We start from the raw sequence: 115,061 nt of genomic DNA, 5'->3' as shown, positions 1-115,061 counted from the left end.
TGGTTGCGCTTCCGGCGGGTCGTGCTGCCGGCGCTAATGCCGAACGCCCTGCCCGGCATGGCCAATTTGTGGATGTCGGTGACCAAAGACAGCGCGCTGATTGCCGTCGTCGGCTACCAGGAACTGGCCTTGGCGACGCGGCTCGCCGCCGGTAACACCAAGCATTACTTCCTGTTCTTCTTGGCCGCCGCCGTCCTCTACCTGGCGATCACGCTCGTCTCCAATGTCGTCTTCGGAGGCCTTGAGACTCATTTCCGGCGTGGTCAGCCGAAATCAGCCTGAGGGGGATAGGCAGTGAATTTCTCATGGGTTTCCAACTATTGGCCGCTTCTCGCCGCAGGCGCGACGCAGACCGTAATGCTGCTTGTCATCTCGGTCGCTCTCGGCTTCGTCCTGGCGATTGGTCTTGCGCTCGCGCAGATCGGCGGACCCCACTGGCTGCGATGGTGCGCCAAGAGTTACTGCACCTGCTTGCGCGGCACACCTTTGCTCATCCAATTGTGGTTGCTCTACTACGGTGTCGGATCCTTGCTGCCCATGATCCCGGGTCTGCGCTCAAGTTTCGTTTGGCCGATCGTGCGTGAGGGCTTCTTCTTCGCGGCGGTTAGCTTCACGCTCAACTACGCGGCCTACGAGGCCGAGGTATTGCGCGGTGCGCTACTTGCCGTGCCGAAGGGCGAACTGGAAGCCGGTCGCGCCTTCGGCATGACCCACTGGACGCTTCTGCGACGCATATGGTTGCCGCGGGCGATCCGCATCGCCCTGCCGACGATCGCCGGCGAAGTGGTGCTGCAACTGAAGGCAACGCCGCTCGCCTTTACCGTCACAGTGATGGATCTCTATGCCGTCGCCTACAAGATCAGGCAGGATACGCTGCTCGTCTACGAGCCTCTGATCGTCGTCACCATCTTCTATGTCTGCCTCACCATCGTCATCACCCGCGCCTTTCGCATTGTCGAAAGGCAGGTGCCGGCGAGGCGCTGACGCTCTTTTGCAATTATCGGAGAATGCAATGTTCAAAGGATCGATCACGGCGCTCGTCACGCCCTTTCTCGACGGCAAGGTTGACGAGGAGGCCTACACTTCGCTGGTGGAGTGGCAGATCGCGGAGGGCAGCCATGGCGTTGTTCCCTGCGGGACGACCGGCGAGAGCCAAACCCTCTCGCATGCCGAGCACAAGCGGCTGGTCGAACGAACTGTAGAAGTGGCGAGGGGGCGAGTTCCCGTGATCGCTGGCGCTGGTTCGAACAGCACCGACGAGGCGATTGATTTTTCCCGGCATGCGCAGGCGGCGGGTGCCGATGCGCTGCTCATCGTCGCGCCCTACTACAACAAACCGACCCAGGAAGGCCTCTACCAGCATTTCCGAGCCATCGACGCAGAAGTCTCCCTACCGATCATTGTCTACAATATTCCTCCACGCAGCGTCATCGACATCTCCGTGGATACCCTTGCTCGGCTCAGGCGGGATTGCCGTAACGTGGTCGGCGTGAAGGACGCCACCGCAAATCTGCTGCGTCCGTCTCTGGAACGCATGGCGTGCGGCCGCGATTTCAACCTGTTGTCCGGGGAGGACGGCACAGCACTTGGCTACATGGCGCATGGCGGCCACGGCTGCATTTCAGTGACCGCCAATGTTGCGCCCCGGCTTTGCGCTCAATTCCAGACGGCATGCCTTTCGGGTGATTTCCGCCGTGCACTGGAGCTTCAGGATCGGTTGATGCCGCTCCATCGCGCGCTTTTCCTGGAGACCAATCCGGCAGGGCCGAAATATGCGCTCTGGCGCCTGGGCCGGATGCGACGCGATATGCGCCTGCCGTTGGTCACCGTCTCGCTCGGGGTGGAGGCCGAAATCGATCTGGCCATGCGCCATGCCGGCCTTCTGACTGATTAGCTCCATTGCCGCGCAGACAACTCCTCCGCACGCCTCAAGCGGCTAGCGAGATTACACGGCTGAAAACGACGCCACCTCCCTCAATTCAAGGGAACGAAATTGCAGGAGAATGCGATGACCGCAACAAGACTCTCAGATCTGCCCGCGCGCGGCATCGACCAGCACAAGGTGGTGCCTGCCGCAAACGCTGGGCAACCTAGTCGAGAAACCCTGGCGCTGAACGGCGGGCTCGTCATCGACCCGGCGACGAAGGCGATCGCCCCGAACATTTCGATGTCCGTCAACAATGTGTTGACATCTGGCGACGGCCCATTTTCCGCCGATGGCGTCGACGACCTGACGGCGCTGCCCTTTCTCTATGCGCGCTGGACCAACCCGACCGTGCGCCAACTGGAACAGCGCCTCGCCGCGCTCGAAGGGGCCGACGACGCGGTGGCCACAGCGACGGGCCTCGCCGCGATCGGAGCCACCTTCTTCACCTTCCTCAAGAAGGGCGACCATCTGATCCTAAGCGATATTTGCTACGCCGGCGCCAACGAGCTCGCCCGGCGGATATTGCCGGACTACGGCATTGAGGTTACGCCGGTCAACATGTCCCGCCCCGAAGATGTGGCGGCCGCCTTCCGGCCCAACACGCGGCTCGTCCATTGCGAAAGTCCGTGCAATCCGATCCTGCGCCTGACCGATCTTGCGGCCATTGCCGAGCTTGCGCGAAAACACGGGGCTTTGATGTCGGTCGATTCGACGCTTGCCACCCCGGTGGCCACGCAGCCGCTCTTGCTTGGCGTGGATCTCGTCATCCATTCGCTGACGAAGTTCATCAACGGCCATGGCGACGCATTGGGCGGGGTTGTCTGCGGACGGAAGGAATTGGTGGAGAAAATCCGCTCGCGCGCCGGCGTCTATCTCGGTGCGGCGATGCCGGCCATGAACGCCTGGCTGATCATGCGTGGCATCGATACGCTGTTTCCCCGAATCCGCACGATCTCGGAGTCGGCCGCGAAAATCGCGGCCTTCCTTCAGGGCCATTCCGCTGTGGAGGCGGTGACCTATCCCGGACTTGCCTCCCATCCCCAGCATGATCTGGCGAAGCGCCAGATGGGCATGTTCGGGGGCATCTTGACCTTCCAGGTGAGGGATCCCGGCCAGATGGCGCAACAACTCGCTGAGCGCCTCAAGGTTGTCCATTATGCGTTTTCGCTCGGTCATCAGCGCTCGATTGTCGTGTTGCTCGACACGCAAGAGATCATGAAATCCACTTACCAGCTTACCGGCGAGCAGCTTGAGGATTATCGCCGTTTTGCGGGCCACGGCGTGTTCCGCCTGTCGGTTGGGCTGGAAGCGACGGACGATCTGATCGTGGATCTCGACCAGGCTATTTCCGTCTGAGCGAGAAAGGAGAAGGGGCCATGGCGATAACGCGCATCGAGACAGATCTCTTGGGTAGCCGGGAATTGCCGGCCGATGCTCTGATCGGTATTCATACACTTAGGGCTGTCGACAACTTTGATATTTCCGGCATTAAACTCCAGAATTTTCCGGAGTTCCTCCAATCTTTCGCAATGATCAAGAAAGCTGCCACCGCAGCCAATCTGGAGCTAGGGTTGCTCGATCCCGTAATCGCGAGGGCGATCGATCGAGCCTGCGACAGGCTGATCGCCGGTGAAATCCTGGCGCCGCATTTTCCGATCGATATGATGCAAGGCGGGGCCGGGACCTCGACCAACATGAACGTCAACGAGGTCATCGCCAATCTGGCCCTTCAGGGCATTGGCCGGTCGGCTGGCAGCTACGACACCGTCAACCCGAACGATCACGTAAACCTTTGCCAGTCAACCAACGACGTCTATCCGACTGCGATCCGGCTGACGATATTGCGGGAAAGCGAGACACTCTGCTCGGCGCTATCTGCTCTGGTCGCCGCCTTCCGGCGCAAAGGGGAAGCCTTCGCCGATATTGTGAAGGTCGGAAGAACGCAGCTTCAGGACGCTGTACCAATGTTCCTTGGTCAGGAGTTCGAAGCCTTCGCCGAAACGCTGGAAGAGGACATCGAGCAATTTCTCAGCGCGGCTGAGTTGATGCGCGAGGTCAATCTGGGCGGAACGGCGATCGGCACCGGCGTAAACGCACCGGTGGGCTTCTCGGCTGTGGTCTGTGCGCACCTATCCACGATCTCCGGCATTGCCGTTCGTCCGGCGCGAAATCTCGTCGAGGCTACTTCCGATACTGGCGCTTTTGTTTCGGTATCGGGCATGCTCAAACGTATGTCGGTGAAGCTCTCCAAGATCTGTAACGACCTTCGCCTCCTGTCGAGTGGTCCGCGGGCCGGCTTTGGCGAGATCCGTCTTCCGGTTATGCAAGCGGGCTCTTCAATCATGCCGGGCAAGGTCAACCCGGTGATCCCTGAATTGCTGAACCAGATCAGCTTCCAGGTAATTGGCAACGACCTGACGGTCACACTCGCCGCCAGCGCGGGGCAACTGCAGCTGAACGCCATGGAACCGGTCATCGTGCTCAACATTCTGCAATCCATGCGGCTATTGGCGAGAGGAATGGATACACTTCGCACTCGCTGCATCGACGGAATCGAGGCGGATCCGCAGCGATGCCGGGCGCTTCACGACGGTGCTCTCATTCTTGCCGCAGCACTCAATCCCTTCGTTGGATACGCCCGGGCAGCCGCGCTTGCCCGAACCGCGCTGGCGGAAGGAATTCCGCTGCGAGAGGCGGTCGAGCGCGACAGCGGTTTGCCTACGGCTCAGATCGAGATGATCTTCGGCATGAAAACCATCGAAACTAACGAGTCGGCGCGGCATTGAAGGGAAGGGAAATGGCTGTTTTCACGGATCTGTCGGAGGCGGACTGTGGCCGGATCGCGACAGCCTATCGCCTAGGAAGCCTTACATCGGTAATCGGCATTGCCGATGGCGACGCCGAAACCACCTACCTTTTCCGCTCCGGGCGCGGCGAGTTCATCGTCACCCTGTTCGAAAGCGGTGCCGAACCATTTGACGTCGAACGCGCCTTCCAGACTATGGAAACGCTCTCCGGCGCCGGCATTCCTTGTCCGGCAACCTTGCGCACTGATGTCGGTGCGGCCACGATCACCGTGGCGGGCAAGCTTGTCGCGGTTGTCGGTTTTGTGCCAGGTTCTCGACTAAGCGAAGCCACTCCCGGCAAATGCCATGCCCTTGGCACCTGTGTCGCGCGGATCCATCAGACGCTGGGGCGCTCAAGGAATAGAGTGCCGCTCGGCCTGCCGACGGGCCCCGTGCACGGTGCGCTTAATCGCGATAACGTCTTCTTCGTCGACGAGATGGTGAGCGGTGTCATCAATTTCCGCTTTCGCCATAATGATGTTCTGATCGCCGAACTCGCTGAGGTCATTTTGCATTGGGCTGTGACAGCAGACGGCACTCTCGAAAGGACGCTGGTCCGCGCATTGCTCGCTGGGTACGAAGACATCAGGTCCCTCAACGAAGCGGAGTGGCGGGCCGTGTCGGCTTTCGTCATGGCAGCGGCCGCCACCGTATTTGCGCGGGATGGCAGGCTAACCGATCTCGAAGCCGCCACACAGCGGGTCTTTCTCTCCGCCAAGAATTGCATTGAGGAAATCCGGCCATGAAGCGAACCCTCGACCGATCCGACGAGCGCATCCTCACCGAGCTAACCCGCAATGGGCGGATTCCCCACGCGGAACTGGCCGAAAAAGTCCACCTGTCGCGCAACGCCGTTCGCCAACGCATCGAGCGATTGGAACGCGACGGGCTGATTCAGGGCTATACGATTGTCGTGGGCGAGGGAAAACCGCGGGCCGCAGCCATCACAGCGATGATCTTCGTGTATCGCCACGACCGCATGCGCGGCGGCGACGTCATTCAGACGCTCAAAGGGATACCGGAGGTCATCTCCTGCGACATTATGAGCGGTGAATTCGACCTGGTAGTGCGGGTTGAAGCAAGCGCGGCAGACCGCATCCGCGAAATCTGGCAAGAGGTTTCGGCGCTACAAGGCGTGCGCGACACGCTGACGGCATTTGCCCTGTCTTCGATGATCAAGCGTTGAGCGAAGTGGGCGGCAGGTCAATGGCATAACCAATACACGGCACGCTTGCGATTTGACGGCATCGGGATTCTGTCATTGAACGGATGTAGTTACATTTTTTCGGCCACTACAGCGCCGAGTTCGTCCTCGCAAAAGCGCCAGCCGCGATGCCGCGAGCATCGGGCTGGCGCAATTCTGGTGTCAAATCACCGGGTCTTGCAAATTTTAGGCGGAATGGATGGATTTACCTCTTCATACGCAAGATGATCGGCCGGCGACCCTTGGGAAGATCAGTGGACGGATGACTTGAGACGCTGAATCTCGTCCTTGATGCGCAGCTTGCGGCGCTTGCATTCGGCAATTTCCGTATCGGAGATAGAGGGAGCTGTTCTGAGCGCGTGCAGCTCCTCTTCGAGAGCAACATGCTTTTTCTGGAGTGATTCAAGATGAGCTTGAACTGTCATTTGACCCTTCCTTCCTCTTACCCTCCCCGGCCATCATCGTCGGGGATCAAGGTGTCAACGCGCCGGACTGTGACATATTTTTGAAGGCTTGTCGAAGGCGAAAAGATGAAGATGAGATGGCAAATTCATGATCAAGACTAACTAGCCGTTACCCGTATTTGGTGATAGGAGCTTGCGGAAATCATCGGCAGATCGGACAACATCCGAAGACGACAACGGGGAATGCATATGGCCGATCAGGAACAGGCGGAAATCAGGCTCATCGTGGCGCGTCTGCGTCAGGAGCACGAGGATTTCGACGCCGCGATCAACGCCATGATCGAGACCGGATGCGACGCTCTGCGAATCCAGCGCATGAAAAAGAAGAAGCTCGTTATCAAGGACAAGCTCTCCAAGCTGGAAGATCAGATCGTCCCTGATATCATCGCCTGATCGCATCGCCCGATCGCATCGCTTGGAGGAATAGCGGCAACGATGACAGACAGACCACCCGTCGCCATTATCATGGGCAGCCAATCCGATTGGGAAACCATGAAGAACGCGGCCGACACTCTGGAAGCCCTGGAAATCCCTTATGATGCGCGCATCATCTCGGCGCACCGCACGCCCGACCGCATGGCGAATTTCGCCAAGGGCGCACGCGCCGAGGGCTTCAAGGTCATCATCGCCGGTGCCGGCGGTGCCGCCCATCTGCCGGGCATGACCGCATCGATGACGCCCCTGCCGGTCTTCGGCGTCCCGGTCCAATCGAAAACCATGTCCGGCCAGGACAGTCTGCTGTCCATCGTACAGATGCCGGCCGGCATTCCTGTGGGAACGCTCGCCATCGGCAAGGCGGGCGCCGTCAACGCCGCCCTTCTCGCCGCCGCCGTACTTGCCCTTTCCGACGAAGAAATCGCCGAGCGGCTCGACGAATGGCGCGAACGTCAGAGTGCCAGCATCGCCGAATACCCGATGGACGACCAATGACTGTAAGAACGATCGGCATTGTCGGCGGCGGCCAGCTCGGCCGCATGCTGGCGATCGCCGCCGCCAGACTGAATTTCCGCACGGTCATTCTCGAGCCGCAGGCGGACTGCCCGGCCGCTCAGCTCGCCAACCGGCAGATCACCGCCGCCTATGATGATCCGGCGGCGCTGGCCGAACTTGCCGCCGCCTGCGATGTCGTCACCTACGAATTCGAGAATGTGCCCGTCGCGGCCGCAGAAACGCTTTCGGCAAGCATTCCCGTCTATCCGCCGCCGAAGGCGCTGGAAGCCGCTCAGGACCGCCTGGTCGAAAAGCGCTTCCTCAACGATTGCGGCATCACCACCGCCGGCTTTCACGCGATCGACAGCCAGGCCGATCTCGAGGCGGCACTGAAGGATTTCGGCGGTCAGGGCGTATTGAAGACCCGCCGGCTCGGTTATGACGGCAAGGGACAGAAGGTTTTCCGTTCAGTGGCCGACAGCCCTGATGGCGCCTATGCCGCGCTCGGCGGCGTGCCGCTGATCCTCGAAAGCTTCGTCGCCTTCGAACGCGAGGTCTCGATCATCGCCGCGCGCACCGCGGAGGGGACGGTCGTCTGCTTCGATCCCGCCGAGAATATACACCGCAACGGCATCCTCCATACCTCGACGGTTCCCGCCGCGATCTCCACAACGACGGGCGAAGCCGCACGTCGTTCGGCCGAAAAAATCCTCGCGGCATTGAACTATGTCGGCGTCATCGGCATCGAATTCTTCGTGCTTGCCGACGGCGGCCTGATCGCCAACGAGATGGCACCGCGCGTCCACAATTCCGGACATTGGACCGAGGCGGCCTGCGCCGTCAGCCAGTTCGAGCAGCATATCCGCGCCGTCGCCGGCCTGCCGCTCGGCGATGGCGCCCGCCATTCCGACTGCGTCATGCAAAACCTGATCGGCGACGATATCCTTGCCGTTCCCGACTGGCTGCGACGCCCCGATACGCTGGTCCATCTCTACGGCAAGACGGAGTGGCGCCCCGGCCGCAAGATGGGCCATGTCACCACATTGGCGCCGAAATTGCCGCTTTGACGGTGACAAAACGGTCTTGCAGCTTGGGAAAAACACCGCCACGTGGTTGACACGGAAAAGGTGACGGGGTATCTGCACCCCCACCTAAAGAGCGCGCCCCGACGGCGCGCTTTTGATTGTTAAAGTTACGGGCGAATGTGAATTCCCCCATAGAGATCGCGGATCAGAAAAATGAAGATCAAGAATTCGCTCAAGTCGCTCAAGGCTCGTCACCGTGACAACCGTCTGGTTCGTCGCAAGGGCCGCATCTACATCATCAACAAGCTGAACCCGCGCTACAAGGCTCGTCAGGGCTGATTGCGCGCATCCGGATCGCCGCGCCGCGCAGATTGCGCCGTCCGACATCCGGTAGGTCGCTGCGGTGATCACGTCAAATTTGTTTGATCTTCGGCGTTGGCGGGCTAATATGTCCGCCATGCGCTTTTTTGCTTTGATGCCGGCGGCATTGCCGCTCTTCCTCGTCCTCTCCACCTCTCCGCTTCCTGCCATCGCGGCGGAAAAGGATGTCATCGTCGAGCAGAGGAACACCGACAATTGGCCGAAGCAGCGCCTCGACCAGCTCTTCAGCCAGCTGAAGCGCGAGCGCGATCCCGACAAGGCCAGCAGCATCGCCAACGAAATTCGCCTGGAATGGAATGATTCCGGCAGCGCGACCGTCAATTTGCTGATGCAGTGGGCCGACAAGGCGATTGAGGAAAAGCGCAATCCAGCCGCTCTCGATTTTCTCGACGAGGCAATAGCGCTGAAGCCCGATTACGCCGAAAGCTGGAATCGGCGCGCCACACTGAATTTCGTCATGGGCAATTACCGCAAGTCGATGTCCGACATCGAACACGTGCTGGATCTTGAGCCGCGCCATTTCGGCGCGCTCTCCGGCATGGCCGCGATCCTCAGCAATGCGGGGAACGATCAACTGACGTTGAAAGCCTGGGAGCGGTTCCTCGACATCTATCCCGCCGAGCGCACCGCGCAGGAGCAGGTTAATACGCTGTCAGAAAAACTTGCCGGCAACCGCACTTGATGTCGACCGCACAAGTTTAGAATCCTCGAGGGGCCACGCGGCGCTTCGCCCACCCCTCTCGAGAACCGCCGCGACCATCGCCCGTAAAGATCATGCTTGCAGAAGTTTCCGCTCTTCTCGCTCCCCTTGCCGCCGCCATCGGCTACTCCTCCTACAAGGCGCGGCGGCTCGAACAGACCTATCCCAATATCGGTGAACTGACGGATGTCGGCGGCTACCGCATGAATGCCGTCCATATCAAGCGTCCGCAACATGCGGATCTGCCCCCTCTCGTCTTCATTCACGGCGCCAGCGGCAATCTGCTCGACCAGGTCGTCGCGTTCCGCACCGCACTCGAGGGCCGGGCCGAAATGCTGTTCGTCGATCGTCCCGGTCACGGCTATTCCGAACGTGGCGGCCCTGAAAACGCGGTCCCTTCCGGCCAGGCGGATGCGATCGCCCGGCTGATGGAGGCACGCGGCATCGAGAGGGCGATCATCGTCGGTCATTCTTTCGGCGGCGCGGTCACTGCAACCTTCGGCCTGCGCCATCCCGAAAAGATATCCGGCCTGCTCTTTCTGGCACCCGCCACCCATCCCTGGCCGGGCGGTATCGACTGGTATTATCATGTCGCGACGGCGCCGGTCGTCGGCTGGCTGTTCAACCACGCCATCGTCGTGCCGCTGGGACTCAGCAGGCTGGAACGCGGCACGCTGAATGTCTTCCGTCCCAATGCGCGCCCGCTCGATTACATCGAAAGGACCGGCCCATCGCTGGTGCTGCGGCCCCGCACCTTCCGCAACAACGCCGCCGATTTCAAAAGGCTGCTTGCCTATCTTAAGGAGCAATCGCCGCTCTATTCGCAGATCACCGCGCCGACCGTGATCATAACCGGCGACAGCGACGAGATCGTCTGGGAACACCTTCATTCACGCGGCCTTGCCCGCGATATAGCAGGCTCCGAACTCATCACCGTGCGCGGCGTCGGCCACAAGCCGGATTATCTTGCGACCGATGTCGCCATCGCCGCCATGGAAAAGATCGCCGGCAAGCCGCGCGACCTGCAGGCAATCGCCCGCCGGGCCGAGCAGCGGCTCGCCGCGGCGTCACCCGATCGGACATCGCTGCCATCACTGGAGCCAGGCGCCCCGCCCAGGCATGACCCTTCAGCCGGAAACTCGATCGAACGCCTCGCATAAAGCCGATCGCTGCATTGCCTCGCGCCGGCGCAGCCCCATATGTTTTTCCGTTGTTGTCCATAGGAGGGGAAATCATGGGCCGCCTGCATATCGGGACGATCTCGGTCATATCGGCATTGTCGCTCTGCCTGACCTCGGCTTTCGCGGCCTCGCCCGCACCTGTTGAAGCCGAACACGGCATGGTCGTCACCGCCCAGCATCTGGCCACCGATGTCGGCGTCGAGGTGCTGAAGAGCGGCGGCAACGCCGTCGATGCGGCCGTCGCTGTCGGTTACGCGCTGGCGGTCGTCTATCCCTCGGCCGGCAATCTCGGCGGCGGCGGCTTCATGACCATCCGCCTGAAAGACGGCACCAAGACCTTCCTCGATTTCCGCGAACGCGCGCCGCTCGCCGCAACGAAGACCATGTATCTCGATGCCAAAGGCGAGATCGTGCCGCGCGCCAGCCTCGACGGTTATCTCGCCGTCGGCGTTCCAGGCTCGGTCATGGGTTTTGAAACGGCGCGCGAGAAATACGGCACCCGCTCACGCCAGGATCTGATCGCGCCGGCGCTCCGCTTCGCCAAGGAGGGCTTCACCCTGGAACAAGGCGATGCGGCCATCCTCGCCGGCAGCGCCAAACGCCTCGCCAAGGATGAGACGGCGGCGAAAATCTTTCTGAAGCCGGATGGCCAGCCCTATGCATCGGGCGAAAAACTGCAGCAACCGGATCTCGCCGCGGTCCTGGCCGCCATCTCCGAAAAGGGCCCCGACGCCTTCTACAAGTCCGCTCCCGCCGAGGCGATCGTCACGGCGAGCCAGTCCAAGGGCGGCATTCTCGCCAAGCAGGATTTCGAGCAATATGCCGTGCGCGAACTGAAGCCGATCGAGTGCAATTACCGCGGCTACGACATCATCTCCTCGCCGCCGCCCTCCTCCGGCGGTATCATCATCTGCGAAATCCTCAACGTCCTCGAAGGTTATCCGCTCTCCTACCTCGGCTATGCCTCGGCCGAAACGGTGCACGTGATGGTCGAGGCGATGCGCTACGCCTATGTTGACCGCAATGCGGCGCTCGGCGATCCCGATTTCGTCGAGAATCCGGTCGGAAAACTGCTCGACAAGAACTACGCCAAGGAGATCGCGGCAAAGATCGACCCTTACAAGGCCGGCACATCGGCGGATTTAAAGCCGCTCGGCGGCAAGGAAAGTAACGAGACGACGCATTATTCGATCATCGACGACGAGGGCAATGCGGTTGCTGTCACCTACACGCTGAACGGCTCCTTCGGCGCTGCCGTCGTAGCACCCGGCACCGGCGTCCTGCTCAACAACGAGATGGACGATTTCACCTCCAAGCCGGGCGTGCCGAACCTCTACGGTCTGGTGCAGGGCGAGGCGAACGCCATCGCCCCGAAAAAGACGCCGCTCTCCTCGATGAGTCCGACAATTATTACCCGCGACGGCAAGCCCTTCATGGTGATTGGCAGCCCCGGCGGCTCGCGCATCATCACCATCACGCTGGAGGCGTTCCTCAATGTCGTCGATTTCGGCATGGACATCAGCCAGGCCGTCAACGCCCCGCGTTTCCATCACCAATGGCAGCCTGACAAGATCTTCCTCGAGCCCTATGCGCTTTCGCCGGATACGGAGAAGGCCCTCGCTGCCATGGGTTACAGTTTCGACGGCGGCAATGATGCGCCGCTCTGGGGCCAGGCTGCCGGCATCCTGGTCGGCGGCAAAAGCCTCGCCGCCATCGCAAAGGGCGGCGGCGCCCGCTATAACGGCGCCATGGACGCCCGGGCGGCGGAAGGGTCGGCCGGCGGCTATTGATGGCGCCAAAAAGGTTCAGGCGGCGGATCTCCATTCATGTCACGGTGACAAAGTCGACGTTCACAAACGGCGTGCCGCATCCTATGCATGTGCGAACTCTCCAAGCAGGACGATTCCCGAATGGCAAGCATTGAAATGATTGTCGCCGCCCGCGCTCGTCTGCGCGGCCATATCAGGCGCACGCCGCTTCTCTCCTCCCCCTTCCTCAACGACATCGCCGGCCGGCGCCTGTTCGTGAAGGCGGAATGTCTGCAGCATTCCGGCTCCTTCAAATTTCGCGGCGGCTGGTCTGCCGTCTCCGGCCTCGATCCGGCCGTGCGCGCCCGCGGCGTCATCGCCTTTTCCTCCGGCAACCATGCCCAGGGTGTGGCGCTGGCTGCCAAGCTGCACGGCGTGCCCGCCGTCATCATCATGCCGAGCGATGCGCCGAAGCTGAAGATCGCCAACACCCGCGCCTTCGGCGCCGAAGTCGTGCTCTACGACCGCGCCAACGAGGATCGCGACGAGATCGGCGCCCGGCTCTCGGCCGAGCGCGGCCTGACGCTGATCAAACCCTTCGACGAACCGCTGGTCATCGCCGGCCAGGGCACGACCGGCCTCGAGATTTCCGAACAGGCCGAAGAAGAGGGCGTGACATCAGCCGACGTTCTCGTGCCCTGCGGCGGCGGCGGATTGACCTCCGGCATCGCCCTTGCCCTCGAAGCCAGTGCCCCCGGCCTTCGCGTCCGGCCCTGCGAGCCCAGGGATTTCGACGACACGACCCGCTCGCTCGCCTCCGGCAGGATCGAGCGCAACGCGTCGATATCAGGCTCGATCTGCGATGCGATCCTGACGCCCCAGCCGGGCAACATCACCTTCCCGATCCTCAAGCGCCTTGCCGGCGCCGGTATCGTCGTCACCGACGACGAGGCGCTGCGCGCCATGGCGCTCGCTTTCGTCAGGCTGAAGATCGTCGTCGAGCCCGGAGGCGCCGTGGCGCTCGCCGCCGCGCTCTTCCATGGCGAGGCGCTGGAAAGCGACGCGGTCATCGCCGTCACTTCCGGCGGCAATGTCGATGCCGATATCTTCGCTATGGCTCTCGAACGTTTCGGCTGAATATCATGCGAATGAACGCCGTTCGCCATCCGCGCAACAGCCGCGGATGGCCTTTGCCCATGGCAATCAGGCAATGTTGTAGCGCTTCGCCGGCGCGGCGCGCGACAGATTCGGCATCAGTGCCTGGCGCGCCTGCTCGTAGGCGGCAAGCAGACCGGCATCCTCAAGCGACGGGATCGTCGCGAATTCGCCCTGCTCCAGGCCGGCGAGCGACGCATCGACCATGTCTTCCGCCGACATTACGATCTCGTTGGGCAGATGCTCGACCGGCGTGCCGGCGATGCCCCAGAATTCCGTTGCCGTGGCGCCGGGCAGTACGGCCTGGATGCGGATGTTCTTCTCCGCCAGCTCATGCTTCAGCGACTGGCTGAATGCGTGCACGAAGGCTTTCGTACCGCCGTAGACGCCGTTCAGAAGCTCCGGCGCGATCGCGACGATGGAGGCGATGTTGATGATCGTGCCGCCGCCGCGTGCGACGAAGCCGGGAACCGCGGCATAGGTCAGCCGCGTCAGTGCCGTGACGTTGAGCTCGATCATCTCCTGCATCTTGTCGACATCGGCGGAAAGCAGCGGCGCCGTTCCGCCGAAGCCGGCATTGTTGACGAGAAGCGTGATGCTCCGGTCTTGCCTAAGCACGCCTTCGACGCGGGCAAGGTCTGCCCTGTTGCCGAGATCGGCGGTGACGGTCTCGACGGTCCGGCCGGTTTCATCGGTCAGCCGGCTTGCCAGCGCCTTCAGCCGCTCGCCGTTGCGGGCGACGATGATCAGGTCGTAACCCTGCTTCGCCAGCCTATGGGCATAGATTGCTCCAATGCCCGAAGATGCGCCGGTTATCAGCGCCGTGCCCCTATGCTCCGGTATATTGCGTTCCTGCGTCATGGCCCGTCTCCTTCAATTGCGCCGGCCCGATGCCTTGCGCTTGAGGAGAGTCTTACGCCCGATTGTGAATGACCTGAATGTCATATATACCACCTTTCAGGACATCCTCTTTTCAGGACTCGATGACCATGCAGCGAATCGGCTTTCTGCTCTATCCCGGCTTCCAGATCATGAGCCTGGCGGCGATCTCAGCCTTCGAGTTCGCCAATCTCGAACTCGAGGAAAAGGTCTACGAGATCCGCTACCTCTCCGAAAATGGCGGGCCGATTGCAAACTCGCTTGGTATGGTGATGGAGACGGAGGCCTTCGGCGAGCCGAACTTCGATACGCTGATCGTGGCCGGAGCACCGGGTATCAGGCTTCCGAATGCTGCGGAAGCCGATTTCATCCGCGCCGCCCTGCCCGCCACACGTCGTCTGGCCTCGATCTGCACCGGCGCCTTCTTCCTTGCCGAAGCCGGTATCCTCGACGGCCGCCGCGCGACCACGCACTGGTATGTCTCCCGCGAACTGCAAAGCCGTTATCCCAAAATAAGGATGGAAGAAGACCGGATCTTCATCGTCGACGGATCGGTCTGGACTTCGGCCGGCATGACGGCCGGTCTCGATCTGGCTTTGGCGATGGTCGAGAAGGACCATGGTTTCGAGGTAGCGCGCGCCGTTGCCCGCACGCTCGTCGTCTATCACAGGCGCGCCGGCGGTCAGTCGCAATTTTCAGCCCTGCTGGAACTGGAGCCCAAATCCGACCGCATCCAGAAGGCGCTCGCCCACGCCCGCGGCAATCTGAAATCGACGCTTTCCGTCGAAGAATTGGCGGAAGCGGCCCATCTCAGCCCTCGCCAGTTCAGCCGCGCCTTCCGCGCCGAAACCGGACAATCACCGGCCAAGGCCGTCGAGAACCTGCGGCTTGAAGCAGCCCGCCTGATGATGGAGCAGGGCCGGCACCCGATCGACGTCGTTGCCCGCGAAACCGGTTTCGCCGACCGCGAGCGCATGCGCCGCGCCTTCCTGCGCGCTTTCGGCCAGCCGCCGCAGGCGATCCGCCGCAGCGCCCAGCAGCAACATCAGGCTTGAGGCATCCGGCCCTTTCAAGCCGGATGCCACGATCAACCGTCAGCAGGAAGGGTCAATGTGCAGAGACCAACGCCTCATGCACGGATTGCATCACCAGTTCGCCAAGCCGCGCCGCCGCCGGTTGCAGTTCGGCTTCGGCCCGATGCAGGACCAGACCAAGCTTCGGCAGGTCGGGCAGGCCGAGCGTCGCGGGCGTCAGCGGCCGGAGCTTCGCCGGCAGGCCGATTGGCGTGCGGATGGTGAGACCGAGGCCGGCTGCCGTCGCCGCCCAGAGGCCGCCGAGACTTGCACTGACGAAGGCGAGCCGCCAGGAAATGCCGGCCGCATCAAGCGCCTTTGTCGCCGCGGTGCGCAACAGGCACGGCGCCTCCAGCGAAGCGAGCGGCATCGGTTCGCCGCTGGCCGCATGCCAGCCGAGCGGCCCCTCGACAGGCCCGATCCAGCACATCGGCACTTCGCCGATTCGCTCGCAATGTGCCGTCATCGCGCCGTCGCTCCAGGCAAGCGCCAGATCGAGCTTGCCTGATGTGACGCGCTCGAGCAGTTCGGTATTGCGTGCCACCCGCGCCTCGATGCGGACCTTCGGATGGGCGCGGGCGAAACGGCCGAGCACCTCGGGCAACAAGGTCTCTCCGAAATCCTCCTGCAGCCCAAGCCGCACCCAGCCCTCCAGCTCGATGCTGTGCACGGCGGCGGCCGCCTCGTCGTTGAGTTCCAACAGCCGCCTGGCATAGCCGAGCATCGTCTCACCGGCATCGGTCAGCGCCAGCCCGCGCCCCGCCTTGCGGAAGATCGGCGTGCCCGCCTGTTCCTCCAGCTTCTTCAGCTGCGCGCTGACCGCCGAGGTCGAACGCCCGAGCCTTTCGGCCGCCTTGGCAAAATTGCCGAGCTCCATGCCGGTCGAAAAGGTTCGAAGCACGTCAAGATCGAAGATGGTCCGCCGCATCACACAGTCCAGATTTTCGGGATTATTTATCCAAAATATTCTGATTTTCAGCATCATCGTGCCGTGCGATGGTGCTGTTGTCAAGGCCGCCGGACGGCCCCAACAATGGAGATCCCGATGCCCTTTGTTCGCATTTCCCTTCGCAAAGGCAAGTCGCCGGACTATCTCGCGGCACTCGCCGACGCCATCCAGCGCGCCCTGGTCAAGACCTTCGACGTGCCTGAGGACGATCGCTTCCAGGCCATCCACCAGCATGATGAGAACGAGCTGATCTTCGACAGCAGCTATCTCGCCGGCCCGCGCTCCGGCGATTTCGTCTATATCTCGATCACCATCGGCCGACCCCGAACGGCCGAGATGAAGGCGGCGCTCTATCGCCGGCTTGTCGATCTCCTGGCGCAATCGCCGGGTCTTCAGCCGGAAGACGTGATGATCGTCATCAGCACCAGCGCCCCGGAAGACTGGTCCTTCGGCAACGGTATCGCGCAGATGACGGATCCCGACTGGCGGCTGCGGGCAGCAGGGGAACGCTCATGATTGCCATGCAATACAGCTTCACCCTGCCCGCCGATTACGACATGTCGATCGTCGACCGACGCATCCGCGACAAGGGGCCGCTGCTAGACGGTTTTCCCAATCTCGGCTTCAAAGCCTATCTCGGCGCCCGCCGAGGCGAATGCGCCAGCCGCGACAATCTCTATGCGCCCTTCTATCTCTGGCAGAAACCGGAAGGGGCAAGCGACTTTCTCTGCGGCGCGGGATTCGAAGCCCTGACCGGCGCCTTCGGCTGGCCTACGGTCAGAACCTGGATTGTCTGGCAGGCCGAGCTTTCGGCTGAGATCGCTGCTGCAAGATTCGCGACCCGCGATATCCTGTTGACTGAGCCTTACGCGCCCCTCGCTGATATCCGGCGGGCCGAAAGCGCGCAGGCTGAAGCCGAGGTTGCGGCAGGCGGCGCGCTCGCCTCCGTCTCCGGCTTCGAACCGACGACATGGACGCGAGTGCGCTTCAGGCTATGGCGAGAGATTCCAGAGATCGGCGCGCAGACGCAGGCCTATCGCGTCGGTCACCTGTCCCTTCCCTGACGCTGACGTCAAACGGTCGCTCGGCGATAGAAGGCAAGCGAGCCCGCAAGCGCCAGGAGCGCGCCGCCGCAGGCCCGCTCCAGCCAAAGGGTGCCTGAGCTCTTCAGGAAACGCACCGCCTGCGAACCGAAGAACGCGTAGCCGAACATGATGACGAAATCGAGCGCGGCAAAGACCAGCGCCAGCAGCGCATATTGCCCTGCCTGCGGCTGGGTAGGATCGATAAACTGCGGCAGGAAAGCCGAGAAGAACAGATAGCCCTTCGGATTGGTCGCCGCGACCATGAAACTCTTCAGGCCGATCGAGAAAGTCGACGCCGCGCCGGCCGGCGCACCTGCTTGCAACGCCGCATCGATCCCGCCTCTCGAGCGCAGCAGCATGATGCCGAGAAAGGCAAGGTAAGCAGCACCCGCCCATTTCAGCATCGAGAACCAGAATTCGGATGCCGCCAGCAGCGCGCCGAGCCCGACCGCCACGGCGCCGATCAGCACGAAATCGGAAAGCACCGCGCCGATCATTCCGGCAATTGCCCGGCGCAGACCATGCCGCGAACCGTTGGTCAGGGCCAGCAGCACTGTTGGCCCCGGCGTCGCAATACCGACAAAGGAAACGGCTGCAAAGGCGGCAAGCGTGACGATATCCATGACGATCCCTCCCAATCCACCGGTCGAAACTTGCACGCCCAGGAGCTCTTGGCAATGATACCCTATCAACGAAAAAGCCCGCCGCCTCCTCGAGGCAGCGGGCTTTCGAACGGACGCGATCGGATCAGATGCCGCTCTGGCCGTCGGAACCGATATAGGCAATGCGGATCATGTTGGTGGCGCCGGGCGTGCCGAGCGGCACGCCGGCCGAGATGATGATGCGGTCGCCCGGCTTGCCGAAGCCTTCGTCCGCAACGATGCGGCAGGCGCGGTTGACCATGTCGTCGAGATCGGTGGCGTCATGGGTGACGACGCAATGCAGGCCCCAGACGATGGCAAGCCGGCGCGCCGTCTTGATGATCGGCGACAGCGCCAGGATCGGCACCTGCGGACGCTCGCGCGAGGCGCGAAGGCCTGTCGTGCCCGACGAGGTATAACAGACGATCGCCGACAGCTTCAGCGTTTCGGCGATCTGGCGGGCCGCAAGCGAGATCGCATCGGCGCCGGTCGCTTCCGGCTGGGCGCGCTGGGCATAGATGATGCCGGGATAATGCGGCTCGCGCTCGATGGCCGTGGCAATCGACGCCATGGTCGAGACGGCTTCGATCGGATAATCGCCCGAAGCCGATTCGGCCGAGAGCATGACGGCATCGGCACCTTCGAAGACGGCGGTCGCAACGTCCGACACTTCGGCGCGCGTCGGCACCGGCGCCGAGATCATCGATTCCAGCATCTGCGTGGCGACGACGACCGGCTTGCCCGAACGGCGGCAGGCGCGGATCAGCTGCTTCTGGATGCCGGGAACCGATTCGAGCGGCATTTCGACACCGAGATCGCCGCGGGCGACCATCAAGGCGTCGGAAAGCTCGATGATTTCCTCGATGCGCTCGAGGGCCTGCGGCTTTTCGATCTTCGACATCAGGCCGACACGGCCACGGGCGATCTTGCGCACTTCGGCAAGGTCGTCGGGACGCTGGACGAAGGACAGCGCCACCCAGTCGACATCGTCCGTGGCAAGCACGGCGTCGAGGTCGGCGCGGTCCTTGTCCGTCAGTGAGCCGACGCCGAGCAGCGTGTCGGGAAGGCTGACACCCTTGCGGTCGGAAATGCGGGTACCGGATATAACCGTCGTGACGATGCTCTTGCCGTCGCATTTTTCGGCGCGGAGCGCGAGCTTGCCGTCGTCGATCAGCAGGCGATGGCCGGGCTGCACCGATTCCAGGATTTCCGGGTGCGGCAGATAGACACGGGTCTGGTCGCCGAGCGCTTCGTTGTTGTCGAGCGTGAAAGTCTGGCCGGGCTTCAGATCGACCTTGCTGTCGACGAACTTGCCGACGCGCAGTTTCGGCCCCTGCAGGTCGGCCAGAATGCCGATCGGCCGGCCGGAGCGGGCCTCGACCGAGCGGATACGCTGGATGAGCGTACGCATCAGGTCGTGGCTCGCATGGCTCATATTGATGCGGAAGACATCGGCACCGGCCTGGTGCAGCTTCTCGATCATCGATTCCTCGGAGGAGGCGGGCCCGAGGGTGGCGAGGATTTTAATTTTGCGATTACGCTTCATCAATTCTGGCTTTCTTGCGTCCCTGGGGTGTCGGAGAGTTGGACCATCCAGCTGCCCTGACGGCCGGTGTCGTATTCCTTGAATCCCATCTTCTGGTAACCGCGGGCATAACAATCCTGCACACCCGAGATCTTGAACTCATTTTCCGCCACGCACATCTGGACATCCCCCGTCCATCGTCCTCCCCGGGCGGCGTCCTCTGCGTAGAGGTAATAATAACGCGACTGCAGTTCTCCCTCGATCAGCGTGGCGCAGGTCGTTGCCGGCACTTGCCACCAGCCTTCCGTGACCCAGCCATCCTTGGCCCTGTATCCGATCGCAACGCCGACGAGATTCTGTGTTCCGTTGCAGACGCGAAAATCGGCGCGTGCGGCATCTGCGATGAAGAACGGCATAAAAGCTGCAAGAGCGAACAGAGCGAGTCGGACCAGCGGTCCGGACCGCGTGCGGAAACTTGGCGCGGCTTGAATCAACACGGCTCCCAAATAGCTCCACGGTTATTCGTATCCGTGTCTTCTTGCGCCGCCGTCATGCGAAAGTCAACGCGATGCTAATCGATTATATTTCCTTTCATAAACTGCGCGTCAAGGGTCGTCTCCGTTCTCGCCGCTTGTCGCGCTTGAACCGGCGGCAGCCCCATGCGATCAGTGAGGCCGACTGCGCAATGACGAATGGCAAATCCTTCATGGACGACTTCCAATCCTTCGAAATCCTACCCGGCAAACATGACAAAGGCATGGTGATCCTCGCCGATCACGCGATGAACCGCCTCCCCGCGCGATATGGCCGGCTCGGCCTGCCCGATGCGGCCTTTGCCCGCCACATCGCCTATGACATCGGGATCGAGGGCCTGACGCGGCAGCTCTCGGCGAGACTCGGCGTGCCCGCGGTGCTTGGCGGCTTCTCGCGCCTGCTGATCGACCCGAACCGCGGCGAGGATGATCCGACGCTGATCATGAGGATTTCCGACGGGGCCGTCATCTCGGGCAATCATCCGATCGGGCGGCAGGAGTGGGAGTATCGTATCGAGACTTTCCATCGCCCCTATCACAATGCCGTGGCGGCAACGATCGATAAGGTGGCGAATGCCGCCGGCCGGGCGCCGCTGGTGCTGTCGCTGCATTCCTTCACGCCGGCATGGAAAGGGATCCCCCGTCCCTGGCATGCCGCAGTCCTCTGGGACAGCGACCGACGCGCCGTCGGCCCGCTGCTCGACATGCTGCGCGCCGATCCGGACCTCTTCGTCGGCGACAACGAGCCCTATGACGGCGCCCTGAAGGGCGATACCATGTACCGGCACTGCATGATAACCGGCATCCCGCATGCGCTGCTCGAAGTGCGCCAGGATCTGATCGCAGACGAGACCGGGATTGCTGCATGGGCCGAACGCCTTGCGCCGATCTTTGCGGCGATGAACGCCGATCCTGCCCTGCACGAATACGACGTCCATCCGTCGCGCACCGGCCCCTATTGAATGAAGGAAAGCGAGATGACCGCGCTCAGCAAAGAACAGCAGACCGAATTCGAAGCCGCCGCCTTCCGCCGCCTCGTCGCGCATCTTCGTGAGCGCAGCGACGTGCAGAACATCGACTTGATGAACCTGGCCGGCTTCTGCCGCAACTGCCTGTCGAACTGGTATCGCGAAGCGGCCGAGGCCGAGGGTGTGGCAGTGACGAAGGACGAATCGCGCGAAATGGTCTACGGCATGACTTACGAGGACTGGAAAAATCTCCACCAAAACGAGGCCTCGCCTGTGCAAAAGGCCGCTTTTGAACTGAACAACCCGCACAAATAGCCCATCACGCGGCGAATAGGCTTGACCCTCGCGCCGCTTCGCGGCAGTCACGGGCATCCAAAATGATCATCCCAATCAGGAGAACACGATGTCTGATGCTCATGGCGTCGCCCGCGACCAGCTTCGCGCTTTCATCGAGCGCATTGAACGGCTGGAAGAAGAAAAAAAGACAATCGCCGACGACATCAAGGACGTCTACGGCGAAGCCAAGGGAATGGGCTTCGACACCAAGATCCTGAAGAAGGTCGTGGCGTTGCGCAAAAAGGACGAGCAGGAGCGCATGGAAGAGGAAGCGATCCTCGACACCTACCTGCACGCGCTCGGCATGATCGAGTCCCCGCCGGAAGGCTGATCCGACTGGTATCGCTGATATGTCGACAAGCCGCTGGAGCAATCCGGCGGCTTTTCTTTTGCGGAAAACGCGCCGGGCCGAACATCGACAGAGTCCGATCGAACCAACCAAAAGAAAAACCGCCGGATTGCTCCAGCGGTTTTTCGATATTCCGATGATCGGCACGCTCAGTTCGTGTTGAACTTGCGCACTTCCATGAAGTTGACGGCCGTGCCACTAAAGCGAGCCGGATCGACCGAAGCGGTCTTGACGTTGAAGCCTTCGGCATAGACGGCGGTCGGCTGGGCGCGCATCGTCTGGCTGACGAAGCGCGGCGCCTTGACCTGCTTGGAGGCCATTTCGAGACGGGCATTGGTCAGCGCCCACTGCGAAATCATCTTCTGCGTCAGCTTCGGCTCGGTACGCACCGTCGCGCGGCTGGCGTCTGCTGCGGCGGCCTGCTTCTGCGTCGGGCGGCCACCCTTGGTGGGAAGAGCCGGCACCACGGCGTTTTCGGCGGCCGGTTCGTCGAAGGCGTCGCCGAAGCTTGCCGACTTTGTTGCTGGCGCCAGGGCTGCGAGTTGAAGCGACGGTTTCTGGGCAGGCGTCTGTTGCGGCATCGCCGCGTTGATCGCCTGCTCCACCGTCATCTCGGGCGCATGCGCGGCGACCTGGTTTTCGTCACCCTTGTTCTGCTGGTCGAGCGCATCGGCAAGGGCAGGAGACAGTCCGCCGTCCTGATCGGCCTCGTCGGCCTCTGCTTCCGGATCGGCATTGGCCGCAGCGAGAAGCTTCTCGGCAAGGGCAGGACGTTCGACCGGCGTCGGAACCGGCATGCCGTTCGACATGGCGGGATCGGTCGACGCGACTTCGGCATCGCCGGGCGCGCGGCGCTGACCAAGAAGCGAGGGAACCGGGATGCTGTAGGCGCTGAGATCGGCGAATTGCTGCGGCTGGGCCTGATCGGCCGGGAGCGCGGCGGCTAGAGCCTGCTGCGCGGCATTACCCGAAGACGGCGCGACCAGCGCGTTTGCCACTTCGCTGCCGGCCGGCTGGTTGCTGAATGCCGGACGAACCTGCGGCACCGGCGCGTTCACATCGGCGACCTCGGTCTGCTGCGGCTCGGCAGGGGCAGGCTCGGCCTTCGGCGGCGTTGCCTTGGCGACGGCGACCGGGGCCGAATCGTCGGAATCGTCTTCCTGCTCGTCGGCTCCGCCACCGAAAAGCGCCTCAAACAGCGTCTTGTGCTTCGGTGCCGATTCGGAAGCGCTGGCGATCTCGATCTGCGTGCCGCTGGCGCGGCGCTTGTAGTCGGCCATTGCCTGCTGATAGCCCGGCAGCGGCTTGCCGTCGGCCGGAATATGGATGGTATTGCCGTTCGGGAAAAGCCGGACAAGCTCGTCGCGGCTCATGCGCGGCCAGGCGCGAACACCGCCGACGTCCATGTGCACGAAGGGCGAACCGGACTTCGGATAGAAGCCGACACCGCCGACCTGCATCTTCATGCCGATGGCGCGAAGCGTCGCCAGCTTGACGTCGGGAATGAAGAAGTCCATCGCCTTGCCGAGCATGTGCTGGCTCTTTTCGGCAACGCCGGATTTGCGTGAGCGGCCGCGCAGCATTTCATTGGTCGCCGGCGAGCGGAAACCGCAGACGACGTTGATGTAGTCCCGTGAACCGCTCTGGCGATAGACTTCCCAGATCAGGTCGAACAGGCGTGGATCCATCTTCGTCGGCTGGTTCTTGCGCCAGTCGCGCAGAAAGCGGTTCAGCTGCTCCAGACCCTTGGGGTCGAACTTGCCGTTGCGCTTGTAGGTGATGACGGCTTTTTCGCCGGTATGGATGAAATAGAGCTTGAGGCTGCGGGTGTCGCCCGCTGCCTGAGACGGCGTACTGACGAATACCGGCGAGGAAACCGCAAGCGCAAGAAGGGCGGCCGCCGCCGTCCTCACTGCCTTTCCGCAGATGTCGGCGCACAAAGAACGCCAGCTCAAGCGCGAAGGCTTGGAATTCCCATTCAGATTCGGCAACTCGATCCCCGTCAGACAGACAATGTCCCGTACTGTCTCAGATGACTGTCAAATGCGGTCACACGATGGCAAAAATGCCACACATGATCAACCTTTTCTTTACATAGTGAACGAGCCACTAACAAGTGGTTTATGATCAGTAACAAATCGTGGTTGCCTGAGTCTTAATAAATAGGGCTTAAGCCGCATCTTTCTGGGGATTATCGGGGTCGATGCCGTAATCTTTGAGTTTGCGATAAAGTGTGGATCGTCCGATGCCAAGCTTGCGCGCCACTTGACTCATCTGTCCGCGATAGAATTTGAGTGCGAATCGGATGAGCTCCTCCTCGACATCGGCAAGCTTGCGCACGTCGCCTGAGGGGTTGACGCTGGCGATTGCATTTTCGGGGGTCTCGGACAGGCGGTGGTGGTGAACCTCCCCCTGCATCGGCGCCCGGTATTCTTCGCTATAGGCTTCGTCCGGGTCGAGGCCGGTATTGTCGGCGACGAGCGCCAGGTGATCCACCACTTCATATTCCGGAAGCTGGGCGGCGATCTGCGGGAAGTCCGCCTCGGTCAGCTCCGGCCCCTCGGCGAGAACGACCGCGCGGAAGATCGCGTTTTCGAGCTGGCGGATATTGCCCGGCCAGTCATAGGCGGTCAGCAGCGCCAGCGCGCCTGAGTTCACCGTCATGCGGCGGCCGTTCTTCTGCTCGCTGGAGAAGCGGTCGGCAAAGACGCGCACCAGGTGCGGAATGTCTTCCTTGCGCTTGCGCAGCGCCGGGATGGTGATCGGGAAGACATTGAGGCGATAGTAGAGATCCTCGCGGAAGTGGCCATTCTTGACCTCTTCGATCAGATCCTTGTTGGTCGCCGAGATCAGCCGGACATTGACCTTGTGGGCAGTGCGCGCACCGACGGTCTCGATCTCGCCCTGCTGCACCGCGCGCAGCAGCTTCACCTGTACTTCGAGGGGCAGGTCGCCGATCTCGTCGAGGAAGATGGTGCCGCCGTCGGCCTCCATGAACTTGCCGATGTGACGTTCGGTCGCGCCGGTGAAGGCGCCCTTCTCGTGGCCGAAGAGAATGCTTTCGACGAGGTTGTGCGGGATCGCCCCGCAATTGACGGTGACGAACGGCTTGTTCGAGCGTTCGCCGCCGGACTGGATGGCGCGTGCCACCAGCTCCTTGCCGACGCCGGATTCACCTTCGAGCACGACGGGAATGTTGGATTGAGCCGCCCGCTGAGCGAGATCGATGACGCGGATCATCGCCGGGCTTGCCGAGACGATGTCGTCGAAACCTACCGCGCCCGAGCGCGACCGGCGTCCAGCCCGTGCCTTGACCTCGCGCTGGTCGAGCTTCATTGCATTGGAGATCGACGTGGCGATGCGTTCGGGAGAGACCGGCTTGACGACGAAATCGAAGGCGCCGGCGCGCATCGCCTGTACCACGGTTTCGATGCCGCCTTGGCCCGTCTGCACGATGACCGGGATCTGCGTGCCGAATTCGTGAAGCGCGTCGAGGAATTCAAGGCCGGTCATCTCCGGCATCATCAGATCGAGCACGATGACGTTGAAAAGGCCGCTGTCGCGCTTGACCATTTCCAGGCCGATCCGGCCGTTCTCCGCCTGGTGCACGACATGGCCGTGACGCTCGATTGCGTTTTTGAGCAGGCGGCGCTGCACCGGGTCGTCTTCGACCACGAGTATTTGCCCTGCTCCCTTGAGCTCATTGTAACCGGTCATTGTCGCTCCACTTCATGCGAAACCTTGGAGGGCACTCTGGCAGAAAGGCTTGAACATCCAGTTTTGAGAAATAATTGCATTTTAACGATTGCGACGGCCGTTTTTCGTGCCGAAGCGGGGCCTTCGATGGGCCGAAAGGCCCTTGATGCGGCGCCTTCTCACGCTTATTCAAACAGACCTGTAATAAAGTGGAGAGGAATTGCGTTCATGAAAATCAAGCTCCAGCACGCCAGCCTTCGTTTGTCGCCTGCAGCCCCAGCCGGGCCCGCCGATCCGGCGCTCGGCGATCTGCCGGTCTGGAAGCTGCAGGACCTTTACCCCTCCGCCACGTCAACCGCCTTCGTCGCCGACATGGAAAAGGCGGGCAAGGCCGCAATCACCTTCGAGGAAAGGTGGAAGGGCAAACTTGCCGAGGCCGCGACGAAAACCGGCACCGAGGGCATCGGCGCGGCGCTGAAAGAATATGAAGCGCTTGATGACATTATGGGCCGGCTCGGCTCCTTTGCCGGCCTAACCTATTTCTCCGACACCACAAACCCGACCAACGGCAAGCTCTACGGCGACGTGCAGGCCAAGCTCACCGAATTCTCGGGCCATCTCCTGTTCTTCGCGTTGGAGCTGAACCGCATCGACGACGCGGTCATCGACGCCTGCATCGCCAGCGACCCCGATGCCGGCCATTATCGTCCCTGGCTCATCGATCTCAGGAAAGACAAACCGTATCAACTCGACGACAGGCTGGAGCAGCTCTTCCTCGAGAAGTCGATGACTTCGGCCGCCGCCTTCAATCGCCTGTTCGACGAAACCATGGCGGAACTCCGCTACGAGATCGATGGCGAGAAAGTGCCGCTCGAGGTCGCCTTGAACATGTTGCAGGAGAAGGATCCGGAAGTGCGCCGCAAGGCCGCCATGGCGCTCGCCGAAACATTCAAGGCCAATATCCGCATCTTCACGCTGATCACCAACACGCTTGCCAAGGACAAGGATATTTCCGACCGCTGGCGCGGCTTCGAGGACATTGCCGACTCCAGGCACCTCGCAAACCGGGTCGAACGCGAGGTCGTCGACGCGCTCGCCGCCGCCGTTCGCGAAGCCTATCCCCGCCTTTCGCACCGCTATTATAAGATGAAGGCTAAATGGCTCGGCATGGAGCAGATGAACTTCTGGGACCGCAACGCGCCGCTTCCGGAAACCTCCAGCGCCGTCATCTCCTGGTCCGACGCGAAGGACACGGTGCTGTCGGCCTACGGCAATTTCGCTCCTGAGATGGCTGATATCGCCAGGCGCTTCTTCGACGAACAATGGATCGACGCCCCGGTCCGCCCCGGCAAGGCGCCCGGCGCCTTCGCCCATCCGACGGTTCCCTCGGCCCATCCCTATGTGCTCGTCAATTACTTGGGCAAGCCGCGCGACGTGATGACGCTTGCCCATGAACTCGGCCACGGCGTGCACCAGGTTCTGGCCGGCGCGCAGGGAGCGCTGATGTGCCAGACGCCGCTGACGCTTGCCGAAACCGCCTCCGTCTTCGGCGAGATGCTGACCTTCCGCGCGCTCCTCGAAAAGACCACCGACAAGCGTGAGCGCAAGGCGATGCTCGCCCAGAAGGTCGAGGACATGATCAACACGGTCGTGCGCCAGATCGCCTTCTACGAATTCGAGCGTAAGCTGCACACTGCCCGCAAATCAGGTGAACTCACCGCCGACGACATCGGCGAACTCTGGCTCTCCGTCCAGTCCGAAAGCCTCGGGCCGGCGATCAGCATCTCCGAGGGCTACGAGACCTATTGGGCCTATATCCCCCATTTCATCCACTCGCCCTTCTATGTCTACGCCTATGCCTTCGGCGATTGCCTGGTGAATTCGCTCTATGCCGTCTACCAGAAGGCCGAGACGGGTTTCCAGGAGAAGTATTTCGAACTGCTGAAGGCCGGCGGCACCAAGCATCATTCGGAACTTTTGAAGCCTTTCGGCCTCGACGCCACCGATCCGTCGTTCTGGAGCCACGGCCTGTCGATGATTGAAGGGCTGATCGACGAACTGGAAGCTTTGGATAAGGCTTAAGAGAGCGAGTCCCTTCTCCCCTCGGGGAGAAGGTGCCGGCAGGCGGATGAGGGGGCTGCACGGCAGCCGCTCTCCTTCGCATATGCTCAGGACGTCGCTTCGCTCCACCCCTCATCTGCCCTTCGGGCATCTTCTCCCCGAGGGGAGAAGAGAGAAAATGTCTGACGCTCCCGATCGCATCCGAGCCATGGGGAGCAGAACAACTGAAAGCGTTGCGTGTCCGATCAACCCTATATTCTCTTCCGCGACGACACGACCGGCCAGGTGATGCTTTTCGCTAAGCCGTCGGAACTCATCGTCGCCAGGACGAGCACCGAATTCTTTGCCGGCCTCGCCCGCATGGAAGAAGCAAAGGCCGCAGGCAAATGGCTCGCCGGTTACATGGCCTACGAGGCCGGATACCTTTTCGAGGACAAACTCGCCTCCTTCGCCGACGAAATCCGCGAAACACCGCTTCTCCTTTTCGGCGTCTTCGAAGCCCCGCAAGCGGACACACACCCGCTTGCCCAGCCGAAACAGCGTCTGGAAAACGAGGAATTCCTCACGGCCCCGAAAGCCGCTTGGGATTTCCCTATATATAAAGAGCGTTTCGACCGTCTTCACGAGCATCTCAGGCTCGGCGACGCCTACCAGGCGAACCTCACCATGCCAGTCGAGACCCGCTGGAATGGCGATCCGCATGCCGCCTTCTGGTCGCTGATCGAACGCCAACCGGTCAAATATGGTGCGCTGGTCGATCTCGGCGGCCCCGTCATCCTGTCGCGCTCGCCCGAACTGTTCTTCCGCACCGATGAGCAAGGCTGGATCGAGACCCATCCGATGAAAGGCACGGCCAAACGCGGCGCCACCGCCGCCGAGGATGCCGAAATCATCGAAGCCATGCGCAATGATATCAAGACGCAGGCCGAAAACCGCATGATCGTCGATCTGCTGCGCAACGATATCTCACGCATCACCGAGGTCGGCACGCTCGATGTCCCGAAGCTCTTCGATGTCGAGACATATCCGACCGTCCACCAGATGGTCAGCCATGTGCAGGCAAGGCTCATCCCCGGCCTTTCGATCCGCGACATCTTCTCCGCCCTCTTTCCCTGCGGTTCGATCACCGGCGCACCGAAGATGCGGGCGATGGAAATCCTCCACGCGCTGGAGGATGCTCCCCGCGACGCCTATTGTGGCGCGATCGGCATGATCTCGCCGAGCGGCGCCATGCGTTTTTCCGTCGCGATCCGCACCATCACGCTTTTTGACGGCGGCAGGGCTGTCTTTAATGTCGGCGGCGGCATCGTCTTCGATTCGACCGCCGAGGCCGAATATGAGGAATGCCTGCTCAAGGCCCGCTTCGCCGTCGGCGACCAATGGATCGCGCGATGACGGATTTTTCGTTGATCGAGACGCTGCGCTGGCAGCCTGGCGACGGCTTCATCCGCCTGCGGCTGCATTTCGCCCGGCTTTCCCGCTCCGCCCGTCGCCTTGGCTTCCCGCAGCCGGTCGATGCCGCCGCCAAGCTCGAGGACGCCGTTGCGGGCGCCGCCGGTCCGCTGCGCATCCGCCTGACCTTCGACGCGCAGGGTCGCATCGAGGTAACGAGCGCGGCTTTCGTGCCGCTGGCGCCGGAGACGGTCTGGACGGTGCGCATCGCCGAGACCCGTCTTGATTCCACCGACAGGCTGCTACGCCACAAGACCACCCGCCGCGCCGTCTACGAGGTGGCGCGAGCCGAATATGCGCCGGATGAGGCCGACGAAGTCATCCTGCTGAACGAGCGCGGCGAGGTTTGCGAGGGCACCATCACCTCCGTCTTCCTGGATGACGGAACCGGCACGCTGCGCACTCCGCCGATCTCCTGCGGCCTGCTTGCGGGCGTGCTGCGCACCGAACTCATTTGCACGCGCAAGGCGCGTGTCGGCCGCCTCACACTGGCCGAACTCGATGCCGGCACGCTTTATATCGGCAACTCGCTGCGCGGCCTGATCCGCGCCAAACTTGTCAGGAACTGAAAATGTTCATTCTCTCCCTCACCTATCGTAAGTCCAACGAGGAAGCCGACAGGCACATGGAGCCGCACATGGCCTGGGTGAAGGAGGGTTATGCCAAGGGCTGGTTTCTCGCCTCCGGCCGCAAGGTGCCGCGCACCGGCGGCGCTATCCTCGCAATCGGCGAGCGCGCCGCAATCGAGGCTTATGTGGCAGCGGACCCCTTCACCATCCACAACGTCGCTGAATACGAGATTACCGAGCTTGCCATGACGACGACCGCCGAAGGGCTTGAAATTCTGAAACGTTGATTTTCGGTTAGATGATCTCGTCCCGATATTCGACCTTTCCCGGTCAACACTCTTTATTGTGACGCCGTTTTGTGGTTAGAGCCGGTCACCTCGCATTTCTGCGGCAATTTCAAAAAAGAATTCTTCAGGCTGAACGCCTTCGTCCCCTTCCACAGGAGAAAAGAATGACGGACAAGAACCACCCGGTATATGCCGAAATTACCGGTCCGATCGTGATGATCGGCTTTGGCTCCATTGGCCGCGGCACCCTGCCGCTGATCGAGCGCCACTTCAAATTCGACAAAAGCCGGATGGTCGTCATCGACCCACGTGAAGAACCCTCCGACATGGAAATTCTGAAGAAGCACGGCGTCCGCCACATCAAGGAATATGTCACCAAGGACAATTACAAGGAGCTGCTGAAGCCGCTCCTGACGGAAGGCGAAGGCCAGGGTTTCTGCGTCAACCTCTCGGTCGACACTTCCTCGCTCGACATTATCAAGCTCTGCCGCAAGCTCGACGTCCTCTACATCGACACGGTCGTCGAGCCCTGGCTCGGCTTCTATTTCGACAAGGGCATGAGCAACGCCGACCGCACCAACTATGCGCTGCGCGAAACCGTGCGCAAGGAAAAGGCCAAGAACCCGGGCGGCGCCACCGCTGTCTCGACCTGCGGCGCCAACCCGGGCATGGTTTCCTGGTTCGTCAAGCAGGCGCTCGTCAACCTCGCCAATGACATCGGCCTGAAGTTCGAGGAACCGGACCAGCACGATCGCGAAGGCTGGGCGAAGCTGATGAAGAAGCTCGGCGTCAAGGGCATCCACATTGCCGAGCGCGACACCCAGCGCACCAAGCATCCGAAGCCGCTCAACGTCTTCTGGAACACCTGGTCCGTCGAAGGCTTCATCTCCGAAGGCATGCAGCCGGCCGAACTCGGCTGGGGCACCCATGAAGAATGGATGCCGAAGAACGCCAAGCAGCACAAGAAGGGCAACAAGGCGGCGATCTACCTGGAGCAGCCGGGCGCCAACACCCGCGTGCGCACCTGGTGCCCGACGCCGGGCCCGCAGTACGGCTTCCTCGTCACCCATAACGAGTCGATCTCGATCGCCGATTATTTCACGGTCCGCGACAAGGACGGCGAAGTGACCTTCCGCCCGACCTGCCACTACGCCTACCATCCGGCCAATGACGCCGTGCTCTCCCTGCACGAGATGTTCGGCAATGGTGGCACGCCGCAGCCGGTCCATCACGTTCTCGATGAGGACGAACTGGAGGACGGCATCGACGAACTCGGCGTTCTGCTCTACGGCCATGAGAAGAACGCTTATTGGTATGGCTCGCGACTATCGCTCGAGGAAACCCGCCGCATCGCGCCCTATCAGAACGCCACCGGCCTGCAGGTCACATCAGCTGTTCTCGCCGGCATGGTCTGGGCGCTGGAAAACCCGACGGCCGGCATCGTCGAAGCCGACGAGATCGACTACAAGCGCTGCCTCGAAGTGCAGATGCCCTATCTCGGCCCGGTCGAAGGTCATTACACCGACTGGACCCCGCTCGACGGCCGTCCGGGCCTCTTCCCAGAGGATATCGACACCAAGGATCCGTGGCAGTTCCGCAACATTCTCGTTCGCTGAGAGTGCTCGCACAAGCTCGATGATGCCCGCCGCAAGGCGGGCATTTTTGTAACGCTGGCTGTATAAATGGCGCCCCCGCCGCGCCAAGCCTTGCCTTCATGGCGGGCGCACGCCATGTTTTGCCCGAACTTGGCGGGTGACCGCCACGCCGAATCGCCGGGAGAAGCCTTATGAAAATCAGAACTGGTCTCGTTCTTGTCGGAGCCGCGGCCGCTCTTGCCGCCTGCGTTTCATCGGAGCCGCGACAGAGGGTGGTTGCAGCCGCCCCACCCGTTACGAATTCTGTTGAAGGCGAATGGACGGATGCCAATGGCTTAACCTCCACCTTCACAGGTGGGCAGTTTGTAACTCGCACAAGCGACGGAACAAACACGCAGATGGCATCGGGAACTTATACGGTCGGACCTGATCAAATTATTCAGATTAACCTTTACTCGAATGTGAAAAAAACAACCTCTCTCGTCAATTGCGCCCTCATTGGACCAACCCAGCTTAATTGCACCACCGCAACAGGGTCCCAATTCACGCTTTCCCGCCGCGGCTGAAGCGTGAGGCCATAGGCCGAGCACACCATCCGGGCCATCGCCGGTTACCTCATTCTGCTCGCAATACCGCTTGCCGCGTTGGCCGCCGTTTTGCCGGCCAACGTCTATCGCGCCCGCTGCAGGTTGGTCTTCGCCTTGCCGGTCGTGCTGATCTATGGCGTCAGCGCGCTTCCTTCGGTTCCGAATATTACCGAGGCTGTGCACGAACTCCACCGTAATGACGCCGGTGGCGAATGCCGGAGCAGCCGGCTTTTTTGTCCCGCCCCTCTTGGAAAGAGTGCCGCCTGGCCCAGCTTTCCCTTGCAGACCTATGCCGTGTCATGGAACATCGGCAAGCCGGGTACCGCCCCGGCGGACTATGGAAGGGATCGGCGAGGGGGATCTTTCGCCTCAATCAGGAGAACAGGGATGACGAAGTCTTTCAGCTTCGGTCTTTTGACCGCGTCCATGCTGGCGCTGAGCGCGGGCGCCGCCTTTGCGGATTACGAACTCAATATTCTTCATATCAACGATTTCCATTCCCGCATCGAATCGATCAACAAGTTCGATTCCACCTGCTCGGCCGAGGAGGAAGGCAAGAAGGAATGCTTCGGGGGCGCTGCCCGCCTGAAGACCGCGATCGACCAGCGCCGCCAGGCGCTATCGGGCAAGAATGTCCTTCTGCTGAATGCCGGCGACAATTTCCAGGGCTCGCTCTTCTACACCACCTATAAGGGCGCGGCCGAAGCCGAATTCCTCAACCTGATGAAGTTCGACGCCATGACCGTCGGCAACCATGAATTCGACGACAGCGAAGACGGGCTTGCCACCTTCCTCGACAAGGTGCAGTTCCCCGTCGTGACGGCCAACGTCAAGGCGACGGCTGCCTCCAAGCTCGGCGACCGCATCAAGCCCTCGCTGGTGCTCGACGTCGGTGGCCAGAAGATTGGCATCGTCGGCGCCGTCACCAACGATACGCCGGAGCTGTCTTCGCCCGGCCCGAACGTCACCATCGAAGATGACGTTCAGACCATCACCGCCGCGGTCCAGGACCTGAAGGGCCAGGGCGTCAACAAGATCATCGCGCTGACCCATGTCGGCTATCCCCGCGACCTCGCTTTCATCGCCAAGATTCCCGACGTCGATGTCGTCGTCGGCGGCCATTCGCACAGCCTGCTGTCCAACACCGATCCGAAGGCCGAAGGCCCATATCCGACGATGGTCGACAATCCCGGCGGCTACAAGGTGCCGGTCGTCCAGGCCGCCTCCTACAGCAAATATCTCGGTGATATCGTCGTCAATTTCGACGATAACGGCGTCGTCAAGGATGCCAAGGGCGACCCGATCCTGATCGACTCGTCCTTCACACCCGATCCGGCTGTCGTCACCCGCGTCGCCGAACTGGCAAAGCCGATCGAGGAATTGCGCAAGAAGGTGATCGGCGCCTCCGAAGGCCCGATCGAGGGCGATCGTAAGGTCTGCCGCGTCAAGGAATGCTCGATGGGCAATCTGGTGGCCGACGCCATGCTCGACCGCACGAAGAACCAGGGCGTCACCATCGCCGTTCAGAACGGCGGCGGCCTGCGTGCGTCGATCGATGGCGGCGATGTCACCCAGGGCGAGGTCATCACCGTCCTGCCTTTCCAGAATACGCTCGCCACTTTTGAGGCCACCGGCGCAGACATCGTCAAGGCGCTCGAAAACGGCGTCAGCCAGATTGATCAGGGCGCCGGCCGCTTTCCGCAGGTCGCCGGCCTGAAATTCTCGTTCGACCAGTCGAAGCCCGTCGGCAGCCGCGTCAGCGATGTCCAGGTGAAGGAGGGCGACAATTTCGCTCCGATCGACCAGGCCAAGACCTATAAGGTCGCCACCAATAACTTCATGCGGGCCGGCGGCGACGGCTATTCGATCTTTAAGGAAGGCAAGAACGCCTATGACTACGGTCCGGATCTTGCCGACGTGACAGCCGAATTTTTGGCCGCCCACTCTCCCTATAAGCCCTATACCGATGGCCGCGTCACAGAAATCGGCGCGACCATAGCACAGGCACCCGCTGCCGAACCGGCTACTCCCGCTCCCGCGCCGGCAGCACCTGCACCGGCAACAGAGCCCGCGCCTGCCCCTGCGACACCCGCACCGGCTACCGAGCCCGCCCCTGCGGCACCGGCCACGCCAGCACCAACCACCGAGCCTGTCCCTGCTGCGCCAGCCCCGGCCACGCCAGCAGCACCCGCGCCTGCTCCGGAACCAGCGCCGGCTGCCTCCGCGCCTGCCACCACGACGCCGTCCACCCACGTCATCGCGGCGGGCGACACCTTCTGGGACCTCGCCGTCACCTTCTATGGCGATGGCACCCTGTGGCGGAAGCTCTCGGAGGCGAACGGCAGTCCGAACCCGCGCCACCTGACGGTTGGCAAGGAGATCGAAGTTCCGGCGAAATAAGACAATTTGTCCCGGTTGCAACGGCCGGTCCGGGGTTTCCCGGGCCGGTTTTTCTTTCTATAGGGTGAACCATGGTCTTCCGGCTGCGTATGAGCCGACGAGACAGACGAGAGCGTTGGGGCCAGAATGACAGCAGATATTTCTCTCCGCCCGGCCGACCATCCGGCGGTCAAGTCAGGCAAAATCGGGGTCCTGCTGGTCAATCTCGGCACGCCTGACGGCACCGACTACACGTCGATGCGTCGCTATCTCAGGGAATTCCTGACCGATCGCCGTGTCATCGAATGGTCTCGCTGGAAGTGGTACCCGATCCTGTTCGGCCTCGTGCTCAATACCCGCCCGCAGAAGGTCGGCAAGGCTTATGAGCTGATCTGGAACAAGGAAAAGAACGAAAGCTATCTGCGCACCTACACGCGCAATCAGGCAGAGTTGATGGCCGGGCGCCTCAAGGATCTTGAGAACGTCAAGGTCGACTGGGCAATGCGCTACGGCACGCCGTCGATCGCCTCGCGCATCGAGGCGCTGAAGCAGGAGGGCTGCGATCGTATCGTACTCTTCCCGCTTTATCCGCAATATGCCGCGGCGACGACCGCAACCGTCAACGACAAGGCCTTCCATAAGCTGCTGTCCATGCGCTGGCAGCCGGCGCTGCGCACCGTGCCCGACTATCATGACGACGAGACCTATATCGAGGCGCTTGCCCAATCCGTCGAAAGTCATCTCTCGTCGCTCGACTGGAAGCCGGAGATGCTGCTCGCCTCCTTCCACGGCATTCCGATGTCTTATTTCAAGCAGGGCGACCCTTATTACTGCCAGTGCCGGAAGACCGGCCGGCTGCTGCGCGAGCGGCTCGGCATCACCCAGCAAAATTTCATGGTCACCTTCCAGTCCCGCTTCGGGCCGGAGGAATGGCTGCAACCCTATACCGACAAGACGGTGGAGAAACTCGCCCAGGACGGCGTCAAGCGCATCGCCGTCATCAACCCCGGCTTCGTTTCCGACTGTCTGGAAACTCTTGAAGAGATCGCCGAACAGGCCGCCCACTCCTTCCACGAAAACGGCGGCGAGAAATTTGCGCATATTCCCTGCCTCAACGACAGCGATGACGGCATGAAGGTGCTGGAAAAGGTCGTCCGCCGAGAATTGCAGGGCTGGGCCTGAGAATAACGGCGCCGCAGGGATAACCGGCGGCAGCCCGCGGATCTTAGCGAGAGGAAACCTGCTTTTCACGTGGAGGTGGAAGTGTGGCCTCCGTGTGGCATTTCTTCCTCGCGAAGAACGTGCTAACTCCCCACATCAGTGAGTGGGCGCACGCGCCGTTGGGAGGAATTTTTCATGCTGTTCGGCGGCTTCGACATCGTCGTGATCGTGCTCGTCATCTTCGTCATCCTGGTGCTTTTTGCCGGGATCAAGACCGTGCCGCAAGGCTACCGCTACACGATCGAGCGCTTCGGGCGTTATACCCGCACGCTGGAGCCTGGTCTGAACCTCATCACCCCCTTCATCGAGCGCGTCGGCGCGCGGATGAATGTGATGGAACAGGTGCTTGATGTGCCGACGCAGGAGGTGATCACCAAGGACAATGCATCGGTTTCCGCCGATGCCGTCGCCTTCTATCAGGTGCTGAACGCCGCCCAGGCCGCCTATCAGGTTTCCCACCTCGAAAACGCCATCCTTAATCTCACCATGACCAATATCCGCTCGGTCATGGGTTCCATGGATCTCGACGAACTGCTTTCCAACCGCGATGCGATCAACGACCGCTTGCTGCGCGTCGTCGACGAGGCCGTGCAGCCCTGGGGCATCAAGGTCACCCGCGTCGAAATCAAGGACATCCAGCCGCCACGCGACCTCGTCGATGCCATGGCCCGCCAGATGAAGGCCGAGCGCGAGAAGCGCGCCCAGGTCTTGGAAGCCGAAGGCTCGCGCAACGCGCAGATTCTGAGGGCCGAAGGCGCCAAACAATCCGCCATCCTGCAGGCGGAAGGCCAGCGTGAGGCCGCCTTCCGCAATGCGGAAGCCCGCGAGCGGCTTGCCGAGGCTGAAGCCAAGGCGACGAGGATGGTCTCCGAGGCGATTGCCGCCGGCGACGTTCAGGCGATCAACTATTTCGTTGCGCAGAAATACACAGAAGCGCTCGCCTCGGTCGGTTCGGCGCCCAACTCCAAGATCGTGCTGATGCCGATGGAAGCCTCCTCTATCCTCAGTTCCCTCGGCGGCATCGGCGCCATTGCCCGCGAGGTCTTCGGCGATGCCGGCAACAACTCGGCAACGCCGCCGCCGCCGCGTCCGCGCCCCGCACCCGTCCGCTCGACCCCGCCGATCAATCCGCCGAGCCCCAATCCCTTCAATCCCGATCAGGAGCGCTAAGCCATGCTGGCGAAGATCATCGCCGAACTCGGTCCGTGGAGCTGGTGGGTTGTTGGCCTGGTTCTGCTCGCCGCCGAAATGATCGTGCCCGGCTTCTTCCTGGTGTGGATCGGCCTCGCCGCCTTGATCGTCGGCGCATTGTCGCTGCTCTTCTGGGATAGTGCCTTCTGGGTCTGGGAGCTGCAGGCGATCTTTTTTGCCCTGCTCGCCGTTGCCACGACCTTCGCCGGCCGCAGGCTGATGCTACGCAATGCCGCCACCGACGAGCCCTTCCTCAATCAGCGCGGCGCGAGCCTGGTCGGCCGTACCGCGACGCTGCACGAGCCGATCCGCGAAGGCCGCGGCCGAATCCGTCTCGACGATACATTGTGGCAGGTAATGGGGCCTGATCTGCCCGTGGGCACACAGGTGAAGGTGGTGGCGAGCAACGGCCGCGACCTCAGGGTCGAACCCGTCTGATCAAACAGGGCCGATCAGGCGACGCCGATCCGCAGCAGGTCATGGAAATGCACCAATCCGAGCGGCCGTCTGTCCTCGTCGATGACGATCAGCGCGCCGATGCTGTGCTGATTGAGCAGCGCCAGGGCCGCGGTCGCCAGCATCGTCGGCTTCACCGTCTTCGGCGTCTTCGTCATGATGTCGTCGACGGCAAGCTCGGCGAGATTGCGGGTCAGGTTTCGCGCCATGTCGCCTTCGGTGACGATGCCGCAGAGCCGTCCCTCTTCGTCGAGCACGCCGACGCAGCCGAAGTGCTTGCGCGATAGCACGGTGATCGCTTCCGGCATCGGCGTGCCCTTGGCCACGAGCGGCACCCGCTCGCCGGTATGCATGATGTCGGCGACATGCGTCAGGCTGGCGCCGAGTTTGCCGCCGGGATGGAAGACGTGGAAATCGGTGGCGGTAAAGCCGCGCGCCTCCAGGAGCGCTACTGCCAAGGCATCGCCAAGCGCAAGCTGCATCAGTGTCGAGGTCGTCGGCGCCAGCCCGTTGGGGCAGGCCTCCTGCTCGTTCGGCACGAGAAGCACGATATCGGCGGCCGTGGCAAGCGAGGAGTGTTCGCCGCAGGTGAGCGCAATCAGCGGAATGGAGAAGCGCCGCGTGAAGGAAATGATGCTCTTGAGCTCGGCGCTTTCGCCACCTTTGGAAATCGCCAGCACGACGTCGTCGCGCGCGATCATGCCGAGATCGCCGTGATTGGCTTCGGCCGCATGCACGAAGAAGGCGGGCGTCCCGGTCGACGCGAAGGTCGCCGCCAGCTTGGCGCCGATATGGCCGCTCTTGCCGACGCCGGTGACGATCACCCGGCCGGAGATATCGCCGATGACTTCGATCGCGCGGGTGAACGGGCCGGCCAATCCATTGTCCAAGGCCTGTTCGAGCGCTTCAAGACCGCGTTTTTCGATTTCAATCGTGCGTTTTGCTGATTCGAGCACGCCGTTTTCGACCAGTTTTATCGCTCTTCTGTTCATGGAATTGCGTTAGACCTTTTCACTTTCCAAGTCCACCCCGGCCTCTTTCCGAATTGTGAACGGCGCCCACCGTCGGCAACGAATGATTAACCACGAGGCTTTACCTTTGGGTAAGAACCGAAAGCATGTCAGGCGCGAATTGCATGGGCCAGCCAAATCAGACGAGCAGTGTGACGCCGCTCCGCGCCATGAGCCGTGCCGTCTCCTTTGCTGCATTCGGCTGTCTGCTTCTCGGCCAGACCCCCGCCTTCGCGCAGTCCGCCTCACAGCCGTCGGCAAGCGCGACGAACGACCGCACCACAAACAATACAGCCATCGGTTTCGATGAGGAAACCGATGTTTCCACCATGCCTGCGGCAAACGGCACGGCCGCGAAGGCGAATGACGCCCAGCAGCGGCCCGCCATATCGGACGCACAATCCGGCGACGAGATTACCGGCTCCATCCTCGACGAGAACATGCGCCGGCTGAACACCCGTGAGGCGCGGGTCGACGAGACCCTGCCGGGGCGCCGGGTTGCCGAAAGCGCCTCGACGGCGGAAACGCCGGGCATTCCGCTCGGCACTTTCGTGCTCCGTCCGAGCGTCACCCAGAGCATCAACACCGAAACCACCAAGGATGGCGACACCAGGCAGCGGCGCGCCTTCCTCGAAACAGATGCGGCAGCGACGCTGACCTCCGACTGGGGCCGCCACCAGCTGAGCGTCACCTCGGAAGGCGCATGGCAGAGGAATATCAGCGGCGAAGGCGAGGAGCAGCCTTCCTTCAAGATCAACGGCGATCTCAGACTGGACCTTCCCCAGGATACGGTGGCGCACCTCACCGCCGGGTATAATTTCTACCGCGAAGATACGGACGACCCTGACGCGGTCGCCAACGCCACGCAGCAATCCGATGTGCAGGAGTTTTCGGCCGGGGCCTCCGTAGAACGCGATTTCGGCATCCTGCGCGGCACGACGGCGCTGGCGCTCACCCGTTCGATCTATTCCGACGCCACGCTGGCCAGCGGCGCGACCGTCGCGCTCAGCGACCGCAATCAGACGACGGGTACGTTGCGCGGCCGCGTCGGCTACGAGCTGTCGCCCGCGCTGATCCCCTTCATCGAGGCCACGATCGGCCGGACGCTCTATGACGAGACACGCGATTCCGCCGGCTACGAGCGTTCGGGCCATAGCTACGGCGTCAAAGCCGGCGTCGAGGTCGATCTCGGTGAAAAGCTGAAGGGAGAAGTCGGCATCGGCTACGCGAGGGCGGACTTCGAAGATAACAGGCTCTCGTCGATCGACACGGCCACGCTCGATGCGAGCCTGCTCTGGTCGCCGATCCGCAGCACCGATGTTAATCTCGACCTGCAGACGAACATCCAGCCTACGACTACGGCGGGCGAGAGCGGTTACGTCTCGCACGCGCTGACGACGACGGTCACGCATCAGTTGCGCGACAATCTGGTCGGCACGATGATCGGCGGGGTCATCTGGCGCGATTATCCCACCGACAGCACCATCAACGATGAGCTCGTCTATACCGCGGCGACCGGCCTGACCTGGAACATCAACCGCTATCTCGATCTGACCAGCACGCTTGGCTACGAGCTGACGACGCGCAAGGAAGGCACCGATTCGCAGCAATGGCGCGCCGGCGTCGGCCTTAAGCTCAAACGCTAAGCCTGATGTTGAAGTGTGAGCGGTTTGCGGACGACATCAGGCTAAAACATTAATAAAGAGCGCCGCGCATCTGGGAGGATACGCGGCGCTCGTCATTCATATGCTGTACGGAAAACTTACCTCAGGCCGGCAAGCAATTCCTTGAAGCCACCTTCGACGGTCGGGCGGATATCGGCGCGTTCGAGGGCGTAGGCGACATTTGCCAGGATGAAGCCGTCCTTGGCGCCGCAGTCGTAGGTCGTGCCGCGGAAGTGATACCCGGCGAAATCCTGTTCCTTCAGTAGCTTGAGCATGCCGTCGGTGAGCTGGATCTCGTTGCCGGCGCCGCGCTCCTGGGTTTCGAGGATCTTGAAGATCTCCGGCTGCAGGATGTAGCGGCCGTTGATGAAGAAGTTGGAGGGCGCCGTTCCCTTGGCGGGCTTTTCAACCATGCCGGTGATTCGGAAGCCCTCGCCGATCGCTTCGCCGACGCCGACGATGCCATATTTATGCGCCTGGTCGGGCGCGCATTCTTCAACGGCGATGATATTGCCGCCGCTCTGGCCGTAAAGGTCGATCATCCCCTTCATGCAGCCCTTGTCGCCCTTCATGATCATGTCGGGCAGCAGCAGCGCGAAAGGTTCGTCGCCGACGATTTCGCGGGCGCACCAGACCGCATGACCGAGGCCGAGCGGCTCCTGCTGGCGGGTGAAGCTCACCGTGCCGGCCTTCGGCAATTGCTGCTGCAGGAGAGTAATTTCCGCCTTCTTGGCGCGCTCCTTAAGCGTCTGCTCAAGCTCGAAATGAATGTCGAAATAATCTTCGATGACGTGCTTGTTGCGCCCGGTGACGAAAACCAAATGTTCAATCCCGGCCTCGATCGCCTCATCGACGACATATTGAATGATTGGCTTGTCGACGACGGTCAACATTTCCTTCGGAACAGCCTTTGTCGCCGGCAGGAATCGCGTCCCCAACCCGGCAACCGGAAATACTGCTTTACGAACTTTGTTATGCTGAGCCACACCCGGCCTCCTGCTTCGCCATATCGCTTTGGAAAAAGAGCCTTTTGGCTCTACCTAGTATAGAATTGCTACTGTTTTGCAATGGTGACCGCAGCCGACCGCCATGGTAAAGAATTTGTTGACTCCGTTCCTGTAGTCTCGGGTCTGGGCGGACATGACGCCTCTGCTGCACCGAAAACTGAAGATGACGGATACGACTGTCGATGATCCAGAATCACAAAAACTCCCTTCGTGGTCTTGCTCTCGCCCTCGTTGTCGCCGCCCAGGTAGGCCTGGTTCCCGACAGCGCGAAAGCTGATTCCCGGTTCCAGAAATGGATCGCGGATTTTTACCAAACAGCCGCTCAGAGTGGCATCAGTAAGGCAACCTATCAAAAGGCCTTTTCCGGGGTGAGCGAGCCCGATCCCACCGTGCTCGAGAAGGCGGCCTATCAGCCCGAATTCACCTCGAAGATCTGGGACTACGTCGATTCGCGCGTCAATCCCTACACGGTCAGGATCGGCCGCGAGATGGCCGCCAAGCACGCCCGCACGCTCAATGCGATCGAGCAGCGCTTCGGCGTCGACAAGAGCATTCTGCTCGCCATCTGGTCGATGGAATCGAACTATGGTGCGATTCTCGACAAGGATGACCGGCTGCACTACGTGCCGCGCGCGCTGGCGACGCTTGCCTATGCCGACCCGAGCCGCGCCAAATTCGCCAAGAAGCAGCTGGTTGCCGCGCTGAAGATCCTGCAGAACGGCGACGTGCCGGCACGCGAGATGACCGGCTCCTGGGCGGGCGCCATGGGCCACACCCAGTTCATCCCGACAAGCTACCTGCTTTACGCCGTCGACGCCGACGGCAACGGCCATCGCGACATCTGGAATTCGGTGCCGGATGCGCTGGCGACCTCGGCCAATCTCCTGATGAAGAACGGCTGGGATACCGGCAAGACCTGGGGCTACGAGGTCGTCGTTCCCGCTGCCGCCGCCAAGCAGGCCGGCAAGACCCATACGCTTGCCCAATGGGCGGAGCTCGGCCTGAAACGCCCAAACGGCAAGGCCTTCCGCGAAGGCGCCACCAAGGCCGTGCTGAAGATGCCGGCCGGACCGAACGGCCCGGGCTTCCTGATGACCGCCAACTTTTTCACCATCAAGAACTACAACGCCTCGGATAGCTACGCGCTTGCCGTCGGCCTGCTGGCCGATCAGATCGCCGGTTATGGCGGCATGCAGCAGCGCTGGCCGCGCCCGGACGGCGCCCTTGATATCACCGAGAAATTCGAGCTGCAGACCCGCCTGAAGACCCTCGGCTATTACAATGGCGAGGTCGACGGCAATTTCGGCTCGGGTTCGAAGGCGGCGATATCGGCGGTGCAGGAGCGCATCGGCATGCAGCCGGACGGCGAGCCCTCGCTGCCGCTCCTGAACGCACTTCGCCGCTAGAACAGGATGTGGTCCGAAAACCGCTGACACTTTTCGGCATCATGCTCTAGCGCCATGCCGAAAAGTAAGCCCTGATTGGAAGCGGCAGAACCGTGACCTACATGAATAGCGGGAGTGGACGCTGACCTATCCTGCGTGCAAGATGCCGGCAGATGCGGAACTGCCCATGATGAAGAAAACTGATCGGACCCCGAAAATCCGTTGGCTGGTGCTCGCCTTGACGGCGGCTTCGCTGTGCGTCGGCGCGCTTGCGCCGGTGCATGTCGCCGAGGCCCAGGAACAGCGCTACGAGCGCCGGTCGATCCTCGATTTTTTCCTTGGCCGGCGCTATCTCGATGACGGGCCGCAGGCCCCTGATGCCCAGCAGCCGAGGCGCCAGCAGCAGCGCAAGCGCCCGCCGGCGCAGAAGGCGGTGATCAATACCCGCACCGCGCCGCCGGTGCGGCCGCCGGTGCAGGAAGAGCCGGTCGTGCAGAAGCTCGGCGACGCCAAGAAGATACTGATCGTCGGCGATTTCCTCGCCAGCGGCCTCGGCGACGGCCTGACCGCCGCCTTCGAGACCTCGCCCGGCGTCGTCGTCGAAGCCCGCGGCAACGTCTCCTCAGGCCTTGTCCGCGACGATTATTACGACTGGCCGGGACAGCTGCCGAAGATGATCGACGAGCTGAAGCCGGCAATGGTCGTCGTCATGATCGGCGCCAATGACCGCCAGCAGATGGTGACCGACACCGCCAAGGAAAAATTCCGCACCGACGGCTGGTTCGCCGAATATCGCCGCCGTGTCCTTTCCTTTGGCAAAGAAGTCACCGACCGGAAGATCCCGCTGCTCTGGGTCGGGCTGCCCGCCTTCGAATCCGATCAGATGACGGCCGACGCCGTCCAGATGAACCAGCTCTACCGCAACCAGGTCGAAAGCATCGGCGGCGAATTCGTCGATATCTGGGATGGCTTCGTAGACGAAAACAGCAACTTCATCGTCACCGGTTCGGATGTAAATGGCCAGCAGGTGCGCCTGCGCACGTCCGACGGCATCAACCTCACGCAGGCCGGCCGCCGCAAGCTTGCCTTCTATGTGGAAAAGCCGGCCCGCCGCATTCTCGGCACCCAAGCAAGCCCGGATCTGGTGCGGCTGGACGAAAGTGCCCTGCCCGGTCTCGGCCTTCCCACCAATCCGGTCGAACACACCGTGCCGATCAGCCTCTCCGATCCCAATCTCGACGGCGGCACCGAGCTTCTCGGCGCAAGGCCGCCGCCTATCACGCTGACGAAATCGCCGCGCGATCTGCTTGTCGAGCAGGGCGAGATGACGCCGGCCCCAATCGGACGCGTCGACGATTATCGCATGCCGGCGACCAAGACGCCGGCCGAAGTCTCGGTGAAATGAGAAAGTCGGTGCAAGCATGATGCTGAAAAGTGTCGGCGGTTTCGGACCACAATAAAAAGTCCGCCTGTGAACTGCCCCCCGAAAGTTGAACAACAACATTCGGGGTCAGTTCACAGGCGGAGTTCGTATCGTCATGAGCCCGTGTGAGCCGACAGTCAGTTCGGCAGCACGCTCGAGCCCATCAGAGCCTCGTCGATGGCGCGAGCAGCCTGGCGGCCTTCGCGGATCGCCCAGACCACCAACGACTGGCCGCGGCGCACGTCGCCCGCCGTCCAGAACTTCTCGATCGAGGTCTTGTAGTCCCGGTCGTTGGCGACGACGTTGGTCGAGCCGCGCTTATCGGTATTGAGCGTCAGCTTGCCCTCGAGCTCCTTCAGCACGCTCGTCGTAAACGGGCCGCGGAAACCGATGGCGATGAAGGCGAGATCGGCGCGGATGACGAATTCCGTGCCTGGAACCGGCCGCCGGCGCTCGTCGACCTCGCAGCACTTGACGCCGGTCAGCACGCCGTCTTCGCCGACGAATTCAAGCGTTGCCACCTGGAACTCACGCACGGCGCCCTCGGCCTGCGAGGAGGAGGTACGCATCTTCGTCGCCCAGAAAGGCCAGACGGCGAGCTTGTCTTCCTTCTCCGGCGGCTGCGGCCGGATGTCGAGCTGGGTGACCTTGACGGCGCCCTGGCGGAACGCCGTGCCGACACAGTCCGACGCCGTATCACCACCACCGACGACGACGACATGTTTGGCGCCGGCCAGAATCGGGTCCGACGGCCAGCCGACGCTGTCGATGTTCTCGCGCCCGACACGGCGGTTCTGCTGCACCAGATAGGGCATGGCATCATGCACGCCGGCAAGGTCAATGCCCGGAATGCCCGCCTCGCGCGGCGTCTCGGAGCCGCCGCAATAAAGCACGGCGTCATGATCGGCGAGCAGCTGCTCGACCTTGACATCGACGCCGACATTGACGCCGCAATGGAAGGTGACGCCCTCGCCCTTCATCTGCTCGACACGGCGGTCGATGAAGTTCTTTTCCATCTTGAAATCGGGAATGCCGTAGCGCAGCAGACCGCCGGGCTTGGTCTCGCGCTCGTAGACATGTACCTCGTGGCCGGCGCGGCCGAGCTGCTGGGCGGCCGCCATGCCGGCGGGACCAGAGCCGATGACGGCGACCTTCTTGCCGGTATGGACGGTGGCCGGTTGCGGCCGGATGAAGCCGAGCTCATAGGCCTTGTCGGCGATCGCCTGCTCGACCGTCTTGATGGCAACAGGCGCATCTTCGAGATTCAAAGTGCAGGCTTCCTCGCAGGGCGCCGGGCAGACGCGGCCGGTGAACTCCGGGAAGTTGTTGGTCGAATGCAGGTTCTGGATCGCCGCTTCCCAGTTGTTGTTGTAGACGAGGTCGTTCCAGTCGGGAATCTGGTTGTGCACCGGGCAGCCGGTCGGGCCGTGACAATAGGGGATGCCACAGTCCATGCAGCGCGCGGCCTGTTTCTGCACTTCCGGATCCGACATCGGGATCGTGAATTCGCGGAAATGGCGGATACGATCCGACGCCGGCTGGTACTTCGCCACCTGCCGGTCGATTTCCAGAAACCCTGTTACCTTACCCATCTCTTCGTCCCTTACCCTCATGACCGGCTCATCCGCGGCCAATTGTCTGTCGTCAGTCCCGGCATTCCGGGCGGGTTACTTCTCTTGACCGTCATTGGAACATATCCCCTGAAACTTCCGGGCGATCTCGACGGCCGTCGGCCGTCGCATGATCGTCACGGATCATCGAGACGTTTCCGATATTCGCCACCCGCAATCAGCACGTGGCGAATATCCCGGTGCAAATCACTCCGCGGCGATGCCCATCCGGCTGCGTTCCATTTCCTCGAGCGCACGGCGGTATTCGACCGGCATGACCTTGCGGAACTTCGGACGGTAGTCGGCCCAGTGATCGAGGATCTGCTTGGCGCGGGTGGAACCCGTATAGTGCAGATGATTGGAGATCAGCTGGTAGAGGCGCTCCTCGTCGTGGCGGGTCATGTCGCCCGAGACGTCGACGCGTCCCTTGTGCATGAGATCGCCGCCGTGATGATGCAGCTTCTCCAGCATGTCGTCTTCTTCCGGCACCGGCTCGAGTTCGACCATCGCCATGTTGCAGCGGCTGGCGAAATCGCCGGTTTCATCGAGCACATAGGCGACACCGCCGGACATGCCGGCCGCGAAATTGCGGCCGGTGGCGCCGAGCACCACGACGACACCGCCGGTCATATATTCGCAGCCATGGTCGCCGACACCCTCGACGATGGCGATCGCGCCGGAATTGCGCACAGCAAAACGTTCGCCCGCCACCCCGCGGAAGTAGCATTCGCCCTCGGTAGCACCGTAAAGCACGGTGTTGCCGACGATGATCGAGTTTTCGGCGACAATCCTCGAATTCTCCGGCGGCCGGATGATGATCTTGCCGCCCGAAAGGCCCTTGCCGACATAGTCGTTGCCGTCGCCGATCAGGTTGAAGGTGACGCCGCGCGCCAGGAAGGCGCCGAAGCTCTGACCTGCCGTGCCGCGAAGCGTCACGTTGATCGTATCTTCCTTCAGCCCGCGGTGGCGGTAACGCTTAGCGACCTCGCCGGACAGCATCGCGCCCGCCGAGCGGTCGACGTTCTTGATGTCGACCTCGAAGGCGACGGGCGTCTTGTCGGTCAGCGCTGGCTGCGCCTGTTCGATCAGCACGCGGTCGAGAATGTCGTCGATCGGGTGCTGCTGCCGGCTCGTCCAGAAGGTCTCCTCCTTGGCGGCATCGACTTTGTGGAAGATGCGGCTGAAGTCGAGACCCCTCGCCTTCCAGTGCGCCAGCATCTCGTCCTTCTCCAGCAGCTCCGAAGCGCCGATGATATCGTCAAGCCGGGTAAAGCCGAGCGAGGCGAGGATTTCACGCACTTCATTGGCGACGAAGAAGAAGTAGTTGATGACGTGTTCCGGCGTTCCCTTGAAGCGCTTGCGCAGCACCGGATCCTGTGTCGCCACGCCGACTGGACAGGTGTTGAGATGGCATTTGCGCATCATGATGCAGCCGGCCGCGATCAGCGGCGCGGTGGCGAAGCCGAATTCGTCGGCGCCGAGCAGCGCCCCGATGATGACGTCACGGCCGGTCTTCAGACCGCCGTCCACCTGCAGCGCAACACGCGAACGCAGGCCGTTCAGCACCAGCGTCTGCTGGGTTTCGGCAAGGCCGATCTCCCAGGGGCTGCCGGCATGCTTGAGCGAGGTCAGCGGCGACGCACCCGTGCCGCCGTCGAAGCCGGCGACCGTGATATGGTCGGCGCGCGCCTTGGCGACGCCGGCGGCAACCGTGCCGACGCCAACTTCGGAGACGAGCTTGACCGAGACATCAGAGGTCGGGTTGACGTTCTTCAGATCGTAGATCAGCTGCGCCAGATCCTCGATCGAATAGATGTCGTGGTGCGGCGGCGGCGAGATCAGGCCGACACCCGGTGTCGAATGGCGGGTCTTGGCAACCGTCGCATCGACCTTGTGACCGGGCAGCTGGCCGCCTTCGCCGGGCTTGGCGCCCTGCGCCACCTTGATCTGCAGCACATCGGCGTTGACCAGATATTCGGTTGTGACGCCGAAACGACCCGACGCGATCTGCTTGATCGCCGAACGTTCCGGGTTCATCGAACCATCGGAGAGCGGCATGTAGCGATCGGATTCCTCGCCGCCCTCGCCGGTGTTCGACTTGCCGCCGATCCGGTTCATGGCGATCGCCAGCGTCGTATGCGCCTCGCGGGAGATCGAACCGAAAGACATCGCTCCGGTCGAGAACCGCTTGACGATATCGGCGGCCGGCTCGACCTCGTCGATAGACACTGGCTTGCGGCCAAGCGCCTCGGCGCTCTTGATGTTGAACAGCCCGCGGATCGTGTTCATCCGCAGCGCCGAATTGTTCACCATCTCGGCGAATTCGCGGTAGCGGTCCTCGGCATTGCCGCGCACGGCATGCTGCAGGGCGGCGACCGCGTCCGGCGTCCAGGCATGGCTTTCGCCGCGCATGCGGTAGGCGTATTCGCCGCCGATATCGAGCGTCGTCGCAAGCAGCGGATCCTTGCCGAAGGCGGCGTTGTGGCGGGCGACGGTCTCTGCGGCGATTGCCTCGAGGCCGATACCTTCGATCATCGTTGCGGTACCGAAGAAATACTTGTCGACTAGTTCCGACGACAGGCCGATCGCATCGAAAATCTGCGCGCCGCAATAGGACTGATAGGTCGAGATGCCCATCTTGGACATCACCTTGAGGATGCCTTTGCCGACCGCCTTGATGTAGCGGTAGACGATTTCCGAGGCATCGACTTCCTTCGGGAATTCGCCCTTGGCATGCATGTCGAGCAGCGTGTCGAAGGCGAGATAGGGGTTGATCGCCTCGGCGCCGTAGCCGGCGAGCAGGCAGAAATGATGCACTTCGCGCGGCTCGCCCGTCTCGACGACGAGACCGACGGAGGTGCGAAGCCCCTTGCGGATCAGGTGATGGTGGACGGCCGCTGTGGCGAGCAGTGCCGGAATGGCGATTCGATCAGGCCCGATCTGCCGGTCGGAGAGCACGATAATGTTGTAGCCGCCCTTGACGGCCGCTTCCGCGCGCTCGCAGAGCCGGTCGAGCATCTCGGGCATGCCTTCGGCGCCGCGCTCGATATCATAGGTGAAATCGAGCGTCTTGGTGTCGAAACGGTCTTCCGTATGGCCGATCGAGCGGATCTTCTCGAGATCGCCATTGGTCAGGATCGGCTGACGCACCTCGAGACGCTTGGCGTTCGCCATGCCTTCATGGTCGAGAATGTTCGGACGCGGACCGATGAAGGAGACGAGGCTCATGACCAGCTCTTCGCGGATCGGATCGATCGGCGGGTTGGTCACCTGCGCGAAATTCTGTTTGAAATAGGTGTAGAGCAGCTTCGGCTTTTCCGACATCGCCGAGATCGGCGTGTCCGTGCCCATCGAGCCGATCGCTTCCTGGCCCGTCGTCGCCATCGGCGACATCAGGATGCGGGTGTCCTCGAGCGTGTAGCCGAAGGCCTGCTGGCGGTCGAGCAGCGACACGTCGCGGCGCAGCGCCCGCGGCTCCACCGGCTTCAGCTCTTCGAGGATCAGCTGGGTCCGGTCGAGCCAGCTGCGATAGGGATGCGCGGTCGCAAGCTGCGACTTCACCTCGTCGTCGGAGATGATGCGGCCTTGTTCCATGTCGATCAGCAGCATCTTGCCCGGCTGCAGGCGCCACTTCTGGATGATCTTCTCCTCCGGAACCGGCAGAACCCCGGCTTCGGACGCCATGATGACGCGGTCGTCATCGGTCACGAGGTAACGCGCCGGCCGCAGGCCGTTGCGGTCGAGTGTGGCGCCGATCTGCTTGCCGTCGGTGAAGGCAACGGCAGCCGGCCCGTCCCAAGGTTCCATCAGCGCGGCATGATATTCGTAGAAGGCCTTGCGTTCGGCCGCCATCGACTGGTTGCCGGCCCAGGCTTCCGGGATCAGCATCATCACCGCATGCGCCAGCGAATAGCCGCCGCGCACCAGGAATTCGAGCGCATTGTCGAAGCAGGCGGTGTCCGACTGTCCCTCGTAGGAAATCGGCCAGAGCTTGGAAATATCTTCGCCGAACAGCGGCGAGGAAACCGAGGCCTGGCGCGCCGCCATCCAGTTGACGTTGCCGCGCAGCGTGTTGATCTCGCCGTTATGGGCGACCATGCGATAGGGGTGCGCAAGCTTCCACGACGGGAAGGTGTTGGTCGAGAAACGCTGGTGCACCAGGGCGACCGCGCTTTCGAAACGCGGGTCCGACAGGTCCTTATAATAGGCGCCGACCTGATAGGCCAGGAACATGCCCTTATAGACCACCGTCGCCGACGACAGCGACACCGGATAAAAATTGCTCTCCTCGCCGTCGAACTCGTCATAGATGCGGTTGGAGATCACCTTGCGCAGCGTGAACAGCCGGCGCTCGAACTCGTCGTTGTTTTCGGCATCCTCGCCGGCACCGATGAAGACCTGGACGTGATGCGGCTCGGTGGCGGCAATGGCCGGCGCCTTAGAGAGCGAGGAATTATCGACCGGCACGTCGCGAAAGCCGATCAGGACCTGGCCTTCCTCTTCAATGACGTCCTTGATGACCTTCTTGAAGTGCTCGATCTGCTTTTCATCGCGCGGCATGAAGATATGGCCGACGCCATATTCGCCGGCCGGCGGCAGGGTGATACCCTGTGCGGCCATCTCCTCGCGGAAGAAGCGGTCGGGAATCTGCACCAGAATGCCGGCGCCGTCGCCCATCAGAGGATCGGCGCCGACGGCGCCGCGGTGCGTCAGGTTCTCGAGGATGAACAAGCCGTCCTTGACGATCTGGTGCGACTTCTCGCCCTTCATATGCGCGACAAAGCCGACGCCGCAGGCATCATGCTCGTTGCGGGGATCGTAGAGGCCCTGTTTCTTCGGCAGACCGGAGGCGGATTTGGACATATTGGCCGTCGCGCGCATCTCAGCAGCGGCAAACCGGTCAAATTCCATGGATGGCGTCTTCGTCATCGTCTTTCCTCCTGTCGAAACCCGCGGGCCGCGGGCGGCTTTTCGTCCCGCACCGCAACCCGAAGATAGGTTCGGCGCATGACAGCGCTGTTGCATTGTGAAGATCGCCGCAGACATCTGCTTTTAGGGAAAGCAAACCGTCGCGTTCCGCGCCTGCCATTCGCCTCCGTGCACCGCCCGTCCTGGGGCTTGGCGCTCGGAAGAACTATAGCGTGAAAGCCCGCCTGTTCCAGGGCTTTCGGCGCCTCTTCGGCCGCAAAGGCCAAAATAGGACAGCAACACTGTCCTAATTCAGCTGTTCTATGCCAGAAAGCATTTGGCTTCGCAAGAGCACCGGGGCAAAAATCGTCATTTTGCGACGTAAGATTACCAAATCAGTCGCAAACACGAAATAAAATTACGCTACTCCGGCTTATTTTATTTATTGATTGCGCCGGTCAATTTTCGTGATGGATTATGGGCAATAGCCTTGATCCCGTAAAGGATTGACGTAATGTCCGCTGCGACCCTCCCAATCTGTTTCACTCCCCACGGTCTCCGCTATGTTCTTTGCATCCGACAATTGGGCCGGCGCCCACAGATCCATTGCCGAACGCCTGCTGGCGGAATCGGCTGGTTTTGCCCCTGCCTATGGCACTGGCGATCTCGACAAAAAAGTCGAGACCCGCTTCTGCGAGATCTTCGAACGTAAGGTTTCCGTCTTCTTCGTCGCCACTGGCACGGCCGCCAATTCCCTGTCGCTGGCAAGTGTCCAGCGCCCCGGCGGTATCACCTTCTGCCATTCCGAGGCCCATGTGATCGAGGATGAATGCGGCGCGCCGGAATTCTTCTCCGGCTCCGCCCGCCTCGTTGCCGTCGACGGCGAAGCCGGTAAGATCGATCCGGCGAAACTCTCCGCAAAAATCGCCAACTTTCCAGAGGACGCCCTCCGTCACGGCCGTGCCAGCGCCGTCACCATCACCCAGGCAACCGAGATCGGCACCGTCTATTCCCTGCCGGAGATCGGCGAAATCGCCGCCATATCACGAAAGCGCAACCTGCCGCTCCACATGGACGGCGCCCGCTTTGCCAATGCGTTGATTGCGCTCGGCGCCACCCCGGCCGAAATGACCTGGAAGCGCGGCGTCGACATGCTCTCCTTCGGCGGCACCAAAAACGGCTGCTGGTGCGCCGAGGCGATCGTCTTCTTCGATCCTGAACGGGCGCGCGAAATGCCCTTCATCCGCAAGCGCGCCGCGCAGCTCTTCTCCAAGTCGCGCTTCATCGCAGCCCAGTTCGACGCCTATTTCGAAAAGGGCCTCTGGCTCGACCTCGCCCGCCATTCCAACGGCATGGCCGATCGCTTGCGCGCCGGTATCGGCGCCAGCAACGCCGCACGGCTCGCCTGGCCGACCGCGTCAAACGAAGTCTTTGCCGTCATCAGCAAAAGTGCGGCGAAAACCGCCGAAGAAAAGGGTGCGAAATTCTATGAGTGGCCGGCGCCTGCAGCAACGCCCGAACTCGTCTCCGAAGGCGAAACCCTGATCCGCCTCGTCACCAGCTTTGCGACCAAGGAAGCGGATGTGGATGGTTTCCTGAAGTGCCTGGCCGCCTGATCGGCCGAGCCCGCCTACCAGAGGGGCTCGCGGTGCCGACGATGGCTCACGCCGACCTCAGCCCCCTCACCTTTTGCAGAATATCGTCCGAGAGTGCGGCGATCAGCGCCTGATCGGCGTCCTTGCGCGGCACAAGCACGAATTCCACGTCCTCCAGCGCCGGCAGTCTTCCCGCGGCGATCTCTTTCAGCCCCGATGGCGCCATGCTGCGCGGCTGCACCAGCACGCCCATCCCGGCCCGCGCCGCCGCCGTCAGCCCGCTGAGACTGCCGCAAGTACAGACGATCCGCCACGGTACGCCGTTGCGCCCGAGCGCTTCCAGGGCGATCGCCCGTGTCACGCTCGGCGGCGGGAAAGCAATCAACGGCAGTGGCCCGGCGGCCAGCAGCCGCTCAGGATCACGCGCCAGCCAGACGAGCGGCTCGCGATAGACGAGCTGTCCGCGTGAGTCACCGAGCCGGCGCTTGGCAAGCACCAGATCGATGTCGCCATTGTCCTGCATCTCGTAGAGGACGCCGGAGAGCGCCACGGTCAGCTCCAGGTCGACGGACGGGTGCGACCGAACGAAATCCTCCAGCGCCGCCGGCAACTGGCTGGTGACGAAATCCTCCGAGACGCCGAGCCGCAGGCTGCCGCGCAAGCTGTTGCTCTTAAACAGCGACTGCACCTGCCCCTCGATCGAAAGCATGGCGCGCGCATGCGTCAGCAGCGCTTCGCCGTCGCCTGTTAGCATGACCTTGTGTGTGTCGCGCGCCAGAAGTTTGCGACCGAGCGTCGCCTCCAGCCGCTGAATATGCTGACTGACCGTCGATTGCCCGAGACCCAGCCTGTCCGCGGCGAGCGTGAAACTGCCCATCTGTTCGACGGCGACGAAACTGCGCAACTGCGAAAGGTCCAGCATGACATCCGGATTCTTGATAACTGTTATTTCTTGCATCCTGGATCATAATGGATGACAGAACAATCACCAAACTTGTTTTTGCCGCGAGACCGCTATGCGCCGCTTTCTGCCCGATACATTCACCAGCCTGCTTGTCTGCACCGTCATCCTCGCCTCGCTGTTTCCGGCAAGCGGCACCTTCGCGGCTTATTTCGGCCTCGCCACCGATCTCGCCATCGCCGCCCTGTTCTTCCTGCACGGCGCCCGCCTCTCCCGCGATGTCGTCATCTCGGGCCTCCTGCACTGGCGCCTGCATCTCGTCATCCTGCTGACGACCTTCGGCATCTTCCCGCTGCTTGGCCTGGCGCTCGGCTTCATTCCGGACGCGATCCTGCCGCAGCCGCTCTATCTCGGCATCCTCTTCCTCTGCGTCCTGCCGTCGACGGTGCAGTCATCCATCGCCTTCACCTCGATGGCCGGCGGCAACGTGCCCGCCGCCATCTGCTCTGCCTCCGCCTCTAATATCTTCGGCATGTTTCTGACGCCGCTGCTCGTCGGCCTGCTCTTTTCCGTCGGCGGCCATGGCGGCTTCTCCCTCGACGCGCTTCAGCAGATCCTGCTGCAACTGCTTGCCCCCTTCATCGTCGGCCAGATCCTGCAGCCCTGGATCGGCGACTGGATTCGCGCAAAGAAGAAAATCCTGATGCCCGTCGACCGCGGCTCGATCCTGATGGTCGTCTATCTCGCCTTCTCGACGGCCGTCGTCGAGGGCCTCTGGCATACCTTCTCGCTCGCCGATATCGCCGTCGTCATCCTTGCCGACATCGTGCTCCTGGCGCTCGTGCTCGTTTTGACGATGTTCGGCAGCCGCTGGCTGGGCTTCAACAAGGTCGACGAGATCACCATCACCTTCTGCGGCTCCAAGAAAAGTCTCGCAAGCGGCGTGCCGATGGCAAACGTCATTTTTGCCGGCCAGTCGATCGGCGCGATCGTGCTTCCGCTGATGCTCTTCCACCAGATCCAGCTGATGGTCTGCGCCGTCATCGCCCAGAAATACGCCGCCGCCGCGGCCCGCCGCGCAACGGAACAGGAGATCAAGGATGCCGCCAGCCCCGCCTGAACAGCAACAAGCGAACGGCAATAAAAAACGGCGCCCCAAGCGGAGCGCCGTCCTTTATCCACGTGGGATAATGATCAGTTGTTGACGACCTGCGCCTCGATGGCCTTCGGAGCCTCGACCGGCTCTGCGGCAATCGCGATCCTGCGGGGCTTCATGGCCTCGGGAATGTTGCGCAGAAGGTCGATGTGAAGCAGGCCGTTCTTCAGCGAAGCGGCGGTCACCTCGACATGGTCGGCGAGCTGGAAGCGGCGCTCGAAGGCGCGCTTGGCAATGCCGCGATAGAGGAATTCGCCGCTTTCGGCGGTATCCTCGTTCTTTTCACCCTTCACGGACAGCACATGGGCATGGGCTTCGATTGAAAGTTCGGTCTCGTCGAAACCGGCAACAGCCATGGTGATGCGATAGGTGTTTTCACCGGTGCGCTCGATATTATAGGGCGGATAGGTCTGCGCCTGCTCCGGCTGAGCGAGGCTGTCGAGCATGGTGAACAGCCGGTCGAAACCGACCGTCGAACGATAAAGGGGAGAGAAGTCTACGTGACGCATGATGTCCTCCTGTGGAAGCGACGTGTTGCGATAAATGTCCCTGAAACCCCATGTTCGGCGGCCCCGGAACGGTTGCGCGGGCCCTTCTTGGCACCCGCAGCAAGGAGATGGTGATGGGATTTGCGGAGTTCAAGACCTTTTCGGAATCGCCTTGAACGGCCCGTGAACCCCGCATGAACGGCCGGTTCGGAACGCATTCAGACGCAAGCGCCTAGAAATAGCAGCGTCGGGTAAATCTGGTCCCGGCGGCTGAAGTGCATCGTCCCTTCTTCTTCAGCCTCAACCTAGGCCGGCTGCGGGCACCCTCATGCTCCTGCCGGCCCTTTTCTCCCGCCGCTTTGCGGGCGCCGCCGCTTTCCAAGCCGGGAGCCATGCGTTATCCCTGATAGCGAAGCAGTCAGCAGCGGCGCATTGGCAAAGTCATGGATCAGGTTCTCTATTCGACGCCCGACAATCCCGCCCCGGAAAACCGCACGGAAGGGTATTTTGAAACCCATGACGGCCACCGGCTGCGTTACGCCGTCTTTCGCTCCGGCGCCCAGGTCGCCAGGGGCACCGTGGTCATTCTCCATGGCCGCAATGAATTTATCGAAAAGTACTTCGAGACCATCCGCGACCTGACGGCGAAAGGCCTCTGGGTCGCGACCTTCGATCTGCGCGGCCAGGGCGGTTCGCCACGGCTGATGAAACACCGTAATCACGGTCACATCCGCCGCTTTGTCGATTACGAGCACGATCTCGACACCTTCCTCGAAAAGGTGGTGCTGCCGGATACGCGCCTGCCTTTCTACTTGCTCGGCCATTCCACCGGTGGGCTGATCGCGCTGTCGGCCGCCCCTTATCTGACGACCCGCATCGACCGCATGGTGCTGTCGGCTCCCTTCATCGGCCTGACCGGCCAGGCGGCCTCGCCCCGTGCCATCCGTGCCCTTGCAGGCACGCTGACCGCTCTCGGCCTTGGTTTCCTGCCGTTGACCTCGAAATTGAAGGAGCCGGACTTCAGCCACAACCCGCTGACCTCGGACGAACAGCGTTTCGACCGCAATGCCGCGATGATGACGGCGCATCCGGAGCTGACGCTCGGTCCGCCGACAGCCCGTTGGCTCAGCGAGGCGTTCCGGACCATAGATCGGGTCACCTCGCCCAACCATCTCTTTTCGATCACCATCCCGACCATCGTCATCGCCCCGACCCGTGACGGCGTCGTGCCCTATACGGCGCAGGAGCGGCTCTCGCGTTATTTCCGCGCCGGTCAGCTGGTGCCGATCAACGGCGCCCGCCACGAGATCTTCCAGGAACGGGATATCTACCGCGCCGCCGCGCTCGCCGCCTTCCACGCCTTCATTCCTGGCAGCGATGCCGAGGAAAACCAGGATGTCGCAGCCCTCGGCACGTGAGGCCGGATCAGTGGGGCTGACCGGGGGATTGGCCCGGTCAATCCTCGGGATCAGCGTTGCAGCACGGCGACTGCCTGCTCGTAGACCGCCCGGCTGCCGGCGGCGATGATCGAGCCGCCATTTTCCGGCCGGCCGCCGTCCCAGGTGGTGATGATGCCGCCCGCCCCCTCGATGACGGGAATGATGCCGCCGACATCATAGGGCTTCAGGCCGTTCTCGATGACGAGATCGATATGGCCGGCAGCAAGCAGCGCATAGGCATAGCAGTCGCAGCCGTAACGGAAGAGCCGCACCTGGCTCTCGATCTCCCGGTATTTCTCCATCTCCGCGCCGGCGAAGAGATGCGGCGAGGTGGTGAACAGGATGGCGTCCGAAAGCCTGTCGCACTGGCGCGTCACCAGCCGCCGCTCGCCCTCGGGCCCGCTATAGATCGAGCCGTTTTCGTCGGCGAAATAACGCTCGCCGGTAAAGGGTTGTTCGATCATGCCCATGATCGCCCGGCCCTCCTTCTGCAGGCCGATCAGCGTTCCCCACACCGGCACGCCCGCTATGAAGGCGCGGGTTCCGTCGATCGGATCGATTACCCAGACATAGTCACGGTCGAGCCCGACATTGCCGTGCTCCTCGCCGAGTATGCCGTGATCGGGGAAATTCTCCTCGATCAGCGCTCGGATGGCGAGCTCGGCAGCCCGGTCGCCTTCCGTCACCGGATCGAACCCCGAGGAAAGCTTGTTGGTGACATCAAGGCCGGAGCGGAAGCGCGGCAGCGTCTCGGCGCGGGCGGCCTCCGCCAGACGATTGAAGAACGAACGGTCAGGAAGCATGGTGGCACCATTTGGCTGGCGGGAACGGGGTTTCATAGCGAAACGTGACGGGAATGCAAACGCAGCGGGCAATTTCGGACGAATTGCTCAAAGATATCGCAGCGCAATAGATTGCTTGACATTTGTGCAATGCAATAGTAGCGTCGTCGGTACAGTCTTCTGACTGTAAATACCCTCTTTGGGTGTTTCCTCCCTAGACTTAGCCGCGCTGACCAGCGCGGTTCTTTTTTGGCCGTTACGAAAGACGACGGCCACACGAATATCGCCAAATTGAAAAGAAGATTATTCGGCGGCCAGCGCCCGGTCGCCGGCGAACTTTTCGACGTAATCGGCCATCTGCTGCATGAAGGCCGTCACGGCCTCGGCCACCGCGGCAAAATCCTCGCGCTTCTCCAGCGTCACCTCGTCGACATAGATCGCCCGGTTCACCTCGATCTGCAATGCATGCAGGCCGCGCGCGGGGCGGCCGTAATGTTCGGTGATGAAACCGCCGGCATAGGGCTTGTTGCGGATCGCCGCGAAGCCCATTTCCTCGAGGATGGCGATGGCGGCGCGCGAAAGTTCTGCCGAAGCGCTGGTGCCGTAGCGATCGCCGATGATAAAATCGGGCCGCCCGGTGCAGCCGGCGACGCGCACATTGCCGGGCATCGAATGGCAATCAATCAGCACGCCGAAGCCGAACTGTACATGGGTGCGCGCAATCAGCCGGCGCAGCGCCGCATGGTAAGGCTTGTAGACCGCTTCGACCCGATCCAGCCCCTCCTGCACCGGCAGGCGCCGCGCATAGATCTCCATGTTCTCGGCGACGATGCGCGGAATGGTGCCGAGCCCGCCGGCGACCCTCAGCGAGTTGACATTGGCATAGGGCGGCAGCAGCCCGTCGAACATCCTGGGATCGAGCTCGTAAGGCTCGCGGTTGACGTCGAGATAGGCGCGCGGAAAGTTGGCGGCGAGAAGCGGTGCGCCGAGGGTGACGGCCGAACCGAAGAGCTCATCGACATAGTGATCCTCGGAACGGCGGATGGCGATGCCTTCGAGCCTCGACTGGGCGATGAATTCCGGTGGATAAATGCGGCCGCTATGGGGGGAGTTGTAGACGAAGGGAATGGTCTGCGACACGGGCTCATGGACTTCAAAAAGCTCGTATTCGCGGATTTCCGGCACTTTCTGCCCTCTTTACCATGTCATGAACTGACTGCTTCGGCCATGTTGCCAGTTGCCCGGCCTCAAGTCCATACTATGTAGAAGGGATGGCAATCACGCACAGGCAATTCACCGGTTGTTTACCGGGCAAAGACTAGTGTAAACGGCTGGCAGCCCCACCCAAAACCTATTGATCAGCGGTCTGGATTGATGACTCAGAAGATACTTCTCGCCGAAGACGATAACGACATGCGCCGCTTCCTGGTGAAAGCGCTGGAAAAGGCCGGTTACAAGGTCCTTTCTTATGATAACGGCGCCAGCGCCTACGACCGGCTGCGCGAGGAACCGTTTTCCCTGCTGCTGACCGATATCGTCATGCCCGAGATGGACGGCATCGAACTGGCGCGCCGCGCCACCGAACTCGATCCCGACCTCAAGGTGATGTTCATTACCGGTTTTGCCGCCGTGGCGCTGAACCCTGATTCGAAGGCGCCGAAGGATGCCAAGGTCCTTTCCAAGCCCTTCCACCTGCGCGACCTCGTCGACGAGGTCAACAAAATGCTTGCCGCATAAGGCTTGCCGGGCGGCGCGTCACAAAACTGAAAAAAGCCTATTGACGGCTCCGAATGTTTTGTGATCTATGCGCCGCCATCGGATGGGCGTGTAGCTCAGCGGGAGAGCACTACGTTGACATCGTAGGGGTCACAGGTTCAATCCCTGTCACGCCCACCATCCAGATTGCTTGATCTAGAAGGCCTTTCGAGAAATCGAGAGGCCTTTTTACATCGCCGCTCGCGGGTGTGATCCACCTGCACCAGTAGGAGTTCTAGACTTGGCCCAGGTCATCAAACGACGCAAAACTCTTGTAGTTTCCAACGACAAGATTTCCCTCGCAAAAGGTATCAGCCTTCCTCAGGGACGCTACCCCGTCACCGCCGAGTACGTCGTCTCCCACATGCGCGGCAGACCGGTCGAGCAGGCCGGCCGGATCATGCTGCACCTGACGCGTCAGAACCTCCTGGACTACGGTGTCGATCTGACCGGCAGCGCGATGTTGGGCAGTGACATCGATGTCAGCGGCAACGTTGCCCGCAAGGAAGCCACCCTGGAGTGAATTCTCGGGCACGAGTGGCAGCCCCCGCGTCAAGGAAGCAGCTCAAGCCAAATCACGTCGCTGAACAACGCGAGTACCTGACCTCCCTTGTTTCCGCCGTCCCCCCTTGCCGGCCTTTGCCGCGCCTGAGACACTTCCAGGCACCGCCGGCGTCCGTCATTCCTCTCTCCCCGGCAGCTTCCACACACACCAGATAAAGAAAGCGTCGCGATTCCTCGGCTTCGCTTGCCAACCTCCGATCATGCTCATCGCAGTTACCTGTGAGCCATCGCCGGATTCGCGCAGATCACAGCGACGGCCCTACAGCATGTGAGAACATGCTCACACGCCCGTCACTTGCATTAGTGTTTCCAAGTTTCAGCCCCTCGTTGGTCGGGCATCAGGCGCTGCCGACTTCGTGACGAACAGATGACGAGTTTGTGACAAAACGCGTGTTATTTCAGCAACATAGCTGTGCCAGCCTGCTGTCATGATCGATATCGTTATTGCAGCGCAATATCCCCTATGCAACTACCGCGGCGAGGCAGGCAGCTGGTGAAAAAGGCGCCGCTTCGCTCACACGGGGTGAAGATCCGTAGGGACTGCCGATGGCAACGGTCTTCATCCTCTCGCATCTGAACTGGAGGTTATTCCATGAACATCAAGAGCCTTCTTCTCGGCTCCGCTGCTGCTCTCGCAGTAGTATCCGGCGCTCAGGCGGCTGACGCTATCGTTGCTGCCGAGCCGGAACCGGTTGAGTACGGCCGCGTCTGCGACGCTTACGGAACCGGTTATTTCTACATCCCGGGCACCGAAACCTGCCTCAAGATCAACGGTTATGTCCGTTTCCAGGTTGACGTTGCTCCGAACGCCAGCTCGATCGGCGCCGGCGGCGGCGGTTCCGTTGCCAACGATTCGGACTGGGACGCCCGTACGCGCGGCCAGGTTCAGTTTACGGCCAAGAGCGACACCGAATATGGTCCGCTGACCGGCGTCATCGTCATGCAGTTCAATGCTGACAACGCTTCGGCCCAGAAGGCCCAGCTCGACTCCGCTTACATCGACATCGCCGGCTTCCGCGCTGGTCTGTTCTACAGCTGGTGGGACGACGGCCTCTCGGGCGAAACCGACGATATCGGCTCGCCGGTCACGCTGCATAACTCCATCCGTTATCAGTACGAAACCGACGCCTTCTACGCAGGCATCAGCGTTGACGAGCTGGAAGACAGCCCGTTCTACAACGGCGAAACCGCCAACAACTTCGGCGTAGCCGTCGGTCTCGGCGGCAAGGCTGCTATCTTCAGCTACCAGATCACTGCCGGTTACGACACCGACAACGAAGAAGGCGCCGTCCGCGCTATGGGTACGGTTGCCGTCGGTCCGGGTACGCTCGGCCTCGCAGTCGTCTACGCATCCAACCCGAACGCCTACTACAACAAGGCTGAATGGGCGATCGCTGCTGAATACGCCATCAAGGCAACTGACAAGCTGAAGATCACCCCGGCTGTTCAGTACTACGACAACTACGGCATCACCGCTGGCGAGTTCAACGATGACGTCAACGCCTGGAAGGCCGGCGTAACGATCGACTACCAGATCGTCGAAAACTTCTCGGCCAAGGTTTCGGTTCAGTACCTCGATCCGGACAATGCCAGCGACGTCACCTCGGGCTACTTCCGCCTGCAGCGCGCGTTCTAATGAAAAGGGCTGCCGGCTCGTCCGGCAGCCGCAAATTCCTGATCCGACTGACCTCCGATCGGGAAAGAATGGGTCTGGACTTCCCTGCCTGGACCCATTCCCCCCGATCAGACAGTGCATTCAAGACGGCAGGCGCTCGACGAGTGCCTTGCCACCGTCATATCATGCCGGCCTGTTGTCGATAACTGGCAGCTGCGCCATTGCCGAGCCTTCCGGCCAGCAAGTTCAACGGGCTTGTTCAAGATCGCCCGCAGCCGGTGATAATCTTGTTAAGCGGGAATGGCGGAACCAAATTCGGACACAGAACCATGCCATGGCGAATCGAGGATGAGGCAGTGATTCGCCTCGCCAGCACATGGGGTTTGAAATCGAAATGAACTTATCCGCGCTTGCCGCCGCCGCATTTTTGTCCGCTGCCTTTGCATTGCCGGCGACCGCCGCGCCGGCCTCTCCCGCCGAAACTTTTCCCGGCGCTCCCGGCGTCATTACGCTTTCCGGCAAATGCGCCAAGCTTGTCGTCGCCAAGTTCGACGCCACCAAGGGCTGCAAGAACGAGCTTGCCAGCGTTACGCTGGCCAACGGCTTGGTGACGTTCATCTTCACGTCGGATGGCAAGGCGCTCGGCTTCCAGGGCGATGGCGCCGGCATCAAGCCCGCGTCCAATGGCAATGCCCGCCTCCCGCTCAGCCTGGTCACGACAGGCGTCGGCAACAAGATGACCGGTCAGGTCAAGGTCGCCGGATTCTGCACTTTCGGCAATCCCTATGCCGGCAAGCCGATCGCGATCGAATGCACCGCCGAAAGCAAGGATTCCTCCTTCACCGGCAGCTTCCGTACCGGCGGCAAACTGGTGAAAAAGGGCAAGTAGCTTCCGTCAGGCGGCGCACCAGGCGCCGCCGGCAGCCCCTGGCTTGTGCGCCAGTCCCTCATTGATCAGTTGCACGCCGAAAGAGCGCCCGTCACGCGAGACCACGCGCGGCGCGCCTGCAGGGTCGGTCTTTCCAGCCGCATTCATGGTGAAGGGTCCGGCGTTCAGCAGCGACAGCAGACGCAACTTGGCGGCAAAGGCCACCCGGCGTTCGTCATCGCAGCGCGCCCGGTCGGCCACCGGGCTTTCCATGTCGGCAATGACGATCTTTTCGCCCTTGTACCAGAAGACACCGCCGTCGCCGACGCAATTGATGTGGGCCCCCTGCCCGCAATAGCCGAAGGCGCCCGTACCGGTTTGCGGGGTCGCGGGAGAAGAAGCAGACGGCGTCGCCTTTACCGGCTGAGCCGTCGGCGTGGGAATGGCCGCCGGTGGCAATGGTTGCGCGGGCGGCGTCACTTTCGGCGCCGGCGCGGCAAGCGCCACCTGCTTCGGTGGCGCATCCCTCCTGATTGCGGGCTTCGTCTCCGCGCTCTCCCGCATCGCCACAGCCGGCTGTTTGCTCAGCATCGGCTTGATACTCTTCCAATTGTCATAGGCGGCGATGCCTGCGAATGCGGCAACGCCGATCACCATCCACGGCAGCAGTCCGCCACCGCCGCTGCGCGCCTTGCTCTTTCCTCTCGCCGGCGCCTTGCGGCGGCCGCGTGTCGCTGTCTTGGCCATCTGTCCGAATCCCGTGAGGCCGGGATTATCGCCGCCCAATCCTTTCCGAAAGGTTGGCGCGACAGAAGGATAATGTATCCTCCACCGATCCTTCCCTCCGGCGGCCAGGCTCGATCATGAATGTGGGCGCAGAAGTCGAAACGCGTGGCCGGCAAAAGCCGAACAAATCCCGCGCTACGACGTTAGCCAGCGAAGAATCCGATACCCCTGAAGGAATTTCCATGGATCTTATTATCGCCGATATGATACCGGCATCGCGCATCCACTATCCCGTCATCTTCGCCCGCCTGCTCGGCGCCATCGTCTTTGGCGGGCTCATCGGTTTCGAACGTGAGGCGCGCGATCGCCCTGCCGGCTTCCGTACGCATATTCTGATCAGCCTTGCCGCTGCCCTCTTCGCCATAATTTCCATCGAGGCCGTGCATATGCCGGGCTTCGCCGATGGCCAGCAGGTCCGCATCGATCCGCTGCGCGTCATCGAAGCCGTGACCGCAGGCGTCGCCTTCCTGGCCGCGGGGATGATCGTCTTTGCCAGGGGTCGCATCCATGGACTGACGACGGGCGCGGGCATGTGGCTCTCCGGCGCGATCGGCCTCGCCATGGGCTTCGGCTATTGGCCGGTTGCCTTCTTCACGACGCTTGCTGCAATTTGCGTTCTCTTCGCCTTCGGCAAGCTCGAGCAGTGGCTCGGCTATAATTCCGGGCAACGTGTCGACCGGGATGAGAGGCGATAGACAAGCAAAACGCCCGGCTTCATGCCGGGCGCCCATGCTGAGATTATTGTCTGCTGCCTACTCGGATCGTGCGGCCGAAGCATCGCCTTTCCCAACCGATGCCGGGTGATTGCCGGATGTGCCGAACGGTCGCTGGCGCTTGCCGATATCGATGCGTTCGTCGGCCGCTTCACGAACGGCCTTCCATTCATTTTCGTGCCGGATGAAGATATCGCGGGGCACAAAGTTCACAGTCATATGCTTCTTATCCTCTTTCGATTTGCCGGAGTGCCAAAGGGCAGCTTCATTTTTTGCTTTTGATGTCGGGGCCGCCCTTGGAGAGGTCGGCACCGGTCACATGGGCCGGCACATGAATGTCGTGGATGACGCCGGGCGTCAGGGTCAGGTCGACATGATGCGGCGGCAGCACCTGCGCTTTCTGCATGCGGTTCGGCCTTGCCCGCTTCATGCGGTCGGACGCTTCCGTGCGTTTGTCAGGAACATGGGTCGAGGTGTGCATCATCGGCCTCCTTCAAGCTCAACCGAAGTCTAACGGGCGGGGGGCCGGATGGTTCCCTAAAAAATGCCGATTTCTGTGTCGCGATTGGGCTTGACTGGTTTGGGAAGTTCATTACCTAGGGCATATCCGCAGCCTCCCAGACATCGGCTGCGGGGAACATTGGTGCCGGGCCCCTCTGGCGAGAGTTTTTACGGCGCTCTCGTGATGTCGGTACCGCCTGCAGCTCAGCCGGCGGATTTTTCATCGATGAAAAAGCTCACCATGCCTTATCCGCATGCCTATTGTGGCGTGCTTCGTTTTTCCCTCTTCACCCTTCCCAGCAAGATTTGCGGCCGCGAGGTGCGGCCATGAATCAGATCGGGACCGATAAATCCTCGCTCAGCTATTTTCGCTGGGCGTTCATCGTCACTGCCCTAGGTCTCGTTCTCGGCGCCGTGCTCGGATGGCAGACAACAGGCACGATCGGCGGCATGGCGACCGTCTTCTTCATCTGTGCCGTGCTTGCGGTGCTGGAGATTTCACTCTCCTTCGACAACGCTATCGTCAATGCCAACAAGCTGAAGGAAATGACGCCGGTCTGGCAGCACCGATTCCTCACCTGGGGCATCATCATTGCCGTCTTCGGCATGCGCATTGTCTTTCCGCTGGCGATCGTCGCCATCGCGGCGCGGATCGGCCCCTGGGACGCGCTGGTGCTGGCTGCCCGCGAACCCGCGGAATATGCCCGCATCATGAACGATGCGCATCTGCCGATCGCAGCCTTCGGCGGCACCTTCCTGATGATGGTCGGCCTCAGCTATTTCTTCGACCATGAGAAAAAGATCCATTGGCTTCGCGGCCTGGAAAAGGTGATGGCGCGCTCGGCCACCATCAGGGGCATCGAGATCGCCTTCGTGCTGGCGCTGATGCTTGTCTTCTCCTGGCTGATCGGCGGCGAGGAAGCCAGCGTCTTCGTCCATTGCGCCATTTACGGCCTGCTCACCTTCCTCGCGGTCGAGGTCGTCGGCGAACTGCTCGATGCGTCGCAGCAGACGATGAGCGCTGCCGCCAAGGGCGGCCTCGGTGCCTTCATCTATCTGGAGGTGCTGGATGCCAGCTTCTCCTTCGACGGGGTCATCGGCGCCTTCGCTTTGACGCAGAACCTGTTTGTCATCGCCATCGGCCTCGGCATCGGCGCCATGTATGTGCGCTCGATGACGATCATGCTGGTGGAAAAGGGAACGCTTGCCGAATACCGCTACCTCGAACATGGCGCCTTCTATGCCATCCTGATCCTCTCGGTGATCATGTATGCGCAGACCCTGGTGCATATTCCCGAGGTAATCACCGGCCTCGGCGGGGCGGTCCTGATCGGCCTGTCGCTCTGGTCGTCCATCCGCCACAACAGGCGCGTACAGGTGGAAGATCACGCCAGTAACCGAGAAGAACTGCACGCCTGACGTGGCATTTGATTGAGGTCGCAACGCGCTTCAGCGTTGCGGCTGTCAGTCGGACAAAATAAAGCCCGCGACCAACCGGTTGCGGGCTGTTTCATTCGTGCATGCCGTGCAAGGCTTAACGGATGACCTGACCGAAGGAGGCCGGGTCGATGCCAAGATCCTGAAGGTCACGGGCGCGCGGACGGCGACCGGCTTCGACAGCGGCACTGACAGCATTTGCGGCGCTCAGTGTAGCAAATGCCCGGCCCAGAAAGCCGGCACGGATTGAATTACGGATGGCGGACATTGTCCTTTTCCTCTTTCTCTATGATTGACCACTGATAGATGGCAGCGCACGGACCGATCCACAATGCACGTAAAATCACCTCAGCTATGCAAAAAGAAGAGGCCGGCGCATGTCTCCATGGCCGGCCTTGAGGCAGGGGTAAGTTTGTCCTTTTAGTCTTCGTTTGCGGCCAGCTGCGCAAGCACCTGTCCCCGGCCGCGCAGCCGCAGGATCAGCGGGATGAGGAAGGCGGCCGCTGCAACAATGAGAAGGCCTGCCGCGATCGGTGACATCACAAGCGTCGTGACGTCGCCCTGGCTGATCGCCAGTGCCCGGCGCAACTGCTGTTCGGCCAGCGGCCCGAGGATCAGGCCGACGACCGTCGGCGCAATCGGATAGCCGAAGAGCCGCATCACGTAGCCGAGCAGGCCGAAAGCCAGCAGCATGCCGAGTTCGAACACCGACGGGTTGGCGCCGATCGTCCCGAGCGTCGCAAACAGCAAGATGCCCGCATAGAGCCACGGCTTCGGAATGGTCAGCAGCCGCACCCAGAGGCCGATCAGCGGCAGGTTCAAGACCAGGAGCATGGCATTGGCGATGAGCAGGCTGGCGATCAGGCCCCAGACGAGCTGCGGGTTGGTGGCAAACAACAATGGTCCGGGCTGCAGGCCGTATTGCTGGAAGCCGGCCAGCATGATCGCCGCCGTCGCCGTCGTCGGCAGACCGAGCGTCAGCAGCGGCACCAGCGTCCCGGCCGCAGATGCGTTGTTCGCTGCCTCCGGACCGGCCACGCCTTCGATCGCGCCATGGCCGAACTCCTCGGGGTTCTTCGCCAGCCGTTTTTCCGTCGCATAGGACAGGAAGGTGCCGATTTCGGCACCGCCCGCCGGCATGGCGCCGATCGGAAAGCCGATCGCCGCGCCGCGCAGCCAGGCTTTCCACGAGCGCGCCCAGTCCTGCGCGTTCATCCACAGAGAGCCCCTCACGGCCTCGACCTTGTCCGCAAGGCGGTTGCCCTGCGCGGCGATATAAAGCGTCTCGCCGATCGCGAACATCGCCACCGCGAGCGTCGTCACCTCGATACCGTCAAGCAGATCTGGTATGCCGAAGGAAAGCCGCGCCTGCCCTGTCTGCTGGTCGATGCCGACCATGGCGAGCGCAAAGCCGATGAACAGCGAGGTCAGCCCCCGCAGTGCCGAATCGCCGAAAGCCGAGGAGACGGTGACGAAGGCGAGCACCATCAGTGCGAAATATTCACGCGGCCCGAAGACCAGCGCCAGCTTGACGATATAGGGCGCGATGAAGGCGAGCCCGAGTGTGGCGAGCAACCCGGCGACGAAGGAGCCGATCGCCGCTGTCGCCAGCGCCGGCCCGCCGCGCCCGGCGCGCGCCATCTTATTGCCCTCGAGCGCGGTGACGATCGAGGCGCTTTCTCCCGGTGTATTCAAGAGGATCGAGGTGGTCGAGCCGCCATACATGCCGCCGTAATAAATGCCGGCGAACATGATCAGCGAACCGCCGGGGTCGAGCTTATAGGTGGCGGGCAGCAGCAGCGCCACGGTGAGTGCGGGTCCGATGCCGGGCAGCACGCCGACGGCAGTGCCGAGCGTCACGCCGACCAGCGCATAAACCAGGTTCATCGGCTGCATCGCAACCATGATCCCCTGCCATAGGAATTCGAATGTGCTCATCTTGATATCCCAAGCGCGTTCCCGGCCGTGCGTTACGCGATCCGGCACTGCGCAAAAATAAAAAGTGCTGACAGCGGGCGCCGTCAGAAGAACAGGCGTTCGAGCGGGCCGGCCGGCAGCGTCAGCTGCAGCAGCTGCGAGAAGATCGCCCAGACGACGAAGCTGAAGACGATGCCGAACGGCAGCGAGATCCAGAGCTTCCGCTTGCCGAAACCGCGTGCAGTGAATGCAAACAGCAGACCGGTGGCGATCGAGAAGCCGGCAAGACGCAGAAGCAGCATCTGTCCGACAAGACCGGCAATGATCCAGATGACGGGCGCCACTTCCTGCCGATCGCGTTCCGGAAACTCGCCGCGCCAAGCTTCGGCGATGGTCCAGATCCCAAGACAGAAGAGGCCGAAGGCCACCACTTGGGGCATCGTTGCCGGGCCGATGCGGTCATACTGCGCGATTGTCTTCAGATGCGATGCATCCCAGAACATCACGCCGGCGACAACAAAGAGGAAAGCGGCAATGATGAACGCCGCCCAATCAGGGCGGCGCGTGGTTGCCGAGGAGTTATCCCCGCTCATTGAACAAGTCCGATCTCTTTGAGAATGCCTTCAGTGGCAGCGACATCCTTTTCAAGCTGCGCCTTGAACGCGTCGCCGGACAGATAGGTGTCGGCCCAGCCCTTGGTCTTCAGAATTTCCTGCCAGGTGGCGGAGCCGTGCAGTTTCTCGAAATCGGAGGTGATGGCCGCGACCTGCTCTGCCGACAGGCCAGGAGCAGCGGCAACCATGCGCCAGTTCTGAATGCTGACATCGGTGCCGGCTTCCTTCAGCGTCGGGGCATCAACGCCGTCGATACGCTTGTCGCTCGACACGGCAAGAAGACGCAGCGTGCCCGCTTTCACCTGCGATTCGAACTCGCTGTAGCTCGATACTCCGGCAGTGACCTGGCTGCCGAGAATGGCTGCAAGCGCCTCGCCGCCGCCGGAAAAGGCGACATAGTTGATTTTGGTCGGGTCTACACCGGCTGCCTTGGCGATCAGACCGACGGTGATGTGGTCGGTGCCCCCGGCCGAACCGCCGCCCCAGGAAACCGAGCCCGGATCCTTCTTCAGCGCCGCGACCAGATCGGCCATGGTCTTGATATCGGACGAGGCGGGAACAACGACGGCCTCGTATTCGCCGGTAAGGCGGGCGATCGGCGTAACGTCCTTGAGGGTCACCGGCGACTTGTTGGTGAGGATGGCGCCGACCATGACATAGCCGCCGACGATCAGCGAGTTCGGGTTGCCGACAGCCTGGCTGCTGAACTGCGCCAGCCCGATAGTGCCACCGGCGCCGGGAACGTTCTGGACCTGCACGTTGCCGGAGATCTTCTCCTGCTGCAGCGCGGTCTGCAGCGAGCGGGCCGTCTGGTCCCAGCCGCCGCCGGGAGCGGCCGGCGCGATGATGGTGTAGTCGGCCGCATAGGCCGGCAGCGCGATGGCCGCTGCGATAATGGTTGCGATGAACGTATGCTTCACGATGTGTCCTCCGTGGGCGGCTGAGCGCGCCGCCTGTTATTCTCCAGGGAATCGGGAGGGTAGCCGGCCGGCGGACACAATTGTCCTGAATGACGAACGGAAGACCTCCCAAGACTTCAGTTCTCCGCCTCCACGGAGAAGAAGTAGCCAAAGCCACCACAACAAGCTGTCATTTAGCTGACATCGGCAAGATATCCAGGAGGAAAGGACACTTTTTTGCCGTAATTGCCCGCGCGGCGGATCCGCCGTGTTGCTTTCAGCTGCTCACCGCTCCCGGCATCACATCCGTCGGGATCGGGCAGATGTAAGGCTTTCCACCGGTCTTCTCCATCCATTCGGCCTTGGCCGCCTTCATCAGCTCCGGTGATTTCACCAGGGAAAGACCGGTCAGGGCGAGAGCCTTGGCTGCATGCGCCATGGCCTTATGCGCAGCGGGCGCCTTTCCTTGCGCAACGACCTGCCATGTATGCGGGTTGGTGCCGATGGCCCAGGCAGGAGCCCAGCATTGGGCCGTGGGGGTCACCCAGCTCACATCGCCCACATCGGTCGAGCCCGCCCGAAAGTGCGAATGGCCCTCGAAATGCCGCAGCCCGAGATGGAGCGGCATCGCGCCATCGATCTTGGCAGCGGAGAAAACGTCGCGCCCGATCTGATACAGCCTGATGCTGCTGGCGATGGCTTCGTCGGTAAACGTCTTCTGGATGCGACGCGCAAAGGCGATATCGGTTTCGTCGAAGGCGACGGGGCCGAGCGCCATCATGTTTTCATGCATCGTCGTTTCCAGCGTAATATTCGGGAGAAGGTTCGTGGAAGCCGTATCGAAGACGATCTCCACGTCGGTCTCCGTCATCATCGCGGCGCCGCGCGCGACTTTTTCCACGCGCGCGGCGAGATTGAGAGCCTGTGGCATGTCCGGCGCCCTGATGAGATAAAGCGCCTCGGCCTGCGCCTGCACGACATTGGCAGCCCGGCCGCCGGCATCGGTAATGGCATAATGCACTCGGCAGTCCTGTGGCATGTGTTCGCGCAGGAAATTGACGCCGACATTCATAAGCTCGACAGCATCGAGGGCGGACCGGCCGAGATGCGCAGCATTGGAAGCGTGGGCCGCAACGCCCTTGAAGCGGTAATAATATTCTAGCACCGCAAGATTGTTTGTGGAGCGGACACCGTTGAACGGTGCGGGATGCCAGGTGAGCGCCGCGTCCACGTCGTCGAACGCTCCCGCACGCACCATAAAGGTCTTGCCCGAGCCTCCTTCTTCGCCCGGGCAACCATAGTAACGGACGGTTCCGGAAATGCCTTTGTCGTTTAGATAGTTGGCTAGCGCGACGGCCGCCATCAACGACCCGACGCCCAGAAGATTGTGACCGCAGCCATGTCCGGTCGCGCCAGTCGTAACCGCACGCTGCTCGGCGATGCCTGCAACCTGGCTCATGCCGGCAAGTGCGTCGAATTCCCCAAGAAATGCGATGATCGGCTTGCCCGCGCCCGCTTCTGCGATAAAGGCGGTCTCGATGTCGGCAACGCCGCGACGCACAGCAAAGCCCTCCTCCTCAAGGGCCTTTGCCAGCAGACCGGAAGAGCCCTTCTCCTCGAATTTCAGTTCGGCTAGATCCCAAATCCTGTCGCTCAGCACCTCGCAGGCGGGCCGCATACGCTCGATCGCCGAAACGATCTCGTCCAATGCTTCTTTGCTCATCGCTTATCCTTGCTTTCTTCAGGCATGAGATATCGGTCCGGCAGGCGAGCCTGCCGGTCTTGTCGAGTTGCCAATGTCAAGTGCCGCGCTCCGCCTCGGCGCCGCAAGATTTTCAGTCGACCGAAACTTCCCAGAGGCGGGCGTTCGACTGCCAGACCGGCTGGCCCTTCAACGTCTTCGTCGCACCCCACACGTCGACCATGTCGTAAAGGAAAATGCCCGGCATCTCCTTCAGCATCAGCTCATGGAACGTGTCGAAGATCTTTTGACGCTTGGCCGGGTCGGCCTCGATGTAAGCCGCCTTCATCAGTTCCACGGCCTTTGGATCGTCCCACATCAGCGAAGCATTCTTGTCCTTGTTGCCGACATAGAAACTGTACATCAGAGCCGGGTCGAGCCGCGGGGCGACGGATTGCGAGATCACCTGATAGTTGCCGGACCGGCGGCGGTCGACTTGCGTTGCGTAATCGAGAACTTCGATCTGCACATTCAATCCGGCCTGCTGCATCATCGCCTGCGCCATAACCGCGGCGGGAAAGCTTGGAACATTGCCGCGCTTGTTGGCAATGATGGTGATCGGCTCGCCCTTGTAGCCGGCATCGGCCAATTCCTTCTTCGCCGCCTCGATGTCGTAAGGCAGCCTCTGCTTCTGGGTATCGTCGAAATAAACAGAATCCTGCGACACCATCGAGCCGTTCGCCTCGCCGGTTCCATTTGAGGCGGCTGCGACAAGCTCGCCAAGGTCGAGCGACATTGCCATCGCCCGCCGCACGCCGGGCTTGCTCAATACCTTGTCGCGCGTCTGGATGTAGAACAAGTTCTTGCCGTTGTTGCGGGCGACGATCAGCTGCAGCTTATCGCTCGCCTTGATTTCCGGAATAAGGTCCGGAGATATCTCTGCCGTGTCGAGGACGCCGGACTCCAGTCCCGCCTTGACGGTGGATGCGTCAGGAATGACCATGAACTTGATGCCGTCGGCCAAAGGCCGCTTTGAGCCAACCATCCCGTCGGGCTTGCCGTCATTTTCGGGCGAGATGTAGTCAGTGAATTTGGCAAGGCGGATGTACTCGCCCTTTTTCCATTCGTCCCACATGAACGGACCGGTCCCGACCGGTTTGACGAAACTGCCGTCCGCAGCGAGAGAATCGGGAGAGATGATGGCCGTGTAGCCGCATTCCGGACGCGACATCAGACCCAAAAAAACGGCCGAGGGCTTCTCGAGCGTGATCTGGACGGTCGATGCGTCAACGGCCTTCACACCTGTCACGGGGGCGGCGCCACTTGGCGCAAAATCGGAAAGGCACGTCCATTTCGTCTCGGGCTTGAGATAGCGGTTCCAGTTCCAAACGACGTCGTCAGCCGTCAACGCCTTGCCGTTGTGGAATTTCGCATCGCCGCGAAGGTGGAATGTATATGTAAGGCCGTCGCCACTGACGTCGAAGCTCTTGGCGAGCAGCGGCTTGACCTCGCCGCTGTTATTGTAGCCGACCAGGCCCTCGACGATATGCAGGATAACACCATCGGTATTTCCGTCCCGGTTGACGCCGGGATTGCTGCTGCGCAGATCCGAACTCTGGGCAATGACGATGTCACGCGTGTGCCCGAGACTTGCCATGCCGAGCAGTATCGTGCCGGCGAGAAGAATTTTCTTCATTGTTCCACCCTCTTTGTTTTGCTGATGATTACCGTTGAAAATTGTCCCAGCAGGCCCGCGAGAGCCGGCCAATGGTTTCGAGCGCGATCGTATAACCCGGCGTGCCGTCAGGCATGACCTGGGGTACCTCATCCGTGAATACGGCAATCGCATAGAAGGGCTCTTCGCCCCGATAGACGATGCCGGCGTTCATACGGCCGCGCTTGCCCGTGCCGCCCTTGTGCGCGACGACTGTACCGAAGGGCAGCCTCGACGGGATCGCATAGCGCAGGATCTGGTTCTTCAGGGTCTCGAGCGCATAGCGGCAGAGCGCTTGCGAGCAGCGCAATGTGTCGGCCGCTTGTTGCGAGAACTGTGCGTCGAGGATTGCCTGCAGAAGAAAAACCTGGTCGCGCGCCGTGGTCGTGGTGACGGATCGCAACGAGTGGTCCGGCGATAGCGCCAAGGGCGGGATCAGAAAGCGGTGGTGGGTGCCGCTCATGCCGATCGACTTGCAATAGCCATCGACCTCCTCGAGCGTCAGCCGCTCGAAAACCATCTTGGTGCACACATTGTCGCTCAGCACCATCATTCCGGTGATCGCATCACGCAACGAGATCACGATGCCCGGCGTCAGATAGCGAAACATGCCGCTCGCCACCTCCTGGGCAAAACGAGCCTCGTAGGTGATCGGCTCCTCGAGATCGAGTCGGCCTTCATGAACGGCCCTGAGCGCCGCCATCATGATTGAGGTCTTGCGGGTACTCGCCGAAGGCGTTTCTTCATCAGCGCCACGCTCGATCGTTTCACCCGAGCGTAGATTGCGCACCATAAACCGCGTCACGAATGGCTGTGCATCGCAGATTGCATGAAGTTGTTCGGCCGCATCAGCCGTTGTCGTTACGATCGCCACGCTAATTCTCCAAACGCCATTTGAGTGTGACACCACCGCTTGCATTGTGGTCGAGCGCGGGGATGGCCGAGAGGAGACGACGCGTGTAGGGCTCCTTCGGGCTGTCGAAGATCGCGCCGCGATCGCCTTGCTCGACGATGCGGCCCTCCTGCATCACCACCACGCGGTCAGCCACCTGCTCGACCACGCCAAGATCGTGGCTGATGAAAAGGCAGGAAAAGCCGTAGCGTTTCTGCAGATCCGAGAAGAGGTCGAGCACCTGTGCACGGACGGTGACATCGAGGGCTGACACCGGCTCGTCGGCGATCAGGAATTTCGGCCGGCGCGCGATGGCGCGGGCAATGGCGACGCGCTGCCGCTGGCCGCCTGACAATTCATGCGGATAGCGGCTGGCATAGTCTTTCCCCAGGCCCACTTCCTCGAGCGTTTCGAGGGCCCGTCGTCGCTTGCCCTCGCCGTTCAGGTTCGGCACCAGACGCAAGGCCTCTTCGACAAGCGCGAGAATGGTCATGCGCGGATCAAGCGAGGAATAGGGGTCCTGGAACACCATCTGGCAATCCAGCCGGTAGTTCCTCCAATCTTCGTCGCGGGACCGGCCCTGGAATTTGATCGTTCCGCCGCTTTCCTTGACAAGGCCGGCGATCGTGCGGCCGAGCGTCGTCTTGCCCGAACCCGAGCCGCCGACGAGCGCCACCACCTCGCCTTCGTGGATATGGATGCTGACGCCATGCAGGGCCCGCTTTCCCCGCCCCTTTTTCAGGAACGACCGGCGGCCGGGATAATCGACGACGATGTTCTGCGCCGACACCATCGGCGCTTTGCTCTTGTCGATGGCACGCGTTTCACCGCGATAGGGAAGCGAGGAGAGGAGCTTGCATGTGTAGGGATGCTGTGGCGTCGCGAGGAGTTCGTCCGCTCTCCCCTGCTCTACAATCGCCCCCTTCTCCATGACGATGATGCGATCGGTATATCGAGCAACCATCGGCAGATCGTGGCTGATCAGGAGGACGGCCGTCCCTTCCGCAGTCGTCAAATCGACCATCAACTCCATCACGTCGCGCTGGATCACCGCATCCAGCGCCGTGGTCGGCTCGTCGGCGATCAGCAATGCCGGCTTCAGCAGCATGACGGAGGCCAGCATGATGCGCTGGCGCATGCCGCCGGAAAACTCATGCGGGTAGGAAGTGAGGGCGCCTTCAGGGTTGAGAATGCCGACGCGCTTCAGCATGTCGAGGATGCGCGCACGCCGCTCTGCCGGCGCCAGCTTCGTGTGCAACAAAAGCCCCTCCTCCAACTGACGGCCGATGGTCATGGATGGATTGAGGGACGTCATCGGTTCCTGGAATACGACACCAATCTCCAGGCCCCGCATAGCGCGAAGATCGCTGTTGCTCATTGAAAGCACGTCGCGGCCCTTGTAGCGCACCGTTCCGCCAGTCACGCGGACCGCCGCCGGCAGCAGCGATATCAGCGCGCGGGTCGCCAGCGTCTTGCCTGAGCCGCTCTCGCCGACAATGCCGACAATCTCGCCTGGCGCTATGTCGAAGCCGACGTCCTTGACGACGTGCAGGCCGGTCCCTGCAACCTCAAGCGAGAGACCGCAAACGTTCAAAAGCGTGTCGCCGGTCATTTCAGCCCCCTCATACGCGGATCCAGCTTGTCACGAAGGGCATCGCCCAGAAGATTGATGCCGAGCAGCGTCAGCGCGATGCAGAGGCCGGGAAATAGGCCGAGCCACACGGCCTGCTGGATGAAAGGGCGGCCAGCGGCCAGCATGTTGCCCCAAGTGGGCGCCGGTGGCGGCACGCCAAGACCCAGGAAACTCAGAGCGCTTTCCGAGAGAATGGCCCAACCGAACATCGACGTGGCAAGCACGGTGATCGGGGCAAGGCAATTGGGCAGGATGTGGCGGACCATCGTGAAAAGCTCGCTGTTGCCCATCACCCTGGAGGCCTCGATGAACTCCCGCTCCCGCAACGACAGAACCGCGCCGCGCACCACCCGCGCCATGGACGGCGTGTAGGCAATGCCGAGTGCGAAGATGATGCCGTATTGATTGGCGCCGAATACAGCCAGCAGACCCAACGCCAGCAGAATGCCGGGGAATGCCAGTAGCGCATTGTTGATCGCCATGATGACGCCATCGACCCAGCCGCGAACATAGCCACTGACAACACCGATCAACGTGCCGAAGAAGGTCGCGAAACCGACGGTCAGCGTCCCGATCCATACACTGGCCCGCGCACCGACCATCAAGCGGCTGAGTACATCGCGCCCGAACTCGTCGGTCCCGAGCAGATGAGCGCCGCCGGGAGCAGCAAGCCTTACTGCAAAGCCGAGTTTCATCGGATCATACGGGGTCCAGAACAGACCAACTGCGGCGGTGATCAGCAGGCTGGCAATCAAAATGCTGCCGATGAGGCCGTTGAAAGTGAACTTTTTCATTCGGCAACCACCCGCGGATCGAAGAAGGGATAGAGGAGATCGACCACCAGATTGACCAGAACATAGGATAGCGCCACGAACAGCAGGCACCCCTGGATGACCGGGTAATCACGGGCAAAAATGCTATCGACCATCAGACGGCCAAGACCCGGAATGGTGAAGACGGTTTCGATCACCGCGATGCCGCCAAGCAGATTGCCGAGGATCAGGCCGATAACCGTCCATGTAGGGCCAAACGCGTTCTTGAAGGCATGGCGCCAGAGGACCGCGCTTTCCGAAAGGCCTTTCGCCCGCGCATGCGTAATGTAATCCAGGCGCAGAACTTCCAATGTCGAAGCACGCGCCATGCGGATCAGAACGCCCATTTCATGGATCACCAGTGTCATGATCGGCAGGACCAGATACAGCATTCCGCCGGCTATGTTGTCGCCGACCGAGACATAACCGAGAACCGGCAACCAGCCGAGCTTCAGGCCGAAAAACAGCAGCAGCAGGAGGCCAAGCCAAAAAGTCGGAATGGAAAGCAGTACTGTTGCCGTGCCCACCAGAGCCAGGTCCGTCAGACTGTTCTGTCTCCACGCCGCGATCACGCCGGCGGGCACTGCGATGACGCTCGCCAGCAATACGGCAATGACGACAATCTCGGCACTGACCATAAAGCGGGAAGCGACAAGCGGTAGCACCGCCTCGCCATTGACAATGGAACGGCCGAAATCACCCTGCAGAACATTCCCGGTCCAGATGACGAATTGCTGAATCATCGATTTGTCGAGCCCAAGCTCGATGCGCATCGCCGCCACCTGGTCAGGCTGTGCCATGTCACCCAGCATCAGGGCGGCGGGATCGCCGGGGATCAGTCGGATAAGTGCGAAAACAGTGACGGCCACAAGGGCGATCGTCGGCAATGCCATCAACAGGCGGTTAAGAATGAAGCGTATCATGTGTTCCCCACGATTGGCGGCAGAGCCTACGCCGCCATCGGTTTCGTTAGGGGAGACTATGACGGAATGAAAAAATCTCCGCAATATTATGCGTAACCGTCATAGGTTTATGCAGAATGATAGGCTGACAGAAACGGTGCGCCTCACAAGTCCTGGCGGAGCAAGGGTCTGATTCATATGTCTTTTTGCGACAGCTTGATCTGCCGTTTCAATGCGTCGCTGAGGGCTTGAGCTGCAATCGACAGTGGAACACCTGCAGCACGTGCAAGCCCGAACTGCTGACGTGCATGCGGAATGAACGGGCGATGCACGACGGGGAGATGGCGATAGAGATTTGCGTAGAAGCTGCTGATAATGGTGACACCGAGGCCGTGGGCGACATAGGAACAAGCAGAACTGTTCGTATGGGTTTCGATCTTGACGATCTGTTTCACGCCTGCCTGTTTGAAGCTCTGATCGAGCGCCATACGATTGGGCCTTTGTCGGCCGATCAGAATCAGCGGTATGTCGCGCAGGTCTTTGGCGGAAATCTCCGCCAGTTCTGCCAGCCGGTGATCTCTCGGGATGACGCAGACGCTTTCCCCGCTCGCCACCTGCTCGACTTCAATGCCGAGGCCGATTTCCCCTTCCATACGCAGGAAGCCGATATCGAGCACACGCTCCTCGACCAGCTTGTTGATGGCGATGGTCGTGTCGAAAAACGTCTCGATCCGGACGCTGGGGAAATCCCGCACGTAATCCACCAGCATGGCCGGCGCGAAGTTCTCCCACATGCTGCTTGGCAGACCGATCCGCACGATTTCCGGCCCCGCAGCGCCGCTGCGAAGATCTTGGGCATGCCCGGACATCCGGTCCACGGCCAAGAGGATATTCTCTGCATCCCGGGCCAGAATGGCCGCCTCGGGGGTAGGGATCAGCCGTCCCTTGTCGCGCACAAAAAGTGCGATGGACAAGTCCGCCTCGAGTTGCTGCAAGAGCCGGCTTACCCCCGACTGGCTGAGGCCCATTGCTTTGGCCGTCGCAATGGTCGATCCGGTGGACATCAGCGTCCGCAAGACCTCGAGCTGTCTGATGTTCATCGTGAAGCATCCTCTGCACCGGCGGCCCAGCGCCACTCGGCGATGCTTTCCAGAAAGAGGCCTGCGGATTTGGCCAAGGGATACTTCTCACCGCTGACGAGGCAATAGGTCACCGGCACTTCCGGCGCCAATGGCACGAAACGCAGCGGCAGGGCCGCGTATTCGCGCGCGATGATGTCGCCCACCAGGGCGATCCCCAAACCATTGGCAGCCAGCGCACATGCACTGGCCACTGAATGTGCCTCGAGCAGCGGGCGCTGGCGTAGGCCGCCCTGATAGAAAAGTGCCTCCAGCTCGTGCCGAACAGGCCTCTCACGGTTGAGGACGATGAGGTCCTGCCCTTTAAGGTCCGATATTGTCAGAGCGCTCTGTTTTGCCAATGGATGATCGGCATGAAGAGCGCAGACGATGCGGGAGAAGAGCTGTTTCTCCTGCCGCAGTCCGGGCGTCGCCAGCGGCAGGCGAGCGAAGCCGATATCGGCCTCTCCATCCGCCACCATCCTCTCGATCGCCAGATAGCTGCCGGAAGCGAGCTCCACGCGCACCGGACCATGGGCGCCGAAGAAGGCCTTGATCATGTGGGGAAGCACGGTGGATGACAGGCTGGCCGGGAAGGCAAGGCGCAGCAGCATCTCGCGTGAACGACCGCTTTCCAACTCCACCGCCGCCGTTTTCAGCTCCCGCAACCGATCCGAAATAGCGCGGATATCCGGCCCGAGCTGCCGGCCTTCACGGGTCGGAGACAACCGGTTCTTGTCACGTTCGAACAGACGGACGCCGAGATAGTCTTCAAGCTGCTGCAGCAGCCGGCTGGCATTGGATTGTGAAATGCCGAGTTCCAGGGCGGCGGCGATCGTCGATCCCGTTGCCGCGATCGCGTCATAGGCCTCGATATGCTTGAGGCTGATGCCTGCGCTGACTGCCCTAACCATGTGATGACTTTCCTCGGTAGCCTTATTCGAGAACTGCATAAGATTGCAGCGCTGTCAAAAGCAGAACAATTTCCAGTCTCGACCGAAGACCATGGAAAGAGTTTCGTCAATGACCACCGTTCTGCAGCGCATCGCGGCCCAGCTTTCATCCCGAAAGCATTTCTCTGAAACTTCCATTGAACGGGCAATCGATGCCGTCGCCGATACTTTTGGCTGCATGATCGCCGGCGCTGGAGATCCGGCCGTCACCGGCGTAACCACGGCTTTCGCAAGCGAAATCGCAGGCGGAGGAACCGCCTGGCTCGTGGCCGGCGGCGGCGCGCCCACCTCCATTGCCGCGCTCGTCAATGGAACTGCAGCGCATGCACTGGATTTCGACGACAATTTCCATCCTGCCCGCGCCCATGCATCCGCGGTCCTCGTCCCTGCATTGCTGGCCACGGTTACAGCAGGTCGCCCGGTAAGCGGCGGCGCTTTTCTCGGAGCATATCTTGCAGGCCTGGACGCGCAGGCCGCCGTGGGTTTCGGCGTCAATCCCTCGCATTACAACAGGGGCTGGCATGGAACGGCGACGGTCGGCGCAATCGGCGCCGCTGCGGGCGTGGCTGAGTTGCTGGGCGCAGGCGAGGAGGAGACGGCGCAGGCGATGAGCCTTGCAGCGTCGCTCGCCTGCGGCCCCAAAGGTCAGTTCGGTACTCTGGCCAAGCCGCTTCATGCAGGCATTGCAGCCCGAAATGCGGTTGAGGCGGCGCGGCTCGCCATCGCTGGCATCAGAGGCCGGCTCGACATCCTGGAAAGGCCGCAGGGATTTCTGGATCTTTTTGGCGGAGACGACCCGCGGGCATGGACCGATCTGCGACCGGAGCCGGACCATATCATCGAAAGACGCGGCTTGGTCACCAAGCGACATCCATGCTGCGCATCGACCCACCGGGCAATCGATGCGCTGCTCGAGCTTAAACGAGACTATGGACTGACGGCGGACGACATCGTGTCGATCGACACCAAGGTCGGCGTCTCCGCCTTTCGCAACCTCGCCTATGCGGAGCCCGCAGACGAGATGCAGGCCCGCTTCTCGATGCAATACTGTCTGGCGACAGCCTTCCTGAAAGGATCCGTCAGCCTTGGCGATTTCACGCGTTCTGCCGTTTCGCGAGCGAATGTGAGGATGCTGGCAAAACGCATAACGATGGAATCCTATTCAGCCGACGAAGAAAGAGGAAATGAGCGGTTGCCGCATATTGTGACCGTGCGGCTGTCGGACGGGACGACGCTGCACCGACAACGTCTCCATGCAAAGGGTTCAGTGCAAGACCCGCTGAGCGCGCAGGAGCGCCGCGAAAAATTTGAAGACTGCCTGAAATGGGGAAATCGTCAACCGGGCTGCGATCTCTACGCGCGGCTCAGGAGATTGACTGAGGCCGCAGACCTGTGGACCGAGCTTGATATGGCGAACCACAGCCGGAAAGCTGAATTGCTTGCGGGACCACAGGCCATTTAACCCCTGTCAACCCTGGCTTTTCGAAAGAACACGCCTTCCTTCACTGCGCCCGCAGGACCTCGTTCCAGTGCGCGATCAGCCGCGCTCTCTTCACCTGGTCGAGATAGACCATCAACCCGGGGCTGACAGGCACTGACCGAAGTTGCGCGCCGAGCAGCTCCTGCAGCGTATTGGCGGTGTTCTCGCCGGCCACCTCGGGGCTGACAGCGGGGATCTGCAGCTCGCGCGCCATGATCGTCTGGCCCTCCTTCGACATGAAAAAGGCAAGGTAGCGACGCCCGAGCTCCGGCTCGGCGGCCGCCTGCGGCACCAGCCCGATCCGCGACATCACCACCGTATAGTCCTTTGGCAGCACGATCCCGACATCGGGATGCCGCGAAGCCCAGTCGGCGGCGTAGGAGCCGAGGATATTGTAGCCGAGCACGAAGCGCCCGTCGGCGATGCGTTCGAGGATCGCCGAGCTCGTCGAGTAAAGCTTGACGCCGGCCGCGCCCATCGCGCCGATCACCGACCAGATGTCGCCGAACTGCTCCTGGTCGCGGGCCATGAACAGAAAGCCGACACCGGACCGCTCGATATCGTAGGTGCTGATCCGGCCATAGACCGCATTGCCCTTGCGCTTCAGATAATCGACGAATTCCGCCCGCGAGCTTGGCACCGGCTCATGCGCGAAGCTCGGCTTGTGATAGACGAAGACCGCCGGCTCGAAGGTCAGCGCATAGGCGGTGTTGCGCCAATTCGCCCATTTCGGCCATGCGGCGCTCATAGGCAGATTGCTGACCTGCGCATAGCCGTCATTCGAAAGCTTCACCTGCAGGTCCATCGCCGAGGAGAAAGCAAAATCCGCAGTCTTCTTGCCGGCATCCGTCTCCCCGACGATCCGGTCATAGATTTCGCCGGTCAGCATATCCTCGTATCTGACGGCGACATCGGGATTGGCCTCCTGAAAACCCCGGATCATTGGCTGCGCCAGCGGCTCGTCGAGCGAGGAATAGACGGTCAGCACCGGCGCCTCGGCCTTGCCCGATTTCGCCGGATAGAAGGCCTGATCAGCCAGGGCAAAACCCGGCCAGAACGCCAGCAGTAAGATGAAAATACTCCGCATGCCGCAACAATGCCCGAGCGTGCGGATGGGAGCAAGGGCGCGCCGGAGCGGGACCCTCGATCAGGCCGGGCGCAACTCGATCACTAATGGTTTTCGATGCCAACCGGCAAGCTTTCACCAAGCCGTATATTTCGTTTCCGCCGACGCGCACCCTTGTTCACCACAAAGGATTAGCAATCGAGGCCATCCTTCACCCTTTTAGAGTATTGATGAAGATTGGCGACGATATAGGGTGCGCTACCGCGTCAAACCGTCGAAACCGCCCGAATTTCTATTTCGGGGGACGACTCTGCGCGACAAAAACTCTATAAAAAGCTGGGTTATTCTGGGAAGATCCATGGGAGGGGTCATGGAACGACGACTGAGCGCTATTCTCGCTGCGGATGTCGTCGGCTACAGCCGACTGATGGGCGTCGATGAGTCAGGCACGCTGCAGGCGCTGAACCGCCATCGCTGCGAGCTGGTCGATATCAGGATTTCGGACTACAAGGGCCGGATCGTCAAACTCACCGGCGACGGCATCCTTGCCGAGTTCCAGAGCGTGGTGAATGCGGTCGCCTGCGCCGCCGAAATCCAGCGCAGCATGTCGACCCGCAACGAGAACGTTCCTAAGGATGAGCGCGTCGAATTCCGTATCGGAATCAATCTCGGCGACGTTGTCGTCGAAAACGGCGACATCTTCGGCGACGGCGTCAATCTTGCCGCCAGACTCGAGCGTATCGCCGCGCCCGGCGGCATCGCCGTGTCGGCTTCGGTGCGCGATCAGGTCGGCTCGCGCCTCAATCTTGGCTTCGAATTTATCGGCGAACACATGCTCAAGAACATCCGGCAGCCCGTGCAGGTCTATACCGTCACCCTCACGCCGCCCTCTTCCGCCAGGCTCACCGCGCAGAACCGCAATACCTGCTTCATCGCGGTGTTGCCTTTCACCAATATGAGCGGCGACGCCGACCAGGATTATTTCTCCGATGGCATCACCGAAGACATCATCACCGATCTCTCCAAGATTTCCAGCCTGCACGTCGTGCCGCGCAATACGATCTTTACCTACAAGGGCATATCGGTGAAGTTGAAGCGGCTCGCCCAGGAACTCGGCGTGCGCTATGTGCTCGAAGGCAGTGTGCGCATCTTCGACAAGCGCGTGCGCATCTCTGGCCAGCTGATCGATACCGCCAACGGCGATCATCTCTGGGCCGAGCGCTACGACCGCGACCTCACCGACATCTTCGCCATCCAGGACGAGATCACCCATGCGATCGTCGGCCAGTTGAAGGTGCGCCTGCTGCCGGAAGAAAAGAAGGCGATCGCCAACGAGCCGACGGCCAATGTCGAGGCCTATACCTATTATCTCCGGGGCCGCCAGCTTTCCCACACCTGGACGAAATCCTATCTGCAGCTCGCCAGGCGCATGTTCTGCAAGGCAGTCGAGCTCGATCCGGATTATGCCCGCGCCTATGCCGGCATCGCCGATTGCGACGCCGCGATCCGCGACTGGGCGCCGGACGATGTGCCGCTGGGACGCATCCTCGAGATGAGCGCCCGCGCGCTCGCGCTCGATCCGGATCTTCCGGAGGCCCATGCCTCGCACGGCTTGGCCCTGCATCAGAGCGGCTACGACGATCGGGCTGCGGCGGCTTTCGAACGAGCCCTGACACTCGACCCGAACCTCTTCGAGGCGAATTTCCATTATGCCCGGTTCTTCTTCATGCACGGAAACTTTGCCGAATCCGTTCAATATTTCACCCGCGCCGCCGAAATCCGCCCTGACGACTATGTCTCGCCGATCCATCTGATGGCCGCCTACCATTCGCTCGGCCGCGGGGTGGACAGGGAAAACTGGGCGCGCCTCGGCTTGCTGCGCGCCGAACGTGCGCTCAATCTCAATCCGGAAAATTCCGGCCCCGCCCATCGCGGCGCGCTGGCGCTTGCCCATCTCGGCGATGTCAAACGTGCACGCGACTGGGCGGCGCGGGCGATCGCCATCGATCCCGACGATATTGTCGCCCAGTATAATCTCGCCTGCGTCTATTCCGTCCTCGGCGATGTCGACCAGGCGATCGACCTTTTGGAGAAGCTGCTGCCGCACAGCTCCGTCTACCATATCAAATGGTTCAACAATGATTCCGACCTCGACAACATCCGCGACGACCCGCGCTTCCAGAAGCTGCTCGCCGCCGCGATGACTCAGCGCGAGGAGATGGAGCGGGCGGGCAGCTGAGATCGGTCTCATCCGGCCCGTTCACCAATCTTCAAAATCGCTGTGACAACCCGTCTTCACCCCTGTAACGTCGCTTGAAAAACAGGGGAACATCCGTGCGCATCCTGCTCACTGAAGACAATATCGCGCTGGCCGACGGGCTCTCGGCGATCTTGCGCGGCACAGGCCATGCCGTCGATGTCGTCCATGACGGGGCCTCCGCCAATGCCGTCATCGCCGCGGAAAATTTCGATCTTGTCATTCTCGACCTCAATCTGCCCGAGATGGACGGGCTCGACGTGCTGCGCGCCATGCGCGCCCGGCAGAATCAGGCAGCCGTGCTGATCCTGACGGCGCGCGGCACACCGGAAGAACGGGTGAAGGGTCTCGATCTCGGCGCCGACGATTATTTGATCAAACCGTTCGATATTGCCGAATTCGAGGCCCGCGTACGGGTGCTGCTGCGCCGCCAGGCCGGGCTGCGTTCGGCAACGGTCAGCTTCGGCGGTATTTCTTTCGACCTCAATTCCCGCACCTTTTCATCAGGCGACACCCCTCTTGATATTCCCGCCCGAGAACTTGGCCTGCTCGAAATCCTGTTCATGCGGGCCGGCAAGGTCGTCGCCAAGGAGGCGATCATTCAGTCGCTGACGGCCTTCGATGATGACATTTCCGCAAACGCCATCGAACAATATGTCAGCCGGCTGAGAAAGCGCCTCTCGCCGCACGGCCTGACGGTCAAGACTGCCCGCGGCATCGGCTATTATCTCGACAAGCTGCCCGAGGCTTCATGAAATCCGCCTATTCTCTCAGGCGCCGGCTGCTCTTCTGGCTGCTCGTCTCCACGGCCGTCATCGGCATGCTGGCGCTTGCCGACACCTATCGCGAGGCTGTGCAGACTTCGAACATCGTCTCCGACCGTGTTCTCGCCGGCTCGGCGCTCGCTATCGCCGAACGCGTCGTCGTCGCCGAAGACGGCACGCTGCAGGTCGATATCCCTTATGTGGCGCTCGAAATGCTGACCTCGGCCGCGCAGGACCGTGTCTTCTACCGCGTCGACGGCCCACCGGGCCAATTCATCACCGGCTACCAGGCTCTGCCGGTCCTGCAGAAGACGCCGAGCGGTGCGGCCGCCTTCGCCGACGACACTTTTCGCGGCGAGCCGATCCGCATCGCCACGCTCGAACGTTCCGCCTCGACCGGCATCCGCTCGGTGCCCTTCGTCGTAACGGTCGCCGAAACCACGATCGCCCGCCGGCAGTTGACCCAGGCGATCCTCGTGCGCTCGGCATTGCGCCTCGCCGTCATGATCGCCGGAGCGGCGGTCATCGTCTGGATCTCGGTGACGATGGCGCTCCGTCCGCTCTACAAGCTCGGCGACGCGATCGGCGAGCGCAATCCCGACGATTTGCATCCGATCGAACAGACCGTTCCGAGCGAGGTCGAGCCGCTGGTCGATACGGTCAATTCCTTCATGGTCCGCCTGCAGTCGGCGCTCGATGCCCTGCGCAATTTCACCGGCAATGCCAGCCATCAGCTGCGCACGCCGCTGGCGATCATTCGCACCCAGCTTGCGCTTTCGGTCCGTGCCGGCTCGCTCGGTGAAGCCCAGGCGGCGGCGCTGAAGGGCGATCAGGCCGTCGCGCATGCCGAACGCATTCTTGCCCAGCTTCTGCTGATGGCGAAGATCGACGCAGCCACCGCCAAGGAGGCGCTGACCGCCTCCGCCATCGATCTCGCCGCCATCGCCCAGGAAATCACCGGCGAACAGATCCCGGCCGCTGCCGTCGCCGGCATCGATCTCGGCTTCGAGGGCGAGAGCCCGGCAATGATCCGCGCCGAGCCGCTGTTGATCGGCGAAATGCTGCGCAATCTTGCCGGCAATGCCATCGCCTATGCCGGAAAGGGGGCTGAAGTCACCGTCCGCGTCATCGCCGCCGCCGAGACGATCCGCCTCGAAGTCGAGGACAACGGCCCCGGTATTCCGCGCGAGAAGCTGGAGGCGGTGCGCCGCCGTTTTTCCCGCGGCAATGATTCCGCCGCGCCCGGCGCCGGCCTCGGCCTTCCCATCGTCGAGGAAATCGCCAATCTTTTCAATGCCGTCCTGATTTTGAAGCCCGGACCAAGCGGCAGCGGGCTGAAGGTGGCCGTCACCTTTGCCAAGGCGCCGTAAAAGCCATCGCCACGCCGGCCATTGCACCTTGCTTTCTTTCGCTGCATTGCACAGACTGGTTTTGGGAACAGCAAGCCGCACGACGATGCGCGCCGGATAAAAAGAGAAATATGTCGATCAAAGCCAGCATCTACCACCTGACGCATTACATCTATGACAAGCCGGTCCGCCTCGGCCCCCAGATTATACGGTTGAAACCGGCCTCGCATTCGAAGACACGGGTGCTCAGCCACTCGCTGAAGGTCACGCCTTCCAACCATTTCGTCAATCTGCAGCAGGATCCCTACGGCAATTATCTCGCCCGCTACGTCTTTCCCGATCCGGTGACGGAGTTCAAGATCGAGGTCGATCTCGTCGCCGACATGACGGTCTACAACCCGTTCGACTTCTTCGTCGAAGAGGAAGCGACCAAGTGGCCCTTCGATTATCCTGAAACGATCCGCGAGGATCTGTCGATCTACATGACGCCCGAGCCAGCCGGCCCGCGCCTGAAGGCGTTGCTGCCGACGCTCGATTGGTCGCCGGGCCAGGCGACGATCGATATGGTCGTCGGTTTGAACGCCCGCCTGCAGCGCCAGATCGGCTATGTCATCCGCATGGAAGCCGGCGTGCAGACGCCGGAGGAGACGCTGGAAAGCGCCAAAGGCTCCTGCCGTGACACCAGCTGGCTGCTCGTCCAGATCCTTCGCCATCTCGGCCTTGCCGCCCGCTTCGTCTCCGGTTACCTCATCCAGCTGACCCCGGATCTGAAGGCGCTCGACGGCCCCTCCGGCACCGAAGTCGATTTCACCGATCTGCATGCCTGGGCGGAAGTTTATCTACCGGGCGCGGGCTGGGTCGGCCTCGACCCGACCTCCGGCCTCCTGACCGGCGAAAGCCACATCCCGCTGGCCGCCACGCCGCATTACCGCAATGCCGCGCCGATCTCCGGCGGTTACTTCGGCGAGGCCGGCACCGAATTCGCTTTCGACATGAAGGTCTCGCGCGTCGCCGAACACCCGCGCATCACCAAGCCCTTCTCCGATGAAAGCTGGGACGAGCTCAACGAGCTCGGCGAGAAGGTCGACCACGTCCTCGAAGCAGAGGACGTACACCTGACGATGGGCGGCGAGCCGACCTTCGTCTCGATCGACGATTTCCAGTCGGCCGAATGGAATACCGACGCTGTCGGCCCGACCAAGCGTGAAAAGGCCGACAGCCTGATCCGCCGGCTGCAGGAGCGCTTCGCCCCCGGTGGCTTCCTGCATTACGGCCAGGGAAAATGGTATCCGGGCGAAAGCCTGCCGCGCTGGACCTTCTCGCTCTACTGGCGCCGCGATGGCAAGCCGATCTGGCAGAACCTCGATCTGGTCGCCGCCGAAGGCAAGGATACCGGTGTTGCGGCCGAAGATGCCGAACAGCTGCTGACGGCGATTGCAAGAGAACTGGCGATCAAGCCCGACATGGTGCAGCCGGCCTTTGAGGATCCGGCCGACTGGATCATCAAGGAAGGCAATCTTCCCGAAAACGTCGATCCGACAAATTCGAAGCTGAAGGATCCCGAGGAACGCAACCGCATCGCCCGGGTCTTCGATCGTGGCCTCACCGTCCCCACAGGCTACATCCTTCCGGTCCAGGCATGGAACGCCAGGGCCGCTGAAAGCCGGGTCTGGGTCAGCGAGAAATGGCGCACCCGCCGCGGCAAAATCTTCCTTGTGCCGGGCGACAGCCCGATCGGCTACCGCCTGCCGCTCGGCGCTCTGCCCTATGTCCCCCCGGCACGCTATCCCTATATCCATCCCGCCGATCCGACGATCCCGCGCGAGCCGCTGCCCGACGTTTTCGTACCGGCCGGCCGCGCCATGCCGGAAGCCTCCTTCCAGGCCGGCGAGAGTAATCGCAGCCGGATCGAACAGACGCTTGAGATCGGCGGCGCGGTGCGCACCGCCATGTCGGTCGAGCCGCGCGACGGCAGGCTCTGCGTCTTCATGCCACCGGTCGAGCGCATCGAGGATTATCTCGAGCTGATCGCCGCGGCCGAAAACGCCGCCGCCGAACTCAAGCTCCCCGTCCATATTGAAGGTTATCCGCCACCGCAGGACGAGCGCATCAACGTCATCCGCGTCGCTCCCGATCCCGGCGTCATCGAGGTCAACATTCATCCGGCCTCGAACTGGAGGGAATGCGTCGACATCACCACGGCGGTCTACGAAGAGGCGCGCGCCACCCGGCTCGGCGCCGACAAGTTCATGATCGACGGCCGCCACACCGGCACCGGCGGCGGCAACCATGTCGTCGTCGGAGCAGCCAATCCGAACAACAGCCCCTTCCTGCGCCGTCCGGATCTGTTGAAGAGCGTCGTCCTCCACTGGCAGCGCCACCCCTCGCTCTCCTACCTCTTCTCAGGCATGTTCATTGGCCCGACCAGCCAGGCGCCGCGCATCGACGAAGCGCGCCACGACACCCTCTACGAGCTGGAGATCGCCATGGCGCAGATCGCGGCTCCCGGCCGTGGCCAGCCGCCGCTGCCCTGGCTCGTCGACCGGCTGTTCCGCAATCTGTTGACCGATGTCACCGGCAACACTCACCGCGCCGAGATCTGCATCGACAAGCTGTTTTCGCCCGACGGCCCGACCGGCAGGCTCGGCCTCATCGAGTTCCGCGGCTTCGAGATGCCGCCGAATGCACGCATGTCGCTTGCCCAGCAATTGCTGGTGCGCGCGCTGATCGCCCGCTTTTGGGTCAACCCGGTCGACGGCAAATTCGTTCGCTGGGGCACGACCCTGCACGACCGTTTCATGCTGCCGCATTTCGTCTGGGCCGATTTCCTCGACGTGCTCGCCGACCTTCGCGAAAACGGCTTCGACCTCAGCCCGGAATGGTTCAAGGCCCAGCTCGAATTCCGCTTCCCCTTCTGCGGCGAAGTCGAATACGAGGGCTCGAAGCTGGAACTGCGCCAGGCGCTCGAGCCTTGGCATGTCATGGGCGAGGAAGGCGCGGTCGGCGGCACCGTCCGCTATGTCGACTCCTCCGTCGAGCGCCTGCAGGTGCGGTTCGAGACCAGCAATACGAGCCGCTACACCGTGACTTGCAACGGCCGCACCCTGCCGCTGACGCCGACCGGCACGGCAGGCGTGTCGGTCGCTGGCGTCCGCTACAAGGCATGGCAGCCGGCTTCGGGTCTGCATCCGGTCCTGCCGGTCAACACGCCTTTGACTTTTGACATTTATGATACATGGTCGAAGCGTTCGATCGGCGGCTGCATCTATCATGTTGCCCATCCGGGCGGCCGGACCTATGACACCTTCCCGGTCAACGGCAACGAGGCGGAAGCAAGGCGGCTCGCCCGCTTCGAACCGTGGGGACATACGGCAGGCGGTTATATCCCGCGCGCCGAGACGGGTTCGCTTGAATTCCCGCTGACGCTGGATCTGCGGCGGCCCGTCGGAATTTGAGCCGGGGTTGGGATGTGAGTTTTGATGGGTAAAAGGCCTGCAGCGGAGCGCAGGGGCGAGGCAGAGGATCGCATCGGCAAGCATGCGGCCTTCGACTATGCGCCGCTTCCCGGCACTGCCGACGAGATGGTCGACAATAATGGCGTCGTCCGCCCCGTCTGGCAGCGTTTCCTCTCGCATCTCGGCGCAATGCCGGAAAAGGATCTCACCGAACGTTTCGCTCGCGCCGACCGCTATCTCAGGGATGCCGGCGTCTTCTACCGCGCCTATGGCAGCAAGGGCACCGGCGAGCGCGCCTGGCCGATCTCGCATATCCCGGTGCTGATCGATGAGCGCGAATGGCAGGCGCTGTCGGCGGGCCTCGTCCAGCGCGCCGATTTGTTGGAAGCGATCGTCGCCGATATCTATGGCGACAACCGGCTGGTGAAGGAAGGCGTCCTGCCGCCGGCGCTGATCGCCGCCAATCCCGAATTCCAGCGCCCGCTCTCCGGCATCAGACCGGCATCCGGCCACTATCTGCATTTCTGCGCTTTCGAGATCGGCCGCGGCCCTGACGGTAACTGGTGGGTTCTCGCCGACAGGACGCAGGCGCCGTCGGGCGCCGGTTTCGCGCTGGAAAGCCGCGTCGCCACCACCCGTGCCTTCTCGGATATCTACGCCGAAACCCCGGTCCACCGCCTCGCCTCCTTCTTCGGCGCCTTCCGAGATGCGCTGCAGGGCATGAAACATTCCGGCGACGACCGCATCGCTGTGCTGACACCGGGCCCGGCCAACGAGACCTATTACGAACACGCTTACATCGCCCGTTATCTCGGCTTCATGCTGCTGGAGGGCGAGGATCTGACCGTGGTCAAAGGCCGCGTCATGGTGCGCACCGTCGCCGGCCTGAAGCCGATCGGCGTGCTCTGGCGCCGTCTCGATTCCGCCTTCGCCGACCCGCTGGAATTAAACCAGAATTCGCATATCGGCACACCCGGCCTCGTCGAAGCCTTGCGCACCGAAAGCGTCACCATCGTCAATGCGCTCGGCACCGGCATTCTCGAAACCCGGGCGCTTCTGGCCTTCATGCCGATCATCTGCCGCCGTCTGCTCGGGCAGGATCTGCGGCTGCCCTCGATTGCGACCTGGTGGTGCGGCCAGGAGGAAGAACGCGAGCACGTCGCCAAGAATATCGAGAAGATGGTGATCGGCCCGGCCTATTCCCGGGCGCCCTTCTTCGACGACGACGGCGAATCCGTGCTCGGCTCGTCGCTGCGGGCGACCGCCAGGGATTCCATCACCGACTGGCTGAGTTCGGACGGCCCCAAGCTTGTGGGACAGGAGGTCGTCACACTCTCGACGACGCCCGCCTGGGTGGACGGCAAGCTGGTGCCGCGGCCGATGTCGCTGCGCGTCTTCGCTGCCCGCACCGCCAATGGCTGGCAAATCATGCCCGGCGGTTTTGCCCGCATCGGCTCCGGTGCCGATGTCGCGGCGATCGCCATGCAGTCTGGCGGCGCAGCCGCCGATGTCTGGATTGTCAGCGACAAGCCCGTCGAGCGTCACACGCTGCTGCCGGCCGAAGGCAGCTTCACCCGCAACATGCCGGGCAGCCTTCCGAGCCGGGCAGCCGACAACCTGTTCTGGCTCGGCCGCTACATCGAACGCGCCGAAGGGGCGTTGCGCATCTTGCGCGCCTGGCACTCGCGTTATGCCGAGGTCGCCGATCCGAGCCAGCCGCTGCTCGCTGATGTCTCCGCCTATCTCGCCGCCGTCGATATCGATACTGCCGAGGCAGTGCCGGAAACGCTGTTGCGCAACATCGACAGCGCGGTTTATTCGGCAAGCAACATTCGCGACCGTTTCTCGCCGGATGGCTGGCTGGCGCTCAACGATCTCGCCAAGACGGCCCGCCGTTTCCGCGTCACCGTCACTGCCGGCGACGACGCCAGCCACGCGATGACCATTCTTCTGCGCAAGCTCGCCGGTTTTGCCGGCCTCGTGCACGAGAACATGTACCGCTTCATGGGCTGGCGCTTCCTCTCGCTCGGCCGCTATATCGAGCGCGGCCTGCACATGACCCGCCTGCTCGGCCACATGTCCGGCCCGGAAGCGCCCGACGGCGCGCTCGACATGCTGCTCGAGATCGGCGACAGCGTCATGACCCACCGCCGTCGCTACAACGTCAATACGGCGCGGCTGACGGTTACCGATCTGCTGGCGCTCGATCCGCTCAACCCGCGCTCGGTGCTCTTCCAGGTGAACGAGATCCACCACGAGGTCGAGCAATTGCCGAATGCCCTGATCAACGGCCAGATGTCGCCCTTCTACCGCGAGGCGATGCGGCTTCATTCCGGCCTGGCGGTGATGACGCCGGAGGGCATGGGGCCTGAGGTCTATCAGCGGTTCGAACGCGAATTGGAGCAGCTTTCCGACCTGCTCGCCCAGACCTATCTCGGGTGACGGCAGTGCTTTACGACCTCTCGCTCCGCATGGGTTACAGCTACGACGTGCCGGCCTCCGGCGCTCGCCACATCATGCGCCTGATGCCGCTGTCGCTGACCAACCGGCAACGCCTGGTCGCCGGCTCGATCACGATTTCGCCGACGCCGGACGAGCAGTCGCATTTCGTCGATTTCTTTCAACACTCCGCCACCGCCTTCATGCTGCGCGCGCCGCACGAGGCGCTCGACATTCGCATGCAGGCCCGCGTGCAGGTCGAAAGCCAGCCGATCGCCGCCGATTTCTCGCCGCTGCTTGCCGATCTGCCCGAGGAAATAGCAGGCATCTGGTCGCTGGCGCCGGATTCGCCGCACCACTTTCTCGGCGAAAGCCCGCGCCTGATGCAGACGCGCGAGATCGCCGACTATGCACGAAGCTGCGCCAAGCCCGATCTGACGGCGATGCAGATCGCTCATGCGCTCTGCACCCGCATCAACAAGGATTTCACCTACGATCCCGACGCGACGACGGTCGATACCACGCCGCTCGAGGCTTTCAAGCTGAAGCGCGGCGTCTGCCAGGATTTTACCCACATCATGATCCTGGCGCTCCGAAGTCTCGGCATTCCGGCCGGTTACGTATCCGGTTTCCTGCGCACCATACCGCCGCCCGGCAAGGAACGGCTGGAAGGGGCCGATGCCATGCATGCCTGGGTCAGGATCTGGTGCGGCGAGACGATCGGCTGGATCGAGCTCGACCCGACCAACGACATATCAACCGGCACCGACCACATCGTCGTCGCCTATGGCCGCGATTATTCCGACGTCGTCCCCGTTATCGGCGTGTTGAAAAGCTATGGCGGCCAGCGCGCCGTCCAGGCGGTCGACGTGATCCCGCTGAAATAAGCCAATCCCAAAACTGGAAAAAACCGCCGATTCGTTAAAATTATATTGACGCCGTAAGGACGGCGTAAAGAACCAGCATGCGTTAATCACCTGACAGGGTTTCCAGTTGGGTGAACATGATGAGCACCTTCTTTTTGCATCCCTGCCTGCGACGCATGTTCAGCGATCGAGGCGGTAATTTCGGTATCATGACGGCGATTTTGGCGCCGGTTCTTCTCGGTGCCGCCGGCATGGCGGTCCACGTCGGCGATATGCTGCTCTCCAAGCAGCAACTGCAGGAAGCCGCCGACTCGGCGGCGCTTGCGACCGCCACCGCGCTGGCGAATGGCAAGATCCAGACCTCTGAGGCCGAGGCCTACGCGCGGAATTTCGTCGCCGGGCAAATGGCGAATTATCTGCAAAGCGGCGTCGATATTAAAAGCGCGACGGGCGTTAGCGTGCAGACAAACACATCGGGAAACTCGACATCCTACCAGGTAACGGTTTCGCCGAGTTTCGACCTGACAGTCAATCCGCTGATGCAGGCGGTCGGCTTCACCACGCAACACCTTTCGACATCAGGCACGACGATCGGCGGCGGCCATTCCCAGACCCAGGGCCAGGGCTCCATCTCGATGTATCTGGCGCTCGATAAATCAGGATCGATGGGAGAAGACACGGGGACCGTCAACGAGGAGGATCCCACGGAATCCTATACCTACCCCTGCAATCCTCACTATAACAAAAAGGGCAAGGAGGTCTGGGACACCTGCACCGGCAGCCGCGCAAACTACTATACAAAAATAGAAGCGCTGAAGATGGCCGCCGGCAATCTCTTCGTCCAGTTGAGCGGCGCCGATCCCAACGCCCAATACGTCCGCACCGGCGCGGTATCTTACGATATCGTTCAATACGCACCCAGCAGTCTCGCCTGGGGAACTATTGGTGTTTCGAGCTATGTCAATGCGCTTCAGGCGGGAGGCGGCACGAATTCCAGCGGCGCTATGAGCACCGCCTATTTGTCCCTGACGGCAAAGAATGCTGCGGGGAACGACGCCGAAGACTCCGCCCACAAGCTGAAGAGCGGGCAGATACCGCAGAAGTACATCGTCTTCATGACGGACGGCGACAATAACAACGACAGCAGCGGCGGCCGTTCATATGACACGCTGACCAAGGCGACATGCGACACTGCCAAGTCCAAGGGCATCGAGATCTATACGATCGGCTTCATGGCGCCCCCGGGCGGACAAGCGCTGCTGCAGTATTGCGCCTCAGATGCCTCGCACTATTTCCAGGCGGAAAAAATGGAAGACCTTTTCGCCGCATTCAAAGCGATCGGAGCGAAGGCGTCCACTCAAGTGACGCGCCTGACGAACTGACGATCCTGCCAACCGAGAGCCGACCAAAAGAGCCGCGCCGGAACAAACCGGCGCGGCCTTTCGCTATCGCTACCCCATCCATCTGTCGGGAAAAACGTTTGTATTCAATCCCTTTGAACCCCGTGAATATGAAGGTTTCGCAAATTTTTCGTTTGCCCAAATCCTTTGTTGCAAGTGCTTCCTAACGATGCATAAACTGTGGTCCGCGCAAGCGACAAATCGATTAAATCAGGCATAACACCCTGAAACCAAATTAAAATTGGCGAGATCTGACCATGAACACCGTTTCCAAGCCGGTTATCCCTTCTCCCGCTCCCCGCAGTTCAAGGCCGGAAATTCTCGCTGAAGAAATCATCGAACGTTTGACCTACCGCATCGGCAAGGACGCCAAGGTGGCAAAGCCGCATGACTGGTTGACGGCGACTATTCTGGTGGTGCGCGACCGCATCATCGACAAGTGGATGGCCTCCACCCGCGAGGTCTATGCGACGGGCGCCAAGCGCGTTTATTATCTATCTCTCGAATTCCTGATCGGCCGCCTGATGCGCGATGCCATCTCGAACCTCGGCCTGATGGAAGAGGTGCGCGATGCGCTCGCCTCGCTCGGCGTCGATGTCAATGTCATTGCCGGCCTCGAGCCGGATGCCGCTCTCGGCAATGGCGGCCTCGGGCGTCTCGCCGCCTGTTTCATGGAGAGCATGGCGACGGTCAACGTCCCGGCCTATGGCTACGGTATCCGCTATGTCCATGGCCTCTTTCGCCAGCAGCTGGCCGATGGTTGGCAGGTAGAACTGCCTGAAAACTGGCTTGCCCACGGCAACCCGTGGGAGTTCGAGCGCCGCGAGAGCTCTTATGAAATCGGCTTTGGCGGTTCCGTCGAATTCATCACCACCCATGACGACCAGCCGCGCTACGTCTGGAAGCCGGCCGAGCGCGTCATCGCCGCAGCCTTCGACACGCCGGCGGTCGGCTGGCGCGGCAAACGCGTCAACACGCTGCGCCTGTGGTCGGCGCAGCCGATCGACCCGATCCTCCTCGATGCCTTCAACGCCGGCGACCACATCGGCGCCCTGCGCGAAAGCAACAAGGCCGAAAGCCTGACCCGGGTTCTCTATCCCGCCGACGCAACGCCGGCGGGCCAGGAATTGCGCCTGCGCCAGGAGTTCTTCTTCTCCTCCGCTTCGCTGCAAGACATCCTGCGCCGCCACCTGCAGCAATATGACGATTTCACCTCGCTGCCTGATAAGGTGGCAATCCAGCTGAACGACACCCATCCGGCCGTCTCCGTCGCCGAACTCGTGCGTCTGCTCTGCGACGTGCACGGCATGGATTTCGAACAGGCCTGGGAGATCACCCGCCACACTTTCTCCTATACAAATCACACGCTTCTGCCCGAAGCGCTGGAAAGCTGGCCGGTGCCGCTGTTCGAGCGCCTGCTGCCGCGCCATATGCAAATCGTTTATGCGATCAACGCCAAGATCCTGCTTGATGTGCGCAAGACCAAGAACTTTTCCGACAGCGAAATCCGCTCGATCTCGCTGATCGAGGAAAGCGGCGAACGGCGCGTGCGCATGGGCAATCTCGCATTCATCGGCTCCCATTCTATCAACGGCGTCTCGGCGTTGCACACCGATCTGATGAAGGTCACGGTCTTTGCCGACCTGCACAAGCTCTATCCCGACCGCATCAACAACAAGACCAACGGCATCACGCCGCGCCGCTGGCTGCAGCAGTGCAATCCCGGCCTCACCGGCCTGATCCGCGAGGCAATCGGCGACGAGTTCCTCGATGATGCCGAAAAGCTGCGCCCGCTCGAGGCGCATGCTTCCGATCCGGGCTTTCAGCAGAAGTTCGCAGCGATAAAGCGGGCCAACAAGGTGGGGCTCTCCAATCTCGTCGCCAGCCGCATGGGCGTAAAGCTCGATCCGTCGGCCATGTTCGACATCCAGATCAAGCGCATCCACGAATATAAGCGCCAACTTCTGAACATCATCGAAGCCGTCGCGCTCTATGACCAGATCCGCTCGCATCCTGAAATGGACTGGGTGCCGCGCGTCAAACTCTTCGCCGGCAAGGCGGCGCCAAGCTACTACAACGCCAAGCTCATCATCAAGCTGATCAACGACGTCGCCCGCACCATCAACAACGATCCATCGGTGCGCGGCCTACTTAAGGTCGTCTTCGTGCCGAACTACAACGTCTCGCTCGCCGAGGTCATGGTTCCGGCCGCCGATCTCTCCGAGCAGATCTCGACCGCCGGCATGGAGGCATCCGGCACCGGCAACATGAAGTTCGGCCTCAACGGGGCGCTGACGATCGGCACGCTCGACGGCGCCAATGTCGAGATGCGCGACAATGTCGGCGAAGACAACATCGTCATCTTCGGCCTCAGGGCCGACGAGGTCGCCAAGGTCCGCAGCGACGGCCACAATCCCCGCGCCATCATCGAGGGCTCTCGCGAACTTTCGCAGGCGCTTGCCGCCATCGGCTCCGGCGTCTTCTCGCCCGACGACCGCAACCGCTATGCGGCGCTGATCGACGGCATCTATTCGCACGACTGGTTCATGGTCGCCGCCGATTTCGACGCCTATGCCCAGGCTCAGCGCGACGTCGACCAGATCTGGATCAATCAGTCCGCCTGGTACACCAAGACGATCAACAATACGGCGCGGATGGGCTGGTTCTCTTCCGACCGCACGATCAGGCAATATGCAGACGAAATCTGGAGAGCCGGATGAAAACGCCGAAAACACTCCCTGAAGTAAAGCTTTCCTGGGAAATTTCGGCAGATGAAATCAAGGCGATCCTGGCCGGCTCGCATTCCAATCCCTTTGCCGTTCTAGGCGTGCACCAGGCCGGCGACGCCTTGGTCGCCCGCTGCTTCATCCCGGGCGCCGAAGACGTGACCGCCATGACGCTCGACGGCGGCGTCATCGGCGAACTGAAGCAGCTGCATGCTGACGGCTTCTTCGCCGGCCCGGTCTCATTGACCAGGCTGCAGCCGGTGCGCTACCGCGCCCGGCGCGGCGATGCCGAATGGGCCGTCACCGACCCCTACAGCTTCGGGCCGGTGCTCGGGCCGATGGACGATTATTTCGCCCGCGAAGGCTCGCACCTGCGTCTGTTCGACAAGATGGGCGCCCACCTCATTCGCCACGACGGCGCCCAAGGCATACACTTCGCCGTCTGGGCCCCGAATGCGCAGCGCGTCTCGGTCGTTGGCGATTTCAACAATTGGGACGGTCGCCAGCACGTCATGCGGCTGCGCGCCGACAGCGGCATCTGGGAGATCTTTGCCCCTGATGTGCCGATCGGCGTCGCCTACAAATTCGAGATCCGCGGCCATGACGGCGTCTTGCTGCCGCTGAAAGCCGATCCGTTCGCCCGGCGTAGCGAGCTGAGGCCGAAGACCGCCTCGGTCGCCGCCGCCGAACTGGAGCAGGTTTGGGAGGACGAGGCCCATCTGAAGCATTGGCGCGAGACCGACAAGCGCCGCCAGCCGATCTCGATCTATGAAGTGCATGCCGCCTCCTGGCAGCGCCGGCAGGACGGCACCATGCTTTCCTGGGACGAGCTCGCCTCGAGCCTCATTCCCTATTGCGTCGACATGGGCTTCACCCATATCGAATTCCTGCCGATCACCGAGCATCCCTACGATCCCTCCTGGGGCTACCAGACGACCGGCCTCTACGCACCGACCGCCCGCTTCGGCGAGCCGGAGGGTTTTGCCCGTTTCGTCAACGGCTGCCACAAGGTCGGCATCGGCGTCATCCTCGACTGGGTGCCGGCGCATTTCCCGACCGACGAGCATGGCCTCGGCTGGTTCGACGGCACGGCGCTCTACGAGCACGAAGACCCGCGCAAGGGCTTCCATCCCGACTGGAACACGGCAATCTATAATTTCGGCCGCACCGAGGTCGTTTCCTATCTCGTCAACAACGCCCTCTATTGGGCCGAGAAGTTCCATCTCGACGGCCTGCGCGTCGATGCCGTCGCGTCGATGCTCTATCTCGATTATTCCCGCAAACACGGCGAATGGATCCCGAACGAATATGGCGGCAACGAGAACCTCGAAGCTGTCCGCTTTCTGCAGGACCTCAATATCCGCATCTATGGCCAGCATCCCAATGTCATGACCATCGCCGAGGAATCGACCTCATGGCCGAAGGTCTCGCAGCCCGTCCACGAAGGCGGCCTCGGCTTCGGCTTCAAGTGGAACATGGGCTTCATGCACGACACGCTGAGCTACATGAAACGCGATCCGGTACACCGCCGGCACCATCACAACGAGCTCACCTTCGGCCTGCTCTATGCCTATTCGGAAAATTTCGTCCTGCCGCTATCGCATGACGAGGTCGTCCATGGAAAAGGCTCGCTGATTGCCAAGATGCCGGGTGACGATTGGCAGAAATTCGCCAATCTGCGCGCTTATTACGCCTATATGTGGGGCTATCCCGGCAAAAAGCTGTTGTTCATGGGGCAGGAATTCGCCCAGTGGAGCGAATGGAGCGAGGCGAAGTCGCTCGACTGGAACCTGTTGCAATACCGTATGCATGAAGGCATGCGCCGTCTGGTGCGTGATCTGAATTTCACCTACCGCAGCAAGCCGGCGCTGCATGAGCGTGACTGCGAGGGCGACGGCTTCGAATGGCTGGTCGCCGACGACCGCGAGAATTCCGTCTTCGCCTGGCTGCGCAAGGCGCCGGGCCAGAAGCCGGTCGCCGTCATAACCAACTTCACGCCCGTCTATCGCGAGAATTATTCCATCCGCCTGCCCCTGGCGGGCCGCTGGCGGGAGATTCTGAATACCGATGCCGATATCTACGGCGGCAGCGGCAAGGGCAATGGCGGGCGCGTGCAGGCCGTCGATGCCGGCGGCAACATCACCTGCTCGATTACGCTGCCGCCTTTGGCAACGATCATGCTTGAACCTGAAAATTAAGACTGGTGGGAGGAGAAAATGGTAGAAAAGCGTATTCAGCCACTTGCCCGCGATGCAATGGCCTATGTTCTGGCGGGCGGCAGGGGGAGCCGTCTCAAGGAACTCACCGACCGGCGTGCCAAGCCCGCCGTCTATTTCGGCGGCAAGGCCCGCATCATCGATTTCGCCCTGTCTAATGCCCTGAATTCAGGCATCCGCCGCATCGGCGTCGCGACGCAATATAAGGCGCATTCGCTGATCCGCCATATGCAACGCGGCTGGAACTTCTTCCGCCCGGAGCGCAATGAGAGTTTCGACATCCTGCCGGCCAGCCAGCGCGTTTCGGAAACGCAATGGTATGAAGGCACCGCCGACGCCGTCTATCAGAACATCGACATCATCGAGGATTACGGTGTCGAATACATGGTCATTCTGGCGGGCGACCACGTCTACAAGATGGACTATGAGTGGATGCTGCAGCAGCACGTCGATTCCGGCGCCGACGTCACCATCGGCTGCCTGGAAGTGCCGCGCATGGAAGCGGTGGGCTTCGGCGTCATGCATGTCAACGAAAAGGACGAGATCATCGCCTTCGTCGAGAAGCCGGCCGATCCGCCGCCCATTCCCGACAAGCCGGATTTCGCTCTCGCCTCGATGGGCATCTATGTCTTCCACACCAAGTTCCTGCTCGATGCGCTGCGCCGCGACGCCGCCGACCCGAATTCGAGCCGCGATTTCGGTAAGGACATCATCCCCTATATTGTCCAGCACGGGAAGGCGGTCGCTCACCGCTTCGCCAAGTCCTGCGTCCGCTCCGATTTCGAGCATGAACCCTATTGGCGCGACGTCGGCACGATCGATGCCTATTGGCAGGCCAATATCGACCTGACGGCGATCGTGCCGGAGCTCGATATCTACGACAAGTCCTGGCCGATCTGGACCTATGCCGAGATCACCCCGCCGGCAAAATTCGTCCATGACGACGAGGATCGCCGCGGCTCGGCCACGTCTTCCGTCGTGTCGGGCGACTGCATCATCTCCGGCGCCAGCCTCAACAAGAGCTTGCTCTTCACCGGTGTCAGGGCCAACTCCTTCTCCAAGCTGGAAGGGGCGGTCATCCTGCCGAATGTGAAGATCGGACGCCGCGCGCAGCTCAAGAATGTGGTGATCGACCACGGCGTCGTCATTCCGGAAGGTCTTGTTGTCGGCGAGGATGCCGAACTCGACGCCAAACGCTTCCGGCGGACGGAAAGCGGCATTTGCCTGATCACGCAACCGATGATCGACAAGCTGGATATCTGACGTATGAAAGTTCTTTCGGTTTCGTCCGAAGTCTTCCCTTTGATCAAGACAGGGGGCCTGGCCGATGTGTCAGGCGCCCTGCCGATTGCCCTGAACGCCTTCGGGGTCGAAACCAAGACTCTCCTGCCCGGCTATCCCGCCGTCATGAAGGTCATTCGCGACCCTGTCGTCAGGCTCGAATTCGCTGACCTGCTCGGAGAAAAGGCGACCGTGCTCGAGGTCCAGCACGAGGGCCTCGATCTGCTCGTCCTCCATGCCCCGGCCTATTACGACAGGCCGGGCGGCCCCTATCTCGATCCGCTCGGCAAGGACTATCCGGACAATTGGCGCCGTTTCGCCGCCCTGTCGCTCGCCGCCTCCGAGATCGCCGCCGGTCTGCTGCCCGGCTGGCGGCCGGATCTGGTCCATTCGCACGATTGGCAAGCGGCGCTGACATCCGTCTACATGCGCTATTATCCGACGCCGGAACTGCCGAGCGTGCTGACGATCCACAACATCGCCTTCCAGGGCCAGTTCGGCTCCGAGATCTTTCCCGGCCTGCGCCTGCCCGATCATGCCTTTGCCATCGACGGCGTCGAATATTACGGCACGACCGGCTTTCTGAAGGGCGGCCTGCAAACCGCGCATGCGATCACCACTGTCAGCCCCACCTATGCCGATGAGATCCTGACGCCGGAATTCGGCATGGGACTCGAAGGCGTCATCGCCACCCGCATCGACGATCTGCACGGCATCGTCAACGGCATCGATACCGATATCTGGAACCCGGCAACCGATCCCGTCGTCCACACCCATTACGGCCCGACGACGCTGAAGAACCGCGACGAGAACCGCCGCTCGATCGCCGAGTTCTTCCATCTCGACAATGACGATGCCCCGATCTTCTGCGTCATCAGCCGTCTCACCTGGCAGAAGGGCATGGATATCGTCGCCAATGTCGCCGACGAAATCGTCGGCATGGGCGGCAAGCTCGTCGTGCTCGGTTCCGGTGAAGCCGCGCTGGAAGGCGCGCTGCTCGCATCCGCCAGCCGTCATCCCGGCCGCATCGGCGTCTCGATCGGCTATAACGAGCCGATGTCGCATCTGATGCAGGCCGGCTGTGACGCGATCATCATTCCCTCGCGCTTCGAGCCGTGCGGCCTGACCCAGCTTTACGCTCTGCGCTATGGCTGCGTGCCGATCGTCGCCCGCACAGGCGGGTTGAATGACACGGTGATCGATGCCAATCACGCCGCGCTTGCAGCGAAAGTGGCAACCGGCATACAATTCTCACCCGTGACGGAAACGGGCATGCTGCAGGCAATCCGCCGTGCAATGCACTTTTACGCGGACCGAAAACTCTGGACCCAATTGCAAAAGCAGGGCATGAAATCGGATGTCTCCTGGGAGAAGAGCGCCGAACGCTACGCTGCCCTCTATTCAAGCCTCGTCTCGAAAGGCATGTGACCTAAAATGATCAAGTCCGTACCCACCACGCCCTACCTGGACCAGAAGCCCGGCACGTCAGGCCTGCGCAAGAAGGTTCCGGTCTTCCAGCAGCCGAATTATGCGGAGAACTTCATCCAGTCGATCTTCGATTCGCTGGAAGGCTACCAGGGCAAGTGCCTCGTCATCGGCGGCGACGGACGCTATTACAATCGCGAAGTCATTCAGAAGGCGGTCAAGATGGCCGCCGCCAACGGCTTCGGCAAAGTGATGGTCGGCAAGGGCGGCATCCTGTCGACGCCGGCCGCCTCTCACATCATCCGCAAGTACAAGGCCTTCGGCGGCATCATTCTGTCTGCAAGCCACAATCCCGGCGGCCCGACCGAAGATTTCGGCATCAAATACAACATCAACAACGGCGGTCCGGCCCCGGAAAAGATCACCGACGCGATCTATGCCCGTTCTAAGACGATCGACAGCTACAAGACCGCCGATTTCGCCGACGTCAACCTCGATCGTATCGGCAAGGACGAACTTCCCGGCGGCATGATCCTCTCCGTCATCGACCCGGTCGAGGACTATGCCGCACTGATGGAGGAATTGTTCGATTTCGGCGCTATCCGCAATCTGATCAGCCTCGGCTTCCGCATCGCCTTCGATGGGATGAGTGCCGTCACCGGCCCCTATGCCAAGGAAATCTTCGAAAATCGCCTCGGCGCCCCCTCGGGCTCTGTGCGCAACTTCATGCCGCTGCCGGATTTCGGCGGTCATCATCCGGATCCGAACCCGGTTCATTGCAAAGAACTCTTCGATGAGATGATGAGCGACGACGCGCCTGATTTTGGCGCCGCTTCCGACGGCGACGGCGACCGCAACCTGATCATCGGCCGGGGCATCTTCGTCACTCCCTCCGACAGCCTGGCGATCCTCGCCGCCAACGCCAATCTCGCTCCCGGCTATTCCGGCGGCCTCGCTGGCATCGCCCGCTCGATGCCGACCTCAGGTGCGGCCGACCGTGTCGCCGAAAAGCGCGGCATCGGCATGTATGAGACGCCGACCGGCTGGAAGTTCTTCGGAAACCTGCTCGACGCCGGCATGGCGACGATTTGCGGCGAGGAAAGCTCCGGCACCGGATCGAGCCACGTCCGCGAAAAGGATGGCCTCTGGGCGGTGCTGCTGTGGTTGAATATTCTTGCCGTGCGCGGCGAGAGCGTCGCCGATGTCGTCACCCAGCACTGGCAGACCTACGGCCGCAACTATTATTCACGCCACGATTACGAAGGCCTCGACACCGATGCTGCGAACGGGCTTATGGACAACCTCCGCAGCCAGCTTTCCACCCTGCCCGGCAAGAGCTTCGGCAGCCTGAAGGTCGAGAAAGCCGACGATTTCGCCTATCACGATCCGGTCGACAAATCGGTGAGCGAGCACCAGGGCATCCGTATCCTCTTCGAGGGCGGCTCCCGTGTCGTCTTCCGTCTCTCCGGTACCGGCACGTCTGGCGCAACCTTGCGTGTCTATATCGAGCGTTACGAGCCGGATTCGACTCGCCACAACATCGAAACGCAGGAAGCGCTCGCCGATCTGATTACCGCCGCCGACAGCGTGGCCAGCATTCGGGAACGCACGGGACGCGACGCGCCAACCGTGATCACCTGATCCGGGGGAAACATGCGCGGGAACAATGCGGCGCAGGCCGGAGCAATCGTCTTCGAAACCGGCGTCGAATTTGCCGTGTGGTCGCATCATGCCGCACAGATCGAACTCTGCCTTTTCGAAGATGACGGCGCCAGAGAATTCGCGCGCCTGCCGATGGCGCGCGACAGCAACCACATCCATCGTCTCTTTGTCGACGGGCTGAAGGCAGGCGCGCGTTACGGCTATCGCGCCGACGGCATCTATGCGCCCGACAACGGCCTCTGGTTCGATCCTTCCAAATTGCTGATCGACCCCTACGCCAAGGAGATTGACCGACCGTTCCGCTACGATCCCCGCCTCGGCGTCTATGGCGAAGACAGCCAGGACCTGATGCCGAAGGCGATCGTCACCTCAGATACGCGCGCCGTCATCGCCAAGCCACTCTTCAAACCGGGCGGCTTCATTTACGAAGTAGCGGTGCGGCCCTTTACCATCCTCCATCCCGACATACCGGAGGCCCAGCGCGGCACCATCGCCGCCCTAGCCCATCCCTCCGTCGTCGCCCATCTGAAGCGGATCGGCGTCGATGCCGTCGAATTGATGCCGATCACCGCCTGGATCGACGAACGCCACCTGCCGCCGCTCGGCCTCACCAACGGCTGGGGCTACAATCCTGTCGCCTTCATGGCGCTCGATCCGCGGCTCGCCCCGGGCGGCATGGCGGAGCTGCGCGAGACCGTTGCCGCCCTGCATGCCGAGGGCATCGCCGTCATCCTCGACCTGGTCTTCAACCATACCGGCGAGAGCGATCGTTACGGCACGACGCTGTCGCTGCGCGGCCTCGACAACCTGCATTATTTCCGCCATGTCCAGAATTGCCCGGGCGAACTGGTCAACGATACGGGAACCGGCAACACGCTTGCCTGCGACCATCCTGAAGTTCGCCGTCTCGTCATCGACAGCCTGCGCCATTTCGTGCTCAATTCAGGCGTCGACGGTTTTCGTTTCGATCTCGCCCCGGTGCTCGGCCGAACCACGACAGGCTTCGAGCGCGATGGGGGAACACTTGCCGCCATTCTGGCCGACACCGTGCTTGCCGACCGGATCATGATCGCCGAACCCTGGGATATCGGCCCGGGCGGTTACCAGCTCGGCAACTTCCCGCCGCCCTTCCTCGAATGGAACGACCGCGTCCGCGACGACCTGCGCTGTTACTGGCGCGGCGACCAGTGGAAGACCGGCGCGCTGGCAACCGCGCTTGCCGGCTCTTCCGACATCTTCTCCCGTCACGACGGCAAAGCGACGCGCAGCGTCAATTTCCTTGCCGCCCATGACGGCTTCACGCTGATCGACCTCGTCTCCTATGCCGGGAAGCACAACGACGCCAATGGCGAGCACAATCGTGACGGTCACAATGAAAACCACTCCTGGAACAACGGCGTCGAAGGCGAAACGCTCTACCCCTCGATCCGCAAGCGCCGGATAAAGGATGTCATGGCGCTGATATCAACGCTCTTTGCCAGCCGCGGCAGCATTATGCTGACCGCCGGCGACGAAGGCGGACGCAGCCAGCGCGGCAACAACAATGCCTATTGCCAGGACAACGAAATCACCTGGCTCGACTGGAAGGCATTGGATGAGGATCTCATCGCCCATACCGCCTTCGTCGCCGGACTGCGCCGCCGCTTCACCGTCTTTTCAGAAACGGGTTTCCTGTCGGGAAATGGCGACGTCGAATGGATCTCGGTATCGGGCGAACCGATGACAGTCGCCGAATGGGAGACGCCGTCGCTCCCGACCCTTGGCATGCTGCTGGCAACCGGCGACCGCGCCTCAGGCGGCAGGCGGACCCGGCTCGCCGTGCTCTTCAATCGTTCCGAAAGCCGCGAGCTCTTTACGCTTCCGTTGGAAGGCGAAGCGTCCTGGCGTCAATTGACGCCGGCCGGTGCGAAGAAGGCCGGCCCCCGAGTCACCGTCGAGCCACGCTCCGTCGCCTTTTTCATAGAAAAATGACCGGCGCCTCCCATTGGCGCAAATCCTTGTCGCAATCGTCATAAATGCACGATAAGGCTTTGGCGCGGCGGGCTTATCTGACGAGGAAATGCATGGGCACGGAAATTTCACTCTCCGACGTGCGGGGATTGATCGGCATGGAAACGGGCCTGTCGGATTGGATCACCGTCGACCAGACGATGATCGACGCCTTTGCGGGGGCAACGGATGACCACCAGTTCATTCATGTCGATCCGGAGCGCGCCGCCGCCGAGAGCCCTTTCGGCGGCACTATCGCCCATGGCTTCCTGACACTGTCCCTGCTCTCGGCGATGAATTACAACTGCCTGCCCAAAGTGCGAGAGCAGACCATGGGCATCAATTACGGCTTCGATCGCGTCCGCTTCATGACGCCGGTCAAAAGCGGCGCCCGCGTGCGCGGCCGTTTCCTGCTCTCCGACGCCCGCTTCCGCGGCGGCGGCATGCTGATGACCACCTACGACGTCACCATCGAAATCGAAAACGAGAAGAAGCCGGCGCTGACGGCCAAGTGGATCACCATCATCCAGTTCGACCCGAAGGATCGTCCCGAGGACGTGTAAGCCCGGATGCGGCTATGATTCCGCGGAATTAAGAACCGCTTCAAGAGCGTGGCCGTCCGGATCGATGACGAAGGCGGCATAATAATGCTCGCCATAATGGGGTCGAAGACCGGGACCGCCATTGTCACGGCCGCCATGCGCGATTGCCGCGGCATGAAACGCATCGACCGCCGCACGGCTCAGGGCGGCAAAGGCCAGATGAAATCCGGGGCCGGCCGGGGGCTGGCCCTCTGGCCGATGTTTGATCGCCAGTTTGTCTCCGCCGCCGGGAAGGCCGTAGCCGACCGCCTGTCCCGTCTGGCCAGGCCTGATGTCATCCCAGACCCTGACATAGCCGAGCGCGCCGAGGGCGGCATCGTAAAATGCCGCCGACCGCTCTATATCGGAAACGCCGAGGAAGGCATGATGCAGCATTCGCCCTCCCTCGGATGGGCGCCCTATGCAGTCAGGATTGGTCCCGCTCAATGGCCGGCATCATGGGCCGCCTCGTTGAGCAGGCCAAAGACGAAGTCGGAAAATGACCGCCAGCATTCTACCCGGAACGTCTCTTCATCGGTGCGCAGAAGCACGATCTCGGCCTTGCCGAAAATGGTCCGCGAAGCGGCGCCGACCGGAAAGGCCGAAAGCGACAGGTCCTGCGGGCAGCCGGCCGCAAGCGTGAGCTCCGCGCCCGGTCCCGAAACGATGATTGCCACATTGCGGTGGGAAACGTCGGTCGCCGAATGCAGCGCGCCGGTGCTTGAACACGCCGCCATCAAATCGCCGCCCGCCTCGTCGATCAACAGCCACTCGTCCGGCCCAAGCCAGAGCGCCGATCGTGCACCGGCGCGGCCGGATGTTTTCGGCGTGGGCGGTACGGACAGGCCGAGAGCCAAAGAAAGTGCTGCGAGCGATTGCGCCGGCGCGCGTAGCGCCACGCGGGTCGCGGCCGGTGCGACCGTCAGGCGCACGGTGGCGGAGCCGCCGAGACGGCCGGCCAGCGCCGGTTTGCGAATTGCAACATCAGCCATGGATGCGGCCTCCTTCCTTGTCAAAGAACACCAGGTCCGTCACCTCGACGGCGATCGTCCGGTCCGGCATCGGCACGTAGAGCGTCTCTCCCATCCGCGCCCGGCCGCCAGCGACGAGCGCGAAGGCGATCGACCGGCCGCAGTTTTCCGACCAGTAGGCCGAGGTGACGTGGCCGAGCATCGTCATCGGCTTCGGCTCGTTCGGGTTCGCGACGACCTGCGCGCCTTCCTCAAGCACCAGCTTCGGATCCTTGGTGATAAGCCCGACAAGCTGCTTGCGTCCCTCCTTTACGAGGTCCGGCCGCTGCAGGCCGCGAATGCCGACGAAGTCCTTCTTCTTCTTCGAAACGGCCCAGGCAACACCCGCATCGTCGGGAGTAACCGTCCCGTCAGTATCCTGGCCGACGATGATGTAGCCCTTTTCGGCGCGCAGAACGTGCATCGTCTCGGTACCGTAGACGCAGGCGCCGAGCGGCTCGGCATTGGCCCAGACGGCTTCGAGCACCGACTGGCCATAATCGGCAGGCACGTTGATTTCGAAGCCGATTTCGCCGGTGAAGGAGACGCGGAAGAGCCGCGCCGGCACACCGCAGACCGTGCATTCGGCAACGCTCATATGCGGGAACGCCTCGTTTGAAAGGTCGACCCCTTCGACCAGCGGCTCGACGATCGCGCGCGCTTTCGGTCCCTGCACGGCAATGACGGCCCATTGCTCGGTGACCGACGTCAGCCATACCTTCAGGTCCGGGAATTCCGTCTGCAGGTAATCTTCCATGTGGTGAAGAACGCGCGGCGCTCCGCCGGTCGTCGTCGTGACATGGAAACGGTCCTCGGCCAGTCGCCCGACGACACCGTCGTCATAAACGAAGCCGTCTTCGCGGGTCATGATGCCGTAGCGGGCCTTGCCCGGCTTCAGCGTATCCCAGGCATTGGTGTAGATGAGGTTGAGGAACTTCGCCGCATCCGGCCCCACTACCTCGATCTTGCCAAGTGTCGAAGCGTCGAAAATACCGGCCGACTCTCGGGCTGTGCGGCATTCGCGCGCGACCGCCTGATGCATGTTCTCGCCGGCACGCGGATAGAACCAGGCGCGTTTCCAGTTGCCGACATCTTCAAAAACGGCGCCGTGGGCTTCTTCCCAGCCATGCAGCGGCGTCTTGCGCGTGGGATCGAACAACTCTCCGCGCGAATGGCCGACCAGCGTGCCGTAAGTGACCGGCGTGTAGGGGGCGCGGAAGGTGGTGAGACCGACCTGCGGAATTTCCTTGCCGAGCATTTCGGCGGCGATCGCCAGGCCATGCATGTTGGAAAGCTTGCCCTGGTCCGAGGCCATGCCGTTGGTCGTAAAGCGCTTGATGTGCTCGATCGAATGCATGCCCTCGCGCACGGCAAGGCGGATATCCTTGGCACAGACATCGTGCTGGAAGTCGATGAAAGCCTTGGCGTTGGTTTTCGGCCCGGCGCCTTCGGCGGCACCGATCATGCCGCCTGTCCATTCAAACGCCTGCTCGGCCGACATTGCGATCTTCTCGCCGCTGCTTCCGCCGGTGGCCTGCGCCATCAGCTCGCCGGCGGCAAGCGATTCCTCGATCGTCTGCTGCAGGTCGTCGGTGCCGTTGCAGGCGCCGACCGACAGGCAGTCCTGCGCGTAGGAGCCGGGCAGGAAACGCTGGCTCTCAGCGTCGAAGGCCACTTTGCCGCGCGACTGCGAGAGCAGATGCACGGACGGTGTCCAGCCGGCCGAAACCAGCAGCGCATCGACGGCGATCTTGCGCGGCGAACCGCCGCCGTTGCGTGCCACCGTCATCGACGAGATGCGCAGCCGCCCGGCGGTATTGATGACCGACTGGCCAGCCAGCACGTCGATGCCGAGCGCACGTGCCTCCGCCAATACCGCCGCACCCGGCGCCTGCCGGCAATCGACGATCGCAGCGATCGAGACACCTGCTCGTTTCAGATCGAAGGCCGCTTCATAGGCGGAGTCATGCGCCGTGTAGATGCCGACATTCTTGCCGACGGCGACGCCGTAATGGTTGAGATAGGTCCGCGCCGCCGAGGCCAGCATGATGCCCGGCCGGTCGTTGTTCGGAAACACCATGTGCCGTTCGATCGCGCCGTTGGCGAGGATCACCCGCTTGGCGCGGACCTGCCAGAGCCGTTCGCGCGGCAGATCATGGGGGGGATTGGCGAGATGGTCGGTGACGCGCTCTGCAAGGCCGACGAAATTGTGGTTGTAGTAGCCGAAAGCCGTCGTGCGCAGCAGCACTTGGACATTGTCCATCGCCTTCAGCTGCGCCACGGTCTTCTGCGCCCAGGTGAAGCCGTCCTGCCCGTCGATCTTGGCGCCGGCATCATAGCGCAGCGCACCGCCCGCTTCCGGCTGCTCGTCGCAGAGGATCACCTTGACGCCGGTCCGGGCCGCGGCCAGCGCCGCCGAAAGCCCGGCAACGCCGCCGCCGACCACCAGCACGTCGCAATGCGCGTAACGGCTGGCATAATGGTCCGGATCGCCTTCCGTCGGCGCAACACCGAGGCCGGCGGCGCGACGGATGAGCGGTTCATAGACGTGCTTCCAGGCGGCACGCGGCCACATGAAGGTCTTGTAGTAGAAGCCGGCCGCAAAGAACGGCGACATCAGATTGTTGATCGCCCCGACATCGCGGGCAAGCGAGGGCCAGCGATTCTGCGAGCTGACGATCATGCCGTCGAAGACTTCCTGCACAGTGGCGCGCACGTTCGGCTGCTTGCGTGCTGCATCCCGAGCGACGTCGATCAGGGCGTTCGGTTCCTCCGCGCCGGCTGAAAGAATGCCGCGCGGCCGGTGATATTTGAACGAACGTCCCAGAAGATGCACGCCGTGGGCGATCAGCGCCGAGGCGACGCTATCGCCTTCGAGCCCCGTGTAGCTCTTGCCGTCGAAGCTGAAGCGCGCGGTTTTGGCCGGCGTCAGGCGCCCCTTGCCGGCGATACGGTTGACGCCGCTCATTGCGCCTCTCCTTCCAGGGCTTCATATGTCTCGACAGGCGCGTGCTTCTCGGCAGCAGCGCCGACCACGGGCTTTGGCTCACCGGCCTTATAGGTCATGAGGAACTTGTCGCTCACCGTGTCGCGGACTGCATTGAAGAACCGTCCGCAGCCATGGATGTGCCGCCAGCGTTCGAATATCAGCCCCTTCGGATTGTCGCGCAGAAAGAAATAGGCTTCGAATTCCTCGTCCGAGATCGAGGCAATATCGGCGGGCCGCGCAATATGCGCGTCACCCGCGCCGCGGAATTCGAGCTCGGAGCGCTCTTCCTGGCAGTAAGGGCAATGGATCAGCAGCATGTAGGATTTCCTTCTCCTCCTCTTCTCCCCAGCGGGGAGAAGATGCCTGAAAGACGGATGAGGGGGTGAGCGACGAAAGGAGCGAGCGTTAGCACGAAAACACCCATCGTCAGTGCGCCACCGCCGCCGCAGCAGCCTCGTCAATCAGTCGGCCGCTGCGGAAACGCTCCAACGTCAGGCCGGCGTTGAACTTGTGCGGTTCGTCGCGGGCGATCAGATGGGCGAAGAGATTGGCCGAACCCGGCGTCGCCTTGAAACCGCCGGTGCCCCAGCCGCAATTGACGTAAAGACCCGGAACCGGCGTCTTCGACTGGATCGCCGAACGATCCGGCGTATTGTCGACGATGCCGCCCCATTGGCGCATCATCTTGACGCGCCGGAACATCGGGAAGAGTTCGCAGATGGCATCGAGCGTATGGGTGATGATCTGCAGCCCGCCGGTCTGTGAGTAGGAATTATACTGGTCGGTGCCGGCGCCGATGACGAGCTCTCCCTTGTCGGACTGGGAGATATAGGCGTGCACGGTGTTCGACATGACAACGCAGGGGAAGATCGGCTTCAGCGGCTCGGAAACCAGCGCCTGCAGCGGGCTCGACTGCAGCGGCACCCGTACATCGGCCATCTTCATGATCGTCGTCGTGTGGCCGGCCGCCGACACGCCGATCTTTCTGGCGCCGATGAAACCGCGCGTCGTCTCAACGCCGGTCACGCGCCCATCGGGCGCACGGCGGATGCCGGTCACTTCGCAATTCTGGATGATGTGGACACCGCGGTCCGATGCTGCGCGCGCATAACCCCAGGCAACCGCATCATGCCGCGCCGTGCCGCCGCGCCGTTGCAGTGCCGCACCGTTGATCGGGTAACGGGCGCTGGCGGAGATATCGAGCGGCGGACAATAGGCCTTCGCCTGTTCCGGCGTCAGCCATTCATTGTCGATGCCGTAGAGCCGGTTGGCATGGATATGCCGTTTGAAGGACTGCTGGTCGTGAATATTGTGCGAGAGCATCATCACGCCGCGCGGCGAATACATCACATTGTAATTGAGCTCCTGCGAAAGCCCCTCCCAGAGCTTCATCGAATGCTCGTAAATGTGCATGCTCTCTTCATAGAGATAGTTCGAGCGGATGATGGTGGTGTTGCGGCCGGTATTGCCGCCGCCGAGCCAACCCTTTTCGATCACCGCCACATTGGTGATGCCATGCTCCTTGGCGAGATAATAGGCGGCGCCCAGGCCGTGCCCGCCGGCGCCGATGATGACGACGTCGTATTCGGCGCGCGGTTCCGGCGACGTCCATTGCTTCTCCCAGCCTCTGTGGCCACGAAGGGCCTCTCGCGCCACGGCAAAAACCGAATATTTCCGCATCCGCCTTCTTCTCCTTCGGGCAAGGCCATTCTCCGTGCCCATACAAATCGCAAATCCAAATGCGGCACAACGGCTCTTTTGCGACGCGCGAGAGCTTTGGTTTTGACACTGAGCGACATGATGTCGAAAAGCGCCCTGCCTCCAGGACACGCGCTCCGTTTCCTCTGGAGTTGGCACAACCAGCAATCGATCGGCCGCCGGCTAGCCCTCACCCAAGAGGGCGAGAAGACAAGCAGTTACTAAAATGTTAACTCTCCCCCTGTTTCCAGGGTTCTTGTATCATGTGGGGTCGGCGTCCATTCTTCCACGCGCTTCTCATCGCGTTTTGCAGCGCCCAGGCGTCGCCCGCCGCCGAGCCGGTTGGTCAGGCTGTCCTCATTAAGACCGAGGTCACCGGACAGGCCGGACCGATTGCGGTCAATACCAGCGTTCACCGCGACGAGCGTATCCGAACATCGCCATCCGGGCTTGGCCAGTTTCTGTTTCGTGACGGCACCAAACTTGCGGTCGGCTGGGGCTCCTCTGTCGTCATCGACAAATATGTCTTCGACGACACGCAATCGGTTAGAAAGCTCACCATCAAAGCCGCCAAGGGGACCTTCCGCTGGGTCAGCGGCAATTCCAAATCGTCAGCCTATCAGATCCTGACTCCGGCCGGAACAATCGGCGTGCGCGGCACCGCATTCGATTTCTATGTCGGCCCGGACGGCACCACCGCCGTCGTACTCCTGAACGGCGCGGCCAGCTTTTGCGGCCCCGGCGGCTGTCGCCAGCTGCAGCAACGCTGCGATTGCGTTGTCGCCAAACCGAATGGCGATATGACGCCGGCCCGCCGGGTCGATCCCAGCGTTCTCGATACGCTTGGAAATCTCCGTGCCCTCCCCTTCCTCTCCGGCAACCAGCGGCTTGCCGGCGGCATCGGTATGCTCGGCGGCTGCAATATGGCCTCCGTTATGCCGGAAAGAAAAGACAGAACACGGCCTCCGCCGGCAGTTGCACCTGCTCCGCAGAGGCAGGATCCGCCACAGAGACAGGCCGAGCCGCAAAAAGAGCGACCGAACAAGCCCGATAAGCCTCATCACGACAGGCCGCACCACGACAAGCCACATCACGACCGGCCGCACTATGATAAGCCCCACCATAACAAGCCGGATAGACCCGACAAGCATGAGGGCCATGGGCGCCATGACGATGACGGAAAGCCCGGAAATCACGGTTTGGATCATCGGGAGCACGGGCGCCACCATGATGGAGATCGCGATCATAAGAATGATCGAAACCACGACAGAAATCGGGATTTCAAGCGCGGCCGGTGAGGCTGTTTTCGGGATCTTCGCAAATCAAGGCGTCGGCACCGCTATATCCGCCTCGCAATGAGGTAGTACGTCAACGAGCATTGCAGGGCGGCGAGGACTGCCGGCGTGTCGGGTAGTGAAGGTGATATCCTTCCCAAGAAGGGCACTCCGAAAATCGCTTTTACTTTTCGGTATCGGCAGCCCTCTTTTCGATCCCCGCAGCCAATTCCCGAAAATGGTCGGTCCTGCTGGGTATCCGCCGATAGAATTCCACCAAACCGCCCACCACGTCATCCGCCCTGAGCTTTGCCGTATCCATAAGTTTGCGGGTATTCCTTGAATGCGAATGCAGGGCCTGCACCAATTGCCGGTGAACGGCATTGAGCGCGGCGAATTCCCGGGATGCCGCCACCTGCTCATTGCCGAGGACGGCAAGGATCTTGGTGCGGCTGCTCTTTCCCTTCAGTGGAATGGCGCCGGCGTCGATCAGCGCCATTCCATCCACTGAACGTGCAGTACTGTCGGAGATGAGGATATCGAAGCCTACTTCTTTGCACGACGACTCGATGCGGGCCGCGACGTTGACGGCATCTCCAACCGCCGAATAGTTGAAGCGTGTCTTGGCGCCCATATTGCCGACGCAGGCAACGCCGGTATGGATGCCGATGCCGATGTCGACCTGCTGATCGGGACCGAAGCCGAAGGCGTCGCCGGCGTTCAGTTCGGCGAGTGTCTCGCGCATGGCCAGGGCAGTGCGAACCGCCTTGGTTTCATGATCGGCAACATCAACCGGCGCGTTCCAGAACGCCATGATCGAATCGCCGATAAACTTGTCGAGTGTGCCTTCATTGGCCACGACATGACGGCTCAGCGCGTCGAGCAATGTGTTCAGGAAGGCGACGACATCCGTCGGCGCCAGCCGTTCACTCATCTCTGTGAAGTTCCTGACGTCGACGAACATGACCGTCAGCTCGCGGTCGTCGCCACCGAGGCGCAATGCATCGCGGTTATGCTCGATGCGATGGAGCAGCGACGGAGACAGATAATGGCCGAAGGCGCGTCGCACCTCGCGCCTTTCCCGATCGATCACGAGAATGCGGAACGAGGTCGCGGCAAAATGGGTGATCGATCCGCTGACGATCGGAGCCAGCGGATCGAGGAGAAGCCCTGCATAGAGAAAGGAGAGCCAGGAGGCCACGAGCGCCATTGCGGTAATAAGCAGGCCGCAGACCAGTGCGACCGCGGGACTGACGAAGGTCGTGACCACGACGAGCAGGCATCCGAGCACCGCGATCGTAAGGATTTCCAGCCCATCCGCCCAATCGGGCCGCGACAGGAAACGGCCGGAGAGAATCTGCTCGACGGCCTGCGCATGCATCGAAACACCGGGAACATTCTCACCGAGCGCCGTGACGCGGATGTCCTGCAGGCCTGCCGCCGAGGTGCCGATGAAGACGATGCTGCCGCCAATGGCGGCAGAGACCTCGGAAGAGGCGCCTTCGGCGGCGAGCACCCGGCGGACGGATATATAGCGCTCAGCCCGGTCGGGGCTGACATAGAGCCAGAATTCACCCGCCGCCGTCAGCGGCACGACGAAATCGCCGATCTTTGCCGATGTCATTACGCCGGCACGATCGGGGGCGCCGGCCAATACATAGGTGGAAGCGCCCTGCGCGACGCGTAGCGCCTCGACCGCGAGGTTGGGGTAGAGCTGCACACCATCGGTCAGGAACAACGGCACCGTCCGCACCACCGGCGAAGGATTGCCGGGATTGAGGCTGATGTGGCCGAGCCCTGCCGCGTTGGCTTCCAATTGTGGTCTGAGCGGCGTCGATGCGGTAAGATGAGGCGGCGCCGAGACAGGGCTTTCGCCGGTGAAAGCAAAGCCCGCCTTGACAGGCGGCCGGTAACTGCCCTCGTTGGAAAGCCCGAAGCCGAGCACGACAGGCTTGCCAGAGATTGCCTGGGCAAATATCTCGTCATTGTCAGGAAGTTTCTCGGCCAGGGACGCATCGACCCCGGTGACCTCGCGCACGACATTACGCGGCGACAGCCGATCCGGCTCAGAAAAGAGAATGTCGAATGCAATGGCCGCAGCGCCCATCTCCGAAAGCCGGTTCACCAGCAGGGCCAACCGGTCTCGTGGCCAAGGCCATTGGCCGAATTCGCGCAGCGACGCCTCGTCAATATCAATCACACGGACCGGCATCGGCTCGAAGGTTCTCGGAAGCAGACGCTGATATTCGTCGAAGGTCACGCCACGGATCAGCTTGAAAATCCCGGGATCGTCTGCCCGCAGCATCGTCAGCGCGACCACGATCACCAGGCCGATAATGACACCGATTTGCTGCACGCGAGTCATCATCTCAACCGGCGTTCCCTCCCATGGCCGATCGCGCGGCCACACACCTGCCGGCCGACAGGCTACGCCGCTTTCTGTCCGAACACCATTCGCACATACGCTCCGGACGGTTCTTTTCGCTTCCGCGCCCTCCGCTTTCCATCGATCAGCGCAACAACGCCGTCAGTTCGGCCACGCCTTTGCTTCAACGACATGGCTTCGATCTTGCCCCGGGCGCGGCGAAATGATCTTGTACCGGTCGAAGCGCGAATGCTTTTCAAATAAGAGAGTGGGGGCTCCCGTGATTTCCGAAACCGCCGTGCGCCGCAGCGGCTATTGGCTGATCGTCGTCGTGCTGGCGATGCTTGCAGGACTGCCGCTTGCCGTCTGGCTCGACATCAGCGATCTCTCCGGAAATACCCTCAGACGCCAGGCGCGCGACATGAGCTCGCTGATATCGAGCATCCGCTCCTACTATTCCGCCAATGTCGTAGGACGCGTCCTGGCCGCCCATGCCAGCGGCACAACGGCGGGCACGGTCGTTTCACACAACTACGCCAATATACCAGGCGCCATTCCGCTGCCGGCGACACTCTCGCTGGAACTCGGCGACGTCATCAAGGAGCAGCAGGCCAATATCACCTACCGCTTCGTC

The 115,061-nt window shown here is 61.9% G+C and carries 98 protein-coding genes and 1 tRNA gene (2 of these 99 running past the window's edge); 61 read left to right on the top strand and 38 right to left on the bottom strand.

Annotated features, from left to right (window positions below; genetic code table 11):
- From C4N04_RS09885 to C4N04_RS09855, 7 genes are all read left to right on the top strand, one after another.
- Positions 1-282 carry the 3' end of an ABC transporter permease subunit gene (locus C4N04_RS09885; protein WP_038691195.1) on the top strand. It extends 441 nt beyond the left edge of the window, so the window shows 282 of its 723 coding nt (coding positions 442-723); its start codon lies off the left edge, out of view; it ends in the stop codon at positions 280-282.
- 12 nt (positions 283-294) lie between these two features.
- Positions 295-984, top strand: coding sequence for an ABC transporter permease (locus tag C4N04_RS09880; RefSeq protein ID WP_038691197.1), 690 nt, complete (start codon positions 295-297; stop codon positions 982-984).
- Positions 985-1,012: 28 nt separating this feature from the next.
- Positions 1,013-1,894 (top strand): 4-hydroxy-tetrahydrodipicolinate synthase, encoded by an 882-nt coding sequence (dapA, locus tag C4N04_RS09875; RefSeq protein WP_106795950.1) that lies wholly within the window; start codon positions 1,013-1,015, stop codon positions 1,892-1,894.
- Between the two features lie 114 nt (positions 1,895-2,008).
- The gene (locus C4N04_RS09870) at positions 2,009-3,283 is read left to right on the top strand and encodes an aminotransferase class V-fold PLP-dependent enzyme (RefSeq protein WP_077990605.1); all 1,275 of its coding nucleotides are present in this window, start codon (positions 2,009-2,011) and stop codon (positions 3,281-3,283) included.
- A 20-nt stretch (positions 3,284-3,303) separates the two neighbouring features.
- Complete coding sequence (locus C4N04_RS09865; protein ID WP_096764316.1) at positions 3,304-4,713, top strand: aspartate ammonia-lyase; 1,410 nt, start codon at positions 3,304-3,306, stop codon at positions 4,711-4,713.
- Positions 4,714-4,724: 11 nt separating this feature from the next.
- Positions 4,725-5,519, top strand: coding sequence for a phosphotransferase (locus tag C4N04_RS09860; RefSeq protein ID WP_009996778.1), 795 nt, complete (start codon positions 4,725-4,727; stop codon positions 5,517-5,519).
- On the top strand, positions 5,516-5,959 hold the full coding sequence (locus tag C4N04_RS09855) for an Lrp/AsnC family transcriptional regulator (RefSeq protein WP_009996780.1): 444 nt from the start codon (positions 5,516-5,518) through the stop codon (positions 5,957-5,959). Before C4N04_RS09860 ends, C4N04_RS09855 begins: the two co-directional genes overlap by 4 nt.
- Positions 5,960-6,228: 269 nt before the next feature.
- On the opposite strand, the gene C4N04_RS09850 is transcribed toward C4N04_RS09855, so the two are convergent.
- The gene (locus C4N04_RS09850) at positions 6,229-6,402 is read right to left on the bottom strand and encodes a DUF465 domain-containing protein (RefSeq protein ID WP_009996782.1); all 174 of its coding nucleotides are present in this window, start codon (positions 6,400-6,402) and stop codon (positions 6,229-6,231) included.
- A gap of 228 nt (positions 6,403-6,630) precedes the next feature.
- On the opposite strand from C4N04_RS09850, the gene C4N04_RS09845 reads away from it, so the two are divergent.
- The 8 genes from C4N04_RS09845 (at position 6,631) to C4N04_RS09810 (ending at position 13,543) form a co-directional block, all read left to right on the top strand.
- Entirely contained in the window at positions 6,631-6,834 is a 204-nt protein-coding gene (locus C4N04_RS09845; RefSeq protein ID WP_009996784.1) for a DUF465 domain-containing protein, read from the top strand.
- Between the two features lie 42 nt (positions 6,835-6,876).
- Positions 6,877-7,371, top strand: coding sequence for a 5-(carboxyamino)imidazole ribonucleotide mutase (gene purE, locus C4N04_RS09840; protein WP_004679370.1), 495 nt, complete (start codon positions 6,877-6,879; stop codon positions 7,369-7,371).
- Positions 7,368-8,438: a 5-(carboxyamino)imidazole ribonucleotide synthase gene (locus C4N04_RS09835; protein ID WP_009996790.1), complete on the top strand. Its 1,071-nt coding sequence runs from the start codon at positions 7,368-7,370 to the stop codon at positions 8,436-8,438. The genes purE and C4N04_RS09835 overlap by 4 nt, the downstream gene beginning before the upstream one ends.
- Before the next feature lie 171 nt (positions 8,439-8,609).
- Entirely contained in the window at positions 8,610-8,735 is a 126-nt protein-coding gene (ykgO, locus tag C4N04_RS09830; protein ID WP_003582204.1) for a type B 50S ribosomal protein L36, read from the top strand.
- Between the two features lie 109 nt (positions 8,736-8,844).
- Positions 8,845-9,459, top strand: coding sequence for a hypothetical protein (locus C4N04_RS09825; protein ID WP_106795949.1), 615 nt, complete (start codon positions 8,845-8,847; stop codon positions 9,457-9,459).
- A 92-nt stretch (positions 9,460-9,551) separates the two neighbouring features.
- Positions 9,552-10,637, top strand: coding sequence for an alpha/beta hydrolase (locus C4N04_RS09820; protein WP_077990610.1), 1,086 nt, complete (start codon positions 9,552-9,554; stop codon positions 10,635-10,637).
- A gap of 74 nt (positions 10,638-10,711) precedes the next feature.
- The gene (ggt, locus tag C4N04_RS09815) at positions 10,712-12,448 is read left to right on the top strand and encodes a gamma-glutamyltransferase (protein WP_077990613.1); all 1,737 of its coding nucleotides are present in this window, start codon (positions 10,712-10,714) and stop codon (positions 12,446-12,448) included.
- A 120-nt stretch (positions 12,449-12,568) separates the two neighbouring features.
- Positions 12,569-13,543, top strand: a complete 975-nt coding sequence (locus C4N04_RS09810) for a threonine/serine dehydratase (RefSeq protein WP_077990614.1) — start codon at positions 12,569-12,571, stop codon at positions 13,541-13,543.
- A 66-nt stretch (positions 13,544-13,609) separates the two neighbouring features.
- Here the strand turns inward: C4N04_RS09810 and C4N04_RS09805 are convergent, their stop codons facing one another.
- Entirely contained in the window at positions 13,610-14,422 is an 813-nt protein-coding gene (locus tag C4N04_RS09805) for an SDR family oxidoreductase (RefSeq protein ID WP_038691217.1), read from the bottom strand.
- A 128-nt stretch (positions 14,423-14,550) separates the two neighbouring features.
- On the opposite strand from C4N04_RS09805, the gene C4N04_RS09800 reads away from it, so the two are divergent.
- A complete protein-coding gene (locus C4N04_RS09800; RefSeq protein WP_106796007.1) occupies positions 14,551-15,495 on the top strand; it encodes a GlxA family transcriptional regulator in 945 nt (314 codons plus the stop codon).
- A 52-nt stretch (positions 15,496-15,547) separates the two neighbouring features.
- Here the strand turns inward: C4N04_RS09800 and C4N04_RS09795 are convergent, their stop codons facing one another.
- Complete coding sequence (locus C4N04_RS09795) at positions 15,548-16,441, bottom strand: LysR substrate-binding domain-containing protein (protein WP_077990617.1); 894 nt, start codon at positions 16,439-16,441, stop codon at positions 15,548-15,550.
- Between the two features lie 117 nt (positions 16,442-16,558).
- On the opposite strand from C4N04_RS09795, the gene C4N04_RS09790 reads away from it, so the two are divergent.
- Positions 16,559-16,978, top strand: coding sequence for a tautomerase family protein (locus C4N04_RS09790; protein ID WP_106795948.1), 420 nt, complete (start codon positions 16,559-16,561; stop codon positions 16,976-16,978).
- Positions 16,975-17,526: a DUF4865 family protein gene (locus C4N04_RS09785; RefSeq protein WP_009994969.1), complete on the top strand. Its 552-nt coding sequence runs from the start codon at positions 16,975-16,977 to the stop codon at positions 17,524-17,526. Before C4N04_RS09790 ends, C4N04_RS09785 begins: the two co-directional genes overlap by 4 nt.
- Positions 17,527-17,534: 8 nt before the next feature.
- Here the strand turns inward: C4N04_RS09785 and C4N04_RS09780 are convergent, their stop codons facing one another.
- The 3 genes from C4N04_RS09780 to C4N04_RS09770 all read right to left on the bottom strand — a co-directional run bounded on the left by C4N04_RS09780 (position 17,535) and on the right by C4N04_RS09770 (position 20,219).
- A complete protein-coding gene (locus C4N04_RS09780) occupies positions 17,535-18,170 on the bottom strand; it encodes a LysE family translocator (RefSeq protein WP_009994970.1) in 636 nt (211 codons plus the stop codon).
- A 124-nt stretch (positions 18,171-18,294) separates the two neighbouring features.
- A complete protein-coding gene (gene pyk / locus C4N04_RS09775; protein ID WP_038691224.1) occupies positions 18,295-19,734 on the bottom strand; it encodes a pyruvate kinase in 1,440 nt (479 codons plus the stop codon).
- Positions 19,734-20,219, bottom strand: coding sequence for a DUF1036 domain-containing protein (locus tag C4N04_RS09770; RefSeq protein ID WP_086156370.1), 486 nt, complete (start codon positions 20,217-20,219; stop codon positions 19,734-19,736). The genes pyk and C4N04_RS09770 overlap by 1 nt, the downstream gene beginning before the upstream one ends.
- A gap of 200 nt (positions 20,220-20,419) precedes the next feature.
- On the opposite strand from C4N04_RS09770, the gene C4N04_RS09765 reads away from it, so the two are divergent.
- From C4N04_RS09765 to C4N04_RS09755, 3 genes are all read left to right on the top strand, one after another.
- The gene (locus C4N04_RS09765; protein ID WP_077990856.1) at positions 20,420-21,208 is read left to right on the top strand and encodes an N-formylglutamate amidohydrolase; all 789 of its coding nucleotides are present in this window, start codon (positions 20,420-20,422) and stop codon (positions 21,206-21,208) included.
- Between the two features lie 15 nt (positions 21,209-21,223).
- Positions 21,224-21,529, top strand: a complete 306-nt coding sequence (locus C4N04_RS09760; protein WP_009996634.1) for a DUF1244 domain-containing protein — start codon at positions 21,224-21,226, stop codon at positions 21,527-21,529.
- 88 nt (positions 21,530-21,617) lie between these two features.
- Positions 21,618-21,881: a DUF2312 domain-containing protein gene (locus tag C4N04_RS09755; protein ID WP_003585771.1), complete on the top strand. Its 264-nt coding sequence runs from the start codon at positions 21,618-21,620 to the stop codon at positions 21,879-21,881.
- 167 nt (positions 21,882-22,048) lie between these two features.
- On the opposite strand, the gene C4N04_RS09750 is transcribed toward C4N04_RS09755, so the two are convergent.
- Both C4N04_RS09750 and C4N04_RS09745 read right to left on the bottom strand, forming a co-directional pair.
- Complete coding sequence (locus C4N04_RS09750) at positions 22,049-23,890, bottom strand: DUF882 domain-containing protein (RefSeq protein ID WP_077990619.1); 1,842 nt, start codon at positions 23,888-23,890, stop codon at positions 22,049-22,051.
- Positions 23,891-24,068: 178 nt separating this feature from the next.
- Positions 24,069-25,616 (bottom strand): sigma-54 dependent transcriptional regulator, encoded by a 1,548-nt coding sequence (locus C4N04_RS09745; protein ID WP_077990622.1) that lies wholly within the window; start codon positions 25,614-25,616, stop codon positions 24,069-24,071.
- Positions 25,617-25,823: 207 nt separating this feature from the next.
- Here C4N04_RS09745 and C4N04_RS09740 point away from each other — a divergent pair, with 207 nt between their 5' ends.
- From C4N04_RS09740 to C4N04_RS09695, 10 genes are all read left to right on the top strand, one after another.
- A complete protein-coding gene (locus C4N04_RS09740; protein WP_077990625.1) occupies positions 25,824-27,677 on the top strand; it encodes a M3 family oligoendopeptidase in 1,854 nt (617 codons plus the stop codon).
- A gap of 216 nt (positions 27,678-27,893) precedes the next feature.
- A complete protein-coding gene (locus C4N04_RS09735) occupies positions 27,894-29,051 on the top strand; it encodes an aminodeoxychorismate synthase component I (RefSeq protein ID WP_077990630.1) in 1,158 nt (385 codons plus the stop codon).
- Entirely contained in the window at positions 29,048-29,677 is a 630-nt protein-coding gene (locus C4N04_RS09730; protein WP_077990858.1) for an aminotransferase class IV family protein, read from the top strand. The genes C4N04_RS09735 and C4N04_RS09730 overlap by 4 nt, the downstream gene beginning before the upstream one ends.
- Before the next feature lie 2 nt (positions 29,678-29,679).
- Positions 29,680-29,964 carry a YciI family protein gene (locus tag C4N04_RS09725; RefSeq protein ID WP_077990632.1) on the top strand — a complete coding sequence of 95 codons (285 nt, stop codon included), beginning with the start codon at positions 29,680-29,682 and terminating at the stop codon, positions 29,962-29,964.
- 164 nt (positions 29,965-30,128) lie between these two features.
- Positions 30,129-31,580, top strand: coding sequence for a homospermidine synthase (locus C4N04_RS09720; RefSeq protein ID WP_077990635.1), 1,452 nt, complete (start codon positions 30,129-30,131; stop codon positions 31,578-31,580).
- Between the two features lie 170 nt (positions 31,581-31,750).
- Positions 31,751-32,125, top strand: coding sequence for a hypothetical protein (locus C4N04_RS09715; RefSeq protein ID WP_077990638.1), 375 nt, complete (start codon positions 31,751-31,753; stop codon positions 32,123-32,125).
- A gap of 408 nt (positions 32,126-32,533) precedes the next feature.
- Positions 32,534-34,546 (top strand): bifunctional metallophosphatase/5'-nucleotidase, encoded by a 2,013-nt coding sequence (locus tag C4N04_RS09710; protein WP_077990640.1) that lies wholly within the window; start codon positions 32,534-32,536, stop codon positions 34,544-34,546.
- Positions 34,547-34,672: 126 nt separating this feature from the next.
- Positions 34,673-35,707 carry a ferrochelatase gene (gene hemH, locus C4N04_RS09705; RefSeq protein WP_106795947.1) on the top strand — a complete coding sequence of 345 codons (1,035 nt, stop codon included), beginning with the start codon at positions 34,673-34,675 and terminating at the stop codon, positions 35,705-35,707.
- A 174-nt stretch (positions 35,708-35,881) separates the two neighbouring features.
- Positions 35,882-36,916 carry an SPFH domain-containing protein gene (locus C4N04_RS09700; RefSeq protein ID WP_039622177.1) on the top strand — a complete coding sequence of 345 codons (1,035 nt, stop codon included), beginning with the start codon at positions 35,882-35,884 and terminating at the stop codon, positions 36,914-36,916.
- Positions 36,917-36,919: 3 nt separating this feature from the next.
- On the top strand, positions 36,920-37,375 hold the full coding sequence (locus C4N04_RS09695) for an NfeD family protein (RefSeq protein ID WP_038691241.1): 456 nt from the start codon (positions 36,920-36,922) through the stop codon (positions 37,373-37,375).
- Between the two features lie 14 nt (positions 37,376-37,389).
- Here C4N04_RS09695 and C4N04_RS09690 read toward each other — a convergent pair whose 3' ends face one another.
- Entirely contained in the window at positions 37,390-38,385 is a 996-nt protein-coding gene (locus C4N04_RS09690) for a KpsF/GutQ family sugar-phosphate isomerase (protein WP_009986194.1), read from the bottom strand.
- Positions 38,386-38,528: 143 nt separating this feature from the next.
- Here C4N04_RS09690 and C4N04_RS09685 point away from each other — a divergent pair, with 143 nt between their 5' ends.
- Positions 38,529-40,049: an outer membrane beta-barrel protein gene (locus C4N04_RS09685; protein ID WP_106795946.1), complete on the top strand. Its 1,521-nt coding sequence runs from the start codon at positions 38,529-38,531 to the stop codon at positions 40,047-40,049.
- Between the two features lie 116 nt (positions 40,050-40,165).
- Here C4N04_RS09685 and galU read toward each other — a convergent pair whose 3' ends face one another.
- Complete coding sequence (gene galU / locus C4N04_RS09680) at positions 40,166-41,053, bottom strand: UTP--glucose-1-phosphate uridylyltransferase GalU (protein ID WP_038691247.1); 888 nt, start codon at positions 41,051-41,053, stop codon at positions 40,166-40,168.
- Positions 41,054-41,256: 203 nt separating this feature from the next.
- Here galU and C4N04_RS09675 point away from each other — a divergent pair, with 203 nt between their 5' ends.
- Both C4N04_RS09675 and C4N04_RS09670 read left to right on the top strand, forming a co-directional pair.
- Positions 41,257-42,480: a lytic murein transglycosylase gene (locus C4N04_RS09675; RefSeq protein WP_038691249.1), complete on the top strand. Its 1,224-nt coding sequence runs from the start codon at positions 41,257-41,259 to the stop codon at positions 42,478-42,480.
- 142 nt (positions 42,481-42,622) lie between these two features.
- The gene (locus C4N04_RS09670) at positions 42,623-43,864 is read left to right on the top strand and encodes a DUF459 domain-containing protein (protein WP_080771718.1); all 1,242 of its coding nucleotides are present in this window, start codon (positions 42,623-42,625) and stop codon (positions 43,862-43,864) included.
- A 155-nt stretch (positions 43,865-44,019) separates the two neighbouring features.
- Here C4N04_RS09670 and C4N04_RS09665 read toward each other — a convergent pair whose 3' ends face one another.
- Entirely contained in the window at positions 44,020-45,474 is a 1,455-nt protein-coding gene (locus C4N04_RS09665) for a glutamate synthase subunit beta (protein ID WP_077990663.1), read from the bottom strand.
- 225 nt (positions 45,475-45,699) lie between these two features.
- Positions 45,700-50,421, bottom strand: a complete 4,722-nt coding sequence (gltB, locus tag C4N04_RS09660; protein WP_106795945.1) for a glutamate synthase large subunit — start codon at positions 50,419-50,421, stop codon at positions 45,700-45,702.
- 542 nt (positions 50,422-50,963) lie between these two features.
- On the opposite strand from gltB, the gene C4N04_RS09655 reads away from it, so the two are divergent.
- The gene (locus tag C4N04_RS09655; protein ID WP_106795944.1) at positions 50,964-52,016 is read left to right on the top strand and encodes a low specificity L-threonine aldolase; all 1,053 of its coding nucleotides are present in this window, start codon (positions 50,964-50,966) and stop codon (positions 52,014-52,016) included.
- A 46-nt stretch (positions 52,017-52,062) separates the two neighbouring features.
- Here the strand turns inward: C4N04_RS09655 and C4N04_RS09650 are convergent, their stop codons facing one another.
- Complete coding sequence (locus C4N04_RS09650; protein WP_106795943.1) at positions 52,063-52,917, bottom strand: LysR family transcriptional regulator; 855 nt, start codon at positions 52,915-52,917, stop codon at positions 52,063-52,065.
- A 94-nt stretch (positions 52,918-53,011) separates the two neighbouring features.
- On the opposite strand from C4N04_RS09650, the gene C4N04_RS09645 reads away from it, so the two are divergent.
- Entirely contained in the window at positions 53,012-54,016 is a 1,005-nt protein-coding gene (locus C4N04_RS09645) for a bile acid:sodium symporter family protein (RefSeq protein WP_106795942.1), read from the top strand.
- Between the two features lie 74 nt (positions 54,017-54,090).
- Here C4N04_RS09645 and C4N04_RS09640 read toward each other — a convergent pair whose 3' ends face one another.
- A complete protein-coding gene (locus C4N04_RS09640; protein WP_096769926.1) occupies positions 54,091-54,561 on the bottom strand; it encodes an Hsp20 family protein in 471 nt (156 codons plus the stop codon).
- Between the two features lie 422 nt (positions 54,562-54,983).
- Here C4N04_RS09640 and C4N04_RS09635 point away from each other — a divergent pair, with 422 nt between their 5' ends.
- Complete coding sequence (locus tag C4N04_RS09635) at positions 54,984-55,958, top strand: alpha/beta hydrolase (RefSeq protein WP_106795941.1); 975 nt, start codon at positions 54,984-54,986, stop codon at positions 55,956-55,958.
- Between the two features lie 50 nt (positions 55,959-56,008).
- Here the strand turns inward: C4N04_RS09635 and hisN are convergent, their stop codons facing one another.
- Together hisN and C4N04_RS09625 are read right to left on the bottom strand one after the other, a co-directional pair.
- Complete coding sequence (hisN, locus tag C4N04_RS09630; RefSeq protein WP_009997125.1) at positions 56,009-56,782, bottom strand: histidinol-phosphatase; 774 nt, start codon at positions 56,780-56,782, stop codon at positions 56,009-56,011.
- Positions 56,783-57,064: 282 nt separating this feature from the next.
- The gene (locus C4N04_RS09625) at positions 57,065-57,946 is read right to left on the bottom strand and encodes an N-formylglutamate amidohydrolase (protein ID WP_009997126.1); all 882 of its coding nucleotides are present in this window, start codon (positions 57,944-57,946) and stop codon (positions 57,065-57,067) included.
- Between the two features lie 189 nt (positions 57,947-58,135).
- Here C4N04_RS09625 and cpdR1 point away from each other — a divergent pair, with 189 nt between their 5' ends.
- The 5 genes from cpdR1 to C4N04_RS09600 all read left to right on the top strand — a co-directional run bounded on the left by cpdR1 (position 58,136) and on the right by C4N04_RS09600 (position 61,584).
- Complete coding sequence (cpdR1, locus tag C4N04_RS09620; protein ID WP_003542883.1) at positions 58,136-58,498, top strand: response regulator CpdR1; 363 nt, start codon at positions 58,136-58,138, stop codon at positions 58,496-58,498.
- Between the two features lie 84 nt (positions 58,499-58,582).
- Positions 58,583-58,657, top strand: a tRNA-Val gene (locus tag C4N04_RS09615).
- Between the two features lie 100 nt (positions 58,658-58,757).
- Complete coding sequence (locus C4N04_RS09610) at positions 58,758-59,039, top strand: hypothetical protein (protein WP_106795940.1); 282 nt, start codon at positions 58,758-58,760, stop codon at positions 59,037-59,039.
- A gap of 633 nt (positions 59,040-59,672) precedes the next feature.
- A complete protein-coding gene (locus C4N04_RS09605) occupies positions 59,673-60,716 on the top strand; it encodes a porin (protein ID WP_106795939.1) in 1,044 nt (347 codons plus the stop codon).
- 373 nt (positions 60,717-61,089) lie between these two features.
- Complete coding sequence (locus tag C4N04_RS09600) at positions 61,090-61,584, top strand: hypothetical protein (protein ID WP_183598226.1); 495 nt, start codon at positions 61,090-61,092, stop codon at positions 61,582-61,584.
- A gap of 6 nt (positions 61,585-61,590) precedes the next feature.
- Here C4N04_RS09600 and C4N04_RS09595 read toward each other — a convergent pair whose 3' ends face one another.
- Positions 61,591-62,310 (bottom strand): hypothetical protein, encoded by a 720-nt coding sequence (locus tag C4N04_RS09595; RefSeq protein ID WP_106796006.1) that lies wholly within the window; start codon positions 62,308-62,310, stop codon positions 61,591-61,593.
- Between the two features lie 221 nt (positions 62,311-62,531).
- Between C4N04_RS09595 and C4N04_RS09590 the strand changes: the two genes are divergently transcribed.
- On the top strand, positions 62,532-63,044 hold the full coding sequence (locus C4N04_RS09590) for an MgtC/SapB family protein (RefSeq protein WP_038691273.1): 513 nt from the start codon (positions 62,532-62,534) through the stop codon (positions 63,042-63,044).
- 57 nt (positions 63,045-63,101) lie between these two features.
- Here C4N04_RS09590 and C4N04_RS09585 read toward each other — a convergent pair whose 3' ends face one another.
- Together C4N04_RS09585 and C4N04_RS09580 are read right to left on the bottom strand one after the other, a co-directional pair.
- Entirely contained in the window at positions 63,102-63,281 is a 180-nt protein-coding gene (locus tag C4N04_RS09585) for a hypothetical protein (RefSeq protein ID WP_009983521.1), read from the bottom strand.
- Between the two features lie 46 nt (positions 63,282-63,327).
- Positions 63,328-63,546, bottom strand: a complete 219-nt coding sequence (locus C4N04_RS09580) for a hypothetical protein (RefSeq protein WP_009983518.1) — start codon at positions 63,544-63,546, stop codon at positions 63,328-63,330.
- Positions 63,547-63,890: 344 nt separating this feature from the next.
- Between C4N04_RS09580 and C4N04_RS09575 the strand changes: the two genes are divergently transcribed.
- Entirely contained in the window at positions 63,891-64,982 is a 1,092-nt protein-coding gene (locus C4N04_RS09575; RefSeq protein ID WP_096770623.1) for a DUF475 domain-containing protein, read from the top strand.
- 115 nt (positions 64,983-65,097) lie between these two features.
- On the opposite strand, the gene C4N04_RS31810 is transcribed toward C4N04_RS09575, so the two are convergent.
- The 12 genes from C4N04_RS31810 to C4N04_RS09520 form a co-directional block, all read right to left on the bottom strand.
- The gene (locus C4N04_RS31810) at positions 65,098-65,268 is read right to left on the bottom strand and encodes a hypothetical protein (protein ID WP_086156371.1); all 171 of its coding nucleotides are present in this window, start codon (positions 65,266-65,268) and stop codon (positions 65,098-65,100) included.
- Positions 65,269-65,420: 152 nt separating this feature from the next.
- Positions 65,421-66,938, bottom strand: a complete 1,518-nt coding sequence (locus C4N04_RS09570; RefSeq protein ID WP_096770621.1) for a tripartite tricarboxylate transporter permease — start codon at positions 66,936-66,938, stop codon at positions 65,421-65,423.
- A gap of 83 nt (positions 66,939-67,021) precedes the next feature.
- Complete coding sequence (locus C4N04_RS09565) at positions 67,022-67,510, bottom strand: tripartite tricarboxylate transporter TctB family protein (RefSeq protein WP_064683230.1); 489 nt, start codon at positions 67,508-67,510, stop codon at positions 67,022-67,024.
- Positions 67,507-68,451 carry a tripartite tricarboxylate transporter substrate binding protein gene (locus C4N04_RS09560; protein WP_106795937.1) on the bottom strand — a complete coding sequence of 315 codons (945 nt, stop codon included), beginning with the start codon at positions 68,449-68,451 and terminating at the stop codon, positions 67,507-67,509. The genes C4N04_RS09565 and C4N04_RS09560 overlap by 4 nt, the downstream gene beginning before the upstream one ends.
- A 256-nt stretch (positions 68,452-68,707) precedes the next feature.
- Positions 68,708-70,153 carry a M20 family metallopeptidase gene (locus C4N04_RS09555; RefSeq protein ID WP_106795936.1) on the bottom strand — a complete coding sequence of 482 codons (1,446 nt, stop codon included), beginning with the start codon at positions 70,151-70,153 and terminating at the stop codon, positions 68,708-68,710.
- A gap of 112 nt (positions 70,154-70,265) precedes the next feature.
- Entirely contained in the window at positions 70,266-71,807 is a 1,542-nt protein-coding gene (locus tag C4N04_RS09550; protein ID WP_086156372.1) for an ABC transporter substrate-binding protein, read from the bottom strand.
- Positions 71,808-71,835: 28 nt separating this feature from the next.
- A complete protein-coding gene (locus C4N04_RS09545) occupies positions 71,836-72,618 on the bottom strand; it encodes a class A beta-lactamase-related serine hydrolase (protein ID WP_225887898.1) in 783 nt (260 codons plus the stop codon).
- Positions 72,619-72,700: 82 nt separating this feature from the next.
- A complete protein-coding gene (locus C4N04_RS09540) occupies positions 72,701-74,329 on the bottom strand; it encodes an ABC transporter ATP-binding protein (RefSeq protein WP_077990678.1) in 1,629 nt (542 codons plus the stop codon).
- Positions 74,326-75,144 carry an ABC transporter permease gene (locus C4N04_RS09535; protein WP_077990679.1) on the bottom strand — a complete coding sequence of 273 codons (819 nt, stop codon included), beginning with the start codon at positions 75,142-75,144 and terminating at the stop codon, positions 74,326-74,328. The genes C4N04_RS09540 and C4N04_RS09535 overlap by 4 nt, the downstream gene beginning before the upstream one ends.
- A complete protein-coding gene (locus C4N04_RS09530; protein ID WP_009995199.1) occupies positions 75,141-76,085 on the bottom strand; it encodes an ABC transporter permease in 945 nt (314 codons plus the stop codon). The genes C4N04_RS09535 and C4N04_RS09530 overlap by 4 nt, the downstream gene beginning before the upstream one ends.
- A 173-nt stretch (positions 76,086-76,258) precedes the next feature.
- On the bottom strand, positions 76,259-77,164 hold the full coding sequence (locus tag C4N04_RS09525; protein ID WP_106795935.1) for a LysR family transcriptional regulator: 906 nt from the start codon (positions 77,162-77,164) through the stop codon (positions 76,259-76,261).
- Positions 77,161-78,135 carry a LysR family transcriptional regulator gene (locus tag C4N04_RS09520; protein ID WP_348628313.1) on the bottom strand — a complete coding sequence of 325 codons (975 nt, stop codon included), beginning with the start codon at positions 78,133-78,135 and terminating at the stop codon, positions 77,161-77,163. Before C4N04_RS09520 ends, C4N04_RS09525 begins: the two co-directional genes overlap by 4 nt.
- A 70-nt stretch (positions 78,136-78,205) precedes the next feature.
- Between C4N04_RS09520 and C4N04_RS09515 the strand changes: the two genes are divergently transcribed.
- On the top strand, positions 78,206-79,597 hold the full coding sequence (locus C4N04_RS09515; protein WP_009994636.1) for an MmgE/PrpD family protein: 1,392 nt from the start codon (positions 78,206-78,208) through the stop codon (positions 79,595-79,597).
- Positions 79,598-79,637: 40 nt separating this feature from the next.
- On the opposite strand, the gene C4N04_RS09510 is transcribed toward C4N04_RS09515, so the two are convergent.
- Positions 79,638-80,702 carry an ABC transporter substrate-binding protein gene (locus tag C4N04_RS09510; protein WP_106795933.1) on the bottom strand — a complete coding sequence of 355 codons (1,065 nt, stop codon included), beginning with the start codon at positions 80,700-80,702 and terminating at the stop codon, positions 79,638-79,640.
- A 349-nt stretch (positions 80,703-81,051) separates the two neighbouring features.
- On the opposite strand from C4N04_RS09510, the gene C4N04_RS09505 reads away from it, so the two are divergent.
- From C4N04_RS09505 to C4N04_RS09440, 14 genes are all read left to right on the top strand, one after another.
- On the top strand, positions 81,052-82,920 hold the full coding sequence (locus tag C4N04_RS09505) for an adenylate/guanylate cyclase domain-containing protein (RefSeq protein WP_077990683.1): 1,869 nt from the start codon (positions 81,052-81,054) through the stop codon (positions 82,918-82,920).
- A gap of 95 nt (positions 82,921-83,015) precedes the next feature.
- Complete coding sequence (locus C4N04_RS09500) at positions 83,016-83,693, top strand: response regulator transcription factor (RefSeq protein ID WP_038691288.1); 678 nt, start codon at positions 83,016-83,018, stop codon at positions 83,691-83,693.
- The gene (locus C4N04_RS09495) at positions 83,690-85,072 is read left to right on the top strand and encodes a sensor histidine kinase (RefSeq protein ID WP_106795932.1); all 1,383 of its coding nucleotides are present in this window, start codon (positions 83,690-83,692) and stop codon (positions 85,070-85,072) included. The genes C4N04_RS09500 and C4N04_RS09495 overlap by 4 nt, the downstream gene beginning before the upstream one ends.
- Before the next feature lie 110 nt (positions 85,073-85,182).
- Positions 85,183-88,506, top strand: a complete 3,324-nt coding sequence (locus C4N04_RS09490) for a transglutaminase family protein (RefSeq protein WP_106795931.1) — start codon at positions 85,183-85,185, stop codon at positions 88,504-88,506.
- Positions 88,507-88,530: 24 nt separating this feature from the next.
- Entirely contained in the window at positions 88,531-90,948 is a 2,418-nt protein-coding gene (locus tag C4N04_RS09485; RefSeq protein WP_106795930.1) for a circularly permuted type 2 ATP-grasp protein, read from the top strand.
- A complete protein-coding gene (locus C4N04_RS09480) occupies positions 90,945-91,832 on the top strand; it encodes a transglutaminase family protein (RefSeq protein WP_106795929.1) in 888 nt (295 codons plus the stop codon). Before C4N04_RS09485 ends, C4N04_RS09480 begins: the two co-directional genes overlap by 4 nt.
- Before the next feature lie 119 nt (positions 91,833-91,951).
- Entirely contained in the window at positions 91,952-93,193 is a 1,242-nt protein-coding gene (locus C4N04_RS09475) for a TadE/TadG family type IV pilus assembly protein (RefSeq protein WP_106795928.1), read from the top strand.
- A gap of 275 nt (positions 93,194-93,468) precedes the next feature.
- Positions 93,469-95,931: a glycogen/starch/alpha-glucan phosphorylase gene (locus tag C4N04_RS09470; RefSeq protein WP_106795927.1), complete on the top strand. Its 2,463-nt coding sequence runs from the start codon at positions 93,469-93,471 to the stop codon at positions 95,929-95,931.
- Positions 95,928-98,135, top strand: a complete 2,208-nt coding sequence (glgB, locus tag C4N04_RS09465) for a 1,4-alpha-glucan branching protein GlgB (RefSeq protein WP_077990695.1) — start codon at positions 95,928-95,930, stop codon at positions 98,133-98,135. Before C4N04_RS09470 ends, glgB begins: the two co-directional genes overlap by 4 nt.
- Positions 98,136-98,153: 18 nt before the next feature.
- Positions 98,154-99,416, top strand: a complete 1,263-nt coding sequence (glgC, locus tag C4N04_RS09460; RefSeq protein WP_077990696.1) for a glucose-1-phosphate adenylyltransferase — start codon at positions 98,154-98,156, stop codon at positions 99,414-99,416.
- 3 nt (positions 99,417-99,419) lie between these two features.
- A complete protein-coding gene (glgA, locus tag C4N04_RS09455; protein WP_038691307.1) occupies positions 99,420-100,862 on the top strand; it encodes a glycogen synthase GlgA in 1,443 nt (480 codons plus the stop codon).
- A gap of 6 nt (positions 100,863-100,868) precedes the next feature.
- Positions 100,869-102,500, top strand: a complete 1,632-nt coding sequence (locus tag C4N04_RS09450; RefSeq protein WP_106795926.1) for an alpha-D-glucose phosphate-specific phosphoglucomutase — start codon at positions 100,869-100,871, stop codon at positions 102,498-102,500.
- 12 nt (positions 102,501-102,512) lie between these two features.
- Positions 102,513-104,492: a glycogen debranching protein GlgX gene (glgX, locus tag C4N04_RS09445; protein WP_077990698.1), complete on the top strand. Its 1,980-nt coding sequence runs from the start codon at positions 102,513-102,515 to the stop codon at positions 104,490-104,492.
- 92 nt (positions 104,493-104,584) lie between these two features.
- Complete coding sequence (locus C4N04_RS09440) at positions 104,585-105,073, top strand: MaoC family dehydratase (RefSeq protein ID WP_038691313.1); 489 nt, start codon at positions 104,585-104,587, stop codon at positions 105,071-105,073.
- 12 nt (positions 105,074-105,085) lie between these two features.
- On the opposite strand, the gene C4N04_RS09435 is transcribed toward C4N04_RS09440, so the two are convergent.
- The 5 genes from C4N04_RS09435 to C4N04_RS09415 form a co-directional block, all read right to left on the bottom strand.
- The gene (locus C4N04_RS09435; protein WP_077990699.1) at positions 105,086-105,487 is read right to left on the bottom strand and encodes a VOC family protein; all 402 of its coding nucleotides are present in this window, start codon (positions 105,485-105,487) and stop codon (positions 105,086-105,088) included.
- A gap of 47 nt (positions 105,488-105,534) precedes the next feature.
- A complete protein-coding gene (locus C4N04_RS09430) occupies positions 105,535-106,083 on the bottom strand; it encodes a sarcosine oxidase subunit gamma (RefSeq protein WP_106795925.1) in 549 nt (182 codons plus the stop codon).
- The gene (locus tag C4N04_RS09425) at positions 106,076-109,069 is read right to left on the bottom strand and encodes a sarcosine oxidase subunit alpha (protein ID WP_106795924.1); all 2,994 of its coding nucleotides are present in this window, start codon (positions 109,067-109,069) and stop codon (positions 106,076-106,078) included. Before C4N04_RS09425 ends, C4N04_RS09430 begins: the two co-directional genes overlap by 8 nt.
- The gene (locus tag C4N04_RS09420; RefSeq protein ID WP_039622247.1) at positions 109,066-109,407 is read right to left on the bottom strand and encodes a sarcosine oxidase subunit delta; all 342 of its coding nucleotides are present in this window, start codon (positions 109,405-109,407) and stop codon (positions 109,066-109,068) included. Before C4N04_RS09420 ends, C4N04_RS09425 begins: the two co-directional genes overlap by 4 nt.
- 109 nt (positions 109,408-109,516) lie before the next feature.
- A complete protein-coding gene (locus C4N04_RS09415; RefSeq protein ID WP_004668351.1) occupies positions 109,517-110,770 on the bottom strand; it encodes a sarcosine oxidase subunit beta family protein in 1,254 nt (417 codons plus the stop codon).
- 281 nt (positions 110,771-111,051) lie between these two features.
- On the opposite strand from C4N04_RS09415, the gene C4N04_RS09405 reads away from it, so the two are divergent.
- A complete protein-coding gene (locus C4N04_RS09405; RefSeq protein ID WP_106795922.1) occupies positions 111,052-112,086 on the top strand; it encodes a FecR domain-containing protein in 1,035 nt (344 codons plus the stop codon).
- 160 nt (positions 112,087-112,246) lie between these two features.
- Here the strand turns inward: C4N04_RS09405 and C4N04_RS09400 are convergent, their stop codons facing one another.
- The gene (locus C4N04_RS09400) at positions 112,247-114,427 is read right to left on the bottom strand and encodes an adenylate/guanylate cyclase domain-containing protein (protein WP_106796005.1); all 2,181 of its coding nucleotides are present in this window, start codon (positions 114,425-114,427) and stop codon (positions 112,247-112,249) included.
- A gap of 268 nt (positions 114,428-114,695) precedes the next feature.
- Here C4N04_RS09400 and C4N04_RS09390 point away from each other — a divergent pair, with 268 nt between their 5' ends.
- Positions 114,696-115,061, top strand: the 5' portion of a protein-coding gene (locus C4N04_RS09390; RefSeq protein ID WP_089152799.1) for an adenylate/guanylate cyclase domain-containing protein. It continues 1,257 nt past the right edge of the window; 366 of the gene's 1,623 nt are visible here — the first part of the coding sequence; its start codon is at positions 114,696-114,698; its stop codon lies beyond the right edge, outside the window.

This window comes from Rhizobium sp. H4 (assembly GCF_003013335.1).
GTDB classification, from domain to species: Bacteria; Pseudomonadota; Alphaproteobacteria; order Rhizobiales; family Rhizobiaceae; genus Rhizobium; species Rhizobium sophoriradicis.
This window is presented reverse-complemented; position numbering and strand designations above follow the sequence as displayed.

What these genes read in the sequence shown, in the direction of transcription:
- C4N04_RS09635 (WP_106795941.1), top strand. Translation starts at nt 54,984, where the DNA reads ATGGATCAGGTTCTCTATTCGACGCCCGACAATCCCGCCCCGGAAAAC.
- glgX (WP_077990698.1), top strand. Translation starts at nt 102,513, where the DNA reads ATGCGCGGGAACAATGCGGCGCAGGCCGGAGCAATCGTCTTCGAAACC.
- C4N04_RS09755 (WP_003585771.1), top strand. Translation starts at nt 21,618, where the DNA reads ATGTCTGATGCTCATGGCGTCGCCCGCGACCAGCTTCGCGCTTTCATC.
- C4N04_RS09495 (WP_106795932.1), top strand. Translation starts at nt 83,690, where the DNA reads ATGAAATCCGCCTATTCTCTCAGGCGCCGGCTGCTCTTCTGGCTGCTC.
- hemH (WP_106795947.1), top strand. Translation starts at nt 34,673, where the DNA reads ATGACAGCAGATATTTCTCTCCGCCCGGCCGACCATCCGGCGGTCAAG.
- C4N04_RS09655 (WP_106795944.1), top strand. Translation starts at nt 50,964, where the DNA reads ATGTTCTTTGCATCCGACAATTGGGCCGGCGCCCACAGATCCATTGCC.
- C4N04_RS09740 (WP_077990625.1), top strand. Translation starts at nt 25,824, where the DNA reads ATGAAAATCAAGCTCCAGCACGCCAGCCTTCGTTTGTCGCCTGCAGCC.
- purE (WP_004679370.1), top strand. Translation starts at nt 6,877, where the DNA reads ATGACAGACAGACCACCCGTCGCCATTATCATGGGCAGCCAATCCGAT.
- C4N04_RS09715 (WP_077990638.1), top strand. Translation starts at nt 31,751, where the DNA reads ATGAAAATCAGAACTGGTCTCGTTCTTGTCGGAGCCGCGGCCGCTCTT.
- C4N04_RS09590 (WP_038691273.1), top strand. Translation starts at nt 62,532, where the DNA reads ATGGATCTTATTATCGCCGATATGATACCGGCATCGCGCATCCACTAT.
- C4N04_RS09795 (WP_077990617.1), bottom strand. Translation starts at nt 16,441, where the DNA reads ATGCGGCGGACCATCTTCGATCTTGACGTGCTTCGAACCTTTTCGACC.
- C4N04_RS09730 (WP_077990858.1), top strand. Translation starts at nt 29,048, where the DNA reads ATGACGGATTTTTCGTTGATCGAGACGCTGCGCTGGCAGCCTGGCGAC.
- ggt (WP_077990613.1), top strand. Translation starts at nt 10,712, where the DNA reads ATGGGCCGCCTGCATATCGGGACGATCTCGGTCATATCGGCATTGTCG.
- C4N04_RS09485 (WP_106795930.1), top strand. Translation starts at nt 88,531, where the DNA reads ATGGGTAAAAGGCCTGCAGCGGAGCGCAGGGGCGAGGCAGAGGATCGC.
- cpdR1 (WP_003542883.1), top strand. Translation starts at nt 58,136, where the DNA reads ATGACTCAGAAGATACTTCTCGCCGAAGACGATAACGACATGCGCCGC.
- C4N04_RS09855 (WP_009996780.1), top strand. Translation starts at nt 5,516, where the DNA reads ATGAAGCGAACCCTCGACCGATCCGACGAGCGCATCCTCACCGAGCTA.
- C4N04_RS09595 (WP_106796006.1), bottom strand. Translation starts at nt 62,310, where the DNA reads ATGGCCAAGACAGCGACACGCGGCCGCCGCAAGGCGCCGGCGAGAGGA.
- hisN (WP_009997125.1), bottom strand. Translation starts at nt 56,782, where the DNA reads ATGCTTCCTGACCGTTCGTTCTTCAATCGTCTGGCGGAGGCCGCCCGC.
- C4N04_RS09435 (WP_077990699.1), bottom strand. Translation starts at nt 105,487, where the DNA reads ATGCTGCATCATGCCTTCCTCGGCGTTTCCGATATAGAGCGGTCGGCG.
- C4N04_RS09865 (WP_096764316.1), top strand. Translation starts at nt 3,304, where the DNA reads ATGGCGATAACGCGCATCGAGACAGATCTCTTGGGTAGCCGGGAATTG.
- C4N04_RS09860 (WP_009996778.1), top strand. Translation starts at nt 4,725, where the DNA reads ATGGCTGTTTTCACGGATCTGTCGGAGGCGGACTGTGGCCGGATCGCG.
- pyk (WP_038691224.1), bottom strand. Translation starts at nt 19,734, where the DNA reads ATGAAGCGTAATCGCAAAATTAAAATCCTCGCCACCCTCGGGCCCGCC.
- C4N04_RS09505 (WP_077990683.1), top strand. Translation starts at nt 81,052, where the DNA reads ATGGAACGACGACTGAGCGCTATTCTCGCTGCGGATGTCGTCGGCTAC.
- C4N04_RS09580 (WP_009983518.1), bottom strand. Translation starts at nt 63,546, where the DNA reads ATGATGCACACCTCGACCCATGTTCCTGACAAACGCACGGAAGCGTCC.
- C4N04_RS09670 (WP_080771718.1), top strand. Translation starts at nt 42,623, where the DNA reads ATGCCGGCAGATGCGGAACTGCCCATGATGAAGAAAACTGATCGGACC.
- C4N04_RS09470 (WP_106795927.1), top strand. Translation starts at nt 93,469, where the DNA reads ATGAACACCGTTTCCAAGCCGGTTATCCCTTCTCCCGCTCCCCGCAGT.
- glgA (WP_038691307.1), top strand. Translation starts at nt 99,420, where the DNA reads ATGAAAGTTCTTTCGGTTTCGTCCGAAGTCTTCCCTTTGATCAAGACA.
- C4N04_RS09520 (WP_348628313.1), bottom strand. Translation starts at nt 78,135, where the DNA reads ATGCAGTTCTCGAATAAGGCTACCGAGGAAAGTCATCACATGGTTAGG.
- C4N04_RS09430 (WP_106795925.1), bottom strand. Translation starts at nt 106,083, where the DNA reads ATGGCTGATGTTGCAATTCGCAAACCGGCGCTGGCCGGCCGTCTCGGC.
- C4N04_RS09405 (WP_106795922.1), top strand. Translation starts at nt 111,052, where the DNA reads ATGTGGGGTCGGCGTCCATTCTTCCACGCGCTTCTCATCGCGTTTTGC.
- C4N04_RS09475 (WP_106795928.1), top strand. Translation starts at nt 91,952, where the DNA reads ATGAGCACCTTCTTTTTGCATCCCTGCCTGCGACGCATGTTCAGCGAT.
- C4N04_RS09540 (WP_077990678.1), bottom strand. Translation starts at nt 74,329, where the DNA reads ATGACCGGCGACACGCTTTTGAACGTTTGCGGTCTCTCGCTTGAGGTT.
- C4N04_RS09725 (WP_077990632.1), top strand. Translation starts at nt 29,680, where the DNA reads ATGTTCATTCTCTCCCTCACCTATCGTAAGTCCAACGAGGAAGCCGAC.
- C4N04_RS09685 (WP_106795946.1), top strand. Translation starts at nt 38,529, where the DNA reads ATGGGCCAGCCAAATCAGACGAGCAGTGTGACGCCGCTCCGCGCCATG.
- C4N04_RS09850 (WP_009996782.1), bottom strand. Translation starts at nt 6,402, where the DNA reads ATGACAGTTCAAGCTCATCTTGAATCACTCCAGAAAAAGCATGTTGCT.
- ykgO (WP_003582204.1), top strand. Translation starts at nt 8,610, where the DNA reads ATGAAGATCAAGAATTCGCTCAAGTCGCTCAAGGCTCGTCACCGTGAC.
- glgB (WP_077990695.1), top strand. Translation starts at nt 95,928, where the DNA reads ATGAAAACGCCGAAAACACTCCCTGAAGTAAAGCTTTCCTGGGAAATT.
- C4N04_RS09800 (WP_106796007.1), top strand. Translation starts at nt 14,551, where the DNA reads ATGCAGCGAATCGGCTTTCTGCTCTATCCCGGCTTCCAGATCATGAGC.
- C4N04_RS09700 (WP_039622177.1), top strand. Translation starts at nt 35,882, where the DNA reads ATGCTGTTCGGCGGCTTCGACATCGTCGTGATCGTGCTCGTCATCTTC.
- C4N04_RS09440 (WP_038691313.1), top strand. Translation starts at nt 104,585, where the DNA reads ATGGGCACGGAAATTTCACTCTCCGACGTGCGGGGATTGATCGGCATG.
- C4N04_RS09695 (WP_038691241.1), top strand. Translation starts at nt 36,920, where the DNA reads ATGCTGGCGAAGATCATCGCCGAACTCGGTCCGTGGAGCTGGTGGGTT.
- C4N04_RS09575 (WP_096770623.1), top strand. Translation starts at nt 63,891, where the DNA reads ATGAATCAGATCGGGACCGATAAATCCTCGCTCAGCTATTTTCGCTGG.
- C4N04_RS09845 (WP_009996784.1), top strand. Translation starts at nt 6,631, where the DNA reads ATGGCCGATCAGGAACAGGCGGAAATCAGGCTCATCGTGGCGCGTCTG.
- C4N04_RS09720 (WP_077990635.1), top strand. Translation starts at nt 30,129, where the DNA reads ATGACGGACAAGAACCACCCGGTATATGCCGAAATTACCGGTCCGATC.
- C4N04_RS09805 (WP_038691217.1), bottom strand. Translation starts at nt 14,422, where the DNA reads ATGACGCAGGAACGCAATATACCGGAGCATAGGGGCACGGCGCTGATA.
- C4N04_RS09555 (WP_106795936.1), bottom strand. Translation starts at nt 70,153, where the DNA reads ATGAGCAAAGAAGCATTGGACGAGATCGTTTCGGCGATCGAGCGTATG.
- C4N04_RS09835 (WP_009996790.1), top strand. Translation starts at nt 7,368, where the DNA reads ATGACTGTAAGAACGATCGGCATTGTCGGCGGCGGCCAGCTCGGCCGC.
- C4N04_RS09535 (WP_077990679.1), bottom strand. Translation starts at nt 75,144, where the DNA reads ATGAAAAAGTTCACTTTCAACGGCCTCATCGGCAGCATTTTGATTGCC.
- C4N04_RS31810 (WP_086156371.1), bottom strand. Translation starts at nt 65,268, where the DNA reads ATGTCCGCCATCCGTAATTCAATCCGTGCCGGCTTTCTGGGCCGGGCA.
- C4N04_RS09785 (WP_009994969.1), top strand. Translation starts at nt 16,975, where the DNA reads ATGATTGCCATGCAATACAGCTTCACCCTGCCCGCCGATTACGACATG.
- C4N04_RS09870 (WP_077990605.1), top strand. Translation starts at nt 2,009, where the DNA reads ATGACCGCAACAAGACTCTCAGATCTGCCCGCGCGCGGCATCGACCAG.
- C4N04_RS09650 (WP_106795943.1), bottom strand. Translation starts at nt 52,917, where the DNA reads ATGCTGGACCTTTCGCAGTTGCGCAGTTTCGTCGCCGTCGAACAGATG.
- C4N04_RS09745 (WP_077990622.1), bottom strand. Translation starts at nt 25,616, where the DNA reads ATGACCGGTTACAATGAGCTCAAGGGAGCAGGGCAAATACTCGTGGTC.
- C4N04_RS09665 (WP_077990663.1), bottom strand. Translation starts at nt 45,474, where the DNA reads ATGGGTAAGGTAACAGGGTTTCTGGAAATCGACCGGCAGGTGGCGAAG.
- C4N04_RS09645 (WP_106795942.1), top strand. Translation starts at nt 53,012, where the DNA reads ATGCGCCGCTTTCTGCCCGATACATTCACCAGCCTGCTTGTCTGCACC.
- C4N04_RS09510 (WP_106795933.1), bottom strand. Translation starts at nt 80,702, where the DNA reads ATGCGGAGTATTTTCATCTTACTGCTGGCGTTCTGGCCGGGTTTTGCC.
- C4N04_RS09525 (WP_106795935.1), bottom strand. Translation starts at nt 77,164, where the DNA reads ATGAACATCAGACAGCTCGAGGTCTTGCGGACGCTGATGTCCACCGGA.
- C4N04_RS09760 (WP_009996634.1), top strand. Translation starts at nt 21,224, where the DNA reads ATGACCGCGCTCAGCAAAGAACAGCAGACCGAATTCGAAGCCGCCGCC.
- dapA (WP_106795950.1), top strand. Translation starts at nt 1,013, where the DNA reads ATGTTCAAAGGATCGATCACGGCGCTCGTCACGCCCTTTCTCGACGGC.
- C4N04_RS09565 (WP_064683230.1), bottom strand. Translation starts at nt 67,510, where the DNA reads ATGAGCGGGGATAACTCCTCGGCAACCACGCGCCGCCCTGATTGGGCG.
- C4N04_RS09585 (WP_009983521.1), bottom strand. Translation starts at nt 63,281, where the DNA reads ATGACTGTGAACTTTGTGCCCCGCGATATCTTCATCCGGCACGAAAAT.
- C4N04_RS09790 (WP_106795948.1), top strand. Translation starts at nt 16,559, where the DNA reads ATGCCCTTTGTTCGCATTTCCCTTCGCAAAGGCAAGTCGCCGGACTAT.
- C4N04_RS09765 (WP_077990856.1), top strand. Translation starts at nt 20,420, where the DNA reads ATGGACGACTTCCAATCCTTCGAAATCCTACCCGGCAAACATGACAAA.
- C4N04_RS09490 (WP_106795931.1), top strand. Translation starts at nt 85,183, where the DNA reads ATGTCGATCAAAGCCAGCATCTACCACCTGACGCATTACATCTATGAC.
- C4N04_RS09690 (WP_009986194.1), bottom strand. Translation starts at nt 38,385, where the DNA reads ATGAACAGAAGAGCGATAAAACTGGTCGAAAACGGCGTGCTCGAATCA.
- C4N04_RS09605 (WP_106795939.1), top strand. Translation starts at nt 59,673, where the DNA reads ATGAACATCAAGAGCCTTCTTCTCGGCTCCGCTGCTGCTCTCGCAGTA.
- C4N04_RS09450 (WP_106795926.1), top strand. Translation starts at nt 100,869, where the DNA reads ATGATCAAGTCCGTACCCACCACGCCCTACCTGGACCAGAAGCCCGGC.
- C4N04_RS09545 (WP_225887898.1), bottom strand. Translation starts at nt 72,618, where the DNA reads ATGGTGCGCAATCTACGCTCGGGTGAAACGATCGAGCGTGGCGCTGAT.
- C4N04_RS09420 (WP_039622247.1), bottom strand. Translation starts at nt 109,407, where the DNA reads ATGCTGCTGATCCATTGCCCTTACTGCCAGGAAGAGCGCTCCGAGCTC.
- C4N04_RS09415 (WP_004668351.1), bottom strand. Translation starts at nt 110,770, where the DNA reads ATGCGGAAATATTCGGTTTTTGCCGTGGCGCGAGAGGCCCTTCGTGGC.
- C4N04_RS09825 (WP_106795949.1), top strand. Translation starts at nt 8,845, where the DNA reads ATGTCCGCCATGCGCTTTTTTGCTTTGATGCCGGCGGCATTGCCGCTC.
- C4N04_RS09780 (WP_009994970.1), bottom strand. Translation starts at nt 18,170, where the DNA reads ATGGATATCGTCACGCTTGCCGCCTTTGCAGCCGTTTCCTTTGTCGGT.
- C4N04_RS09515 (WP_009994636.1), top strand. Translation starts at nt 78,206, where the DNA reads ATGACCACCGTTCTGCAGCGCATCGCGGCCCAGCTTTCATCCCGAAAG.
- C4N04_RS09570 (WP_096770621.1), bottom strand. Translation starts at nt 66,938, where the DNA reads ATGAGCACATTCGAATTCCTATGGCAGGGGATCATGGTTGCGATGCAG.
- C4N04_RS09710 (WP_077990640.1), top strand. Translation starts at nt 32,534, where the DNA reads ATGACGAAGTCTTTCAGCTTCGGTCTTTTGACCGCGTCCATGCTGGCG.
- C4N04_RS09425 (WP_106795924.1), bottom strand. Translation starts at nt 109,069, where the DNA reads ATGAGCGGCGTCAACCGTATCGCCGGCAAGGGGCGCCTGACGCCGGCC.
- C4N04_RS09675 (WP_038691249.1), top strand. Translation starts at nt 41,257, where the DNA reads ATGATCCAGAATCACAAAAACTCCCTTCGTGGTCTTGCTCTCGCCCTC.
- C4N04_RS09550 (WP_086156372.1), bottom strand. Translation starts at nt 71,807, where the DNA reads ATGAAGAAAATTCTTCTCGCCGGCACGATACTGCTCGGCATGGCAAGT.
- C4N04_RS09810 (WP_077990614.1), top strand. Translation starts at nt 12,569, where the DNA reads ATGGCAAGCATTGAAATGATTGTCGCCGCCCGCGCTCGTCTGCGCGGC.
- C4N04_RS09530 (WP_009995199.1), bottom strand. Translation starts at nt 76,085, where the DNA reads ATGATACGCTTCATTCTTAACCGCCTGTTGATGGCATTGCCGACGATC.
- C4N04_RS09600 (WP_183598226.1), top strand. Translation starts at nt 61,090, where the DNA reads ATGAACTTATCCGCGCTTGCCGCCGCCGCATTTTTGTCCGCTGCCTTT.
- C4N04_RS09820 (WP_077990610.1), top strand. Translation starts at nt 9,552, where the DNA reads ATGCTTGCAGAAGTTTCCGCTCTTCTCGCTCCCCTTGCCGCCGCCATC.
- C4N04_RS09400 (WP_106796005.1), bottom strand. Translation starts at nt 114,427, where the DNA reads ATGACTCGCGTGCAGCAAATCGGTGTCATTATCGGCCTGGTGATCGTG.
- C4N04_RS09640 (WP_096769926.1), bottom strand. Translation starts at nt 54,561, where the DNA reads ATGCGTCACGTAGACTTCTCTCCCCTTTATCGTTCGACGGTCGGTTTC.
- gltB (WP_106795945.1), bottom strand. Translation starts at nt 50,421, where the DNA reads ATGACGAAGACGCCATCCATGGAATTTGACCGGTTTGCCGCTGCTGAG.
- glgC (WP_077990696.1), top strand. Translation starts at nt 98,154, where the DNA reads ATGGTAGAAAAGCGTATTCAGCCACTTGCCCGCGATGCAATGGCCTAT.